Raw genomic sequence first — 115,343 nt, forward strand, 5'->3', positions numbered from 1 at the left:
AGCGCTGAGCTGGTAGAGCTCTTCAAACTGGGCGGCGACAGGGAACTGGGACTCATCTGCAACAACCCCGCGAGCACCTGCTGGAGGCTGGCGGAAAACAAGCTTCCGATCCTGGCCGGTCCAGAGTACGGCAATGCCACCAAGACCTATACCAACGCCACAGCTGTTTCCATCATCCTCGCGTCCGAGATGCTGGGCCGTCCCTGGGAGGAAGAGGCCGAGCTCGTGGCAGAGATCTTTGCTGCAAACCTGGACCCCGTCTTCGCGCTGCGCGGTGAACTCGAAGCGTTCTGCCGGGGGGCAGCCAACACGGAGATTATTGGTCGCGGAGCGGCTTACGGTGGCGCTATTATGAGCGCGCTCTGCATTCGCGAGATGAGCGGACACAGGGCGGCGGCGCATACCGGTGCAGGATTTCGGCACGGTCCCAATCTGGATGTGGATGCCTCCCACGTGGCAATCATCTTCGCTCTTGGGCGAGTTGCGGCGCTCGGGATCAAACTCGCAGAGGAGTGCAATCGTCGCGGCGGTAAGGTCGTCCTGGTGAGTACGGAGAACCACGAGGCGACGGACAAGTTATTTCCGGTCCGGATCGATGCGGTTCCGGAGCCCTGGGAGGGGATCACCTCGCTGCTGGTACCGCAGGCGTTGACCCTCGGCATGGTGGAGAGAACAGGATGCCGGCTCCCGCCACGGTTTCAATACGGCGTGATGGAACAGTAGATATGAGCACCTTCGTCAGTCGAGAGGAAATCTTGCCCAATACGGAAACCGTTCTACAAACCTACGTCCGCCGAAACTTTATCTGGAAGGTGTCCTTCATCGCGGGCCTGGGGGGCATTCTCTACGGCTTCGACATGGGTATTATCGCGGCCGCCTTGATCTTTGTACGCGAATCCTTTTCGCTTTCCACGCGCATGGAAGAGGTGGTGGTGAGCATTGTGCTGGTCGGCGCGATGTTGGGCGCGATTGCGGGAGGCAGCATCGCGGACCGAATCGGCAGGCGTGCCACGCTGCTCTGGGGCGGAGGCATCTTCCTCATCGCCTCACTCCTTGCCCCCGCATCGCCGAATGCGGCCACGCTGATCGTGGCCCGTGCGCTGCTTGGAATCGCGATAGGCTTTACGTCCGTCACGGCGCCTGTCTATATCTCCGAGCTGGCGCCTCCGCAGTCGCGCGGAAGACTCATCGGGCTGTACCAGTTCGCGCTCACGGTGGGGATCGCGCTGGCGGACTTGGTGGGGTATTGGTTTGCCGGACAACATGCGTGGCGGCTGATGTTTGGACTGGGAGCCGCGCCAGCAGCCCTGTTTGTCGTTCTGCTCCTCACGCTTCCGGAAAGTCCACGCTGGCTTTTTGCGCAGAATCGGGTTGCCGAGGCGCAGTCTGTGTTGAGCTCCTATACCGATGAAGCTGGCGCCAGATTGTTGATCGAAGATATTCATTCTGCCCTGGATCTCAAGGTGGAAAAGCGCTGGAGCGCGCTCTGGAGTCCTGCCGTTCGGCTCTCCCTCCTGATTGCGGTGGGTTTCACCGTTCTGCAGCAGGTTACCGGCATCAACACGATCATCTATTACGGTCCGCGAATCTTTTCTCTAGCGGGCATCACCTCGAACAGGAGTGCCATCTTCGCGACACTGCTGGTTGCTGTGACAAATGTGCTGGCCACGATCATTGCACTGGTGCTGGTGGACCGGGTGGGCCGCAAACCACTGCTCTATGCGGGCATCAGTGGGATGACGGCCTCGCTATTTCTGTTGGCTTATTCGTTTCACAATCCTGCGGCGTTCGGAGCTGCACCCGGCATCATTGCGACGATCTGCCTGATGGTCTACATCACCTGTTTTGCCTTCAGCATGGGGCCTATCGCCTGGATTCTGGTCTCGGAGGTCTTCCCCCTGCAGTTGCGCGGCCGTGGTGTTGCTGCAGCCTCGTTGGGCTCCGGAGCCGCTAATTTCTTAGTCTCGATCACCTTTCTGTCGCTCATCAAGGTCGCGGGCAATTCAGTCACCTTCATCATTTACGGAGCATTTTGTATCGTTACGCTGCTTTTTGTGCGCTTCATCGTCCCGGAGACAAAAGGACGTGAACTAGAGAGCATCAGTGCCGGACACGGTGCAAGTGTGTCCTAAGGGAACACAAGAGAAACCATCATCATGCAAACCCGCTTACACGAGGCAATTTCAGGAATGACACAACGGCAGACTCACAGCCCCATCGCTGTCCATAAGAACTCTGTGGCAACAGAGGACACTGGCTATGTTGCCGGCATAGATCTTGGAGCGACGAATTTACGCTTGGCGCTTGCTGATATGTCCGGCGCCGTCCTGGCGAGGTGGGATTCCTCTACCGCAGGCGTTCGTGGTGCAGAGGCGGTGATCTCGCTCATCAAAGAAGGCGTGGAGAGTCTCCTGCAGAAGGTTTCCGCGCCGCGCGAGGCTTTGAAGGCCGTTGCAGCCGGCGCTCCTGGTATTACCGACGTCGATGCGGGAATCGTGATCGCAACGTCGTATCTCATGGGCTGGCGAGACGTTCCTCTGCGCGCTCTGCTTGAGGACGCCTTCAACACGCCGGCCACAGTGGATAACGATGTGAACCTTGCGGCCATCGGTGAAAGCTGGACGGGTGCGGCAAAGGGCGTACGCGATTTCGTGTTCGTTGCGATTGGCACCGGTGTCGGCGCAAGCCTCATTTTGAACGGCAGTCCCTATCGCGGAAGCGCCTGGGCTGCGGGCGAAATCGGCTACATGCTTGTGCCTGGCACCTCGGGCATCCCGGGGGATCGTGGTGAACCCGGAGCTCTCGAGAGCATGATCGGCGGCGAAGGCATCAAGGCAGAATGGCAGAATCTTTGGAGTGCGGAGAGCACGGCACTACCGAAGGGGCTGACTGCGACCCAGATCTTCGATCATGCGCTTGCCGGAGATGCGCTGGCGCAGACCCTTCTGCAGCAAACGGCTCGCATCCTGGCCTATGCCATCTACAACATGACCCTGGTGTTGAACTGCCCGCTCTTCGTGTTGGGGGGAGGCGTCGGTATGCACCCAGCACTCTGCAGCGAGACGCAAAAGATGCTGGAGAAACTAAACATGAGGACCCAGCCAGAACTGGCGCACAGTGCTTTGGGAACGGACGCGCAGTTGATGGGAGCACTTCGTTTGGCGCTCGATACGGCAGGCTCTCTTCGCAGATAACGGAACAGGTAGCGAATCATTTCAAACTACGGCTGAACAATGAAAGGCGATGCTCATGCGATTTGCTGTATTCAGTAGTGAAGGACGCGAAGGGCTTGCGGTAGCAGCTCCGGGTGGGGAGTTCCATGGTCTGTTCAGCGGAGATGCAGGGTATCCCGGATCGCTGGATAGTCTCGTACGGAAGGGCCGCAGTGCGCTCGATGCGGCAGCGGTGGTGTTGCAGAAGGGATTTGCCGTCGACCTTAACGAGGTCACGCTGCACCCGCCGCTATCGGCTCCCGGAAAGATCATCTGTGTGGGGCTCAACTACGTCGATCATTCGATTGAGAGCGGCTTTGTCGTGCCGGACTATCCCACGATCTTCACGCGTTTTACCTCCAGTTTGCTTGGTGCCGGTGCGCCCATTATTCGTCCCACGGTTTCGATCCAGTTGGATTACGAAGGCGAGATGGTCGCCGTTATCGGCGTTGCCGGACGACACATTGCGGAGCAGGACGCGCTTGACCATGTCATTGGCTATTCGATCTTCAACGACGCCTCTGTTCGTGATTATCAGAAGAAGTCTCCGCAATGGACTATCGGAAAGAACTTCGACAATACCGGGGCGTTTGGTCCGTACCTGGTAACTGCCGATGAGGTCTCGCCCGGCGGGAAAGGATTGCACATCCAGACCCGGCTGAACGGCACCGTGGTTCAGGATGCTTCGACGGATGACATGGTATTCAGCGTGGCGCGGCTGATCTCGATCTTGAGTGAAGCAATCACGCTTTCGCCTGGAGATATCTTCGTGACCGGTACACCGGCAGGTGTTGGCATGGCACGAAAGCCGCCGCTGTTTATGAAGCACGGCGATAACTGCGAAGTCGAAATAGAAGGAATCGGTATCTTGCGCAATACAGTGCAGGACGAATAAGCGCTGCAGATCTGTCAACCACCTAGTCAAGGGGCACTATGTCGGTTAGCGAAACAGTATCCACCCCACAAGCCGGCGAGACACGACTCAGGCGCAATGCGCTCTCACTGAGTCACGTCGTGGCGACTACTCTCGCCGGTATTGCCCCGGCGATGAGTTTCTTCTTCGGCTTTGCGGTGATTGTGCAAGGGGCCGGACTTGCGGCGCCCCTGACCATCCTCACCGCGATGGTCGCGATTCTGTTTCTGACGAATACCATCGCGGAGTTTTCCCGCTTCACGCCATCTGCGGGGTCTTTCGTCACCTTTACCGGCAAGGCCTTCGGGCCTTCTGTGGGTGCTGCCGTCTCGGTGTTCGTCATCTTCGGCTATATCGTAGCTGCGTCGACGATTGTCGCCATTGCGGGCGTCTGGATCTCCGAGACACTGAGAATCTTTCTTGGCCTATCGGTGAATTGGGCTCTGCTCATGGTGCTGCTGGCGGCTGGAACCGGCTGGCTGGTGATGCGAGGCGTGGGTCTCTCGACGCGCTGGTCCGGCGTATTCTTTTACTTCGAAGCTGGGTTGCTGGTTCTGGGAAGCATCCTGATGCTGACCGCTCATCCTCACTTCCTGACTCTTGCGCCCTTCAAGTTTTCGAGTCTGACCGGAGGTCTTACAGGCCTGGGTGTAGGATTTCCGCTGGCTATTTATCTCTTCATCGGTTGGGAGAACTCTGCCACACTCGCGGAAGAGACGGAGAATCCACGGCAAAATATTCCACGTGCCCTGATTACCGGAACGCTGACGATCGGCATCTTTTATATCTTTCTCGCCTATGCAACGGCGGCCGGTTTCAAGATGGATGCGCATGCGCTTGGAGCATCGCGACTCCCTTTTATCGATGGATTAAAAGCCTCCGCGCCTGCCTTGCTGGCAGTAGCGTATCTGGCTGGGGTTACCAGCATTCTGGGCTCTCTGATCGGTCTTGTGAACTCTCAGGCGCGCATTCTTTTCAACTCCGGACGTGAAGGTTTGCTGCCGGAGTTTCTTGGCAAGATTCATCCGCGGCATCAGACGCCACACAGCGCGATGTGGGTGTTTCTCTTCATTGCTGTTGCACTGATCCTCGGGTTCTGCTTGCTCGGCGGAATCGCGCCCATGGACTATTTCGGCTTTGCCGGAACGCTCGGTACTGTCCCGATCATTCTCACTTACATGCTCACCAATCTCGCCCTGCCGGTTTACGTCGTCCGGTATCAACGACACGAACTCAACATCGTTCGCCATGTCGTGATGCCGATCGCCGGCACTCTGGTTATGTTTTTCCCTTTGTGGGGTTTCGTCCAGCCGGGCCAATCCTGGCCCTTCAATGTATTGCCCTGGGTCGTATTAGTGGTTCTCGTTCTATCCGTCCTCTATGGCACTGTGATCGCGCGATTGTCTCCCGGCCTCGCGCGGCGTATCGGTGCCTACGTAGCAGATCAGTAAAGCCAACTATTCAATATCGAAGGAGTACACCATGATGAATCGAGTTCTTTTTCGCGGTGCCAGTGTATGGGACGGTAGCGGTGCTCCGGCCTTTCTGGCGGACGTGCTTGTCGAAGGCTCCAGAATCAAGACAATCGCTCGCGCGCCGGACCGGCTCGCCACTGAGGGCGCTACGGTGATCGAAGCCCGTGGCAGAACGCTGATGCCAGGCCTTGTCGAAGGGCATGCTCACATCTCGTTCGGCGGCGCTGTGAACGATTCCGATCTGGGGAACATTCCTCCCGAAGAGCACATGCTGCTGACGGCGCGGAATGCGAAGACCTTGCTGGACCACGGCTTTACCAGCGCCTATAGCGCGGCTACCTCAAAGCTGAGGCTCGATATCGCCATCCGCAATGCAGTGAATGCGGGAGAGTTTCCTGGGCCTCGCATCCGCGCGGGCAGCCCGGAGATCACGGTCACCGGCGGCCTGGGCGACGAGCGCAAGGCGCATATGTATTACGAGAGCTTTGGCATGATTGCCGATGGTGTCGAGGAGATCAAGAAGGTAGTCCGGCTGTGTTGTCGTGAAGGCGTAGACAACATCAAGGTGAACATCTCGGGAGACGATCTCAGTCCGGCGGCTCATGGTGGCCTGACCGTGATGCGCGAGGACGAGATCCAGATGGCTGTCAGTGTTGCGCGAGACTTCAACAAGAAAGTGAATTGCCATGCGCGCTCGGCGGAGTCCGTAAAGCGAGCCGTTCGTTGCGGTGTGGATGTGATCTATCACTGCGAGTCTGCCGATGAGGAAGCGATCGACATGCTGGAGTCTGCGAAGGATCGGATCTTTGTAGGACCGGCCATCGGTATTATCTACAGCACACTCTACGAGGGAGAAAAGTTTGGGTTCTATCGTGATTCCGAAGTGGGGCGGCAGATGCAGCGTGTGATCGACACGACGGCGGAGGTCTATACGGAGCTGCGTAAGAGGGGCGTGCGCATTCTTATTGGTGGCGACTATGGATTTGCCCAGTCGCCACAGGGCGATAATGCGCGCGACCTCAAGCATTTCGTCGATCTGCTCGGCTTCTCTCCGAACGAGGCGCTGCAGTGCGGTACGCGCATCGGTGGACAGGTGATGGGCCTGGGGAAGGAACTGGGCGAGGTGAAGGAAGGCTATATCGCCGATCTGCTGCTGCTCGATGGCGATCCGCTCAAGGATATCGACCTGGTAGTGCATACGAAGAATCTGCACGTGATTATGAAGGAAGGCGAGCTCTATAAGGATGTTTCCGCTACGGCTATGCTTGAGCATACGGTGGTGGGATAGAGGAAGTTGCTAGTCGCACTGAAGGTTCTTGCTTTGAGGGACGGGGCTTTCACAGGCTGGGGGGAAACTTTTAGCTGGGAAGAAAGTCTTGATCTTTAGGGCCAAAGGCCCGTTTCATATCAGCCTGCGGTGCTTTGCCCCAGCCTGGTATGAAACGGGCCGTTGGCCCTAAAGCTTCTTTATAAGAAACTCACTTCTTCCTCCTTAGGATGGAAGTGAAAGTTTCGATATGCCGACACCTACTAATACCCCTCCTTCCAGACCCGGTACGCCGATTCTTCCTCCACTGCCTAAGAGCTCGCCACCGCTGGTTGGAGTGTCCTGGGAGACGAGTTTCACGAAAGGCACCCAGGTAGGTCCGGACCCTAATGCCATTACGGTGAAGTTAGATTCGTTGGGTGAGATGAACCCATGGGCCAGTCGTCCAGCGAGCCCAACACCCATTTCACCTGTCAGTAGTCCGGCCAGCTCAAGGCCAGTTTCTCCAAATCCGTGGGCCAGTCGACCAGGTAGTCCGATCCTGTCTCCCGGACGTCCGATCAGTCCAATGCCAGTCTCTCCAAACCCCTGGGCCAGCCGGCCAGGTAGTCCGATTCTGCCGCCCAATCGCCCGATCGGGCCAAGGCCAATCTCTCCGAATCCATGGGCGAGTCACGGGCCGCGGCTCAAGGGCTTCAGTGGAAAGACTCTCGGTGAGTTGAGCAACCTGCTAGGGGAGATTTCCTCCTTGATGGTGGCTTACAACCAGGCGACACCCGGAAGTACAGCTCTCAACTTTCTCGGAGAAAGTCTGTTCACTGTCGGCGGCATGTGGCAGTTCTATTCTGGTCTGAAGGAGTTGGAACGGCGGAAAAACTGGACGTTGATCTTCGACTATATACAAGGAGCCGCAAACACCGTTTCCGGTATTTCAGGCGCAGCCAGTTCTTTTTCGGAAACGCCGGTGGGGGCAGGGAAGACTTCACAGGTAGCCTGGGCGATCGGCGAAGGAACAAACATGATTCGGCAGACTCAGGAATACTTCATGGTCGGTGAGAACTGGATCGACGAAGAACAGAGCATCCGTATCGCTCAATTTATGGCCAGCACCTTCAAGCTGGCGGGAATCGTGACGATCTATTCCGGCGGTTCTTCGAAGTATGCGTTCATGGAACTTGTGGGAACACTGATTGGCGCATCCTCGGGAATAGCGAATCTAAGGCACAACGGGCACTTTACTACCCTGAACTTGACGGCGGTTCGGAAGTATCGGGAGATGTTAGTCTCCATGCAAAATATTGCTACGGCATCCAGGACGATGTCCCATCGGGAGGCTGTAGAGAATCTCGTATAGAACCTGCTTAGACGACAAGGGCCAAGGCCATCGTAAGCAGCAGTGCGACGACGGAGATGATCGTCTCGCAGACCGACCAGGTCTTGATGGTGTCCGCTACGGACATGTTGAAGTATTCCTTAACCAGCCAGAAGCCGCCATCGTTCACGTGCGAGAAGATGAGCGAGCCTGCTCCGGTGGCGATGGCCAGCAACTCGGGGCGGACGCCGGCGCCATGCAAGGCAATGGGGGCTACGATACCGGCCGCCGTGGTCATGGCCACGGTCGACGAACCTGTCGCCAAACGCATCAGCGCGGCGAGCAGCCAGGCCAGCAACAACAGTGGCACGTGGCTGCGCATCGCTACCAGGATGATCGCGTTGGAGACGCCGCTATCCTGCAAGATTCGTCCGAAGCCCGCACCTGCGCCGACCAGCAGCGTGATGGTGGCGGTCGGCGCGATGCACTCGTTACTGAAGCGGAGGATGGTCTCGCGCGAGAAGCCCCGCAGGGTGCCCAGCGCGAAGAAGCTGAAAAGCGCCCCGATCAGCAGCGCCATATCGTCGTTGCCGACGAGGCGCAAGGCTTCATTCAACCTGCTCCCGGGAGCAGAGAACCCATTGGCCCAGCTACCCATCAGCATGAGGAACACCGGCAGCAGGATGGTGAATAAAGTGAGTCCGAAGCTCGGCAGTTTGCGCTCTGCACCATGGTCGGCGAATTGCGCGGCCATGGGATTGTCAGCTGCAAGCTTGATGTGGGGCGCTATCAGCTTCGCGTAAAGAGGACCGGCTATGACGATGGTTGGAATTCCGATGAGCAACGCATAGAAGATTGTGCGACCTACGTCCGCTTTGAAGATCGTGACTGCCATCAGGGCCGCTGGATGCGGAGGGACCAGGCCGTGGACGACGGAGAGCCCGGCCAGCATGGGCAGGCCGACGAGGATGAGCGAAGTCTTGGTGCGCCGGGCAACCGTAAATGCAATCGGGATCAGGAGGACGAAGCCTACTTCAAAGAAGGCCGGCAGGCCGACTACAAGGCCTATCAGCGCCATGGCCCAGGGAATGTTCTTTTCGCCGAAGAGACGAATGAGGGTGTACGCGATCTGATCCGCGCCGCCCGACTCCGCCATCATTTTGCCGAGCATGGTACCAAGGGCCACTACGATCGCGATGTGCCCCAGGGCACCGCCGACACCCGTTTCAAAGGAATGAACGATGTTGGTAGCCGGCATGCCTGTAACCACGGCAAGCGACAGGGCCGTGAGAAACAGGGTGATGAACGGGTTCAGCTTGAAGACGGCAATCAGCAGGATCAGGCCGATGACGGAGATCAGCGCCGAGACGAGCAGAAAGATAGTGTGGTGATCGATCATGACCGCGCCTCCAGTTGATGGAGCCCGGAGATCATGCGGCCGGCGCCTTGTAGGCCACGCAGTCGATTTCTACCTTGCAGTCGACGACCATGCTCGATACGACGCAGGCGCGTGCAGGCGGATTTTCGCCGAAGAACTCTTTGAAGACCTTGTTGAACGAGGAAAAGTCGCGTGGATCTTCGAGCCATACGCCGCAACGCACGACGTCTTCCGGGCCATAGCCTGCTTCGTCCAAAATCGCCAGGAGGTTGTGAATGGCCTGCTGGGATTGGACGACGATGTTGCCCGAGATGACTTCGCCGTTGACCATGGGAACCTGGCCGGATACATACAGCCAGCCGTTGGCTTCTACCGCGCGCGCAAAAGGAAGGTGCTGACCGCCTGTGCCTTTGCCGCCTTCTACTCCATATCGCTTGATGCTCATTGCTATAGTCCTCTCAAACTGGATGATCGAATTCTATTGAATTATTGAAGCCATGATGTCTTGCCGCGAGGAAGAAAACGTCCGCCGCGCTCTGCTGTGGCTCCCTCGGTGGAATAGGAAAGAACGCCGTTCACCCACACGCTCACAAGACCCTCTGAGGTTCGTACGGGGTCAGTGAAGGTGGCCGTGTCCTTGATCTTTTCAGGATCGAAGAGTACCAGGTCGGCGAAGTATCCCTTGCGAATCATTCCGCGCTCTTCGAGCCCAAACCGCTGGGCGGGCATTTGAGTCATCTTGTGAATGGCCGCAGGAAGGGAGAGCAGTTTTTCTTCGCGGCTATAGCGGCCCAGGACGCGGGGAAACGTCCCCCACAGGCGAGGGTGCGGCCGTGGGTCGTTGGGCAGGCCATCGGAGCCGATCATCGTGGCGGGATGGCATAGGATACGGCGCATGTCCTGTTCGGAGATGCTGTGGTAGATCGCTCCGGCCGGTTGCAGCCGCCGTGCCGCTTCTACCTGGGGCAGGGACCATGCTGCTGCAATCTGCGCCAGCGATTGTCCTGCCATCTCTGGATGGGGCGTGCTCCAGGTGATGGTGATCTCTACCCGCTCGTCTACCTGGCGCAGATCGAGGGTGCTCGAACCGGCCGCGTAGGGATAACAGTCGCAGCCGACTTGTTGCGAGTCACGAGCTCCTTCCAAGGCTTGCAGGACCTCGCCGCTGCGGCCCCAGTTGGCGATGCCGGCACACTTCAGATGGGAGATGATGACCGGTATGCGGCTCAGGCGTCCGATCTCGAAGGCCTCGTTCATCGCGTCGAGGATAGCCTCCGTCTCGGAGCGCATGTGCGTCGTGTAGATGGCGCCTGCTGCGGCAAGAGGCTGCGCCAGCTCGAGGACCTCTTCGGTTGAGGCCGCATTGGCTGAGAGATAGGCGAGGCCGGAACTGAGGCCGAGCGCACCTCCGTCGAGGGCGTCCTGCAACTGCGCTCGCATGGCTGCGATCTCGTCTCCGGTTGCAACACGATCGAGTCGGTCCATATGGTTATTGCGCAACGAAGTGTGGCCGATCAGCGCTCCAACGTTTACTGCAGGCTGGGCTTTGCTGACTGCCTCTACATACGCTGCAAAGGTCGGGTAATGGAAGGCTGCTGCATCGCCGAGCAGGTTCATGGGGTCGGGTGGTTCACCGCGCAGGTGCACGGGCGAAGCGCTGATGCCGCAGTTGCCTACAATAACCGTGGTGACGCCTTGCGAGAGCTTCGGCAGCATCGTTGGAGTCTGGATCACGCTGGTGTCGTCGTGGGTGTGGACATCGATAAAGCCCGGTGAGAGCGAGAGCCCTTTTGCCTCTACGATTACTTTCGCGCTGTAATCGAGGGAGGGCCCGATCTCACAGATGCGATCGCCACGGAGAGCGACGTCGAGGAGCTCGGGGGCGGCACCGCTGCCGTCCAGTATGCTGGCATTTCGGATTAGCGTATCGCAATTCAACATCTTGTTGTTCCTAGCATAATAGGCTGAATACATTTGGTGATGTGGGTTATCGCATTCTTATTTCTGCGACCCACCGGAGGTTCTTTCCTTGAACGATAAACAAGCCATGCATACCGTTGCTTTTCCCGCGATCACTTCGCTGAACAAAGGCCTGGGGCATCTGGAGCGACCGGTCGCATCCGGAGAGATTGCATCGCTTGCTTGGAACCTGTTGGCCGAAGATCTCAGCCTGCCGTCGGCTGTTCTCTATGAGGACCGGTTGCTGCACAATCTCAACTGGATGCAGCAGTTCATCGCAGCCTATGGGGTAAAGCTCGCGCCCCATGGAAAAACCACGATGGCTCCCCAATTGTTCAATCTGCAGATGCAAGCGGGAGCCTGGGGGATTACGCTTGCGAACGCTCATCAAACGTTTGTTGCCTACGAGCATGGGATACGCCGCGTCCTGATGGCGAATCAACTGATCGGCAAAGAGAACATGGCGATCATCTCGCGTCTGTTACGGGACCAGAGCTTTGACTACTACTGTCTGGTGGATTCGGCGGCACAGGTCGATCAACTGGGCGCATTTTTTTCGCAGAGCGGGCAGCGGCTGCAGGTGCTGCTTGAGCTGGGAGCGATGGGTGGCCGTACCGGTGCTCGAGATGAGGCGCAGTTGCAGGCCGTGCTTGAGGCCATGGCTCGTTGGAGCGACTCCATCGCTCTTTGCGGTGTTGAGATGTACGAAGGCGTGCTTGCGGAGGAGGAGGCCATTCGTGCCTTTCTTCATCGAGCAGTTGCCGTGACGCGGACGCTTGCCGAAGAGAAGCGCTTCGAGCGCACGCCTGCTCTGCTCTCAGGTGCCGGCTCGGCATGGTATGACGTGGTGGCCGAAGTATTCTCCGCTGCAGGCTTCGGAGACAGCGTAGAGATCGTCCTTCGCCCTGGCTGCTATCTGACCCATGATGTCGGCGCGTATCGCGAGGCGCAGACACAGATCCAGCAACGCAATCCGATTGCGCATCGGATGCGCTCGGGGCTATTGCCCGCGCTTCACGTCTGGGCCTATGTACAGTCCGTGCCTGAGCCGGAGAAGGCGATTATTGCGATGGGCAAACGGGATGCCGCCTTCGATGCCGGATTGCCCGCACCCGCGCTGCACTTCAGACCTGGCGCGGTAGTGCCAAAGGCGGCACCCGCGCATTGGACGCTTACGAAGATGATGGACCAGCACGCGTACCTGCAGATAGCGGAAGGGGACGACCTTCGAGTCGGCGATATGATCGGCTTCGACATCTCGCATCCTTGCCTGACCTTCGACAAGTGGCGTTCGCTGCTGGTGCTGAACGCCGAGTATCAGGTGGTCGACGCCGTTCAGACCTTCTTCTGAGCGACGGATGTCTAGCTCTGCCGGCAGTCACTACACATCGTTGAGCCTGGCGGAGCTAGACCGCCCCAGTTCTCCTACTACGAAAGTATTGCTATCGTCCGCAGCCATCTCTCCACGAGTTGAGGCCATTCTGTGATCGACGAGTTTGTTTTCCGTAGCCCGAATGCGTGGCCGCCCTGTGAGAACAGATGCATTTCCACGGGAACCCCCGCATTTTGGAGCGCAATGTAATAAACCAGTGAGTCATTCACATTGTCGACGTGGTCATCCTCCGCTTGCAACAAAAAGGTAGGAGGGGTTTGCCTACTGACGGGAATCTTTGGAGTCAACTGTAATCCTATGTGGGAGGCCCGGAGATGGCCTGGATAAAGGGCTACGGCAAAGTCTGGACGACAGCTTACTTTATCGGCTTCATCCAGGAGCGGATACACGCGTTTGTCGAAGTTCGTGCTGATGTCTGCTACCAGATACCCGCCCGCAGAAAATCCCAGTACCCCAATCTTGTGTGGATCGACGTGGTACTGGGCTGCGTGGAAACGGATCAGCCGCATCGTCCTCTGCGCATCTTCAAGCGCCATGGGCGCTTTGGGATATCTTTGATTCCCGGCGTCGTCATGTGGCCCTGAGTCCGGGACACGGTACTTCAGAAGCACACAGGTGATTCCCTTGGAAACCAGCCAATCGCACACTTCCGTTCCTTCGAGATCGATCGCCAGGACAGAAAAGCCCCCGCCAGGAAAGACGATGACCGCGGCACCGGTGTTGATACCCTTCGGCGAATAAACGGTCATCGTTGGCTGGGTTACGTTGTCAATTTCCGTTGCCGACTTACCCGCAACCAGAAAAGTTGTGCCGGACGATAGCGCAAATTCAGGTCCCTTTGCCGGCTGCGCATCGGGAATCTTTCCTGGCCATATCGGTACTTGTTTATGTCCAGGCGATGGCTGCCAATCAAATTTCTGTGCGCCCAATATGCCGGGCATGCACACAACACAAAGAGCAATGATCAAAGACTTCATCGCGGTCTCCGCAGACAGCATAGAGCAAGACAACCCCACTCCTGAATGAAGAGAGAGTCGGAGAACCCTCCTCGTTACTTAATTCCGGCTCGTCAGCCGCTTGGAAGTTGTACCGGCGACGAAATGGGGTAACTCATCTCGTTTCGTAACAGCGTCATCTACTGGCTCGCAAACTTGCCGCGAAGGACAACGATGGAGGCCGCCGGCAGTTCGTAGCGTGTTGCCTTGTCCGCCTCGAAGTTGCGCGAACTGATAGGGCCATCCGGGTCGGCGGTACCGCCGGGGCTCGGGGTGTCGGCGGCCAACGGTTGGTGAGCATTGAAGTCGTGTTGTGCTGTCTTCCAGTGGTATTGATCGCGGCCGAAGGTAGCTTCGTGAACTTGTCCTGAGAAGAAGTGGCTTTCGCCGCCGCGTTGCTGATTTTGAAAGACAAGATTCAGCTTGTGGCTGCTGTGCTGGTCTTTGTTGATGAGCATGACGGACCATTCGCCGTCAGGACGTTCTACCGCGTATGCAGTCACGATGGAGTGACCGGCGCCGTCGTCAAGGTCGGCTACGGCAGGGAAGAGTGTATGCGTGCCGCCGTCATGCTGGAGCCACTCGCGGTTGATCATCTGGCTGGCGAAGAACTGGGAGAGTGGTTGTTCGATCTGATTGTTGGCGCCGACTTTAAACATGCCGAAGGTGCCTGGGGAATCGTTGCACCCATGTTCTATTGCGAGCGGCAGGTAATGGAAGTAGTAGACCTGGTTGCCCCCAGTGCTGAGATACGACCCGATGTAGTCTGCCAGCCAGAGACCACCAAAGATGTCCATGTAGGTCTCGCTGGTGGAGGAGGAGAGGTTCGATTCGGTGAGATAGATGGGCAGATCGGGCTGCAGGCCATCGTCGCGCCAGACCTTCATGATGTGGCCGATCAGTCCAGGCTCCTCATAGAGGCTAGCCCAACTGATATGGCAAGGGTCGTAGGGATAGTGCTCGAAGGAGAAGAACTGCAGCTCCTGCATGCGGCCATGCTGCTTGAGGTAGTCGAGAAAACGGCCGAGCCACGAGGTCTTTCCCTGCGCGTCGGGCCATACTTCGATGTCCTGATTGGAACCCTGAAAGGACGGGCCTCCGAGTTTGAGGTTCGGATCGACCTTGCGAAGCGCCGTCGCGTATTGCAGGTAGAGCGCGGCATAATCTTCGGGCTGCATGTATTGGCCGTCCGCCTCTTCGCACATCTCGATACTGGATATAGGGTATTTGTGGCCTTCGAGGTATCGAACCTCAGCTGCTGCATCGTCGGGTGTGCTGTAGAGCATTGCGATGGGCACCATCGCGGGCAGGCTCTGCGTGAGGCCGCTCTGGAAGAAGAGGTCGAATCCAACCTGTGCTTCCTTGCTGTTCATGTGGCTGTCCGGAGTATGCCACGGGTCAACCGAAGAACTGAAGGTTGCGGTCTGTTCCTGGTCGGCGGTGTGACGGAGCGCGTCGTGGAATGCGCCGTCGCTTGAGGTGGTTCCGAGGTAGAGCTCACGAATCGCGTACCCGGCACAGTTGCGGATATCGCTCGTGCCGTGATCGTCACAGGTGTTCGAGGATTGTGTCATCCAGACACGGATATATCGAACAGTCGCAGGGATCTGGGTCAGGTGAAGGAGTGCCGTGCCGCCTGTTCCGTTGGTGATCTCGCCTTGAGAGAAGGTGTTCCAGATGCCTCGCTTGGGGTAGTGGATAGGATCCGTGCCCGAGCCAAGCCCGCTGCCGTTGCTGGTCCCGGTCCAATACTGGACGAGATAGTTTTTGGCGTAGGGCTCGGCCCATACGATCTTCAGCGTGTCGACGACTGTTTCACTCGCCAGATCGAGGATGACCCACTGTGGATGGAGTGCGTCGCTCTCGCCTGTAAAGTGACTTGTGAGATAAGGGTTGCTCTTCCAGTAGGTGCTTTCGTCGCCGTCGGTCAATCGGGAATAGCCCGTGTTTCCAGTGCCGTCGTTGCGGGTTACGCCGCGATGCGGGAGTGCATAACCAAAGGAGTAGCGGATGAACTTGGTCGAACTGGTAGAGCCGGTGAAGTAGCCCTTGCCGTCGGGATCGCTCCAGGTGCCTTCAGGGTTCCAGTGCCAGGCTTCCACGGCGAGGTCCGTGTTCTGGCGGTAGGTAACCGGCTGCCATCCGGCTGCAAAGGCCCGGTTCAACACCGGCTTAGTAAAGTCCTTGTCGATGGCCTCGACGGGGATGCGATCAACGCCGGAGCCGAGAGATTCCCGCGGCACAAAGCGATTGACGGCATGGTCCGGTGTGATGTCCACGAGAACGGTCTGCGCGTTGAGCAGGTGCAGCGAAATCAGGCCGAGCGTGGCGAGCAGAAGGCCGCTCCGGCAAAAGGAATGACTCGTGAAGGCGACCGGCGATAAAGGTTGGTTCGACATAGTCGAATCTGTTATACACAGGTGTTGACAAAATATTCAATCGTTTTAATACGATTGGCTTTTGCAAGGAGAAGAGAGGCCCTGTGAGGGATAGACCTGCGATTTTGCACGGAAGATCCGTATGCAACATGCATAATCGATAGCGCGTTGGTTGAAGCGGGAGCTTAAAGAGATGCCGGAGCGTAAATCCAAATCGGCACGTGTGACCCTGGTCGATGTCGCGCGTAAGAGCGGCTTCTCGCCGTCCACGGTCTCCATCGTGTTGAGCGAGGCTCCGCTTTCGCGTTATGTTGCTGCCCAGACGAAGGAGCGGATTCGCAAGACGGCCCAGTTGCTCGGCTATCGACCGGATATCTTCGCGCGCTCCCTGCGCAGCCGCCACAGTCACACGGTTGGTGTGCTGGTCTTCGATATCTCCGATCCCTACTGCGTGCTGATCCTGCAGGGCATCGAGAAGACGCTTCTCCCCACTCCGTATCTGCCTATCCTGATGGACGCGCATCACGACCAGAAGCAATTTGAAGGCTATCTCGATCTGCTGATGGAGCGCCGCGTGGAAGGGCTGATCGTGGTGGCGAACTGGCTCTTCGATGAGGGCGGGCTCCTAGTGGGATTGAAGGAAAAAAAGATGCCCATCGTGGTGGTGGGACGAGATGTGACGGAGAAGCAGATCGGCTCGGTGACGGTGGACAACGAGGCTGGCGGCTATGAGGCGATGAAGCATCTGTATGAGCTTGGGCACCGGAAGATCGCCGTCATCCGTGGGCCGGCGAAGTTGAACGACAGCCAGCTCCGCTGGAACGGGATGCAGCGTTTTGCGGCGGAGCAGGGCTTACAGCTCGACCCACGCCGAGTTCGCCAACTGTCTGACGCGCTCGATCCCGTCACAGGATTTGAAGGCGGCGTGCAGCTTACCGAAGAGTTGATTCGCTCCCGGTTGAAGTTCACGGCCTTGGTAGCCTTCGACGATCTGACGGCACTGGGAGCAGTGCGTGGCCTGGCGCGCTCGGGGCGCACCGCACCGCAGGACTGCTCCATCATCGGCTTCGACGACGTGCCGCTGGCCGCGTTGACTACGCCCGGTCTCACCACAATTCGCCAGCCGATGGACGAGATGGGGAGCCTGGCCACCCAGCGGGTACTCGATGTTTTGCAGGAGGTTGGCGAAGGGCGCGAAGTCACGCCGGATCTTCAACTTCTGCCTCCCTCCCTGGTGCTGCGTGATTCGACATCGAGGGTGGGATAGGTGTTTCCCGCTTGACATTCTCTGCGAGACAAGATATCTACACATATCAACTGATATTCAATCGATTTAATACTTCCATGCGAATGGGAGTTATTTCAATCGACGCAGCAGAATAGCAAGTCTGTCACGATCATTTCCTGGATGCACGGAGACCCTATGTCGCTTGCCCTCTTGTCAGGATCCACAGCACGCTGTTTCGGTTATGGAATGCTCCTCCTTGCTCTTCTGCTTGTAACCGGTACACCTTTGTTGGTGGCCCAGGAAGTTACGGGCACGATCGTGGGTACGGTGACTGACAACTCGGGCGCCGTGGTGCCTGGAGCGAAGGTGACGATCACCAACACGGATCGCAACGCAGTGGTGCGCACGACGAAGACCGGCAAAGAGGGAGAATATTCCGCGCCCCTGCTGCCGATTGGACACTATTCGGTTACGGTTGAAACCTCCGGTTTTAAAAAGGCAACGCAGGCGGACATCATTCTGAACGTGAATGACAAGCGCAGCGTGAATGCCGTACTCGAGGTGGGAAACAACACCGAAACGGTGACGGTAGAGGCGGATGCGCTCCAGGTAAACTCTGAATCCGATGCGGCTTCGGGACTGATTACTGGCACGCAGGTCAGGGAACTGGCTCTACAGAGCCGCAACTATGAAGAACTAGTGCAGTTGATGCCCGGAGTCAGCGCCGACATCGGCGATGCGCTCTACGCCGGCGTCAGCGCTCCGAATGGCAATACGAACGAGACCGCGTTTTCTCTGAATGGCAGCTTCGGCTCCTCCAATAGCTGGACAGTGGATGGTGCGGACAACGTCGATCGTGGCGGCAACTTCTCGCTGCTGAACTATCCCAGCGTCGATGCCATTGAAGAGTTCAAAGTTCTACGCGGCAACTACAGTGCCGAGTATGGACGCAGTGCCGGCGGCGTCATCAACGTCATTACTCGTTCCGGAAAATCGAAGTTTCATGGCGGTGTCTATGAGTTTTTCCGCAATGACGTCCTCGACGCCAACGACTGGGGCAACAAGCAGCAATCGCCCGTTGCCAGCCGCACGCCCTTTCGCTACAACGATTTTGGCTGGACGCTGGGTGGCCCGGTCTTCATTCCTCATCTCTACAACACGGAGCGCAATAAGACGTTCTTTTTCTATTCCGAGGAGCTGCGACGTGTAGTGCAACAGAACCCGGTGACCGGTGTGGTGCCGGATGCAAATGAACGAGCAGGGAACTTTGAAAATTCGGTTTGCAGCGTCTATCCGAACAGCGATGGATCATGCCCCGGGCAGGTCGTTTCCAATGTAAGCAGCATCAATCCGGCCGCTGCCGCGTATCTCAAAGATGTCTATTCGCACCTGCCGTTACCGACCACACCCGGCCAGGATCTTCTCTTCGCAAATGAAGGGAATATCTTCAACTTCCAGCAGGAGATCGGTCGCATCGACCACACGTTTAACTCGAAGCTTTCCGGGTTCGTGCGCTACATGCAGGATTCGATTCCGACGGTCGAAGGTGGCGGCTTATTCAATGGCAATCCTCTGCCGAATATCACGCAGACTTCAACGGATTCACCGGGGCAGAACGTGGCTGCCAACCTGACCTGGATCATTACTCCAACGTTGATCAACGAGGTGGAGTACGCGTGGTCCTCCGGTGCGATCAAGAGCCACAACTCAGGCCAGCTCGCCGCCAGCAACTCCCCGGATGTGGCGAGCGCCATCGCGTTGCCCTTTCAGGAAACGCTTAACCGCATTCCGAGCATCGCCTATGGCGTTAGCAATGCAAGCTTCTTTGGCTTTGGCACGTACGGCGACTTCAATAAGAACAACGCGATCTTCGATAACGTGACCAAGACGATTGGAAAACATAGCCTGAAGTTCGGCTTCTCCTATAACCACTATGAGAAATCCGAAAACTCGGCCTCGAACAATGCGGGAACTTTTACCTTTGCAGCGACGCCTTACGCGGGGGCTCCAGCGGGCGATCAGAAGGCTGAGTTTGAACAGGAGTTTGCCCTGTTTCTCTCGGGCCAGTTCTCGCAGTTTACGCAGTCGGCAAATGACTTCCGCGCGGTCATCTTCCAGAATCAGATCGAGTTTTATGGCCAGGATGCCTACAAGCCCATTCCGAACCTGACGTTGAATTTTGGTTTGAGGTATTCGATCTTCCGCCAACCTACTGATGGGAACGGTCGCACCACTAATTTTGTTCCGACGCTCTACACCTCGGCCAAGGCGCCTGGCATCGACGACAACGGCAATGTCGTGGTAACTCCGAACTATGATCCGCTCAACGGAATCATTATTGGCGGCAGCGGAAATGGGGCACACAACTCGCCTTACAACACGGCCATTGCGCCACAGTTTCACAACGGATACCAGCCCCGTATTGGGTTCTCCTTCGATCCCTGGAACAACGGAAAGACTGCGGTACGCGGCGGATATGGAGTCTTTGTAGAGTCTCCGGGCGTTGGATTTATCGAGAACAACGAGTTCATCAATCCGCCGTTCGTGGGTAACACCACCATCAGCGGTGGTCCATTCAACAATCCCAGCGCGGGCAGCGCCACGAACAATAGCGTGCAGTCGGTAGGAGGTGTATCGACAAACTGGCACCAGCCCTATGCGCAACAGTGGGATCTGGATCTCCAGAGACAGATCCCTTACGACATCGTTCTCGACGTGGGTTATTACGGCTCGAAGGGGACGCACCAGCTTTCGCAGGTGGATATCAATCAGCCGCTCCCTGGCGCCTATGTCAACAACGCAACCATCGAGAACGGCCTGGGATATGACCCAATGGCTGATCCGCCTGTCCCACTCCAGCAGATGACTTCCGACAGTCAAAGCCTGCTCAACATTATCCGTCCCTACCAGGGATATGGACCGATCGATCTTTACGAACCGATCTTCAGTTCTAACTACAACTCCCTCCAGACCAGCCTGCAAAAGCGTTTCAATGGAGGATCTCTCGTAAGTGTTAATTACACCTGGTCTAAATCTTTGACCAACCGTCCCGACCAAGCGGGAGGCAATCTTCCAGTGCCGCAGAACAGCTATAACCTGAGCGCTGAATATGGTCCTTCTCGCTTCGACCGCCGCAATGTGTTCAATGCGAACTGGGTTTATGAGCTGCCCTTCTTCTCTAAACAGCAGGGTTTGACGGGACGTGTGCTCGGAGGCTGGGAGTTCTCCGGGATTGTCCAGCTGCAGTCCGGACAATGGCTCAGTGCGATCGGCGATTCGGCGATCGACCCAGGCGGACTCGGTGTATTTACCTCTGCGACAGCACCGAACGATCCGCGTCCGGATCAGGTGGGCAATCCCAATCGCCATGCCCCACACACCATTGCTTCCTGGTATGACACGACGGCTTTTACGGATGTGCCGACGAATGAGTTCCGGCCTGGCAATTCTACGCGTGCCACGATCCTGGGACCCGGAAGCCAGCGCTGGGATATGGCGTTGCTCAAGAACATCAAAGTGTATGGAGATCAGTTGTTCCAGTTTCGTGCTGAGGCCTTTAATATTTGGAACCACACGAACTACAACAATGTGGACACCACGCAGGACGACGGCACGACAGGGCAGGTACTGGGTGCAGGGGAGAAGCGCATTCTTCAGGTGGCTTTGAAGTATAACTTCTAGCCTGGTGTCCGCTGCAAATAGATCGGGATTGTTGCGACCTATTTGCGGCGATTAGAGCAGTTTTGCCAACGAAGGCCTAGCGATCATTCTCCGGAAACACCTTTATGAGTCTTCTATACTGGTTACAGCATCCATCCACTGGATGCTTTGTACAGCCAGTTGAGGGGGCCCGGGATCATGATTGCCGAAATCGTATCGGTCAATATCAGCAGTCTACAAAAGATGTGGTGGAACGGCCAGGAGATCCTGACTGGAATCCACAAGAGCGCGGTCAGCCACCCTGTCCAGGTCGAAACGCTGAGCATCGTTGGTGACTCGCAGGCGGATCTGGTAAATCATGGCGGAAAGGATAAAGCTGTCTATTTTTATCCTTCTGAACACTTTCCGTTTTGGGCCGAAGTTCTCGGTAAATCACAACTCCATCCGGGAGACCTCGGAGAGAACTTCACGTCGAAGGGCATCTTGGAAACCGACGTCTTCATTGGGGATACCTGGCGTGTTGGAACCGCACTCGTGCAGATCACCCAGCCTCGCAGCCCTTGCTACAAACTAGCGATCAAGCATGAGCGTGCCGATCTCGTCACGAGATTTCTGGAGGCGACGAAGCCTGGTTTCTATGCTTCCGTATTGCGGGAAGGGGTTGTCCGGGCTGGGGATTCCATGGAGCTGGTCTCCCGGGAACAAGACCAGATCACAGTGTCTGATGTATTTCGTTTGGCAGTTGGCTTCGAACCGGAGGTGAAGCTGCGGTCGGCGATTGGAGACTATGATCTGATTCCGGAGTTTTGGCGGAAAAAGGTCCGGGCGCACGGTCCGGCAACGGAGACCATAACGCTCGCAAGTTAGTTCTTTGCGCGCGATAGAGATGTATCTTCTTTGTCATCGTTGGGAACCCACGGATGTAAGAACTATAAAATCAAGCCAGAATTAGTTCATGTGCATTTCCCTAAGGAGCTTAATCTCTGATGTCAGCTACGCCTGCCAAACCGCTGGACTCCGAGAGTCCGTTATCGACGGTGATGCCAGACGAGACTGGAACGACACGGGGCGTGATCGCCTGGTCCAGCTTTTTCTTCGCGCTTCTGCAAAGTGTCTGCACCTTCTTTGCGGCTCTTGATGGCCTCCGGCTTGCGATTGGGATAGGTTCTCTTGCCGTGAGTGCTGGCGTCGGAACGGCCATGGATCGGTTTCATCAGGACTGGATTCGGGTCCCAATGATGGGACTTGCGTTGGTCGGCTCCTTGCTGAACCTGGTGATCCTGGCGCAGGTTCGTCATCTGCGCAATCGCCCGGCCTCACAGTGGCGTCGAATTCCGCTGAGCCCTCACAAGATTAGGATGGAACAAGTGCAGATTCTCTTGTCGATCGCCACCCTCGTTCTCATCGGACTTGAAGAGTATCTGCATCTCCGTTGGTGCGGTCACCTGTAGGCTTCTTATGGAAGCTTAATCGCTTTCGGGCTCACTTAAACAAAGGCCATGTAAGGATAGCCGGCGATAGAGAACGCACCTAATTCGCGGAGGAGTATTTTCGGATGCCGATTGATCGACGTAGTTTTATGAAGACGCTGAGTGCAGCGTGTGTTGTGCCGTTGCGCCCGGAAGCAAAAGCCAGTCAGCCAGAGATAGCCGTCGTGGCCGGTCAGCGTCGTCAGCGGGCGCACTCTCCCAATGTGATCGTGATGATTTGCGATGACCTGGGTTATGGCGATCTCGGATGCTACGGGTCTCACCTGCCTACGCCGAATCTCGATCGCATGGCTCTTGAGAGCACCCGGTTCACCCACTTCAACGCGGCACATCCGATCTGCTCAGCGTCGCGCTCCGCTCTACTTACGGGACGGTATGCTCAACGAACGTATACGCAAGGCGCCTATTTTCCGCACTCGAAGAAAGGGATGTCGCTCGATGAAGTTACGTTGGCGAACGCCTTCAAGGGCGCGAAGTACACCACGAAGTGTATCGGCAAGTGGCACCTCGGCGATGCACCGGAGTACCTGCCCACGAATCGTGGCTTTGACTCTTACTTTGGGGTGCCTTATAGCGTCGATATGCAGCCGTTGCCGCTGCTTCGCGATCTCACCGCGCTGGAGCCGGAGACTGACCGTGACCAGCTCACGAAGCGATATACAGAAGAGGCGGTTCACTTTCTGGACAACGCCGAAGAGGGGCCTTTTTTCCTCTACCTCGCCTACTCCTATCCCCACGATCCGGCGCGCGCGTCGAAGGAGTTTCAGGGGAAGTCGCACTTCGGAGATGTTGGGGACGCGGTGATGGAGATTGACTGGAGCGTTGGTGAGGTCATGAAGACGTTACGGCAGAGAAATTTGGACTCGGATACGATCGTCTTCTTCACCAGCGATCATGGGCCATGGTTTCAAGGTAGCCCCGGAGGTCTGCGGGGGCGCAAGGCATCTACGTTCGAGGGGGGCTTCCGCGTTCCGATGCTCGCACGATGGCCCGGCCAGATTCCTGCCAATCGCGTCGTCAGTGAGTGGGGTTCGAACCTCGATCTGTTCCCCACGCTTGCTGGCCTTTGTGGTCTCAAGTTGCCGGAGCATCCGTTGGATGGGGCCGATATCAGTCATGTTCTCTTCAAAACAGGGAACGAAGAGGCAACGCGGAAACCTATTCTCTACTTCAGCCCGATGAGTGCGCAGGGAGCCGATCTGCACTGCGTTCGGGAGGGCGACTGGAAGCTGCGAGTCGCGCAAGGTGGAGGGAATATCTACATCAATGACAGCGGAGCCAGGAGCGAGAGTGCCTGGCTTCCGCGCCCTGAACTCTATAACCTGGCGATCGATCCGGGAGAGAGCTACGATGTCGCCAAACAATATCCTGAGCGGGTTCAGCAGATGCTCGCAAACATCGAAGCTCTCATGCCGACCTTCCCGCCTGACGTTATCGCTGCCTACACCGCGCTCAAGCGCAATGTAGCAAGCCGAACAACACCCCCGGGCGCGGCGTTCCGGCAGAAGACGAATGCTCCGTTGCCGGAATGGGCCTGGGAGCCGCAGGATCGCCGCTGAAGGGATGATCCTGCGGTACTTTGGCTAGTTAACCGAAGAGTTATCTAGCTGCGAGGACTTCGAGTTAGTACTCTGCTTTCTCTCCCTTAGCGGGGATTGAAGTTGGAACGCCGGGTGTGCCGGCATAGGTGATGAGCAGCACGGTGGGTTCGTCTCCCGACTCGCCCCGATGGACAGCGTCTACCGATTCTCCGACGGCCTCTCCCTGATGGACGACCTGGGTCTTGCCGCTGGCTTTGTCGTGCAAGGTGAGGGTGCCTGAAAGCACATAGACGACATTGGGGAAGGGATGGGTGTGCCAAGGCAAAGCGGTGTGCGGTGCGATGGTCAGTTTGATCATGGTAAGTTGCGGCTGACCTGTGGGGTAATGCGTATAGGGCTTGCCGTTCCACGATTGGTTTGTTTGCAGCAGGATTTCGCGCTTGCCGCTTGCGACGGACGGAGCACCGTTTTGAGCGAGTAGAGCCGTTAGAGAGGCTCCGGCGAGTACGGCCACGATTCCTGCAGTGCGATATTTGAAGACCATCTGGATTCTTCCCCTGTTTGTTGGTGATTCGATAGAGCAGGCTACAGCCATTTCTGTAGCTACGATGTCATTCTTTCATCTCTTGGGGGAGCGAGGACTTCCGCTTGGGTTGAAGAGGAAGTCCTCTGCCGAGCACTGAGCAGGTCTGCAGGTTGCCGTATCAGGCAGCTACAAAGATGGATTACTCCGACTTCACAATCTGGCCGCGAATTTCACCGCCGGGATTGGCAGACGTATGGAGGTTGAAGTACCACTTGCCGTCGAGCAAATCTTTGGACTGTTCCGGTGTCAACGTCACCTTGCCGTCAACCGGGCTGGTGATGGGGCTCGCTTTGATCGGGACCTGGGGCTTTGCGTTGGCTCCTTCGAGTGCCGGGCCGTGGAAGTGTGCCGCAATCACGGGGCCGGTGAGACCGCTGAAGTCAATGTGATACGTCAATTCATTGGTGTCGGTGTTCAGCGTAGCGGTCAGGTGGCCCGTTCCGGTGCTGTCCTTTGGGGGAACTTCGGTGGAGGCCTTCAATTCCGCCTGGAGATGGAGCGTTGCGGCGTGGGATGCGAGGGACACGAAGAGCAGCGCAGAAGCGGCCACGGCTGTACGGATAAGTTTGGATATCTTTTTCATGTGAATTCTCCTTGAAGTTGATATTGAGGGTGAACTGCGAACGATACAGGATCGGCACAAAGGAGGACGATTGGTCCGACAGTATTACGATGCCTGCGCCATGCCTAAACGCCGCAAAGGAGCAGCGCAAAAGTCTGGAAATGAGGTGGGATAGGAGCGCAATTGCAGGTTTGCAATCGTTTCGTGCAGCCGTTTAGGGCTAGTCCAGAAGAGGACAACAGAGGGAGTGTCGCGTTTGATGGTTCGCAAACATGGTGTGCCTTAGAAGCTAACGTACTTTCATTCCTTGTGCAATCCAGCACCTGGTAGTAACTAATATTTCGAAGGGATGATGATGCTCTATATCTCCACAGAGATAACTTCTCCAGCAGTTACCAACTGTTGGAGGAGTTATCGCCGAAAGATAGATAAAAGCATTGCAATTCGGAAATATCTTTAGTAGTATTCGGGAAATGCAATATTTGACGAAAATTTCTCTACGTTGTTGCCCGAACTTCCTGCAATCAGCAGATGTGAGCGGCTTCGTGGAGAGCGTCATCCAACCTATCTAGCAGTCCGGCAGACCTATAGGTCTGTGCTGCATAGGCCCACGAGATCCTCTCGTAGGCTTTTTCATTTTTACAACTAAAAATTCTGGAGGCAGGTGTGAGGCTTATTTCTATAAGCAGGCGCGCAGTTGCGTTTGTGCGTCCTGTTGTACTCATTGCATTGGTATCTATTGGTTTCAATGCGGTTCGAGTGAATGCCCAAAACGCCGCATCCATCTCGGGCGCGGTTCAAGACACCCAGAAGGCACAAATCCCTGGTGCACGAGTGGTTGCGATACGAGCGGAGACAGGCGATATCCACGAAACGAACTCCGATGGCTCCGGGTTCTTTTCTTTTCCCGTGCTGCTTCCGGGACACTACAACCTGAAGGTTGAAAAGGATGGATTCAGTCCCCAGGTACAGTCCGGCGTGCAGATCTTTACCGGAGGTACAACGCCAGTGAATTTTGTTCTGGATCCAGGACAAGTGGAAGAGCATATCGATGTCCAGGGGGACGTTGCTCTGCTGCAGACTGCGACCTCGGCGGTTTCGGATGTGATTGAAAACAAGACCATCGTCAACTACCCGCTGGTGGATCGCCGCGCAACCCAGTTGCAGAGGCTCAATGGTTTTGTGATTGGTGGTGGCACAGGTTCAGGTGCGTATTTTGCGATTGCCGGCGGTCGCGGAGGCAATGCAAACTACACGGTCGATGGTGGCACTACACAGAACCTGTTGCAAGGCGTACCGACGCAGATGTTCGATCTTCCTATCGACTCGCTCCAGGAGTTCAGCTTGAGTGTGAGCAACTACACCGCTGATCAGGGGCGATCGAGTGGCGGCATTATCCAGATGACTACCAAATCCGGTACCAATCAACTTCATGGCAGCGCCTATATCTACTATCGCAGCCAGAATCTTCAGGCGATTCCCGAGTTTGCGCCAATCAGTCCGATTACAAACAAGCCTATCAACGCTCCTTTGAGCTACAAGCTGTTTGGAGCCAGCATCGGAGGACCGATCAAAAAAGGCAAGACCTACTTCTTCTTTACCTATGAAGGAAAGGTGGAGACGACGACCAGCGTCCTCTCACTCAATGTGCCTACAGCCGCGGAACGGACGGGAGATTTCTCGGCCATCTCTACCCCCGTTATCGATCCTCGCACGGGGAAACAGGCCATAGGAGACAACGGAGCACTCAACGTACTACCCAGCTCTGAAATCGACCCTTATGGGCTAAAGTTGGCTTCCTATTATCCTTTGCCGAATGTTCCTGGAGCGGCGATCAACAATAATAACTTCGCGGCGAATGATTCGAATGTGCAGCTTTACAACGACTATGTGGTGCGTATCGACCATACCTTCAATGAAAGGAATTCAATCTACTTTCGCTTTCTAGCCCAGCCCGACCACGAAAATACACTGGATGTCTACCCGACAGCAGGGACGGATGGCTATGGCTCTCTTTCTCATAACTTTTACTACAACCCCTCCGCAACCTGGAATCACGCCTTTACTTCTGCGCTGCTCAATGAAGCGCGTTTTACGTTTACCAACCGCCAGGGCCTGTCGATCAGCCATGGGGTCAATTCCGCGGCCGCCACACAACTGGCGCTCCCTGGGACGAATCCTACTTTCTTCCCGGGAGCCACCCTTACTGGTCTGGCTGCGATTGGCAATACCTCGCAGCAGCAGCGTCTGCAAACCCCCATCATCAGCAATGAGTACACCGATAATCTCTCCTGGCAGCGAGGGAATCATCAGCTAAAGTTTGGAGTTGACTACCGTACTTCCGCAGACGGTGACCTGTACTCTCCTTCAGCGGGTGGCTTTTTTACCTTCACTCCTGCTGGGGCCAGTGCCAACTCGGCCGCAGGCAGTCTGGCGAATCTATTGTTGGGTGTTGTCAATACCGCCACCCGTCAAGAGACGGAGTATCTATACTCCTCAGCCTGGAGTTGGGGGCTCTACGCGCAGGACAACTGGCACGTGAACAATAAGCTCACCTTGAACTATGGGTTGCGTTGGGATGTTGACTCCCCTCGCTATCTGGAGAACAACCGCCAGAATTCGTTTGATACGAAGGCGATCAATCCGGTCTCCGGAACTCCTGGCGTGATTACTTTTTCAGGGATCAATGGACAGAGCCGTTATGCCAACAACTTCGACGACCATCTCTTTGGTCCGCGTTTTGGCTTTGCCTATACTCCACGGGAGCACACGGTCGTTCGTGGGGGAGCGGGAATTCTTTACCCTGGTGAATACGATCAGGCCACCCCGATCGTTCTCAACACCGGGTTTTCTAATGCCGTCACGATTAATTCTCCGAACTCCGTTGCGGGCACACCGGCTTTTCTGCTTAAGAACAACGGCACCCAGGGGACGGGCTTGGCTGTATTTCCGACGATTGCTCAATTGACGCCTGGATACGGTGCTGTTGCGGCACCTTACACTGCGCCCTATATTGCGCCGCAGTTTATAGCGCCCAAGCGTCTAACCGGGTATTTATATCAGACCAACCTTGATCTACAGCATGAGTTTGCAGGCAACCTGCTTCTTGATATTGGATATCTCGGAACCTTTGGTCATCATCTGGCCAGTCCCTTTGCGGAGAGCATCAACCAGATCACTCCTGCAAATCTGGCTACCTTGGCCAACGGAACCGCAACGGTAAAACCGCAAGCCTTGCGTCCTTTCCCTCAGTTCAGTAACGTGCAGAATCTCTATCCTGATATCGGGCAGTCACGTTATAACGGCATCAATATCGGTGTGCAGAAGCGGTACAGTCATGGGTTCCAGTATCAGTTGAACTACACCTACTCGAAGTTTATCGATAATGAAGAGTCGCGTAGTGAACTGGCTGGTTATCCCGGCATAGATACCTACACGGATTATTACAACCCGAAGGATCGCTTTGGTCTCTCCGGTAACGACGTTCGCAATCGGCTCATCGCCAACGGGGTGCTTGAGTTGCCGTTTGGCAGAGGGAAGTTAGTGAACGTGCAATCCGGCTGGCTGAATGAGGTTGTGGGGGGATGGTCGATCAGTGGGCTTGCCGAGATCCATTCGGGTACGGCGCTCAGCGTGATTGATGCAACCAATAACACGGGCAGCTACTCCGATGGCGTGCGGCCTAACCTGACAGGCAATCCAAATGGTCTGTCGAAGTCCAGATCTCGGGCAGCTAAAACGGCTGAGTGGTTCGATACAAGCGCTTTTACCCAAAATGCCGCGTATACCTTTGGCAATGCACCCCGTACCTTTGGCCGTGGACCTGATCTGGTAACCGCCGATCTTACGTTGCTCAAGAGAGTAGCGATCCACGAACAGCAGGGAATCGAGTTTCGCCTGGAGGATTTCAACGCCTTCAACCATGCAAACCTGGGTAATCCTAATACAGTTTTTGGTAATGCAAACTTTGGCAAGATCAGCACGCTTCAATCGGGAACTACCGGTTCCAGAACATTACAGCTTGCTGCTCATTACACCTTCTGATTCGTGCGGACTGCGATTGAAGTGGTCGGGAGAGAAAAGAAGATGCCCCAGCAGAGAATCTCTGCTGGGGCATCTTCTTATTTGGATAGAGTTGTTGTGGTATATCGATTTATTTGCCTTCTGTAGCGGCTACAGCATGAGTTGTACCGGTTTGTTCTGCGGCGGGCTTAGGTACCGCGATCTTCAGCAGTGTTCCACCTTCGGTCTCATAGGTCTGAGCGCCGATGGCTCCTGCTACTTCGAAGCCGTTGTCTGCCAGCAGGTCGGCTGCGACGGAGGCTCTCGCGGCGTGATTGGAGACTGTGATGATCAGTTTGTCTTTAGGAATTTCTCCAAGATGGCTTTTCAGATCCTTGATCTGAATGCTGAGATAGACGGGAAAGCCTCCGATCGAAGAGATCTCGTCGGGTCTGCGAACGTCGATGAGCAGCACTCGATCGGGATGGGCGATGAGGGCATCGAATTCTGCACGAGTTAGTTTCTTTGCCTTCGAGGCAGGTTGTGTTTCCTGCGTCTGATTCGGCTGGTGGGTCGAGGCAGGGGATTGCCGTGCGAACGCTATGGTTGATAAGAAACCGATGGCGCTAATTGTCGCTATTTTCTTCAACATGATTCATCTCCTCTTTCGTTGATCTTTGGTGTTTTCCTTAAAAAGGAATGGCCCGCTCACAAGGTATTGGCGAGCGGGCCTATTGATTTGGAGGCGATAAATCGCACCTGGACTCAAGTGAGGTGATAGGTCGCCGCCTGCCGCTTGCATAAGCGATACAGGGACGGGCAACAATTCATGCGGTGGGCGTGGTTTGTCATTTTAGGCGAAGACCTGACGTTGAACGACACCCGCTACATTGGTCAGACGGAAGTCGCGACCGGCGTAGCGGTAAGTAAGCTGCTCGTGATCGATGCCCATCAGTGCCAGCAGTGTGGCGTGCAGATCATTGATGTGCATACGACCATCAACGGCTGTCATGCCGATCTCATCGGTGCCGCCGTAGCTAAAGCCTTTCTTGACTCCAGCACCGGTAAGGAACATCGCGTAGCCAGTGATGTTGTGGTCCCGTCCATCGGCTCCCTGCGAGGTGGGTAGCCGTCCGAACTCCGAACCGAAGAGTACCAGTGTATCTTCGAGTAGGCCGCGCTGCTTCAGATCTTCCAGCAGGGCAGCGGTAGGCTGATCGATTCTGCGGCTCTGTTCGATGAGGCCGTTGTGCAGGTTGGTGTGATGATCCCAGCCCGGCTGGCGAATCTCAACAAAGCGAACACCGGCTTCGCTGAGCCTGCGGGCCATCAGGCACTGGCGGGCGAAGGAGCCTTCTAGACCCGGCTTGACGCCATAGGCATCGAGTACATGCTGCGGCTCCTTGGAGATATCCAATAGTGCCGGCACACTATCCTGCATGCGAAAGCCTAACTCGTAGGACTTGATCACTCCGTCCACGGCTTCCGGCGCACCCGCATAGGAAGCTACTTCGTGATTGAGGTCCTGGATGAGATCGATCTGCTCGCGTTCGAGAGCTCTGGACGTGGTCGCTGCGATATTCGGCATGCCGCCTGCATCACTTATCGCTGTTCCTTGATAGTAGGCGGGAAGAAAGGCGCTGCCATAGTTCGATGCTCCGCCAAAGGCGACGGGGGGATTGATCGTGACATAGCCGGGAAGATCCTGATTTTCCGTGCCAAGCCCATAGAGTAGCCACGAACCCATACTGGGGCGAGTTAGTGATGCGTTGGCACTCCCCGTATGTAGCTGCACGACAGCCTGCGGGTGAGCAGGCGTATCGGTGTAGAGACCGCGCAGAAAGCATAGGTCATCGGCGTGCCTGGCAATATTCGGCATTAATTCTGAGAACCATGCCCCCGAACTTCCATATTGCTTGAACTTGAATTTAGAAGCAGTGATCGTTCCACCGCCAGGCCCGGATTTTCCATCTCGCTTTTCAAGCTCCGGCTTGTACTCAAAGGTGTCTACACTCGACATGGCACCTTCTTGAAAGAGGAAGATAATGCGCTTGGCTTTGACTGGAAGGGGCGGCCGCTTTGGCGCCAGTGGGTTCAGAGCGTTTAGTTCAGCGGCAGAGGCCTTATTCGCAAGGGAGCCCAGAAGGCCAGCCAATGCGAGATGGCCGAAGCCTGCGCCGGCAGCACGCAGAACATTACGACGAGTTGTGATGAGAGGTTTATATTCCGGCATATCTAGCTTCTCCATGATCGTTTTCAAGCGTGTGTGTTATCTGACAAACTGAAAGGCCGCGGAGCCGTACAGCGATTGCACAAAGGCTGCCCAGGCTGCTTGTTTCGCAGTATCTGCTGGCGAGACAGGCGAATCATCCTGTTTCTCGTTGGCGTTCTCAACCGCATCATCTTGTGCCAGGCCATCTGAGCGAACAATGCCCGCTGTGATGGAAGAATCCTGGCTTCCGACGAGTGCGAGGTGTGCTGCGCCTGGGGTGGTAGCCGCAGGATGCGATTTGCTCCAGGTGTCCGCGTAACGCGCAAGGAAGGCTTTCACTCTTGCGGTGTCTTGCGGGGTAGGAGCGTGCCCAACGACTCGTTCATAGGTCTGTCGAATCCGTTCTGTATCGCTTTGAGACCGATTAGCTAGCAGGCTATCGGCAAGTTTTGCGGACTGCTGGCGAACGAACGGTGAGTTGAGCATGAACAGGGCCTGTGAAGGGACGGTCGTTGAGTCACGCTGTCCCGTTACGAGCGTCTGCGTCACTGGATCGAAGGCTGCCAGTGGACGAGGAATCTCATCTCGAAGAAGTGGCAGGTAAACACTTCTATAGTGGCTGCGATCCGCGGCAGACAGAATCGAGTGAACGACCGGACCATCGTCGCGCATCTCAATCATCCGCAGCGCCATGGAAGGCGAGCCCTTAGGGTGATCTAGATTGAGCTGGCCGGACGATGCCAGGATGCTGTCGCGAATCTCCTCAGCTTCCAGGCGGCGCGGGGCGTGCCGCCAGACGAAATGATCCGCGGGATCGATGTCACGGTATCCAGGTGGAATATCTGAACCTAGCCGGTAAGCACGAGTAAGAACAATCTCCCGGACAAGTTTCTTAGTCGACCATCCATTCCGGATGAAATCCTGTGCGAGGTAGTCGAGTAACTCCGGGTTTGAGGGTTGATCTCCCGTGGTGCCGAAGTTATCCAGACTACTTACAATGCCTGTCCCAAATAAATGCTGCCAGACCCGGTTTACATACACTCTCGACGTCAGTGGGTTATCGGGACGAGTGATCCATTGCGCCAGTTCCAGACGCCCGCTGTGATTTGCTGGAATCTGTTGTGTATTCGGCAGGCTAACCAGCGTCAGGAATCCTCTGGGTACGGCTGGCCCATGACGTTCTTCTACTCCGCGAATACGGACGGTGGTATCGGCTATGACTCCATCATGCACACTGTGTACACCGTAACCACGTTCTCCCAGATCGTTGATGAGTTGAAGATCTTCTCTATGTTGAATAAAGTTTTGGGTAATTGCCAGACGCCGCTGTTTCTCGGCTGCGGACAGCGGTGGCTGGATGGGGTTTATCTTCTTTGCTGCCTCCTCTTTTTTCTGGATGACCTGTAAGGCGTCGAATTCTTTTTTTGCTGCGTCTGTTTCAGCTTTTAATTTGTCGATCTGTGTTTGTGGGATAGCGGGAGCTTGCGAGGCCGTACTGAGGTAGCCAAGCTGTTTGGGCTCGTAGTAGGCCAGGCTGCTGCCGCCCATCTTGCTGCCCAGGCCTGCGGCGTCTACCGTGCTGGTGAATATGCCGGCCAATGCATAGTAGTCGGTGGCTGGAATGGGATCGAACTTATGGTCATGGCACCGGGCGCAGGATACGGTGAGGGCCATGGTGGAACGGGTGACGGTGTCGATCTGATCGTCAACGTTGTCCATCTTGAAGCGGGCCTTGAAGCGTTGGTTGACGTCCTTGGGGCCCAGGGCAAGATATCCGGTAGCTATGAGTAAGCGGTCGTGTTCGGCTGGTGTTGCAGCGGGAAGCAGATCTCCGGCTAACTGCTCCTGAAGGAAGCGGTTGTAGGGAACATCTCGATTGACGGAGTCAATGACGTAATCGCGATAGCGCCACGCATTGGGGTAGGGCATGTTGCGCGAAGGGCCGGAGGACTCCGCATAACGCGCTACATCCAGCCAGTGGCGGCCCCAGCGTTCTCCAAACTGCTGTGAGGCCAGGAGACGATCCACGAGGCTGGTGTAATCCTGCGCAGAGTGATTCTTCTGGAAGGTCTTCACCTCTGCTGGTGTAGGAGGAAGGCCGGTAAGGTCGTAGCTCAGGCGGCGAATCAGGGTAACTGGATCAGCCTCTTTGACCGGAGCTAGTTTCTTCTCTTCAAGCTTAGCCAGAATGAAATGGTCGATATTAGTCGATGACCACGAGTTATCAGCCACCGCTGGAATTGCCGGATTGGTGAGGGGCTGCCAGGACCAGTAATGAGACCGTAGCTTTGGATAGGCCGCTGCAAGCCGGGCAGGCGTCTGCGGAAGCTTCTCGGTCTCGTCCGGCCATGCGGCGCCGTTTTTGATCCAGGTCTCCAGAATGGCAACTTCCTCCGGAGGAAGTGCTTCATCGGTCTCCTGGGGCATGCGCTTCTTCGCATCGGCCGATTTAACTCGCGCGATGAGAAGACTCTTCTCCGGGTGCCCGGGAATAATGACTGGGCCGTCACTGCCGCCTGCGAAGATACTGATGCCTACATCGACACGCAACCCGCCGGCTTCTTTGAACGCATCCGAGTGGCAGTTATAGCAACGATTGACCAGAATAGGACGAACGTTCTTCTCGAAGTAAGCTAACTGCTCGGCCGTCGCTGGCCTTGGATACGGAATGACTCCAGCATGGACAGCCTGCTGGCCTGTGGTGGCACTGGAGGAGCCTGCGTTCTTACCGGCAGACCATAGGGCACCTTGTTGGATCCAGGCCTTCAGGTCGGCAATCTCTTTTGCGGAGAGCGGTTCGTCTTCGCCTTTGGGCATGCGTGTCTTGGTGTCAGTAGACAGAACACGCTGCAAGAGAAGACTATCGTCCGGCTTGCCAGGAATAATCGCGGGGCCTGACTTCCCACCCTTCAGCAAAGCGTCGCGATCATCTACCAGCAGACCGCCGGCAGACCGAGTCTGCGTAGAGTGGCAGTCATAGCAATGATTGGTAAGAATCGGCTGAATATTCTGGTCAAAGAATGCCGTTTGCTCCGGCGTAGGCGTCTGGGGAGGGGGCGTAGATGTTTGCGGAGAGATACGTGCGGCCGTAACCGGTGTGATCCGGTTAGAAGCGATAAGACCACCTAGCAGGAGCGTAGTGACAAAGAGGCCTGCGTATACGGGCCTGACTCTCTTTAAATGTGTGTTCATGCAAACCCTTTAGGCAACACTCAAGTGCCCTGCATGTGAAGCATGCGGAGATAGGAAGTATCTGAGAGTCATGCAGGCAGACGGAGATATCCGCGGGCATGGCTGAGATCAGAGATGAATTTTAGAAGGGGGTGTTACAGGAACTAGCAACAACGGCGACGAAGAGTCGCGCTGGGAGAGAACACAGAACCAGATAGCAATATATAAGTTTTCTGCATTGATATTGATTGAGCCACGGGTGAATAGAAAAGTCAAGGAATATTTGAATTATCGACCTGCATTTGAATGATTCATTCAAATGCAGGTCGATAATTCAAAATAAGTCAGCTTTGTCCGAAGGGATAAGGGGAATCCCAACCAACGGCAGTTCGGAAGGGTTATGCGTTTCAAGGTTGGGGAAGAGCCTCGCACGCGGCACCGCCACGCCGGCCTCCAGTGCCGCAGATTTTAGCTATTGGCGCATATAGTTTAGATTCTCAACTATAAAGATCAATACGAAACCTCGATTGCTCAATCTTCAATGAAGATGCACGCTGAATAGAGCTTGCAAGAAAGAACTAGCGCGAGGTTTTCCATGCAAAACGTGACGGCTGCCCCTTCCTTTTCTCTGCCCAGCAACGAACTTCTTGCCGGAAAGATTCTCCGAGTCGCCCTCGGCACGCTTGTACTTACGGCCTCCTCCTGGATCTCGATTCCCCTGTCTCCCATCCCCATTACCATGCAGACGTATGCGGTAATCGTGATCGGCTCGTTGTTTGGGGCTCGCATGGGGGCTATTACGGTACTGGCATGGCTGGCCGAGGCCGCGATCGGGTTCCCGGTTCTTGCCCAGGGAGCTGCTGGCCTGCCTGTATTCTTTGGGCCGTCCGCTGGATATCTTGCCAGCTTTCCTGTGATTGCCGCCTTTGCCGGCTGGTTTTCCGATCGCAAGTTCGACAGCGGACCGATCCGTTCGCTATTCACGATGCTTGCAGCCAATGCCATCAATCTTGGTCTTGGGGTGATGTGGTTGGCCGCCCTCCTCGGGTGGCATCGTGCCGTCATCGTCGGCTTCATGCCCTTTTGGATTGGCGGGATCGTCAAGGCCGTTCTGGCGACCACCACGGTACTCCTGATCCGCGGAGGCCGCGCTCGGCGCGCAACCGACGCGCGATGACGATCAGGCTTCGTCCCCACCATCTGCTTTGCATGCTGACTTTTGTAGGGGAAGGCTATACCCCTGCTTTCGTTGAGAACCTCGCACAGGTGATCGATCGCATTGCAGCGGGTAAAGAGGAGATAGAGATCATTGAAGGGCCTGATGACATCTGCGCAGGACTCCTGTCGGAAGGGGACTGCCACTGTCATAACGCCAGTGTTTTGATCCGGGACCAGCAGGCGGCAATCGCTGTCGGCGAACTGCTGCAACAGCCGATTCACGCGGGAACACTGTTGCAGCCGACAGACGATCTTCTTGGACGCCTGCGCCAGGCCTTTGCCTCTGGAACGATCCGCCAGGCGTGTACCGGCTGTCAGTGGTTCTCTATCTGTAGCCAGGTGGCTGGAGACGGCTTCAACGCGACGCGTCTGCTCAGTGGAATCCTGATCAATCGTCGCCTTCCAGCTCGAAATCGCCCACCTCAGAGGTGGGTGAGGAGCGGACGGTGCCTGTGGCAAGGGTAAAGAAAGCATTTCCGGCACGCGTCAGCGGCAGGTCGTTGCGCGAGATGAGGGCGAGGTCCCGTGGAATGTTGACCCCCTCTATATCGATGGCTTGTAAAAGTCCTCGGTTGAGTTCGTCGACGACGTTGATGCGTGGCAGGAAGCTGATCCCCAGGCCCCCAATAATCAGGCGTTTCAGCAACTCGCTGGAGTCGAGCTCCATGGCAATGCGCCGGGCTGTCTTGTTCTGGACGAACAGATGGTCGATCATCTCGCGCCGGCGGCCTTCTTTGGGAACAAGAAATCCGTACTGTGCGGCATGCGACAGCGTGACGGATTCCAGAGTGGTCAGGGGATGCCCCGCAGGCACCACAAGCACCAGCTTGTCTTCGTGAACCACCTCGACGTGGAGGCGCGGGTCTTTCACAGGCAGGGAGACAATGCCGAATTCCACCTCGCGATCCAGAACCAGCGCCAGGGTCTTGGACCGCTCGGCACGAACGATGTTGAGGGCGACGCGAGGGTATTGCTTTTTGAACTTGGAGATCAGAAGAGGCAGGACGTAGAGCGCTGTGGAATCGTTTGCGCTGACTGTCAACGTGCCGCGCGGCATACGCTCCAGGTCAGCCAACGTGAGTTGGATGTGCTTCAGTTGAATGAGGGACTGTTCCGCGAAGGGTTGAAAGACCCTGCCGGCTGCGGTCAGTGTCACTTTACTGCCGCCACGGTCCAACAGTCGATGCCCGAGGTGTGTTTCGAGAGCTCTGATCTGGGCAGAGATGGAAGGCTGTGTAACGTGCAGCTTCTCTCCGGCACGCGAAAAGCTCCTCTGGCGTGCCACCTCAAGAAAAGTATTTAACCAGTCAAAATCCATTTTGGCCCTTTGCAGAGTTTATGCAGCGAGGAGTGCGTGGCGTCTCAGTCCATATCCTTCCGGCTGCGCCCGGGAGTTTTCGTGTGAGCCACTCAAGGCTGCTTAGCGGGGTCGTTCGTACGACCCGGTTGGATTGAGTTCACCTTCGCGTGCCTGGCTCACGTCGATGAATTTCCTGGATGTTCCTATCTGTCGAACTTTACTGCCTCCTCGGCAGGGCCATGGTGAAGGGACGGCGGTGTCTTCGCCATGGGAGTCACCGCAGATCCAGCCAAATTGAAAAAGCTTTCTGCTTCAACGGTAGATGAAAACAAATGTTTCGCATAGGAAATACTGTGAATCGCATTATAGCCTATACGGCCAATACGAAAATCCCATACTGCAAGGTCGATGGCCCGCGCAGACTCATTTTGTAGCGCTTGAAGAGCGAGGTCTGAGAGCTTCCAGGACGTTGATTCGTCTCGGAGACAGTAGCTGAGCGTGGATGAGGCGGTGGTTGTGTAGCCGAAGGAGTGAAGGGCAAAGAAACATTCTTCCAGATTGAGCCCGGGGAGAGTGTATTTCGCTAGACCTGACAAAGATTTGTATCTAGCTTTTTACTGCAAAGAAAAACAGTATCTAAATTCTCTATCCAGAGAATAGGTAAATGCCAGTTTTCTTGATTTATGCAAAGTGCCTTCGCATAATCGACTCACGGTATTTCATAAACATTAAAAAATTCCAGAGCTCTACCGACGCTGACCAGATTCAGCCAGTATTTGCCTTCCATGCCGAATGATCGGTTGGCGTGTAAAGTCCTCGTTCGTCCTAAAAACCTGCAGGGTGCTGTCGCAGCTAGCACTGCGCGTAAGCAGTTAGGCCATGCCTACTCTGCCGACTCTGCTTTTCCATGGAGAATGTATATGCAGACTCGCTCTATTCGATATAGCACCACTCTTTTTCTTGCCTTTCTGTTTGCGGTCGGGGCCCCCTGGCTCTTAGCTCAGACGAACACGACGGCGCTATCTGGAACGGTGACGGATGCAACAGGTGCAATCCTTCCAGAAGTGAGTGTGAGTCTTTCGAATGAGGCGACTGGCAGTGTGCAGAATACGCAGACAAAGTCCAAAGGCGAATTTTCGTTTGAGCAGATACCTCCTGGGACTTACGACGTGAAGGTCGTCGCGCCAGGGTTCGCGGAACTGGATCAAAAGGTGGAACTACTCGTATCGACACCGGTCAAACTGACCTTCAAGATGACCGTAGGCACGAATGAAGTTGTGAATGTCGAAACCAGCCTGGCAGAGGTAAATACTACGGATGCTACGCTGGGGAAGGCTTTCAATAGTGCACAGGTGCAAAACCTGCCGTACCTTGCGAACAACGTTACCTACCTTCTCTCCTTGCAGCCGGGCGTTCTCGCATTGGACAGCGGTTCGCAGACCGGTGGATTGAATGCTGACCCGAGAACGGGCATTGTCAACGGCGCCCGCCAGGATCAGAGCAACATCTCGCTGGACGGTGTGGACAATAACGACCAGGTGTTCGGCTATGCCTTCAACGGTGCGTTGCGCTCCACGCGCGATTCGGTCGAAGAGTTTCGGGTAACGACGACGAATGCCAATGCGGATTCCGGGAGATCGTCGGGGGCACAAGTGTCGCTCGTTACACGGAGCGGAACCAATAAATTCCATGGCAGTGCTTACGAGTATTATCGTGATCCCGGTACTACTTCCAACAACTGGTTTATTAAGCAGGCGCAGCTGAGTTCGGGAGAACCCAACATTGCGGCCAAGGTTTTGGAGCATACCTATGGAGCTTCGCTGGGGCTCCCCATCCTGAAAGATAAGTTGTTTTTCTTTGGGGCGTATGAGGGATTCAAGCAGGCGAGCGATGTCCCAGTTGGCGAGACGGTGCCGTCAATTATTGGTGGCGGCGGTCTTGTTACCGGTAACGTAACGTATGAGGCCTGTCCCAGTTCGGCAAATTGCCAAAATGGAACTACCCATAAGACACTCACTCCGGCAGACATTGCGCAGTTGGATGGAAGGGCTCTCGATTCAGCCTGCAATCCCGCTTCACTCTGCACCGCTCCGAGCACGGATGCCGCAGCCATTGCTTACTTCAAGCAGTTTCCCATCGCTAACTCCAATGGAGCCGGCGATGGTTACAACACGGGTGGTTATAACTTTACCTCACCCGCGCCGGTTCATCAGATTACGAATATTGCTCGATTGGACTACACCATCAGCTCACGGCAGTCGCTCTTTGTGCGTGGTAATCTGCAAAGCGATAACCAGGCGACGCCGCTCCAGTTTCCCGGTCTACCCGCTGCTGCGAATATCTTTGGTAATAGCAAAGGCATTGCAGCAGGCCATACCTGGTCCATTAACGACAATATGACCAACAACTTCCGCTATGGCTTTATACGCATGGGGAGCGCCACAAGAGGCACCGGCAGTCTGCCCAACGTTAAGTTCGGTGCTTTCGATAATTTGAATGCTACGACGACCACGACGATCTATGACGTTGTGACCAACAATATCGTAGATGACTTTACATACGTGAAGGGGCGGCACACGATACAGGTTGGTGCGAACTTCCAGATACTCTCGAACGGAGAGTACTTCGACGCTCCGCTGGTAGCGACTGCGAATGTAAGTCCCAATCTTTTGGCGACTGCTGCGATCGCCAATCAAGGAGGGAGCCTTGATCCAGCGGCTTTTGCCTGTGCCGATTGCGGAACAGTATCGGCTGCCTTTTCTAACTTCTACAACAATGCGGTCATCTCGAACGTCGGAGCGATCGAGACGGCTACCTCCGGAACTGAGTTCGAGGTGAAAAATGGTTCTCTGAATCCTTTGGGGGCAGGTGTTATTCCTACCCATACCTTCCGTAATCTTGAACAGGAGTATTACGTTCAGGATCAATGGAAGGCTACGTCGCGATTCACACTAACGGTTGGTCTGCGTTATGTTCATCTCGGCGTTCCGTATGAGAAGAATGGACAGCAGATTGCCCCTACGATCTCGGCCGATACTTTTCTAGCGGATCGTACCGCGGCGGCCGATGCTGGCACCGCATACACTACGCGCATTGCGTTTCGTGCCTCTGGTTCTCCGAATGGTCAGCCCAACTTCTGGACTCCACAGAATCTCAACTTCGCTCCTCGTATTGCGTTTGCCTATGCTACGCCGGATAACAAGACATCGGTCCGCGGAGGCTTCGCTCTCGCCTACGATCACTTTGGCGCAGGTGTTATCGATTCCTATCAGTCAAACCCCCAGTCGCTTCTCTCGCTGTCGCAGACCAATCTTGCTACGTATACGGACATCAACTCGAACCCACGCTTTACCGGCTATCACGATGTTCCGACAGTACCGGGAGCTACGGGATCTCTGACATTACCGTACACGCCCGCAGATAGCCCCTTTACCTTCGATTACAGCATCAACGATCATCAGAAAACTCCATACGCAGAGACCTTCAACCTGACGTTGGAGCATCAGCTTCCTCATAGTCTGGATGTAACGGCATCGTATGTCGGACGCCTGGGGCGTCACCTGTTTGCGAATCTGGATATTGCGCAGCCAACCAATCTTTATGATCCAGCCAGTGGCCAGTCTTACTTTCAGGCGGCTACTGCCTACGATAAGATGGTTGACGCCGGGGTAGGGGCCGCGAATGTGCCGGATACAGGCTATTTTCATAATATCTTCCCCAACTTCAGCTATAACGGCTATAAAGGCGCGCAGGCCTACTATGCTGTCTTCGCCAATAACCGAGGCAACGAAACAAACGTTCTCTTCCAGGCGGATACCGACCCAACCGCTTCACCGGGTGGGCAGTCCTTCCGCTACTTCTTCCCTCAGACCTCTTCTATTTTTGTCCAATCCAGCATTGGGACAAGCAACTACAACGCCCTGCAGCTTTCTGTGCGCCAGGCTCTGAAGTACGGTCTGGAGTATGACGTGAACTACACCTACTCCAAATCAATGGATGAAGGCTCCGATCCGGAGAGAAATGGGACGTCCGGAAGTCCCATCATCAACACCTTTGGCAGACATCAGATGTACGGGGTCTCGGACTTCGATGTTCGCCACAATCTCACCGCCAACTACTCCATACCACTACCTTTCGGCAAAGGAACCCCATTTTTGAACAAGGGTGGTCTACTGGATCGTCTCGTGGGAGGATTTCAATTGAATGGAGTTGTTCACTACAGCACTGGTTTTCCCTTTAGCGCCTTGGCCACAGGCAACTGGGGGACCAATTTTGCGTTCTCCAGCAATATGGTGGAGACCAGTCCGATCCCAACGGGCGGACATCACTATGTTGCAAGTAATCAGACCGAGACAGCACTGAATGGAATTACGTCACAGCAGGCACATGCAAATCTTCGGTTTGCTTATGTGGGAGATAGTGGTCAGCGTAATAACTTCCGTTCTGATGGCTATCTCTCCATCGACGATGGTTTGTCGAAATCCTTCCATACCTTTGGCGAGCAAAGATTGAGGATCTCCGCGGAAATCTTCAATGTGATCAATACAAACCGTTTTGGGATCGTGCAGAATGACGGTACCAGCAGTAACTTCGGCGTATACCAGAACCAGCCTGCAGTCTCGACCGGTGGCCCAGGGTCGCTGCTGCTGCAGCCTCGACAGATGCAATTTTCGGGCAAGTATATCTTTTAGGGTTTATTGAAAGGGCCGGTGTAGGTTTCATTCGCACTGGTTTCATCTTTCAAAACTTAAACTCCAGTCATTTGATTGGGCCAACTGGTAAGTATTGAGGCACGTGTGAACAAGATATCTTTTGCTTTGACGAATCTGGCGGCAGTGCTTTGCCTTGCCGTATGTTCCGCTCATGCACAATTGCCTGAGCCCGATGGCGGGACGATTGAGCGTGGTGTCCTGCCTACTCGGTGGCTGTCAGAGGGATTGAAGTGCATGGAGATTCCTGAATGGCAGGTGCACGAGTACAACCCAAACTTCTTTCTTCTGCGCCAGTCTCCCTGTACGGATTATGAGAAGCCTGTTGTCTTTCTCTTCTTCGGGAAGGACAAGGCGATGCTGATCGACACGGGGTCGAGGAAAGGCAATCTCGCTCCTTCTCTCCAGTGGGTCGTGAAAAACTGGCTGGCAAGGAATGGCCGGACCAGCATTCCGTTACTTGTGGTCCATACTCATGAACATGGCGACCATATAGCGGGTGATGCGGCACTCCAGGCTATGAACGATCCGGCAATACCCGTGACCTTTCTTGCTCCTACGGATCTGGAGGCGGCGAAGCGCTTCTATGGAATTACGAACTGGCCCACCGACATCGGCCACATCGATCTTGGTGGACGCATGATCGACGTGATTCCAATTCCGGGACACAGTGCGCTGAGCATTGCGTTTTACGATCGACGGACGGCGATTCTTCTGTCGGGCGACACCCTCTATCCGGGACGACTCTATGTGCAGGACTTCGCAGCCTTTCAGGCGAGCACGGAGCGGCTGATCGAATTCACGAAGGGTAAGCCGGTAGCCCATATTCTGGGGAATCATATCGAGGAGACAAATACGCCGTTTCTGGATTACCCGGTAGGCACGATCTATCAGCCGAACGAGCATGAACTGGCGTTATCGCGGGGATCGCTGCTGGAGTTGGAAGATGCGCTGCTATCGATGCATGGCGTTCCGCAACGGATGGCGCTCCGGGACTTCTCGGTATGGCCTTCGGGACGGCAGTTTGCAAAACCCGGGGACAAGGAAAAGTACGAGAAGCATGCGAAGGAAGAGAAGGAAAAGATGTGGGAGCATTCGTTACAGTAGAGATGAATGGGATCATAGCAAAGCATCGATAGTCTATCTTTAGGTTTTGCATCATCGAAGGTTTCTTCGATTTATGAGGAGGAATATGAAGTCAGGTGTTGGTCTTATGGGTTTCAGCATTGCAGCTCTGGTATCTGTATCCGTCGCGTTCAACACAACATCCGTTCAGGCTCGCGAGGATGCCGCGAAGCCTGAGTTCTATACAACGCGCGTCAAGCCGATCTTCGATGAGAACTGCGCGCGTTGCCACGGGGGACCAAACCATCGTGGAGGATTGAATATGGATACCCGCGAGGCTCTGCTGAAGGGCGGACGTGATGGCGCGGTGGTGGTACCGGGAGATCCGGCAAAGTCTCTGCTGCTCACGTTGATCCGTCATGAAGGGCCAGCGAACGATCCCAAGGATATGCCCCCGAACAAGTCAAAGCTTTCGGATGCCGATATCAAGACCGTGATGGACTGGATCAAAGCGGGAGCGATCATGCCGCCAGCAGTCGCACAGTAAAAATAACGTCGCTTATACAGACGAAGAAACGCACAAGCCAATTGGCTTGTGCGTTTTACTTTGAGGAACCGTTATAGACAGCAGGGCTGCCGAGGATGCCGGCCTTGGGGAGATGACGGATGTAGAGAACCATCTGCCACATCTCATCATTAGAGAAGTCGCCATTGGACGGGGGCATGCCGGAAGGATAGATGCCATTCTTGATAATCCACTTGAGCTGCCCGTCGGTATAGGCCTGAACCTGGGGAAGGGCGAGCGAGGGGACTGGGGGAGAGATGGTCGCGGCAAAGGGGACGCCGGTATTCTGGCCATCGAGGCCATGGCAGACCATGCAGTAGGAAGTAAAGAGTTCCTTTCCTTCTTCGATGTTTTCGGCGCTCGCCTTGATCGGATTGATATCCTTTTTGCCCCCGACGGTGATGTGGTGCTTGGTCCAGTAAGCGACCTTGGTTTCGGTGGGCGAGGGAGGGGTAGCGCGGCAGCCCGCAAGGACTAGCGTCGAAAGCAGAAGGATGGCTGGCAGGTGCTTCATGGGTCCATTCAAATTGAGGATTGGGATCAAGGTAGTTTGTGTCTCATCATAAACGCCACCCAACGATGATGGAAGTATCGACATCGTTAGGTGGCGCTTTGATTTGCCTGAGAACGGGTCTTCCGGTTAGGCGATGATGTCGTGAATGACGTTTCCAGCAACGTCCGTAAGGCGGAAGTCGCGGCCGCTGGAGCGGAAGGTGAGCTTGGTGTGATCGATACCCATCAGGTAAAGAATCGTAGCGTGGATGTCATGGACGTGGACGGGTTTGTCGACGACCTTCCAGCCGAAGTCATCGGTGGCGCCATAGGTCATGCCGCCTTTGACGCCGCCGCCGGCGAGCCACATCGTGAAGCCGTGGGGATTGTGATCGCGGCCAGCGTGAGTGCCCGCGCCGCCGAGTTCAACGACCGGGGTGCGGCCGAACTCCGAACCGCAGACGATGATGGTCTCGTCGAGAAGACCGCGAGCCTTTAGATCCTTGATGAGTGCCGCGAAGGGCTGATCGGAGTCCTTCGCATTTTTGCGGTGAGCCTGGATGTCCTGGTGCGCATCCCACGGATCGCCAGCGGAGTAATAAACCTGGACCATGCGAACGCCGCGCTCGATGAGGCGGGCCGCTGTAAGGCAGCCGCGAGCCGTTGAGCCTTCGCCGTACATCTTGATGGTCGCCGCAGACTCCTTGCGAACGTCGAAGACATCAGGGGCTTCGGTCTGCATGCGATAGGCCGTCTCCATTGAGCCGATCGTGGCTTCGAGCTGGGGATCAGCATCCGCTACGTTGCCGTAGGTCTCTTCTTCGTTGAGAGCATCCAGCTTTTTGACGAGTTCCAGTTCCTTGCGCTGCTGCGTGATGTCGTACTTCGAGTTATGGATGTCGGGAATCAGCTTGTAAGGATCGAAGTCCTTCGAGCTCGTGTCGCTCGACACATAAGTCGCCTGGTTGACGGCAGGAAGGAAGCCGGAACTCCAGAGCGGTGGACCCACGGTGGTGGGAACCTTGGGGCAGAGAACCACGAAGCCGGGAAGGTTCTTGTTGGTCGTACCGAGGCCATAGGTCAGCCAGGAGCCCATGGAGGGGCGGCCAATGATGTTCGCGCCGGTGTTCATCATGATGAGCGCGGGCTCGTGGTTGGGAATCTCCGTGAAGACGGATTTGACGACGCAGATGTCGTCGGCGCAGGCACCCACGTTGGGGAAGAGCTCCGAGACTTCGAGGCCGCTCTTGCCGTAGCGCGAGAACTCGAAGGGCGACTTCATCAGGGTGCCGGTCTTGCGCTCGTGGCCCAGATCGCCACCGGGCATAGGCTGCCCGTGGTACTTGGTGAGCATCGGCTTGTTGTCGAAGCTGTCGATGTGAGACAGGCCACCGTTCATGAACAGGAAGATGACGTGCTTGGCCTTGGGCTTGAAGTGCGGATCGCGGAGCATCCAGGGGTTGGTGGCAGCCGTGTCCGCGGCGACCGAGCCGGGATTCTTCGCGTTGAGGGTTTCCGCCTCCGCGAGAGACTCGCCGAGCATACCGGCGAAGCTCATCATGGCGAATCCGCCGCCAATCTTGCGGAGTGCATCACGACGATTGATAGGTTTCGGCTTCTGACAAGACATAGTCTGATCTCCTGGTTCGAGCAAAATTTCTAGTACTTTCGAATGCCTGGGACCTGTCTGAAAGCGACCGGACCCACTGTAGCCGTGCGGTTAGTTGAGAAACTCGAATTCATTCGAACTGAAGAGGACGCGGCAGTATTCCTTCCACGCGCTGATCGGTTCCTGGTTGACCATGTAGCCGGGTTTATCCGGAGTCGTCTTCAGAAACTCAATGCCGGCCTGAAGCTCAGCGGGAGTCGGGGCGCGGCCAAAGAGGAGGCGGTAGGTCTCCGTGATGCGGGCTGCGTCGTTACCCTTCGGATAGACACGGTTGGAGAGCACCTCCGCCTGCTTGTACACGAAGGGATCGTTCATGAAGTAGAGGCGCTGGACGGGCACGTTGGTGGAGAAGCGCTGTTCCGCCGTGAACGTCGGGTTGGGGAAGTCGAAGGCTTGCAGGAACGGATCGATGCGGAACCTGCTGACCTTGGCATAGACCGTGCGCTTGTCGTTATCGATGCCGAGCGCTGTGGCTGGGCCACCGGTCTCCTTGGTGTCGAGGTCTCCTGCAACGAAGAGGATGGAATCGCGAAGTTGTTCGGCGTCGAGGCGTTGCAGTGAGAAGTGCGAGTAGAAGCGGTTGAGGGGATCCTTGACGTGCTCGTCCGGAGTCTCCTTGCTGCTCTGCTGATAGACGGCGGAGAGCATGATCATGCGTTGCAGCTTCTTGAGCGACATGCCGTTCTTCTGGAACTGCGTGGCAAGGTACTCGAGGAGCGCCGGATCCGAGGGAGGATCGCCGATGACGCCGAAGTTATCCGGCGTATTTACGATGCCCGTGCCGAAGTGCCACTTCCAAACGCGATTGACGAAGACGCGGCTGGCGATTGGGCTGGCAATAATATCGTCGGCGAGCTGAAGCCTTCCGCTGCCCTGGGTGTAAGGCTTTTTGCCTGCTGGCCCGAGGACGGTGAGAAAGGCTCTCGGAACAACGTCGCCCTGGGCGTGGGGGTTACCACGCAGATCGAGCGCGATGTCTACTAGCTTGGGTTTATCGGCCATGCCATGGACGAAGGGATACATCTCCGGAACGTCCTTGGGGGCACCACGGCGGCCACCACCACCGTCGCCTTGCAGCGAGGTGAGATAGGCCTGTTCAACCGGACCGAGGCGACGGGTGAGTTCCCAGCCACGGAAGCTGAAGAGCGCTGGATCGCCGCGGCCTTCCTCTCCTTCGCCCGAGCTGAGGCTACGGACGAAGAGGTCGGTGTAGAGGTTGGCTTCCTCAGGGGGAAGGACCTTGAGCTCCAGCGTGCAGCCTGGGCAGAACTCATCGTAGGTATCGAACTGGTTCGGCTTGACGTCTTTCTCGCGACGAGTAGGAACGCCAGCCTTCGCCTTGATCTTGTCGTTCTCGTCCTCAATGGCTTTGTTCTTGAACTCGAGATCGAGAATCCGCTGCTGGAAGGAGCTGGCGAGGAACTTAGCTTGGTCCTCCGAGCCTCCCTCCGCGATCATGAGCTGCCAATCCTTGAGATAGGGATAGTACAGAGGCTTCTTGGCGAGGAACTTCACCCAGCGATCCAGTAGTTCGGGATCGAGACGAGCCTGATCGGCAGCGTCTTCGGACTTCATCTTGGGCTTACCCGCGACTCGCCAGGCCGCAACCATGTAGGCAGAGCTCTGCGCGGCATAGGCCTTGGAAAGCTGCTCTCCGGCAGTCTTGGTGTACTCCTGCGCGGCATCGTCCTTGCTGTTGGCTTGCTTGAACTTCTCGCGCCAGAAGTTGACTTCGGAGTCGGGAACGAAGTTGTACTCCTTATAGGTGGAGTTCGCGAAGACTCCACCGAGTGCATAGTAGTCCTTGGCCAGGATGGGGTCGTACTTGTGATCGTGGCAACGAGCGCAGGCCACGGTCATTCCGAGGAAGCCGCGAGTGACGGCATCGATGCGCTCATTGCGTTCGTCTGCGCGGCCTTGAATCGGCTCTGCCTGATCCCAGATCCAGGGTGCACCGCCGAGGAAGCCCGTCCCCTTGAGATCTTCGGCTGTGGGATGGTTGGACATGAGGTCGCCGGCGAGCTGCCGTTTTACGAACTGGTCGTAGGGCATGTCTTGGTTGATGGACTTGATGACCCAGTCGCGATAGACCCAGGCTCCATCGAGCGGCATGTAGCCACGGCCACGCGGATCGAGGCCACGGATATCATCGTCGCCGTAGCGTGCGACATCGAGCCAGTGACGGCCCCAGCGCTCCCCGTAGTGAGGTGAGGCCAGAAGGCGATCAACGACTTTCGCGAATGCATCGGGGGAGCTGTCTTTCTCGAAAGCTTCAATCTCTTCAGGTGTCGGTGGCAGGCCGATGAGGTCAAGCGTGGCGCGACGGAGGAGGGTGCGCTTGTCGGCCATAGGCGCAGGCTTGAGGCCCTTCTCTTCAAGCTTCGCGAGAACAAAGTGATCGATGTCGGTCTTGGCCCAAGCCTTGAGCTGTGCGTCCTTGATCTCGGGAACCGTCGGCTCCTGCAGGGGAACGAAGGACCAGAACTTACGCATGTCGTCGGTGATCTGCTTGCCCGCAGGACGAACTGCGGCGGTGCTCTGGGGCCAGGGAGCGCCCATGCGAATCCAGTCGGAGAGAACCTGTACTTCCTCGGCGGTCAGCTTGGTGCCCTTGGGAGGCATCTTGAGCTCGCCTGTCTGGTGAACGGCCTGAACGAGAAGGCTCTTTTCGGGGTCGCCGGAGACGATGGCAGGGCCCGTGTCGCCACCCTTGAGAATCGACTCGCGGGAGGTAAGACTGAGGCCACCCGCAGCGCGATCCTGATGGCAGGAGCCGCAGGAGTTGGCCAGGATGGGACGAACCTTAGTCTCGAAGAAGTCGTCGCCGGGCGTGCCTTTTGCCTGGGCTGAGGTCAGCAGGGCTACGACGGGCTTGGAGGGCTCGGCGCTATCCCAGGAGCCGCCACGGCGAACCCATTCGACGAGGTCGGCAATGTCTCCGTCGGCGAGCTTGTCGCCCTTGGGGGGCATTTTGAGATCGCCGGTCTGGCGGACGGCTTTGATGAGGAGGCTCTTCTCGGGGTCGCCGGGAACCATGGCAGGGCCGGAGTCGCCACCCTTGAGTACGCCGTCGAGAGAGTCCAGGCGCAGACCGCCGGCCATCTCCGTGGTGTGGCACTGGTAGCAACGCTGAGCGAGAACAGGGCGAACCTTCTGCGTGAAGTATTGAGTATTATCCTCGGCTGAGGGCGTGGCGGCGGCATGGGCGCTCGCTTGTCCGTGAACGGTGGTATTGCTGGCAGCCAGGAAGCTGATCGTGACGAAGCTGCAAGCCCCGAGGATGCGGATCAAAGTTTGAGTGGGGATACGAAGGTTCTTCACAGCGTCTCTCCATCTGAGGGGAAGGCGTTAGGTGATTCGTAAGGATCGTTGGCGGCGTTGAGGTCGGCAGAAGGGGCGTGATGATCTCCGCGAGAGAACCGCTCGACGTGCTCGACGAGATCGAGGAATTGCTGGCCGTTGTTGCGCAGGCTCATGCCGGAGGCGGGAAGCTTCATGTCGAGAGCAACGCGCGAACCGCAGTGGTCTTCGCGGCTCTGGCGAGCGAGGACGATCACGCGGGTTCCGAGGATGAGAGCTTCAGCCGTGTTGTGGGTAACGAAGACAACCGTGGGTTTGGTCTCTGCCCATACGGTGCGCAGCAGGCGTTGCAGGTTGGAGCGAGTCGCGGGATCGAGCGCGCTAAAAGCCTCGTCCATCAGCAAGACGCGAGACTTCATCATGAGTGCCTGCGCGATCGCTACGCGCTGCTGCATGCCGCCGGAGAGCTGATGCGGATACTTCGCGGCGTCCGATGCCTGAAGTCCCATGTGGCTAAGCTGACGAAGCGCCTCTTCGCGGACCTGACGACGGAAGGCGCGGAAGCTGGGGAGCAGGCGACCGAGGATGTGGTATTTCGAGGTCTCCGGTCCCATCGCGAGGTTCTCGAGAACGGTGCGGTCGGGGAAGAGGGAGTACTTCTGCGGAACGTAGCTGGAGCGGGCATCGACCCGCTGCACGAGACTGCCTGCAACGGAGATACGACCGGAGGTGGGACGATCCTGGCCGAGGATCAGGCGGAGCAGCGTGCTCTTTCCGCAGCCGGTCTCGCCGAGCAGAACGACGAACTCGCCTTCTTCGATATCGAGCGAGATGTTCTCCAGAACGGTGCGGCATCCCTTACGTCCGGTGGGGAAGGAGACGGAGACATCGTCAATATGAATAGCGGTGGCCGTGCGGGCAGGCGCAGCCGTCATGGTGTCGAGAGATTTCGTCTCTCGCGCGCCGTTTACGGGAGGTGTCATTTCGAGCGTGCTCAAGCCTGAAACCATGGATGCAGCCTCCTGTTGATCACGCGCAAAGAAAAGTCGATGAGGAAGAGAAGGAAGGCAACCCAGAGGACATACGGAAGAATGATGTCCATGCCCATGTGGCGGCGCATGATGGCAATGCGGTAGGCCAGGCCGTCGGAGGCGGCGATCATCTCTCCGGCGAAGAGGAAGAGCATCATGGGTTTGAGGTTGAGGCGAAGACTGTTGATGACCTGCGGCAGGATCTGCCGAAAGACGACGCGGTAGGCGACGTCGAAGTTGTTGGCGTCCAGCGTGAAGGCCTTGACGATCTGCTCCTGGGGAACGGCCTTCACCATCTGGGTTACATCGAGGATCATGGTGGGCGCGACGCCTATGACGACAAGGGCGATCTTGGACCACTCGTCAATGCCGAAGACGATGAAGAGGATGGGTAGAAGCGAAAGAGCGACGATCTTATCGAAGAAGAGGACGAAGCGCAGGAACCCGGCACCGAACCAGGGGAAGAGTCCGATGTGAAGGGCGAGGATCACGGCAGGAATCAGAAGGAAGAGGCTGATGAAGAAGCGACGGCCGCTCGACACGGTGTCCTTCCAGATCATGGAGTGGTGAACCCGCTCCCACGTGGAGGCATTGTCGGCGGGGATGTAGTCATCCTCCTCCGCGGGTTCAAGGACAGCGGAACGAATGCCGGCGAGAAGCTGGTGTCCGCTGGGGACGATGCGGTCTTCAGGGTTCTCACGGTGCCGGCTGATCGAGGTCTGCATGTAGAGGCCGATGCACACGACGAAGATGAGGCAGGAGAACGCCTGCATCAGCAGCCGGTTAGGCCGCGCCTGGATGTCGAATGGGGAAAGGTTCGCCATAAACGCTAGAGCTTTCCTTGTTGTGCAGCCTGCATGTAGGCCGCGTTGAAGCGGAAGCGGACGCGATCTTTCTTGCCCTGAATCGCGCCATTCGGATAGGCAATAGCTACGTCATCGACGGACTTGATGCCCTGGCCAAGCAGGCCGTGCGTAAAGCAGAACTGGCGAACCAGGTCCATCTTCTTCTGAAGGTCGGGGCTGGTGGTAAAGTCCACGGCGGATTTAGGTGTAGCGAAGAGGGCCGTGGTCTTGAGCTGCTCTTTGTAGGAGTCGGTGGAGTCTCCGGAGGCCGCAGCGGAGTACTTGATGGCAGCAGCTTGTCCTGAAGCGACCTGCTGAATCGTCTCGTACCAGGCGCCGGTGATGGCCTTGGCGAATTTCTGACCGTTGGGGGTGTTGAGCAGTTCGGTGCGGACGACGAGAAGATCCATGATCTCGCCGGGGATCTTCGAGGAGTCGAAGATAGACTGGACACTTTTATCGCCGACGATCTGGCTGACAAGAGGCTTCCAGGTAACTACGGCCTGATTGGACTTGTTATTCAGGAAGGCTGCGACGATGTCGGAGTCCGAGGTGTTGATGAGGTGAAGCTTGGAGAGCTGTGCCTGCTGACCGTTGAGCACCATGCCACGCTCCAGCAGGTATTCGGATACGGTCTTCTGAACCAGCATGATGGGCTTGCGGGGAAGCGTGCTGAAATTGAGGCCATTGCGTACCAGTACGGCGTCGTTGCCGTTGCTGTAGTCGCCGACGATGATCGCTGTGGAGTCGACACCGGCGGCGGCCGGCATGTCGAGTGCCTCCATGTTGGTCATAGTGCAGGCATCGATGTTCTTGGCTACGAAAGAATCGAGTGAGGCCGCATAGTCAAAGCGCTGAACCTTGATGGTGATGCCGTACTTGTCGGCCCACTTCTTCAAAATGCCCGACTTCTGCATGTAGAAATAGGGGTTCCAACCGGCATAGACGGACCAGCCAACGGTAAAGGTCGGTGTGTCGGCCTGTGCGGCAGCAGGAGCAAGGATTCCCAGAAGCAGGAACATCGCACAGGTCAGAGAGAATAAGCGCGGCTTGGTCACTTTTATCAACACCTCGGCGTTTCGAACGGTCGTACCGTTGCAACGTGTTCTGAGAATTAAGAGTTAGTTAGCTTTCCCTGAGAGCGCCGATCAAGCTGTTGCCTGAAGCGGCATCTGTAGTTAACGCCGCAAACATGAGCCAAGTTTAGACCGGATAATCGCGAAATCAATGGGGTATTGAAGCAATCGATGCAGGTCATACGAGAATGACATGGGATAGATTTTCCATTATGAGTCGAATAGGGAAATCAAATACTCGGGCGGGTTCTTGTAGGGAAAGGTGAACTAGTTTGAGTCGCTGGATGCCGCACCCATGCCCGCCTTTCCGCCTTCTTTTTTGGGCTTGTAAGTACCATCGAGGACCTGGTCGATCGTGGAGAGCATTTCAGGAGAGTCCGGGGCTGCATCCGGATCTAGCCGGGCGATGACGTTGCCTTTTTTGTCCACGATGAACTTCGTATAGTTCCAGGCGACGGGGCCACCAGTGGGTGCGCTCTTGCTCTTCGTGAGATAGAGATAGAAGGGAAGTGCGTCGTCGCCGGTGAGCTTGGATACGCCCGTAATGAGAAAGTCAACCTTGGCATCGGCATAGGCCTTCTGAATCTCGGGGCCTGTGCCGGGTTCTGCCGCACCGAATTCGTTGGATGGAATACCGATGACGACAAGTCCCTTGTCCTTGTAGGTATCGTTCAACTTGATAAGAGCGGGAAGCTGGTCGTTGTAACTCGACTTGCGGCCAAGGTTGACGATGAGAATATATTTGCCCTTGTAATTTGAAAGCGGGATGTCTTTTCCGTCCGCGCTTGGAAGGGAATAGTCATACGCGTTCTTCTCGGGTTTGGCATTCGGCCCTTCTGCCGCGTCGGCTCCGCCACCGTGCCGTCTGCCTCCTCCGCTGCCTGATGGTTTTGCTTGGTCTGTGCGGGCGGCCTGTGGGGCTGGTGTTGCAGGAGTATCAGGAGTGGTCTTTGCCTGGGCGAATCCGGGCGTAGCTGAGACTACAAGAAGTGTGAGAAGCAAGGCGTAGCCTGCTTTGATCTTCTTCGTGAGAACCGTCTTCTGAGGCTTCGGATTTTTAATCAGGTTAGACACTTGAATACTCCTGGTAGTTATTCCCGGAATCAGCGAAGCTGATCGATACACCTTCGTTGAAGCCTTACACCCCATCCTCTTGAGGTTTAGAGAATGAGGTGTAAGGTGATGCCGATTAGAAGTAGTACTTGCCCGAGAACTGCATCTGTCGCGGCGATGTAAGTAATGCAGTGTTGGTGGCTGTAGGTGCGTAGTTGCCGAACTTCACATTGGCAACAGCGGCAGTGGGGGTACTGAAGCGGACGTTATTGAAGATGTTGAATCCCTCGACCGAGATCTTGAAACTTTGATCGCGGAAGGTCCTGAACGACTTGCTCAGACCATCGTCGAAAGAGAGATAGCCATCGGCCAGCAGCGAGTTCCGTTGGCCGACCTCACCCGGATACGCATACCGGAAGGCGGCTGCTGCCTGGGCCTGTGTATCCGACTTGAAGGCTGTCTCGTAGGGAGTCGCTGTATTTTGTACGAAGCGATGTCCCCCTGAGGCAATAGGAGCGATCTTAACGAGATAGCTCGTCATGTCGAAGTTGGTTCCATATCCAGAGGCGGATGCGCTCCAGGGAAATGCGCTGCTGTAGCGGACCGTGCCGTTGAGTTGCCAGCCACTGAGGATGCGGTCCATGATGGCGCCGGGTTTATTGAAGAACAGTTGGCCCTTGCCGAAAGGCAGGCTAAGGCTGTAGTTGGCTGTCAGATTATGACGCGCGTCGAAATCCGAAACGGCGTAGTTCTCTCGCGGGCTGAAGGTGTTAAGAATGCTGCTTGCGTTGGAACGCTCAGGAGACGATCCATAATCCAGCGACTTCGACAAGGTGTAGTTGATGTCGTACTCATTGCCGTATTTGAAGGCGTGACGAACGGAAAGCTGGAAAGCGTTGTAGTTGCTGGTTCCGATCGAAGACTCCACGTAAATAGAGGTGTATTGAGGGTAGAAGAACTGTTCGATGCCCTTGGGATTGAAGCCGGGAGTGGTATCGAAATTGTAGAGAGTGTTGGTGTCGTTACCGCTCTTACGGTCAACAGTGAGCGATGCATAGTAGGCTTTGGCACCGGTGTATTTTCCTGCTGGAATGGCTGCAGTCGGAACCTTTTGGGTGTAGGTCGCATTCGGGAAGATGTCCTGAAAGTAACCACTGTTCGGAATGCTGCCGATCGAGGCACCGGCATCGATCGCCTTGTCAAAGGCGGTCGCGGCCTGGAAGTAGGTGAGGCTACTTCCTGCGTCATAAAGATTGGTGGGGGCAGCAACATCAAGGTTGTTCAGAACGTGACGTCCGAGCCTGCCGACGTAGGAGGCTGTGACCGTCATGCCGTGGATCACTTCATGCTGGACGGACAGGTTGAAGGTCTCGGCGTAGGGGGTTTTGAGGTTGGAGTTGATGTCCCTTTTGAAAGAGCTACCGAAGGCCGTAATCGAGGTATCCGCCGGGGTAATGGGGAAGGGCTGGGTAGCCGCACTTACAGCGGGTGCGGGTACATTCTCGAAGCCGGTAAACTCTGCAGTGGTAGCGGTAGTAGGGAATGCAAAGCCATTATTACGGCTCAGAGCAAAAGCACCGCCGGAGTCATAGGCATCGATAACCGCTTCACCGAAGTGATCGAAGGCCAGGGCGAAGCCGCCGCGAACAGAGGTGCGATTGTTCGGTGTGGCATAGGCGAAGGCCACGCGCGGAGCAAAGTTGAGCTTCTGCGGTTTATAGAGATTGGGCGCCCCATTGGCCTGACCACCCGGTACGACACTGATGCGAGTGTTATAGGCTGTGCCAGCTGCTGCTGCTGCCTCACGATTCTGCAGGAAGGTGGTGCCAAGATCGATATTGGGCGCAACCTGCTGGCCGTTTTCCTCATAGGGAACGCCAAGATGGGTATAGCGGAGACCGGCGGTCAGAGTGAGTTGCGAAGTGGCTTTCCACTGATCCTGGAAGTAATATTCCTGTTCAAGCGCCTTATAGATATGCGTGGGAACCGTTCCGGTGGGTGCGGCAACCAGTGAGTTATTTTGAACAATGAAATTCGTATAAGAGGTGGCAGAGGTGATGCCGCCAACGTTTGCCAGGATGTCATTGTTGTACGAAGGATAGAAGGACGTTGCGACCGCTCCGTAGGTCCCGGTTGGATCGAGGTTCGCTCCGCTACCTGCAATAGCATCCGAGGCCAGTACCGTGTAGGACACGGAGGCAGAAGAATAGAGGGTGCTGGAGGAATAGCGGCTATTAGAAATAAAGCGGTCATTCACGCCGAACTGGAAGGTGTGCCTGCCTTTCACATAAGCTGCGTCATCGATGATGTTATTGGTGGTAACGAGGTAGATCGTATCGCCGGTAGCACCGGTGGTGGTCCCCGTTCCAGTCAGCGAACTAAAGGCGCCGAAAGTAACATAGGGATGGGATCCCGCGCCTCGAGTCGCTGTTCCCTCGCGGATAAAGCCGTATCGCAGATTGTTCGTCAAAGCGTCGCTGACCTGCCAGATGTGACCCGCAGCCAGGCCTTTGTTGTTTGAGTAGGTAACGCTATTTGGCGGTTGACCTGGAAACTGAAGTGCGCTGGCCTGGTTGTCGCTCTGGAGCGTGCCCCGGATAAAGAGGCTTTGGTGGGCGTTGATGGTGTAATCCAGTCGAGCGACATTGGTGATCTGGTGAACGGGTTGCGGCGATGCGAAGATATAGGTTCCCGTGTTATAGCCGTCACCACCGGAGTTTGAATTCGCTGCCGGGAACTGCTTGAAGTAGGCGAGGGCAGCAGCATTGGTACCGGGTGCGCTGCACAGCGTACAGCCCTGATCCATAGCTGCGATACTATCCGGCGTCAGGACCTGAACTCCGCTCGAGGCCAATGGGTAGAGGACATTTCCAGTGACCAGGCCACCGACATTTACGCCATTAATGTTGACCGTCCCTCCCGCAACAGGGTTGGGAATGGAGGGCACGATCTGTGTGACGATGGAGTCTGTGGCCTGCTTGAATCCTTCATAGGCCCCGAAAAAGAAGAGCTTGTCCTTGATGATAGGAGCGCCCAGAGAGCCACCATAGGTATGTTGCAGCACCTTTGCGGCAATGTTGGGCTGCTTCGACTGGAGTTGCGTTTGCTTGAGAAACCAGTTATTCGCCGCTGCGGCAGGATCGCGATAGAGCTCGTAAGCACTGCCATGAATCTTGTTGGTGCCGCTGCGGGTGCTGACGGAAACCTGACCGCCGGAAGACCGGCCTGCATCCGCGCCGCTGTTGGTGGTGGTGACGCGGAATTCTTCGACAGACTCACGCGTGGAACGCAGTACGCCGACAAAGGCATATCCATAGTTAGGATCGTTATTGTCGACGCCGTCGAGAGTGAGGTTCGTCTGGTCCTGTCGAGCCCCGTTCACAATGCCGGTACGGATGTCGGTATTGACGCCGCCTGTGGTAGCACCGGGATCAAGGGCGAGAACGCCCGGCTGAAGCGATAGAAGGTAGTTGACGTTATTGGCCAGATAGGGAAGGTTCTGGACCTGTGCACTATTGAAGGCTTTGCCCAGGGTGGCATCCGTGGTGTTGACCGCAGACAGGGACGTGCTCTCGACATTGACGATTTCATTCGCCCCAACTGTTAGCTTGAAGTTGGCCTTGAGCGGTGTGGCAACAAGGAGTTCCACTTGCTCTACCTGTTCGGAAAAACCGGGGACGGTGACCGTGACTGTATATTTGCCAGGCTCAACCTGTTCAAAGCCATAGTTTCCCTTGTCATCAGTCTTGATGCTCTTGGTGAGTCCAGTCGCAGGATTGGAAAGGGTAACGGAGGCTTCGCCGAGCATGGCTCCGGTGGCATCCATAACAGTGCCTGTGAGGCTGGTGGTATTACTCTGCGCCATCATGGGGCGAGACAGCAGCGGAGAGATAACTCCCAGAAGCGTACAGATAAGGCCGAAAAACGTTATCTTAACCAATCGTTTGATACGAAAGTCCATGCACTACCTCCAGGGAAGCGGGATGAAATAGAAACGGATGATTTTGCAATTCTGCAAGTGCAGATGGAATCTGCATTCGTCGGAACCGACGAAAAGCCTTTTATTGCTGTCTGGTGAAAAGAGCTTAGCGTGCGAGAAGTGAAAGTCAAAGGGACATGGATTTCTCTTATAGACCGCATAAGACCCGAAGATTGCATCTCTGCCAAAGGATCGGTACTGTGTGTGCCCCATCCTTTCGTGAAACTCCAGCAATTGAAACGAGATGACGCTATCTATAGAAGGGAACGCACGAAGATGAGAGTCAGTGTCTCAGCGGGAGTAAATGGCCCATATTTGAGCCTGTCTGGATGCAGGCACTTATGCGAGGCGCTTGCTATCTGCGTTTGCCTATATCGGTGATAGCCAATTTGCATACCCACTCACTGCTAAATGCTTTTGTGGTCTAGTTAAGAAAATCTGTGACCACGCAGAATCTCCTTTCCTATCCATGATTTCCATGCAGGGGGCTTGAAAGAAATGTCCTTACACGATCAGGTTTTGTCCGTAACGGGGCGTACCCTTCTCTTCGCTGGGATTGCGTTGGCGCCGCTCGCATTCAGTCAGACGCCAGCCTCACCGCCAGTTCCTCCAGCGGGACAGGCTCCCGTCAGGGTTCGGCCGCCTCGTATCGTCAGGCCCGGTGTGGCTACGGAAGGTGTCTCGCGCTCTATGGCAGATATCCAGACCGAAGCCGTCCTTCCGGTAGAGGGGTCGCCTGATTGGGCGGTCGTCACGAAAGATTCTGTCTGGATTACGAGTGCTCGAGCGAACCATGTTGTCCAGCTTCTTTCAGCTACCAATAAGGTGGGGCTGATCGTCGATGTGCAGCGTCCTTGCTCTGGACTGGCGGACGGATTCGGATCGATCTGGATTCCGAGCTGCGGTGGACACTCTGTCATTCGTGTCGATCCCACAACGGGAAAGACGGTGGCGGAGATCGCAGGAGACCCGGCGAACTCCGAGGGTGGAATTACTGTTGGCGCGGGTTCGGTCTGGATGGTTACGAAGCCATCGGCCTTGGTACGGATCGATCCAAAGACGAATGCGGTAGCCGCAACCATTGAGCTCCCCTCTGGCTCGGAAAATCCTTTATTCAGTGATGGCTTTATCTGGATCTCCTCTTTTGAGCATGACCAGTTGCTGAAGGTCGATCCTGCTTCGGAAAAGATTGTCGCCACGATTCCCGTAGGCCCCAAGCCTCGCTTTCTTACAGCGGGCGCCGGTTCGGTATGGACGCTCAATCAAGGTGATGGAACAATCACCCGGGTCGAGATGAAGACTGGCAAGGTCGTTGCAACGATCTCGTGTGGCATCCCCGGCAGCGGGGGAGAAATCACCTTTGGAGCCGGATCTGTGTGGGCTACCATGTTTGATTTTCCCTTGACCCAGGTGGATCCGAAAACCAATAAGGTCGCGAAGCAATGGGGTGGTCCCGGTGGCGACGGCATACGGTTCGGATTCGGATCGGTATGGCTTTCGAATGGACGCCAAGGCACGGTATGGCGAATATCCCCGGATCAGAAATAACGAGCTGTGCTTTTGATTTATGACATCAGCAGAAATATTGGAACGGATGCACTGGATGTGCATCGCCCTTTCGGTAGAAGGTACTGAAGAAGGACGGATCTATTGAATACATCTACTCTCTGGGAGGAGACTCTCCCCGGCTCGTCTTCCTGGTCTCATATCTTGAAGCGCGGTACAGCGCTTCGCATTGAGGCGATTGAAGACAATAGCAATGTAGGCGCTATCTTTCTCAACGCCGACAATCCGTCAGAACGTCTCAATTTATCCGATACGTTGAAGGCGCAGCATATTGCCCGCCTGACGAAAGATTCTGTCCTGTACTCCGATATGGGAAGGGTTCTCTGCTCCATTACGGACGATACGCTTGGCTGGCACGATCCTCTTGGCGGTTGTTCCGACGCTACGCTTGTCGAGAAGAAATACGGCAGGCTCTCCTATCAGGAGGCGAAGAACAACTGGCATCAGAATGCGCTCGATGGCTTCCTGATTGAGTTGGCGAAGTATGGAATGAACGGCCGTGACCTCATGATGAATGTGAACTTCTTCAGCAAGGTTGCGGTACGCGAAGATGGCGGGATGCAGTTTATTGAGAATCACTCGGCAGCCGGCTCAGCTATAGAGCTGCGTTCAGAGATGAATACACTCGTGATCCTCAATACCTGTCAGCATCCCATGGACCCGGACAAGACCTATGCGCAACGTCCGGTCCGGCTGACGATCAAGAAGGTAGAAGCTCCAGGACCTGACGATGCCTGCCGGAATGCCTGTCCGGAAAATGGTCGAGGTTTCATTCTCACCGAGCGATATTTCGTTTAAATCCAAGGAGTTTTTATGGTGACAGAGACAACGATTCAAGTGAGCCCGCGTCTGCCCGATGACGCAATCTTCAGCGAGACCATTGGAGCCGGTGATTACTTCGTCCACGAGATCTTTCAAGGACAGACCGTTCGCATTGTCGACCTGCTGGGAAACCAGGCGGTAGATACCCTTTTTTACAACGCGCATAACTACTCCGATCGCTATAGCGCGCAGGACACGATTCGCGAGCAGAACAATATCTACCTCACGACGGGAACAAAGCTGATCTCGACGAATCGTAACGTCATGTTGACGATTGTGGCTGACACTTGCGGTCAGCACGATACCCTTGGAGGCGCTTGTTCCGCGGAGAGCAATATGGTTCGCTACGCCATTCATACGCATTCCATGCATGCCTGCCGGCAGAGCTTTCTGAAGGGAGCTCTCGCATGGTCCAAAGAGACTGGGCAGGAGCTGGAGAAGCGTGATCTAACTGCCAATGTCAACTTCTTCATGAATGTTCCCGTGACCTCCGAGGGAAAGCTCACCTTTGAAGATGGAGTGTCCGATGCGGGAAAATATGTGGAACTGCGGGCGGAGATGGATGTGCTGATGGTCATCTCCAACTGTCCCCAACTGAACAATCCGTGTAACGCGTATAACCCGACCCCTGCGCAGGTTCTTGTCTGGGATGCGAAATAGGAGATGTATGTTTAGAAAAGTTTTGATCGCCAACCGCGGCGCAATTGCCTGCAGGATTGAACGTACCTTGCATCGTCTGGGTGTGGGCTCGGTGGCCGTTTACTCTACGGCGGACAAAAATTCCTTGCATGTCCTGCAGGCTGATGAAGCCGTTCTGATTGGCGAAGCCCCGGCAGCCTCGAGCTATCTTTCTTTCGATGCGATCTTTGCCGCTGCAGCGCAGACGGGCGCAGAGGCGATTCATCCGGGCTATGGCTTCCTGAGTGAAAACATTCAGTTTGCACGTGAGTGCGCGGCGCGGGGGATCACCTTTATTGGACCTGCTCCGGAGCATATTGAGGCGTTTGCCCTGAAGCATACGGCACGTGCTACTGCAAAGACTTGCGGGGTTCCTTTGTTGCCCGGTACAGGTCTACTGTCGAGTCTCGAGGATGCTCTGGCGCAGGCCGAACTGCTGAAGTACCCGGTGATGCTGAAGAGTTCCGGCGGTGGTGGCGGAATTGGCATGCGTGTCTGCCACTCCGCGGAACAGCTTGGCGAAGCCTACGAGTCCGTGCTTCGTTTGAGTCGTGCGAATTTTGGCGACAGTGGTGTGTATCTCGAGAAGTTTGTGTCGCGCGCGCGGCATATCGAGGTACAGATCTTTGGCGATGGTAAAGGCAATGTGCTGGCCCTGGGGGAACGGGATTGCTCCGCTCAGCGCCGCCATCAGAAGGTGTTGGAAGAGACGCCGGCTCCGGGCCTTACAGAGGCTACGCGGGAGCAGTTGAGATCCGCCGCGATTCTGCTGGCAAAGGCCGTGAACTATGCCTCAGCCGGTACGGTTGAATTTATCTACGACGACGACACGAATGAGTTCTACTTCCTGGAGGTCAATACGCGCCTGCAGGTGGAGCACGGCGTGACCGAAGAGGTTACCGGGATAGATCTAGTTGAGTGGATGGTCCGCCAGGCCTCGGGCGATATGCCGCCTCTGGATTCTTTTACGATCAAGCCTGCAGGAGCTTCGATCGAAGCCAGGGTCTATGCGGAAGATCCCGCGCATAACTTCCAACCGACTCCGGGGAAGCTGACGCTGGTGAAGTTTCCGGACGCCAGCTTGGCCCGTGTTGAGACATGGATCGAATCGGGAACGACGATTACCTCTTTCTACGATCCAATGATCGCGAAGATTATCGTCCATGGAAAAGACAGGGAAGAGGCTTTGCAGAAGCTCTCTGCGGCTCTTTCCGCTACCGCGATCGATGGCACCGAGACGAATCTCCGGTATCTGCGAGAGGTGATTCAGACGCCGGAGTTTGTGTCGGGCAAGATCACAACCTCGTTTCTTGGAACCTTTGCTTTTGCCCGGCACGCCGTGGAAGTGCTCGAGGGGGGAACGCAGACTACGATTCAGGACTACCCCGGCCGCATCGGTTATTGGAATATCGGCGTGCCTCCCTCCGGTCCGATGGATCATCTGTCCTTCCGGATTGCCAACCGGCTGGTGGGGAATCCCGAGAGTGCCTCTGCGATTGAGTTCGCCACGATGGGTGGCCGTCTCAAATTCTACGGCGATACATGCATTGCTCTTACAGGCGCCGATATGGGGGCAAAGCTCAATGGAGCGTTGATACCGCTGTGGACGGCTGTTGAGGTCAAGGCGGGTAGCGTGCTGTCCCTTGGTGCTGCGTCGAAAGAAGGTACTCGTACTTATCTGGCGGTTCAGGGAAGCTTCGATACACAGCCTTATCTTGGAAGCCGCAGCACCTTCGTGCTGGGTGGATTTGGTGGACATGCTGGAAGAGGATTACGCGCTGGGGATGTTCTCCATATCGGCCAACAGGATTTAGCGCTTGAGACGGCAGCGGTGTTGCCCTCTGCGCTTGTGCCAGCGCTCACGCACACTTGGACCATCGGCGTTCTCTTCGGCCCTCATACGGCGCCGGAGTTCTTTACCGAAGAAGATATCGAGATGCTCTTCTCGACGCAGTGGAAGGTGCATTACCAGAGCGATCGTACTGGGGTGAGGCTGGTTGGACCGAAGCCCAAATGGGCGCGGCCAGACGGTGGAGAAGCCGGATTGCATCCCTCCAATATTCACGACAATGCCTATGCCATCGGCACGATCGACTTCACAGGCGACATGCCAATCCTGCTCGGGCCCGACGGTCCCAGCCTGGGAGGATTTGTTTGCCCTGCCACGATCGTGCAGGCCGAGCTATGGAAGCTCGGGCAGCTCAAGGCCGGTGATCTCGTTCAGTTCTACCGCGTCAATCTTGCTCAGGCTGAAGCGATGGAGAAAGAACAGGATAAGTTCCTCCAGAACTTTGGCAGTCCCTTGGCCGCACTCCCTGAAGCTCCTACGCTTGAACCGGCTATATTGAAGCGAATTACAGACCGTGCCCAGTCCATGACCTTTCGTGCGGACGGCGATAAGTATCTCCTCGTGGAGTATGGAGAGTTACAACTTGATCTGAACCTGCGATTCCGGGTTCATATCCTCGAGCAGAATCTGCGTGCTGCGAATATTCCGGGCATCATCGATATCACTCCGGGAATTCGTTCGCTGCATATCCACTACGACAGCCGCAAGCTTGCCCGGCAGAAGTTGATCGATGCCTTGGACGAGATTGATCGCACTATGCCGGAGCTTACGGACATCACAGTTCCGTCGCGCATCGTGCACCTGCCGCTGTCGTGGGACGATCCGCAGGCGAAGCTCGCTCAGCAGAAATATATGCAGGCCGTGCGACCTGATGCTCCTTGGTGCCCCTCGAATATCGAGTTTATTCGGCGCATCAACGGGCTGGATTCCATTGATGATGTCTATCGCATTGTGCATGAGGCTAGTTACTTAGTGCTCGGGCTGGGCGATGTTTATCTCGGGGCTCCGGTGGCGACGCCGATCGATCCTCGCCATCGCCTCGTCACCACGAAGTACAACCCTGCACGCACGTGGACTCCGGAGAATGCTGTTGGCATCGGTGGAGCCTACATGTGCGTCTACGGAATGGAAGGCCCCGGCGGATATCAGCTTGTCGGCCGCACCATCCAGGTGTGGAACACCTGGAAGTCGACGCCTGCCTTTGCCGAGGGCATTCCCTGGTCGCTACGCTTCTTCGACCAGATTCGTTTCTATCCGGTTTCCGCGGAAGAGTTGCTTGATGCTCGGGAACGCTTTCCGCATGGCGGTTACGAACTGAAGGTCGAGGAGACTACCTTCAACCTCGCGGAATATCAGCGTTTTCTGGACTCCATCAGCGTTGAAGCCGCTGCGTTCAAACGGCATCAGAAGGAGTCCTTCGATGCCGAGCGGGAGCGCTGGCGTGCTGCCGGATTGCTGACGGTCGTTGAACCGCCTGAGGTTCCTCAGGAGACGGAAAGTGCCACGGTCGCAGAAGGTTGCGAGGGTGTCTCTTCTCCGCTGACTGCAAGCGTTTTCCAGATTGCAGTCAAGCCGGGACAGGTAGTTGCAGAGGATGAGAAGTTGATCGTCCTCGATGCCATGAAGACCGAGATTGCGATCTCCTCGCCTATCAGCGGCACCGTCGAGGAGATCCATTGTGAACTCGGGGCCATCGTCAACGGTGGACAGTTACTCGTTTCCATTCGTCCCTCTTAACGCGGGCCAGCCTAGAAAACGATGTAGTGAAAGGCAACAACGATTATGGATATTACATCGATCCACAAAGCCTATGCCTCCGGCCAGGTGACTCCTGAAGCTGTGGTCAACGAGATCTACGACCGCATCGATGCGGAAGGATTGCAGCCTGTGTGGATTGCGCTTGTTCCTCGCGAGAAGGCCTTGGAGCAAGCAAGGAAACTGCAATCCGCAGTACAGGCGGATCTTCCCCTTTATGGAATTCCTTTCGCGGTGAAAGACAATATCGACGTTGCCGGTATTCCTACTACGGCAGCGTGTCCGGAATATTCCTATACTCCGGAGCAGAACGCTACTGTCGTTACCCGGTTGGAAGCTGCGGGAGCCCTGCTGATCGGTAAGACCAACATGGACCAGTTCGCAACGGGACTCGTTGGTACGAGAACTCCGTACGGAATCTGCTCTAGCGTCTTCGACAAGAGATATATCTCGGGTGGCTCCAGCTCTGGTTCGGCTGTCTCGGTTGCCAGCGGTCTGGTGAGCTTCTCGTTAGGTACGGATACTGCTGGCTCGGGCCGAGTTCCCGCGATGTTCAATAACCTGATCGGACTGAAGCCGACACGTGGGGTCTTGAGTACTCACGGTGTGGTGCCTGCATGCCGTACGCTGGATTGCGTGTCGATCTTTGCGGAGACTTCATCCGATGCTTCGGTGGTACTGAGTGCAGCACGAGGACTCGATGGCCAGGACCCTTACTCCCGTGTTCCTGCAATTGGTGCCGGAGCTGCTCCTTGGATTGCCGCACCGAGCTTTCGCTTTGGTGTCCCTGTGGCTGGCACGTTGGAGTTCTACGGGGACTCACACAATCCCGCGCTCTATCAGGCTGCGGTAGAAAAACTCGTGGCGCTGGGTGGACAGCCCGTCGAATTTGACCTCGCGCCTTTTCTGGCAACGGCACAGTTGCTCTATAAAGGGCCCTGGGTTGCAGAGCGTTATGCGGCGATAGAGTCGTTCGTTGAGCAGCACGTTGAGGCGATGGACCCGACGGTTGCGAAGATCATTCGGGGGGCGGCTAATTATTCAGCGGTCGATACCTTCAAGGCAGCTTATAAGCTCGAAGAGCTTCGACGGCAGACTGCACGAGTGTGGAACTCCATCGATGTAATGGTTCTTCCAACTGCACCTCGGACCTACACGATAGAAGAGATTGGTGAAGCTCCGATTGAACGGAATAGCCACCTCGGACAATACACGAACTTCGTCAATCTGCTGGATCTATCGGCGGTTGCTCTACCGGCAGGTTTTCGTCCGGATGGCTTGCCGTTTGGCGTCAGTCTTATCGGACAGGCGTTTCAAGAGACCGCTCTTCTTGTGCTGGCGGACCGTTTGCATCGCGGCCTTGGAGCTACTCTGGGCGGCTCCGATAGAAAGCTGGCTGAAACACCTGCGTTGGTTGCTGCAACGCCGCCGCCCGGCTGCTTGCTGATGGCGGTTGTTGGTGCTCACCTCACCGGTCAACCACTGAATTGGCAGTTGACGGAACGCAAGGGTTCACTTATCCGAACCTGCCGCACGTCCCCGGACTATAAGTTTTATGCCTTGAAGGGAACTGTACCTCCTAAGCCCGGACTTGTACGTGTCCCTGGCTTTGAGGGTCCAGGGATTGAAGTTGAGGTCTGGGCTCTTCCAGAGGACACTGTCGGAAGTTTTGTTGACGGAGTTCCTCAACCGCTTTCGATTGGGACCCTTCGTCTTGAAGACGGGTCTCTCGTTAAAGGGTTTCTTGTAGAACCTGCCGCAACTGAAGATGCTATTGAGATCACCCAGCTCGGGGGATGGCGCAAATATCGCGAAAGCCTGAAGTAGACGAAAGAGACATTGATTAGTTTGCTCCCACGACCGATCCTGTGGTCGAAGATGGTGCTAACTCCAGGCGGATGACGTCGTAGCAGATACCGCTCATAGGACTACCGGCAGGGACGGTCAGTACGATGGTGTTCGCCCCGGGCTTTAGCAGGGAGGCGTCGAAGGTGAAGTCCTTTTCGGTCCATGTGCCTTCGACTCCATCGCGGTTGATGACTGAGCCACCGCCAAACATATTGGTCAACTCTCCAGCGGACTTATCATTGACAGAGATTGCAAGAGAGCGTGTCGAAACGCCGGAGAGACCGAAGCGCAAGGTGGCTAAGCCGGTAGGCTGAGAGCTACCGGGCATATTGAAGTGGATGGTCCAGGGCGTGGCTCTCCCCTCGGCCTTGCCGCTGGGGTCGTCGACGGTCACGTGGGGCACCTGGTAGATGAACCAGTCCTGCGCAGGATCGGATTTCCCGATGGTGAAATCAACGTCATGGGGAAACAACTTCGAGTATTCGAGGTAGAGACCCCAATGCCAATGATCGTTGCCCATCTTGAATTCTTTGGCGGAGCGGTTCGGGGTTCCAATCTGCCAGAGCTGGCGGCCGAAGTGTACGGGATGCCACTCAATCGTGCGCAGATCGAGTGGCTTACCGGCTTCTACCGTTATCGGATCCGAGGCATATTCTCCGAGAACGCCATCCGTTACGGCATGAAGCTGATAGGTTCCAGGCCGCACATTCTGGATATTGAATGATCCATCCGTCGCGCCATTCACCCAGAACTCATAGTGCTTTGCATCGTTCTGCCAGGTGATGGGTTGAGGTGGGAAGCGGAAGGTGCGAGCTCCGCGCGGACGATGAGGCACATACGTTCCGCGATTGAGGATATGTCCCTGAGCATCGCGCTGAGGACCGGGGTCTGGTGTTGTGTCTGGTTCGGCAGGTGGCGGTGGAGGAAGTGGGGCTTGAGGTGGTGCGGGTTGATCGGGGTAAGAGAGGCCCACAAGAAGATTCGTGAACTTCATGGAGGGTGCTTGTGAATCGATGAGCTTGAGACGTCCGTGGACGGTCGTGCGTTCCGCAGCCTGAGGATAATCAACACCCCTTACCCAGAGGTACGGCCAATGTGCCGACTCGACCGTTGCCTGGTGTCGTGCCTCCTCAAACAGTGCATTCGGAGAAGCTCCGGTGGGGACATAGATGAAGATAGGGCCGACGACTTTCGTCCAGGGCTCATTCGCGGCGAAGTTGAGTACGGAGCCTCCGTAGTGTGTGCCGCGCCAGTAGTCGAGAAGCGTAGGGTCGCCACCGTCCCCGTCATCGATATGGCCGCTCAACTCAAAGTGGAGAGGGCCGGAGGAGAGATATTCCATGGAGGGATTGATGAGATAGAGCCCAACCTTTTGGGTAGTCGATGCCCAGCCGAAGGCGGGCGTTTTGAATTGGTCCGTGGAGTAATCGTATTTGTGTTCCGCGCGACCTTTATAGATGCCTGTCGTAAGGCGGCGTGCTTCCTTCATGTTGAGGTCAGAGGCTGCGTCCCAATCGGCTCCGGTGGGCATCAAGGCGTTCCGCTGGTTGTCGACTGAAAGCCAATCGAATACCTTGCCCGAAAGTTTGAAGCCGAAGCGTGACTCTCCGACAGAGCCTGCGGGATAGGTCGATTGATGCGTGAAGATCGCATAGGTATAAACACCATGCGCTGAACGCGCGAGAGTGTAACGAATCTCAAGGTCTGCAATGAGGCCTCCCTCCTGTCCGGCTGCGGTAGGATGAGGGCCCAGAATCGATTGGCCGTCGGAATAACCTTTGACCGAAACCTCGACAAGGTCGGGAGTCTGAATTGTTATCTTTGTTTCGTGGCGCGCCGCTAGCGCAGGGCTTTGCTCCCAATAGCCGGCATGATGGCCAGAGAGATAACCCATCAGCTCAATATTGGGAGTCGTTGTGGCAGGAGTTTTTAGAGAGGTAAGATCTCCGGTCCGCTTATCGATCTTCACTGTAAGGTATCCGTTGGTCATCGTGTAGGACGAGCCATCTTCTGTCACCGTGACCGGCGGGGCCGTGGTGACGGCCCTGGCGGCGGGAATTGTCATGGCAGAGCAAAGGGCTAAAAGAGAAAGTACGCGCACGAGAGACACGGCGGAGCTCCTGAGAGGTAGAACCATGGCGGTTGTAAAGAAGAGAGGAACGATCAGGGCCAGGCACAAGGCATCTGTGCCTGGCCCTGATCGTTAGAAGGTGATGCGACCTGAGAACTGGAATCTACGATTTCCGCTAAAGCTGGTTAGTTCACCGAAAGCCGATGAGGTTGCTGCCTTTGTTACCGATACGGTCTCGGTCTGATTGGAAGGGAATGCAAAGGTGACTTTGTTTGTCACGTCGAAGCAGTCTGCTCTGAAAATAAACTTGACCCGTTCCGGAGTGATATTGAAGCTGCGTTGCAAGGCTGCATCCAGGTTGTAGTGACTTGGTGTCCATAGGTTGAGTGAGCTGCGTGGAGAGCTACCTATCTTTGTAATAGGAACAGCATTCGATGGAGCTCCTGCCGGCAGAGCGAAGGTTTGCAGAGGAGCAAAGGCAGTAGGGTCGAGATACTGTGTTGTGGCGAAGTTCGCATAGGTCACGCCTTTTCCGCCATACCCGCCGTGGATGCGGATCGAGTCGCGGGTCCGCCCGGGCGCAAGATCGGGCATGCAGGTTCCTCCCGATGGATTCGTGCATCCTGATCCCACGACGAGAAGAGGGTTTCCAGAGGTATAGCTGAAGATTCCAGCTATTTGCCAACCTCCAGCCAGATTGCGGAGAGCCCAGTTATCCCCGCCAATTTTGTTTTTGCCGAAGGGAGACTTAGCCAGTCCATAGGCATTTAGATTTTGAGGAACGTCGGTAATGACCAGGTCACGGTCGGCACGATTCTTGCCTGCTATGGCAACGCCATTGGAAGACGCTGATGCCGGTACGGCGAAGGCGCTGCGCGTTGTGCCGTCGTCGCCGATATTACGGGAGTAGGTGTAGTTGAGGGTGAACGTGACACCCTTGAACTCTCGCTGTTTGAGCGTGAGCTGAAAGGCGTTATAGCTAAGGTTGGCCACGTTATCCCATTCCGGACTAGGTGGGCTGGAGTACTGCGGATAAGGCCGCAACATACGGCCGATCGTTGCATTTGAGTTCGCGCTGCCGGACTGTGTCTGCGCGTAGTTGACATACGGCACCTTTACGGATGGATCTGCGGCTTCGGCAATTGCAATGTTCGCCGGAGTCGCAGGGGCATTGAGGATGTTGGTGGCTCCATCGGTAGCGAGTACGGAACCCAGCGTGGCAAGGTACTTGGGATCAAGCTGCCCTGACCAGAATCCTGCAATGCCAGCCCCTCCGACAAAGTGTGATTCGCTTCCCGAGTAGCCCAGCGTGACTGTCATATCTTTCGTCAGGACTTTCTGCATCGCGAAGTTATAGAAGATGAACTCCGGCGCGCGACCAGAGAGATAAGGATCTGCATAGGCGGGAGCGCCTCCTGCTGTTACGTAACTCCCAGCTCCGTTTACGTAGTTTCCGATGCCCAGTACGAGAGAGGATGCACTCGGTCCTGTCGGAGCTGGAATTGCGTAGCCCGGCCCGCCGAAGTTCGTGTTCGCCACACCCGCTGCCGTAAAGGCAGCGCTGTTGTTGAGGTAGTACGAGGGTCCGGCGGCCACTCCTGTACTAACTGCGGGGGGGAGAATAATGCTGGATCCAAAACCGCTTTGTCCGGTTCCGGAGGCATCACCAGCGCGGCCTCCGACTCCTCCCGCACGTGAGTATGCAATTGCGAAACCTGCGCGGAAAACCGTCTTCGGATCGGGAGAGAATTCAGCACCAAGGCGTGGTCCCCAGTTCTTCCAGTAGGTCTGCACCGGAGTCCTGCATTCGCAACTGATATCCGAGCCGCGGAAGCCGGCGTACTGCAGCTCTCCTGCTGTACCTGTCTGGGGATTGTTTATGTTGGGATTGAAGAAGGCGAACCGGTCCTGAGCTTCATGAAAAGGCGGCAGGTAGTCCCAGCGCAAGCCAAGATTGAGGGTCAGGTTGGGAAGGATCTTCCAGTCATCCTGAAAGTAAGGAGAGATCGGACGGAACCGGCCTCCTGTTTCGTTGAAGAGAGGGACTGAGGTTGCACCACTATTTACAGCACCTAGAAGGAAGCTGGCATAGGAATATCCCGTAGCCGTACTGCTCAGACTGGTTCCGACGTAGTTTGCGGTCGAGGTTCCTGCGAAGGCCTGGGTATAGATGCCTGAGGGGCTGCTCTGCGACGTTGCATTGTCCTGCAGCCACTGCATCTGGATGCCAAAGGTCATGTTGTGCTGGCCCTTGTTCCATTGAAAGTTGTCGACAATCGTATAGGCGTTAGGCACGGTATTGTGAGTCGCATCGGACGCACCCGCTTCTGTCCATGACGATTGTGCGGTAGCAAAGGCTGTGGTTGCGCCGAAGGTTGTACCGGGGAAGTTACCCGAGGATTGTCCGGGAGGCAAGCCTCCAATGCCCAGGTCAGGACCTGCACGGTAAGGGGCCAGTCCATCTGTGGGGGCTATCACCGGTTGAGGGAACCGGGTGAAGCCATATTTGAACTGGTTCACCATGCGCGACGTAACGGCGAAGGAGTGTTCGAAGATCAACATGGTAGGCGAAATAGAGGAGCTGTCAGCAGCCGCATAGGGAACAGGGAGGTTCGCGCCATAACCTACAGTCTGCCGAACACCATGCGAGTACACGAAAGAAAAGCGTTGCGACGAAGTCAGATCGTAATCGATTTTGAATACCAGTTCATGGTTGTCGAATCCGGAGAGACCGCCTTCCAAGAAGTTATTTGCAATACCCGGCAAGTTGGGGTCGGGCATATATTGCTGCTCGTTGAGTGAGATGGGAGAGAGATAACTGGTTGGGATGACATTCGCGGTTGGAACGCCGTTCTTCAGGCCCATGAAGGGTTGACGGGTGCACTTGCTTCCCACGCAGGAGTTACTCAGCGGGTTATAGATATAGGTTCCTGTACCGAGTTCGGTAAAGTCGCCTGTTTTCATCAAGGCCGTTGGAATGGTGAACACGCTTGGGTTGACGCCGATGCGGCCATGGAACTTATCGTAGTTTGCAAAGAAGAATCCTTTGTGGCGGGTGAAGGGAATGGGGCCTCCAACAGCGGCGGAAAGCTCATTCTGGTGTTCGATATTCTTGCCTGCGGGAACGGTTGTAATTTTGCCGTTGACCACTGCGCTCGTTGTCGCCTGGTTTCCCGCAAAACCCCAGGTGTCGAAGATGGTATTGCGGATGAGGTCGACAATCTGTCCGTGATACTTATTGCCACCCGATTTAATGGTGAAGCCGATTGCGCCCGCGCCCTGGTACTCCGCCGAGGGACCACTCGATATGATCTGCAACTGATCCACCGATTCGACAGGTACGCCATTGGCCACAACGCGATTGTCTCCTTGCTGATTCGAAGTGGTAGTGGGTATGCCATCCATGTAGACCTCAGCGAGGTAGTTGCCCGTGCCGGAGAAGATAGGCGCGCGCGCACCGCCCTGCGCTCCGACAGCGAGAGTGGCAAACCCTGTGGGATCGCGTTGCTGGTTATTCATGATCAAGGGCAGTGACTCGTAGGTCTCATTGGTGATCACTGCTTCAACAGCCGCATCCGTGGTCTGTAGCTGCGGCGGAGCTTCCGTTACGGTGACGTCCTGCTGCGAAGAACCCACATTCAGCTTCGCGTTGAAGCCGGTTACGGTCAGTCCATTTACTTCAATGTTTTTCTGTGTGAGGGTTTCAAATCCTGCTGCCTTCACCGTAATGGTGTAAATGCCTGGAATCAAGGGAGTGATGCTGTATAGGCCGGCTCCGGAACTTACGCGTGTCGTACCGACGCCGCTCGCTTGATCGGTTGCTGTAACGGTCACGTGAGGAATCACCGCTCCGGTTGTATCTGTGATCGTTCCTTCCAGAGCTCCTTGTCCACCGGTCTGCGCCAGTGCGCTATGTCCGTCGATCAAGAACGGTGCCAGCAGAAACAGTAGTGTCAGGCTGACTGCATATTTTGCAATCGCCTTCAAAAGCTCTTCGCTGGCGTACGTTTTCTTCGTATTCCTATGCTGCATACCGCCTCCAAAAGTTGTTCTTTTGTTCCCACAATCCAATGCGGCGTTTGAAGCCGTTGCAGAGTGGGTTGTTCGAGCGGCGATCATTTAAGCAGCCATGAATCGTTTGTGTCAATGGGAAAATAGTTTCCCATTAGGCAATATACGCAATGAGCCTTGCTTGACTTCGAACTTTTGCGCATAGGAATACGGCGGGGCATGTAAGCCGCCGTGAGCGAGGTTGGAGCGAATTTGTTCGATCGTTCGGACTGCCCGCGCGATCAAAAAGAACGAATAAAAGAGGCTGGTTTGATGGGTATGGCTTTGAGTAAAGTGGTGCCGTTCGTGAGGCCCGGAGCCGAGGCTGTTACTTGAATCGTTCCTTTAGCTGCAGTGGCACGAACGAGAACAACGGCTCTCCCTTGATAAGCGTGGCGTTGAGGAATCTGAAACGAATCATGATCGGCGTTGCTGCCATTGTCGACGGCGACAATCGTTCCAGGTCCGCTCACTGAAAAATGAATGAGTGTGGACGCGTCCGGTACTTTATTTCCGTTCCGATCGCCCAGAGAGGCTTCAACATAGACGAGATCCTCCGTCCCTGCGGAGACTGTGTTCCGTTCTGGAGATAAAACAAGATGTGTGGCCTCGCCTGCCGTGTGTAATTCATCTTCGGCAACTTGCTGGCCGTGGTTGTAGGCGACAGCCTTCAAAGTCCCTGGGGCATACGCGACCTTCCAGATAAGTGCGGAGGCATCGGGATGCAATTGTTGCTTCCCGAGTGAGACCCCATTGAGGAAGAGCTCAACCTCTTCGCAGTTGGTATAGACTTCGACCGATTCGTCATGTGGTGCTGGATTCTGTGGTGTCCAGTCGAGAAAAAGAGACTGTCGGAATCGGAGCGGCGCCGACTCGTAGCCCGGGTCGCCTGATAAATGTTCGGTGGGCGCGATACGGCGAGCCATGTGGACATTGGGCTGCGATGCCCACCAGCTCTGACGCTCAAAGGCACGGGCACGCGGATAGGCAGTGCGATCCAGAAGACCGGAACCATTGCCGATAAGGGGCCAGTCGCCGCCTTCACGAGCTTCGCCGAGATAGTCGATACCTGTCCAAAGAAATTGGCCTGAGTAGGGTGGATGATCACGAAGCGCGAGCCAGATGTCGCGATCATGGCCGTTTTCCGTGCCGACGATCTTGCGTGTGGGCTTCGCTTCGTGCGCGGCCAGAATCTCTTTTTCGCGATAGTTCTGCCCGACGACATCGAGCAGATCCGCAAGGCCATTGTCATAGTCATGGCTTACGTTAGGGCGAAATAGTGCCTGCGTGACGGGGCGCGTCGGATCGTTCTCATGAAAGGTAGCCACGAGAGAGGAAAGAATCTTGTGGGCCAACTCTTCGTGAGGCGTGTCATGAATCTCATTCCCGGCGCTGTAGAGGATGATGCTGGGATGATTGCGGTCGCGACGGACGGCGTCACGCGTGTCTCGCAGAGACCACTCCTGGAAGAAGAGGTGGTAGTCGTAGGGATTCTTGCCGACAGTCCAGGCATCGAACATCTCATCCATCACGAGAAAGCCGAGACGATCGCAGAGGTCGAGGAACTCAGGTGATTGAGGATTATGTGCGGTGCGAATGGCATTGACGCCAAGCGCGCGCAATGCGAGCAGGCGATGCTCATAGACTGCGGTCGGCACAGCGATACCGACAGCTCCACCATCGATATGGAGCGCTGCTCCTTTCAGCTTGAAATTGCGGCCGTTGAGCCAGAAGCCGGTATCGGCGTCGAAGTGAAATTCTCGAATGCCGAACTGCTGTTGTTCGTCATCGGTAATTGTGCCACCGGATTTTACCTGCACAATGGCGCGATATAACTGCGGATTGTCGATGTCCCACAACGTTGGTTTCGCGAGATTGATGTCGGCGTTGAACTGTGCGGTGCCGCCCTTGGCGATATTTTGCGCAGGCACGTTCTGCATGGCGGCTGTACGGCCATCAGGGCCGATGAGTGAGATTGTTAGTGCTGTATTTCTCTCTGGGGAGCCTTCATTCACAACTGTGCTCTGCACATGAACAATAGCTTTGTCGGCAGTGATGGTGGGTGTAGTAACGAAGACACTCCAGGGATCGAGATGAAGATCCTCTGTCGACACAAGACGTACGGAGCGATAGATGCCTGCGCCTTCGTACCAGCGTGAAGCGGGCTGTTGCGCGTTATCGCAACGAACTGCGAGCACGTTATGAGCTCTGAGCCCAAACCGGAGGTGGCCTGTGAGCTCATAGAGAAGACTGACCGTACCATTTGGGCGATGTCCTAGGTGAAATCCATTAATCCAGACGTCGCTATTAGCCATCACTCCATCGAAGACGATGTAGAGGTGGCGATGCGAGTCCTGCTGTGGGAGCGCAAATTCCTTGCGATACCAGCCGATGCCGTTGGGGAAGTAGCCTCCTCCCTGTCCGGTCAGACTGGATTTGGCGACCGGACCTGCAATGCTCCAGTCATGTGGAACGCTGAGCGACCGCCACTTGCTGTCATCAAAGCCAGGTTCTTCGGCATGGTCCGCATCGCTCTGCAGAAATCTCCATGCGTCGTTGAAGTTGCGTACCTGCCTGGTCGAGCTCAGGATCGGACTCTTCGACTTGGTGCCGGATGCAGCACGAGCTGCCGGTACCAGAGTCGGCATGAAAAATACGAAGGACGCCGCAAGGGCAAGACCGGTAGTGCGCCGGCATCGATTGCCGAATGAGAGACGAAGCGGGGCGATCAAGGGGCAGACTCCGATAACAGGGGATTCACGAAACCCGATGGAACCTGTGCTCAGCGTTTCGATGCCGACGATCATACCCTTTCGGCAGTTTGGTAGGGAAATAATTCCCCAGATGCATTACACCTGCCGTCCTGATCGTTGTTTGGGGGAGGGAATGATTCGATATATTCCTATTGAAAAAATTCCTGTACTACAATGATCAGCGTAATGCGGGAGCGTGTTTGTGGTTCGCCACGACGGCTTCTGATTCCGAAAGCACCGGGGAACCCATGTCTAATACCTCTTCCCGCCGTGAATTTCTTGCTGCCGCGGCTGTAGCCGCTGCGGGATTGCCTGCCATTCTTTGTTCCGGCCTCCCTGTCTTTGCTGCCACGGAACAGGCTCAGACGTACAATCCACCGTCCTCTCCCCGAGAGAAGTTGGACTTCAATCTCGATTGGCGCTTTCTTCGTGAGGATGCGGTGGGCGCCGAGGCTCCGCAGTTCGACGATGGGCACTGGGCCACGGTGAGTACGCCACATACGTTCAATGATGTCGATTCCTTTCGAACGATCATCTCCCACAGCGGTGGCGATCGAGGCCCCTACAAAGGGCTCTCGTGGTACCGCAAGTACTTTAAACTTCCGGCGAGTCTAGCGGGTAGCAGAATCTTTCTTGAGTTCGAAGGGATGCGCCAGGCCTCCGATATCTTCCTTAATGGAAAGGCTGTTGGCCTCTATGAGAATGGGATTACCGCTTATGGGATCGACATCTCCGATGCCGTGAGGTTTGGCGCGCAGGAGAATGTGCTGGCCATAAAGGTCGACAACCGGACGAACTATCCGGAGCGCGCGACGGGCACCACATTTCAATGGAACGCCAACGACTTTAACCCGGATTATGGCGGTATCAATCGCCATGTGTGGCTGCATGTGACAGGGAAGATCTACCAGACATTGCCGTTGTACTACGGGCTTGCGACTACCGGCGTGTATGTGTATTCGGGGAACTTCGATATTGCGAAGATGCTCGCCGATGTGACGGTGGAGTCGCAGGTGAAGAATGCCTCAGGAGACCGCGCCACGGTCGAGTTATCTGCTGTGGTCGTAGATGCAAGTGGACGGCTGATCGCACAACTCGATGGCAATTCGGTTGACATGGTCGAAGGAGAGAAGACCGTCATCACTGCAAGTGGTGGTTTGAAGAATGCACGATTTTGGAGCGTGGAAGATCCCTATCTGTATGACGTCTACACCGTTTTAAAGGTCGATGGAAAAGTCGTGGATGTGGAGAGGACTACGACGGGATTCCGCAAGGCTGAGTTTAGGGGTGGTGCTGGAACCGGCGGAGTCTACCTGAACGACAAGTTCGTTTATCTGAAGGGCTTTGCGCAGCGTGCGAGCGATGAGTGGGCTAGTCTGGGGCAGGCTTATCCGGATTGGATGCACGACTTCACCGCCAATATGATCCGTGCCTGCCATGGCAATTACATTCGCTGGATGCATGTGTCTCCTCAGAAGGTAGATGCGGATGCGATGGCGCGCTATGGCGTGATCCAGGTTTGTCCAGCGGGAGATAAAGAGGCCGATACGCAGGGTCGCCGCTGGGAGCAGCGTCTTGAGGTGATGCGCGCTTCAATGATCTACTTCCGCAACAATCCGAGCATCCTGTTTTGGGAGGCGGGTAACACCGTAGTCACCACAGAGCACATGCAGCAGATGGTTGCGCTGCGTAAGCAATGGGATCCCGAAGGGGAACGTGTCATCGGTGCCCGCGGCAATAGTGACGATGCGGCCAATAGCGCGATTTCACCCATTGCGGAATATTTTGGCGTCATGCTGGGGCAAGATCCAAAGACGGACCAGCTAGAAGGGAAGAGTGCGATATTTCGGGGATATAGTGCCGATCGTCGTGACCGCGGCCCCATCATCGAGACCGAAGATTTCCGGGATGAAGGCGCACGACGCTTCTGGGACAATGACTCTCCACCGTACTTTGGCTTTAAGAAAGGGCCAGAGGATACGTACGAATACACCTCGGAGAGCTTTGCGCTGGCTGGCATTAAGCGCTACTGGGCGTATTGGCAGAATCGCATCTCGAATACTGACCCGGCACATTCGAAGTGGTCGGGATATGCCTCAATTTATTTCTCCGATTCGAATGCGGATGGACGGCAGAATTCAAGCGAGGTCGCTCGCGTCAGCGGCAAGGTCGATGCTGTGCGTCTGCCGAAGGAGATCTATTATGCGCATCGCGTAATGCAGAGCGAGAGCAAGGATCTTCATATCCTCGGACACTGGAGTTATCCAGTAGGGGCACAGGCAAAGAAGACGGTGAAGACGATCTACGTCGTAGCGAATGTGGAATCCGTGGAGCTGTTCCTCAACGGGAAATCCATTGGCACAAATAATAAGCCGGACGATGGATATGTCTTTGCGTTTCCTGCTGTCGAGTTTGCTCCGGGAAGTCTGAAGGCGATAGGCCGTATCCGTGGCAAGGCTGTGGTCGACCAGGAGTTGCTGACAGCTGGATCTCCTGCAGCGATACGGCTGACGCCCATCGTAGGTCCACAGGGACTTCAGGCCGATGGCCAGGACGTAGTCCTTGTCGATGTCGAGGTGGTAGACGTGCAGGGAAGGCGTGTGCCTACTGACGATGCCAGAGTTGATTTCACTTTGACTGGGCCAGGGATATGGCGTGGTGGATACAACAGCGGTAAGACGGACTCGACCAATAACCTGTATTTGAACACGGAGTGTGGCATCAATCGTATTGCCGTGCGAGCTACGTTGTCTCCCGGCACTCTTACGATTATGGCCAAGCGCGACGGACTCAAGCCAGCACAGGTACAGATTATGGCCAAGCCTGTGAAGGTCGTGGATGGTATTGGAGACGGACAAATTCAGAGACTCATGCTGCCCTCATGAGACTCTTGGAGCATAACGGTTGTTGGAGCATCGTTCCCGATAACGATGACATCCACGGAGGCATTTTCAGTGAGTATGGAGAAGATGAGGAGCTCTCTTCAGGGAAAGAGAGCGATCGTAACCGGAGCAAGTTCCGGAGCCGGCTGGGCGACCGTGAAAGCGTTAGCGGCCGAGGGCGTGAAGGTGATGGCGACAGCGAGGCGGGAAGGGCGATTGCAGGCACTCCAGGCTGAAGTCATAGAGGCAGGGGGACACTGTATTTATTCGGTGGGCGATGCAGGAGCTTCGGAGACCGCATCGGCAGTGTTGGATGCGACGCTTGAACACTTCGGTGGAGTGGATATCCTCATCAATAATGCGGGCCAGGGAAACTACAAGCCTTTAGTCGATACGTCCATCGAGGAGTACGACGAGCTGATGCAGAGCAACATGCGCAGCTCGTTTCTCTTTACTCGTGCGGTTGTTCCGCACTTCATTGCGCAGCGTTCCGGTGTTCTCGTCTTTGTGTCGTCGGTGGCCGGTCTTGCGGGGGCTGCGAATGAGGCTGTCTATAGTGCCAGTAAGTTTGCTCAGGTCGGTTTCGCGCAGTCGCTCGATCATGAACTTCGTCCCCATGGGATCAAGGTTTCCACGCTCTGTCCGGGAGGCATGAAGACGGAGTTTGCCGTAGGACGAGGCCGGCTGGTGACAGACGTGGAGAACTCACGCATGATGGAGCCTTCTGACTTTGCCGACTCCATTGTGTTTGTTTGCATGCAGCCAGCCAATGTACGTTTGCCGTTGCTGACCGTGCGTCACATGGGATAAGACTCTCAATTTGTACTTCCGGAGAATTCGATGCTTCAGAGACTTTGTATCCTTCTGCTCCTCTCGCCGGCCCTGCTGGCGCAGAGTTATACGTGTGGGCGCAACGGCAAAGGGCAATCCAGCATTGCTCTTACGCGAAACACTATCTATACCTCCGCTGCCGGTGGTTTTGATCTGAACATGTTGCCGGAACAGATAGACGCTGCTGGTTGTACCTCCAGCAAGGCTTTTTTCTTCTCGGCTCCCGTGGCGGAAGAGAACTACAAAGTTACCGTCGTTCTCGGGGGAGCCGCGGATGCGGTTACGACAGTCAGGGCAGAGTCTCGCCGGCTTATGCTGGCCAGGATCGCGACATCTGCCGGGCACTCTCACACGGAGAGTTTTGTTGTGAATGTCCGGCGTCCGGAGATCTCTACGGGAGGCGTTGTGAAGCGCAAGCCGCGAGAGATCGGTTCCCTCGACTGGGACGACAAGCTGACCCTCGAGTTCTCCGGGCAGCAACCTTCTGTGCGGAGTATCAGTATCAGTCCCGTAGCCGCCGATACTCCGACGATCTATCTTGCGGGGGACTCTACCGTTGTGGATCAGGACAACGAGCCCTGGGCTGCGTGGGGACAGATGCTGCCTGCTTTCTTCGGCACAAAAGTAGCCGTAGCGAACCATGCTGAATCTGGCGAGACGATTCGCAGCTTCGAAGGGGAGCAGCGGTTTGCAAAGATCTTTTCCGTGATTAAGAAGGGAGACTACCTTTTCTTTCAGTTTGCGCATAACGATCAGAAACCGGGCGGGGGATATGTCTCTCCTGAGATGTATACCGGGCTCTTGCATAAATACATTGCGATGGCACGGGAACGCGGTGCTACGCCTGTTCTGGTGACGAGCATGAATCGGCGCACCTTCGACGAGCAGGGACATGTTCGGGACACTCTGGCTCCTTACCCGCAAACGATGCGAGCAGTCGCAGAGACTGAACACGTTATGCTGCTGGATCTGAATGCGATGAGCAAAACCCTTTACGAGTCCATTGGAGAGAAGGATTCGCGAATCCTGTTTGTCTATGCGCCGGCAAATACTTATCCCAATCAGAAAGAAGCACTGCACGACGATACCCATTTCAATAACTATGGAGCTTATGAATTGGCGCGGTGCATCGTTCTTGGACTACAGCGAGAGAAGTCGCCGCTTGTTCATTATCTGCGTTTGCCTAAGCAGCGTTTTAATCCGGAGAAACCTGATGCGATTGATTTAGTAGCTCTTCCGGGAACTCCGTTTGTTGATATTCAGACTCCTTATGAGAGGTGAGATTGGGTGCAAAGGGTCGGATTCCGGGGGAGATTGATCTTTTTCTGTTGATTGAAATGTTTCTATAGAAAGAGTTGCCCTATTGATTCTGGTGTGACATCATTATCACGCTGCAAAATCGCTCGCTACGCCAGAGGTTAATCGGTGTCTGAGGGCACGTCAGCACAGCTTTACTGCGAGGGAACGAATGCGGCTGCGACAGTCACAGCAGGGACGTGGATTGAGAAGCATTGGGTTGATTGTCTTGAGCTGCGGCATTCTTTGCGTTCATGCTGTCGCGCAACGTCCCGTGGATGTTGCTAGTGTCCAGCGAAGCTTTGTTGCGCCGCCTGATGATGCGCGGCCTATGATGCGCTGGTGGTGGTTCGGGCCGGGAGTGGTGAAGCCTGAGCTGGAGCGCGAGATTCTTGCGATGAAGGCCGGCGGTATCGGTGGGTTTGAGATTCAGCCGGTGTATCCGATGGCGCTCGACGACCAGACGAAGAACTTTCGCAACCTGCCGTATCTGTCCGATGAGTTTCTCGATGCGGTGAAGTTCGCCTCGGAGACAGCCAATAAGAATGGCATGCGCGTCGACATGACGCTGGCCAGCGGCTGGCCCTATGGCGGACCGCATGTTCCTATCGATCAGGCCTCGGAGCAGTTGAAGGCGATTACGGTGGAGGTTGCGCCGGGTGCGGATTTCGTCGTGGCTCCCGCGATCGGCAATGGCGAAAGCCTGGTTGCGGCCTTTATCGCCGATGGAGCGGGCAAACAGTTCGATAGCGACAAGATGACGCGGCTTACGGAAGAGGTCAGTAACGGGCGCATGGCGCTTGCTCCGAAGCCTGAGGCTCGTGTCGTCGAGTTCTTTGTCGCGACGGGCACCGGGCAGCAGGTCAAACGTGCGGCGGTCGATGCCGATGGTTTTGTGCTCGACCACTTCAGCCGCACGGCGGTCGACAATCATCTGCACACGGTTGCCGACCGGCTGATGACGGCCTTTGGAGACAAGCCACCCTACGCGGTCTTCAGCGACAGCCTCGAAGTCTACAACGCCGACTGGACGCCCGATCTGCTGGCGGAGTTTCAGCGGCGGCGGGGATACGACCTCGCGCCTTATCTGCCGCAGCTCTATAGCGGTACCAGCACTATCAGCGGAGCATTGCGTCACGATTGGGGCGTGACTCTGACGGAGTTGGTGGACGAGCGCTATCTGACTCCGGTGAACGACTGGGCGATTGCGCACCACACGCGTTTCCGCTCGCAGACCTACGGTCATCCGGCGGTTTCGCTCTCCAGCAACAACCTGGTCGCCCTGCCGGAGGGCGAGGGGCCGCAGTGGAAGAGCTTTTCGTTTACGCGCTGGGCCACTTCGGCGAGCCATATTTATGGGCGTCCGGTTACCTCCGCGGAGACGTGGACGTGGCTGCACTCTCCGGCGTTCCGCGCGACGCCTCTGGACATGAAGGCGGAGGCCGACTGCTTCTTTCTGGAAGGCGTCAATCAGCTGATCGGGCATGGCTGGCCGTATACTCCGCCGGGTGTTGCGGAGCCGGGATGGTCGTTCTACGCGGCTGCTGTGTTCAACGATCACAATCCCTGGTGGAGCGTGATGCCTGACGTCACGAAGTATCTGCAACGCGTAAGCTACCTACTGCGGCAGGGCAAGCCGGCGAATGATGTAGCAGTGCTGCTGCCGAACGACGATGCCTATGCGAACTTCAAGCCAGGCACGGTGAGCCTTTCGGATGAGATGAAGAAGCTCATCTCTCCGGGGTTGATGCAGGGAATTCTGAGCGCGGGATACAACGTCGACTACATCGATGCGGAAGCGATTAAACAGGTGGGTGTGCCGTATCCTGTGTTGATCCTGCCGCATGTCGAACGTCTCTCGCCGGAGACGTTGAAGACGATTGCAGCCTATGCAGAGCACGGCGGCAAAGTCATTGCGGTAGGTTCGACGCCGGACCTTGCGCCGGGATTTGTTCATGCTGAACAGGTAACGGCAGAGGTAAAGAGTCTGTCGAAGGCGCTCTTCGCAGGTTCTCATGCGCAAGTGGTCTCGCAAGAGGACGGACTTGGCGCGGCCCTTCAGCAGGCGGTGCAACCGGATATAAAGCTGTCGAGCGGTTCGGACGTCGTTGGCTTCCTGCATCGCAAGCTGGAGGGGGCGGATCTCTACTTCGTGGCCAACACGTCGAACCATGCGGTGAATGCGACGGCCACGTTCCGGGCAAACCGCAAGTTTGCCTCTTCGTGGAACCCGTTTACGGGAGTGACGAACAGCCTACAATCTGGGCCCGTCAAGATGGAACTCGCACCCTATGAGTCTCGTGTGATCGTGTTCAGCGATACGGCTCTTGCCGCGCCTGAGGCTGTATCCATCGACAAGGGACGAATGATCGCCGATCTATCGCATGGATGGGAGGTTCGCTTTCCTGGCTCGGAGAAGACACAGCATTCTCTCGATGCTCCTGCCTCCTGGACGGATGATCCGGGGACGCGATTCTTTTCCGGTGAGGCTGTCTATACGAAGAGCGTGACGCTGAGCGCTGCCGATCTTGCCGGAGCCAAGCGGCTGGTGCTGGACTTTGGCGAAGGGACGCCGGTGAGTGTCGATCCGAAGATCAAAAGCGGAACGCGTGCGCTGCTGGATGGTCCGATACGCGAGGCTGCTGTTGTCAGTGTGAACGGCAAGCGGATTGGATCGGTGTGGCACCCGCCGTATGTGCTCGACCTCGGCGGAGAGCTTCACGCTGGTGAGAACCACATCGAGATTCGCATCTCCAATACCGCTATCAACGAGCTGGCGGGGCGTGCTCCTGCGGACTACCGTCTGCTGTGGGCGCGTTATGGTCAGCGGTTTATCCCGCAGGACATGGATAATCTGCAACCACTGCCTTCAGGGATTCTCGGTGGAGTGCATCTTTTGGAGATGAAGTAACAGCTTGTTGGCGCGGTTTCGACTGCGGAGAGATGGATAGAGGAGATTGAGATGACCGGGAGATCGACGAAGTGCGTTCTTGCTACTGCGATGCTGCTGCTGACTGTGCAGGGAGCCATGAGTGCGCAGAAGTATCCTCTGCCCACGGCGGCGCAGCAGGCCGGGATCGATAAGGACACCTCGCGGCACTTCGGAGATTCACCGGCAGACCCCGGTCCTCTGGCGACGGATCTTTCGCCTGACCTTACGCCCGCCGCCATCGATGCGGCCACGCGCAAGGTGGCGGATTGGCAGTTGGCGCGGTCGCAGCCGTACTTCGATCGCATCTGGACGTGGAGCGTGCTGTATAGCGGCTTCATGGCGGCGTCGGACTCGACGGGAGATGCGAAGTATCGCGATGCCATGAGGGAGATGGCGAAGAAGTACGACTGGTCGCTGCGCAACCGCCTGCCGAATGCGGACGACCAGAGTGTGGGACAGACCTATCTCGAGCTCTATCTGCACGACGGCAAGAAAGACCCGGCGATGATTGCGCCAACGCGTGCCGATCTCGACTCGGTCATTGGTCTCTCCACGTTGAAGCCGGGCGATCCCAGAATTCCGTGGTGGTGGTGCGATGCGCTGTTTATGGCTCCGGGAGTGTGGGTACGGATGTCCGAGGCGACGGGCGATCACAAGTACATCGACTATCTGAATACGCAGTGGCAGCGTACCTACGACACGCTGTGGGACAAGGACGAGCATCTTTATGCGCGCGATGCCAGCTACCAGACGAAGCGCGAGGCGAACGGGAAGAAGATCTTCTGGTCGCGCGGCGAGGGCTGGGTGATGGCCGGGATCGTGCGGGTGCTGCAGTACCTGCCGAAGAACGATCCGCACCGTGCGTTCTATGTCGAGCAGTTGCGGGAGATGTCGGCGCGGGTCGCGCAGTTGCAGGATACGGACGGCCTCTGGCGCGCAGGCCTGCTGGACCCCGAGCATTATCCGCTTCCGGAGGTGTCGGGTTCGGCGCTGTTTGTCTATGCGATGACGTGGGGCGTGAATGAAGGCGTACTGGACGGCGCGACGTACCGGCCGGTGATTACCAAGGCCTGGGGTGGCATGCTGCAGCATGTCTATGCCGATGGACGGCTGGGTTGCATTCAACAGACGGGGCCTGAGCCTGCGCTATATCTGCCCTCTGCGAGCTATACGTATGGGGTTGGTGGATTCCTGCTGGCCGCGAGCGAGTTGAAGCGGATGTCGCTGCAGCACTCTGGATCTGCGGTTGTCGATACCGATCCGGGCCGTTCGGCCAATATCGTTTTGCCGGTGCCTGCGAACTCGTCTCTGCCGACGATCTTCCTGGTGGGGGATTCGACGGTGCGCAATGGTCATGGTGACGGCGCGAACAACCAGATGGGATGGGGCGAGCCTTTTGTCTCCTACTTCGATACGTCGAAGGTGAATGTCGTCAATCGGGCGATTGGGGGCCGCAGCTCGCGGACCTATATCACCGAAGGACACTGGGAGAGGACGCTGGCGCTGATCAAGCCGGGCGATGTCGTGCTGTTCCAGTTTGGGCATAACGACAGCGGATCGCTGGATGACACGGCGCGGGCGCGGGGCACGATCAACGGTGTAGGCGATGAGTCGAAGGAGATCGAAAATCCGATCCTGAAGAAGCATGAGGTGGTGCATACCTTCGGCTGGTACATGGCGCAGTACGTCGAGCAGACGAAGGCCAAGGGAGCGACGCCGATCATCTGCTCGCTGGTGCCGCGCAAGACCTGGAAGGACGGGAAGATTGTTCGCGGCGCGAGTTCGTATGGCGGGTGGGCAAGGGAAGTGGCCGATACGGAGCACGTCGGCTTCATCGATCTGAACGAGATTACTGCGCGCAAGTACGATGCGCTGGGTGAGGCTGGGGTGGAACCGCTGTTCGGCGATCCGCACACGCATACGACGCTGGCGGGGGCTGAGATGAATGCGGAGAGTGTGGTGTCGGGGTTGAAGGCGCTGAAGAAAGATCCGGTGGGGAAGGATTTTTCGGGTAAGGGTAAGGCGGTTAAGGCTTATCGGGGGAAGTAAAGTCTTTGATCGGGGCCATGCCTTGTCCTCTTGGTCGAAGCGTATGGTTTCCAAAGAACGTTGTCTGGGGTGCAAGCATGACAGCTCCCTGTCGCGCATCCATTCGGCTCCGCTCAGGACACCAACGGCTACAGGAGCTTCAAGTTTGGGTGTTCAAGATAGGCTAAAAGGTGGCCCAGTGAATCAACACAAGCGCGTTTCTCATTACCTGCGTTGCCCTCACTCTGATAGTGAGCGGACAATCGATGCCGGTATCAGATTTTTCTCCCAAGGGTGCTAGGGAGTGATAAACAAACGACTTCGACGCCGTTACCGGCTAGGGCCTTTTGTGTTCCATCCCGGGGCGCGCAAGCCGTTCACTCCGCGGTTTTATGAAACTCACACCGATCAAACCTAACCTCATATGAGGATGGCAACATCTCAGCCTTCGGATAGAGTTGTTCCGCAAGCACCGCGAGCAGGTCCGCTGGTCTGCCGTCCCTGCCCAAAAATACGAGGTAGAAATAATAAGCCTCACGATGTTCCTTGGTCAACGACGTTTGATGTTCGTTGTCCGAGAGAAAGAACCGGTGGCCGTCGCTCAGCTTGGCAACACACTTCACTTCAATGAAACGATGCTTATTATTTGTGTTGAATGATAGAAAATCATGACCATATCCGGGGTGATCCCGGCGATCTTCGATGTTCTTGACCCGATGTTCGAGCCGCGCACCAATAAGTCGCTCCTTTTCCCATGCGAGCGCATATTCTTCCGCAATTCGTCCAATTTTAGACCTTTGATTTTGCATCTCCTCAAAGTCCACACGACGATGTTTTTTCACTCGTGGTTTGTCGATAGGAGACCCAATTGCTCGATCACCGCGTACATAGACCTTGTATAGATAGGCCATGAACTTGGGCTCACTCCACTTCGCAGTCAAGGAGTTGCCGCTCTTCGCCTTGAGCAAGAGGTTCTGATACTTGCTGCGGGGTAGGTTTACATCAAAGCCCATGATCTCGCCCAGCATATCCAGATGCTCGGGACTGCACACAGCTAAAAAACGCTCGGAATAATAGAGGCTCAGAATCTTTGCCTTGAACATCTGCGATAAGGGATTGGCGTCAATTGCTACAAAATCGGGGCTCGGTGCAGCACCGAGCGCGACCAGATCGAGCAACGCGGCTTTTACCACTGCGAACGCTTCCTTCTCGCTCGTGCCGAACTTCTCCGCGAAACGGTATTTACGAGTGGGATCGCTCTTCGTCCTGCCAAAATAAATGCCGAATTTGAACGAGGTGGCACCTTGAATATTGGCCCACATCTTAGTGCCTGACTCCACCAGATTGCAAAAGCTCGGCTCATTATGACCGACGACATAGTCATCGAGCATCAGCTTGTCCAGGGAATGCAGTGGGAACCTGCGGAGAAACAACCCGCGTGTCTGAAGCGCCGTGTCTTCGTGAGAGCTGTCGTACTGTGCGTCGAATTTCGCCAGGTCTTTCACTCGGTTGTCTCCGCTCAGCCTTGCTTTGGATGGACCTATTATCGCCCACGCTAGCAAATGACAATGTCTTTATCACGCGTTAAGCTGAGGCGCGGGAACGGCATGCCTAAGCATGACTTTTGCGTCGCACTAGTATACAAAGGCCACAATGACCATCACCCCACTCACGGACAAAGAGCAGAAAGAACTCTCCCGGCTACAGCTTTTTTATTGGAAAGAAGCGCTTCGCTGCGAAAAGGCTAAAGCTTACCTCGCCGGATGTGTGATGCTCGGCTCGGCGCTAGAGGCGCTGCTGATGAACATAATCGATCTCTATGCGGAGGAAGCTGAAAAGACTGGCAAGATTCCCATGTCGAAAAACAAAGCAAAGCCGCTCCTGAAATGGGATCTGGCGGACCTTCTGAACGTGGCGAAGGCAACGGGCTGGCTTCCGAGCGCACTTGATCTCAACTCAGACTGGAACTGGCGCAAAGCCAAGGTCGGGGACTATGCGGAATTGGTTCGCATGATGCGTAACCTCGCGCATCCCGCCCGCTATCTACAGGACCATACGGGTCGCCGCGTCACGAACCGATACCTACAGCGGCAATTTGAAATCGTGCTCGCAAGTCGAGACTGGCTCGTCGCGCACAATAATCGCGAACTGCTTAAGGCTATCGAGGAAGAAGAGAAAAGAGCAGCAGGTACTCCCTAGAACCACGAAGCAAATCAGCCCCTATCCCTGATCGATTCCCTAAACATCGTCGTGTTAAACATTCGGTGAGTTTCAAGCAACCTCCTCAATACCCAATCCTTGTGAATCTGGGTGGATTTTCACTAAAGCCCCTGTGGTACCGGGACAGATGTCTCGTCGGTCCTCATAAGTCGTATTCTCGTCAGCAACCGGGGCGGCGGAATGGCGAGTGGTAGTCTCGTAACAAGCTCGTTCCTCCTCCTGCACCTTCCCCTTGAAACCACATCAGAAATTTCCTGACCTGCTTTTCGATGACGGACGGTAATGCAGATCGTTCGTCCGTTCCTGAGATACTCAGTATTTGGGAGATAAGCGAACAGCATGGATTTAAGTGAAGTTACCCCGCAATTGAATGACTGGTTCACAATATCTGGAGAGTACAGCGGAGATGCGACCCTTACCGCTGATGACAACATCGTTCTTACTGGAACAGGTCGCGTTAGTTGGAGCGATTCGGATCGCTGCAAGATCTTGATCGAGATCGATCCTGCATCAGCGACCAAAGCCATGCAGATCCTCTCGCAGATCGATGTCTTCAAAGCGCTCCAAGTCGTGTGTGCAGACGGGGTCTTCTCTGCGGGAGAAGTGCATGTCAGCAAGAACGACACATCGATTGGCGCATCGATTGAGGTTCGACTTGAACTCATAACCCTGGCTGCAGAGTTCACTCCAAAGGACGCTGTCCAAGGCGTCTACTGGGTCGTTCCGCTCGTCAACTTCGTTTCCGACTTTCGCAAGGCTTTTCCCGAGCTCGACAGGCATCCACTGAGAATGTATCCCACGCCTCCGGTTCCCGAGGGGATGTCGGAGAGTGATGCAATCAGAGCCGAATCGATTGCGCATTCGAAGAACAGCTTGATCGCATTCACTTGGAATGCGACGCGATGTTTCATCGAGGCGCTGCCAGACTACAAGCAAAGGGCGGACGATTTGCATGCTCGCAAACTTCCTTCGGCTGCCACCGCCATGATGGTCGGAGGGGTATCGTCGCTTCCATGGAGTACGGTCGATGAGATTGAGTCCTGGCTCCCAACCGACATCCTCTACGCTCTTTGCGTGGCAACCGGAAACTTCGTCGGATTTCCATTTGTTGAGGTTCGTGGTGAAGACGGACGATTGGCACGCCGGTTCCACATCGCGACCGCCCGCCGACGCTACTCGCCTGTGAAGCCCTTGATTCACGAGATTTTCGATAGCCGCTCTGGAGCCACCGGCGCACTGATTGACTCATTCCTAGCTTTACCGGCTGCCAAACGCAGGTACATTCGCGTCGCTGCGGAACACCTAACTTCAGCCGGTCAGAACAAGCCCGATTTGGAGAACGCCTACGACCATTTGGTTCGTGGCTTTGAATCGCTCACCAAAGTCCACAATCTATCGTCAGAGGACCTAATCGCCGGAATTGATGTCTCTCACCGGGCGGCGGTTAGCGCGATCCTTCAACGCACTTCGGTCGAGATGGTGAGTCTTGCACAGACCATCCGGGCCGCCAGCGATGACGCGTCTGCCGTGCGAGTTGAGCGGGTGGCTGCGAGAGTCAAATCCGCTTCGCAACGCGAAGCCATGTTTGGCTTGGCGGTTTCGGCTCTTTGCAGGATGTTCAATTTGGAGGACGAAGCCGTCATCAATTCGTTCTATACGCTTCATCCTCGGACGGACGGAATCAGCGAGTGGGCGACAGTCTTGTCAAAGTACCGCGGGGGTGTCATCCACGTCGGTTTCCTGGACCTTGCCACGAGCGCCGCGATCCAGGACGTCTTGCGCTACAACCAGCATCTTCATGACCTTCTGGCAAGAATCGTGTTACTGGAGATGGGGTACGTAGGTACGTATCTGCCGGGAGTTCTCGATAACTTCATCTCAAAAGAGCTATGTTGGGTGACGGCCTCTACTTCGCCCGGAGATCTCGGCTTCGCCTAGATGAAATCAACGATGATGCGTTGGTATCGCCGTCGGCCGTGAGGTTCGCACCCGTGATATAGGCAGCATCGGGCCTTGCCACGAAAGCGACGAGTGCGGCCACTTCGCTCGTCTCGCTGCGGAAGCCAGTCCACGCACCGAGCCGTCCTTCAATAAGGATGCAGCAACCGGCCGCTCCGTCGCGATGGGCTCCGCACGGCAGGGGATATTGGGTAACGCGAAACCATCTTCTCGTCAGCGATAGCTGGTCTACGCAATGCCTTGCGTGCGCGAAGTCACACATATCAGGAGCGTGGGGTACCCGGCCATCCCTCATCGTCGAGGGCGCGGTAGCATAGGCCATGCCCCGTTATCTCCTCATCGCCATCCTCGCGATCTCGTACGTCACTTCGTTCTGTCAATCCCCGAAGGTTGCAAGATCTCCGAGTGAAGCCGTAGCCTTGCTCGCCAAGACCAAGGCGCTTTATGACACTCCTTTCCGGGCGGGTCTCATCAACTTCGACTGTGCGATTGACGTCGACTTCGATCAGTATCTCAAGAGCAATTTTGGCAAGGCAGCTCGAACGGACAGTCCTCTTGCACAGCTTCTGAAACCGATAAGATATCGGGTCTTCGTTGACCGCTCCGGCGCCACCGTCTCAGCTCAGCCCAAGCTTCCAGATTTCAGCCAATTACCTCTCGCTTCGCAGCTTGAAGAATCAAACCGTGACCTCATGCAAATGGGCCTTACCAATTGGGTGCCATACGCCTATGGAGAGGTGCTCCCCGTGGGTCCAACCAACTATCAATTTGAGAAAACGATAACTGGCTATAACCTCTCCATGGACGGCCTCGAAATAACCGGGAAACTAACCGATTTCTCTATACATCTAGCCGGCGACCTCTACCGAACCCCGGCAGAGGTCGCTGGATTGGTCCCGGGAAGTCGGCTTGTCATCAGTGACGCGTCTCCGTCGTTGCTTCCGCTATGCGCGTTTATCAGGACTAAATCATGCAGGTTAGCGAACCTTAGATTTTCGAAGCTATGACGCTCCCTTCCGAGCGAACCTAGTCTCCCTAGAAGCCGTAATAGATATGCTGTCCGTTTCGTTCTTGGCCGCGTCGCAATACGCCATCGAATGATGTTTGCGAATACACATAAACGCCGAGGAAATCTAGAATCGCATTTCCCATGATCGGCGTAACGTATTGCTTGCCTACGAAATGCCCGCGATGGATCATCAGGATTTCAATCAGCAGATGGTGCATACAGTGGAGAGTGTTATAGAGCGGCGTATTGTGTGTCAGCCTGTCACGTGTTCCCCAGAGCGTCGGATGCATTAGCTTTGACGGAATGGTGAAGCCCATCAGGTAAAGGTGGTCCAGTCCAACCTGCTTCGCCATTTGTCGCGTATCAACCCGCGTCCACGAGACTGGTCGCTGATTTTTACAAACTTGACATTTTTCCTGCTTGTTCTTCTTACGCAATTCTGCCGCTCGTTTAGAGAGATTTGCGCGTGCCTCTGGTTCCATAGAGATCCCAACATTTTCATAAATCCCGCTCATAATCTGATCCCAGTCCACCGCGTCGTAAGCTTTGAAGTCCTGCAGATGCTCCGGCTTTTGAAATAGATATTTGAGCGTCACAATGCGTTCAAATAACGCGCGGAGACAGTACTGCGCCCCATGATGCGAATCCGTATGGCTGAGAGTCATGAGGTCGTTTATGTCCCGGTGGGAAGCGAACATACATCCCACAATGAGGTCTCCCAATTCATCGTCCTCTCGTACCTTTGTGCGAACGATTAGGCGGCCCATCACCTGCAGCCATTTGTGGATGATCTCTGGATAATCCGACCGCCTCTCGATGAGTTCGGCCCACGTCTGCGGGGTGGAAGCGGCGTCTTGTATCGTCCCGTTCTCATTTCCTCGACTGTCATTCCTGTCTGCGTTAGTTTGCATCGCAATCCCCTATGCCCATCTTCGCGTTGACTAGCAGCCCTGATTGCGCCGCCGCCCGTTCGCATGTTCGTGCTTATGGTCGATTGCTGGCTTCAACCCGTGACGCAACGATACGGAGCAGATGATTAGCAAGCATGACGGCCTCGATTGCTTCGATCGGGTCCGAGAGCGTCACATTGCGGTGCGAATGCGGATTTTTGAATGAGCCGATAGCGCCCGCGAACAAATCAGAGCGCGACTGCCGCTCTCCCACTTCAGTGGTCAAATCCGTAAGCTTCCCGTCCTGTGCATGGAATGCCTTACGCATGAGATCAACCCCTCGAAGGTTCGCTGGTTTGCCAAGGGCCTCATGGACTGCGACTTCCACGGCCTTCATAGCTTGAAAAACCGCAGCGGCAAACTCTCCGCGCATCAACGCGCCCCACACGGTATTTGCGATTTGGGCCTGCAGGACTTCTTTTCGAAGCATTCGCGCCACTGAGAATATGGCGACGGCTTGCTCATCCTGAAACTTGAGTGCCCTCCGACTGAGCACTACCCAGTCGCCAGAGTGCGGGACCGGGACGAGAAATCCCTGAGCGATGAGCCACTGCCACGCTTCTGCAATAGCAAGATCTACCTCATCCCTGCTGGATTGCGAGTAGGGATGCGCAACGCCAGGCATGTTCGAGTTATGCCAAAGTTCCCCGTTGAGGTTGCCGGCGTTGAACTTTTCCCCACTGTGGCTGGCCCGCTTCTTCAAAAGAAAAAGCATTTTGGCGCCAAGCACCTCAGGCTCCATGGTCAACAGTGCATCTACGTCAGGAATTGTCTGAGTCAGTTCGCGCATGACTGTATTCTCGCGCGTCAAGCTGTCGATAGGGAAGTGCCGCCCTGTTGTCCGAATGGTTGAGAAAGCGCCATTGGACCCGCCGACTCAGATCAGTACCGATAAGTCGGCATCTCGTCAGCAATCGCCTAATCACCAGAAGTGCGTTTCCGGGTAGTCATCCTTAGCCTTCAGAACGAGAGAGTGGATACAAAGCCCGTGCACTGCGAAATCAGCTTGACTGGCAGCGCGGATCGAGCGCGGATCGCATTTTGAAGCGCTTTAGCGTTGGGGAAGCGAAGGCACATCGGTAATTGGGCTCGGGCATTTTTGGTACATCGAACGAAAGGCCCGGGCCTAAAGGCCACATTTTGCCTGGCCCTTATTCCGTAGCCTAAAGGCGATTGCCTCCCTTACCCCTCCGTCTCCGTGACGCTGAAGCATCCCGGAACGCGCTTCGCGCTAAAGTCGCGTGGTGATGTAGGCATTTGTGGCACCCATTCGACTACGCTCAGGGCAGGCTCTGAAGCCGTGCCCTTAACGAGACAGATGTGCAGCGCATCGAGAGCGGATGTGGGGCACCCGGCGCGTTCCCCGTTTCCTATGGCTGCGGAAGGGGTCGCAGGCGTGTTTCTGGCATGCTTGCCGTTCCAGGTTCGGGAACGGATTCTAGATTGTCGTCTCCAACCCTACTGCTATCTTGTCTATGTGATTTCGGTCGCTTTCTCGATTGGAGAACAAATGTTCCGGTTGCAGCATTTATATAGGGAGTTTCTAACGGTACTTTGTGCACTAGTAGTTGTTGCATCGATTTCGACCGGAACAACCGCGCAAGTCCCGACAGAGCCCTCCGGTCCGCAGCGGCCTTCTTTCGAAGTGGCTTCCGTTCGAGCCCACGACCCAAACGATATCGAGGACACGGATAATTTCCAGCCGTATCCTGGTGGAAGATTCACGGCTAGTAATTGTTCTCTGTGGATGCTCATCCATTACGCCTTCGAGGTGCAGCCGTACCAGATCACTGGCACGCCCGGTTGGATCAAATCAGAACATTACGATGTGGATGCGAAACCTGCAGAGGCCGACCCGAACTTCGACGATATCCACCTTATGGTTCAGGTGCTGCTTGCAGATCGGTTTCAACTCAAATACCACTGGGAGACGAAGGAACAACCAGGTTACGACCTCGTGGTTATGAGGCCCGGTAAACTCAGCGTATCGATTCTCAAAGGCGATTGCCCTCCATACCTCTCAAATTCTGAGCTGCTTCCCAAAGGCGCTGCGTGCGGAAGCCTTACGAATTCCCCAGGTCACACCAAGGGCTACAACCTCACTGCCAGTGACCTGGCAGGAAGCCTCTCGTGGCTTTTGTCGAAGCCGATATCGGACAAGACAAATCTGACGGGCAGATATGATGTCGAACTTCGATGGACTCCTGAGTCCATCGCAATGAGATCAAATGCCTCCTCAGAGCAGGACGTCCCCAACATCTTCACAGCCACCCAGGAGCAGCTTGGTCTCAAACTGCAGCCTTCCAGAGTTCCGGTCCGCGTGTTTGTCATTGATCACATCGAGAAGAAGCCTTCAGATAACTAGCAACTGGTCAGATGGTGGGTGACGGCAAGCCAGTTTGTCGAAAGTAATCTGGCAACGTTATGAAAGAGCGCCTACAGGGACTGACTCCTCGGAACATTGGTAGTCCTGATGTAGGCTTTGTGGCACCCATTCGACACGCTCAGGGCAGGCTCTGAAGCCGTGCCCTTAACGAAACGAAAGCCTGTAAGGAAACGGAGGTGCTGTGTCATGTTGGGTCGAAGGCATAGGTTGAGCTTCAACTTCTAGATTGAGCGCTCTAGCCTGGGTTTTCGTGGTGGAAAAGGTCCCAGCGTCATGGGCACGATATAGACCATCGGGGTCCTTCGACTGCGGCACTCGCAAAGTGCGCGAGTGCCTTCGCTCAGGATGACGATTTTGTGGGGATGCGGGCAAAAAACTGGTTGGTCCCGATAGAGCGCCCTTTCAGGGCTTACATCTCGCAGGTCATACTGACCCAGGGTTTCACCCTTGACGCAGAGCGCGATGCGAATGCTTGTGGCGCGCTTTGCGTCCTCACCCTTGACGCAGAGTGCGGTGCGAATGTTTGTAGCGCGCTTTGCGTCCTCACCTTGGGCTGTGATGGCGTCGCCCCTTCGGGGCTTGAACCCGTGCTCTTTACGTAAATCGGCCCTTACCCATGAGACCGATTTGCAGCAGCGTCGTGCCTTTAGAGCGATGCGCCGCATCCATAAGATTCGTCTTGCCTGATTTTAACGAGTCGATTGGGTGACCTTTTGAGGGGCTTCTCGTCCATTCTTCGATACCGAAGATCAAGAGCTCATCATGCCTTACACACTAGAGAGTTATCTGGGTGCCCGGAAGCCCAGGACCCGCCTTGGAAGATCGGCGCACGTAACGGTTGCGAACCGGTTCAGAATCAAGCTCTTCTGCTGGGCATTGCTTTTAGCCACAACAGTGCTTCCTAAAGCACTTGGACAATCTACTAACGTCGCCGCGCTTCCGTATCTGGGTTGGAGCAGTTTCAGCTCGCAGACTCAATCGAGTGGCTTTCTGAACCAGACCAATATCGAAGCGCAATCAGACGCGCTGAGATCTTCGGTTCTGCAAGAACACGGTTTCACCTATATCAATATCGACGACGGATGGCAGAAGGGTTACGACTCGAGTGGGAGACCCACACCGAACTCCGCGTTATTTCCGGACATATCGGCGCTCATCTCGCACATTCACCAAAACGGGCAGAAGGCCGGCATCTACTGGCGGCCCGGTGCCGCCCAGGAAGTCGTGCAGTCCAATCCGCTGATTTCAGGGGGCACCCAGTATGTCAAAGACATCCTCGCTGTTCCTCACGCTCCGGGAAACGCATTTGCAGCATCCGATGCGACAACGTCTCTTTCTAATCTGAAGATCGATTTCAGCCAATCGGCAGCACAACTCTATGTTGAGTCAATCGTGAACCTCTTCGCTTCCTGGGGAGTGGACTACATACGGCTCGATGGCGTCGCGCCAGGCTCCGGCGTGCTGACAGTGGACAACCAGGAGGAGGTTCAGGCCTGGGCTCAGGCGATCAGCAAATCAGGACGCCCCATGTGGCTTACCGTCTCAACGGGAGTCGAGCTGGGCGATTTCAGCACCTGGGGGAGCTATAGCAATGCCCGCCGCATTGGAGCTGCGATCGAATGTAAAGGCTCTTGCAGCACTCTTACCGACTGGGCCCTGACTTCAGAACGCTGGTTCGATCTGATCGGGTGGCAGAACTTCACCAGTGCGCAAACGGGATGGAACGATCTTGGACCGCTCGAAATAGGAACGCCAGCTACTGTCGGTTTGTCGGGTGTTGAGCAACAGTCGGCGATCACCCTGTGGGCCATGGCCAATGCGCCGATCTATGTTGGCGGCGATATCAGTGCTATCGATTCGGATGGGACGAACCTCCTGACCAACGATGAGGTGCTTGGCGTCGATCAGTCAGGGGAACCTGCTACGCAGCTAGCCGGTGGACTCACGCCCGTATGGGGCAGCGCGCCGAGCAATGGAGTGTTCTACGTTGCGCTCTTCAATCTCAACGCTTTTCCAGCCGAAGTTACGGTGAGATGGAAAGACCTTGGCTTTCTGGACGCATTGAACGTCCGCGATGTGTGGAATCGCAAGGATCTTGGTCCATTCAAGCAGAAGTTTTCCAGCGTCATTCTCGGGCACGGTGCTCGACTCTTACGGGTATCGAAATCCGGCGTCGTGGATCCCCAGAGTTCCCAGTCCTATCCGGCGTTCCTGGGGAAGACCCACGGGAAGACAGCCTTCATTCGCTGCCCCGGCGGATGCGCCTCCGGACACGAGGTGGTTAAGCTGGGGCTGGAAAAAGAAAACTACGTCGATATTGAGGGAGTTTCTGTAGAGAAGTCGGGAATTTACCGCATGAAGATCGACGCCGCAACCTATGGGCCGAGCGATCTCTTTTATCAGCCCAACGGCGGCGCGGAAACGGCAGTGAAGATCGGCGGCAGCAGCTTCGGCGTGCCCTCAAACACAATCGTTCCTGTGTTCTTGAAGAGCGGAGAGAACACGATCCGATTTACGAATCCTACCGGCATGGCTCCCTATCTTGACGTCATCACGATCATCGGGAACGGAGACCTTTCTGACTCGCACATCGGGGTCTACGATGCCGAGGTCGGCGTCCTTGAGGGGAATGCGACGCACACTCCCTGCGAGTATTGTTCGGGGAATACGAAGGTCATCACTCTCGGGGGAAAGCCGGATAACGATGTCCTCTTCGACAATGTTGTGGTCCAGGCCGACGGCGTGTACATGATGGAGATTGATTTTGTGGCGCAAGGGACCCGGCCGCTTTGGATCAAAGTCAATCATGAAAAACCCTTTCAGTTGAGCCTCACAGGAGATAGCGATTCTCTTCCGACCAGCATGGTGATTCCGGTCGCGCTGAAGCAAGGCAAGAACAGCATCACCGTGGGGGGCGGCAAAGAAGATGCTCCTGGAGTCGATAAGATTGTCATCGGGCCTTCCGAACCGGCCAATCACCTCGCCATGGGGCTTGTCTCTCGCAAAGGAACATCCGTTAACCGTGTCTGGACGCTTGAGCTGGCGAATCTCGGTAACGAACCGCTCCAGGCAGCGCAGGTGAATTCTTTCGCTTTCGTGCAAGTGAGCGGCCAGGGGGCTTGTCAGCCATCGATTTTGACGGGCTTCCCAATTGTTGTCGGGGATATTCCTGCTCAATCCTTCAAGACATTTGAGCTTGCCATGGATTTCTCCGGATGCTCTTTCGACGCGCGATTCAATACGAGTACCTCCTATTCGGCTGACCGTGGAGCTGTTGCTGCCGGGGTTGTCGACGTATCGCTTGAGCAGTAATGTCGGCTGAAAGGGGCGAGACTGGACTATTTTTTTGCAGCCGAGTCGGTCCCCGCATGATTGGTGTTGCGCGCAAAGTGGACAGGACTGAAATCAGCCGGCCCGGTCGTTGTTCAGCGTTAAATCGTAGGGAGCAAGCAAGAGCGTTCGTCCGCTCCTGCTTGCTCGTAGCCTGGAGCGATTTAGAGATTCGGGTGCAGATCGCTTACAGGGCTAACCTGCTCGAGAAGGGAAGCGATGTAAAGAATTGTCGACTCGGCTTGCCAGCTACCAACGATTTGTACTCCGATCGGCATTCCTTCCTGGCTTGTGCCGAACCGCATGGAAACGGCGGGCAGGCCGGTAACATTTAAGTGCGATGTGATATTCATGATGCCCATGGCGCCAATCGTCTGGCCATTGATCACCAACTCTTCCTGGCCATGCTTGAAGGATGGCGTCGGCAGAACCGGGGTGAGCAGTACGTCGTACTTCTGGAAGTACTCGGCATAGCCATCCTTCAGCCGCTCCGCTCCCTGCACTGCATCGATGTAGTCCGCCGCAGGCGTATCGGGCAGCCCGAGCATGAACCTGGCCATATAGGAGATCTCATCTTCGCTGCGGCCAGCCGTAGTCTTCACGAATCCGGGCTTCATCTCCAGCACGTGCAGACGACTGAACACATCGAGGCCAAAGTCGCGCTCGAGGGCAGGGATGCGTGCGGACTCGACGGTGTGGCCGAAGCCTTTGAGAGCTTCCGCGGCAGCTTCTACGGTAGAGGCGGTCTCGCGGTCGATTGGTCCAAAGCCGGGTTCTACCAGCCAGCCCACACGAAGCGGACGTTTGTTGGAGCTACCAACGCCGGCATCAAAGGGGATGGCGCTGCTGGAGTAGCCGTCCTGACCGTCAGGTCCGGCAAGCTGCGAAAAGGCCAACGACAGATCGCGAATGCTCCGTGCCATCGGGCCCACATGCCAGAAACGGCGCGGTTCACGCGGCCAGATACCCGTCATGGGCACACGTCCGTGCGTTGCTTTGAGCGACACAATGGCCGTGTGGGCCGCCGGACCACGCAGGGAGATCCCAAGGTCCGTACCCAGGCCCAGCGGAGACATGCCCGCCGCGATCGCTGCCGACTCGCCACCGCTTGAGCCACCCGGCGTCAGGTCTAGGTTCCAGGGGTTTTTCGTCCGGCCGGTGAGCAGATTGTCGCTTTCAATCCAGTAGGAAAACTCAGGAAGGTTGGTCTTCGCAAGCAGAATCGCTCCTGCCTTCTTCATGCGCACAACGCTGGTCGCATCGGTCTCGGGTGTGCGTCCTTTGAAGATCGGCGATCCACGTTGGGTCAGTACGTTCGCGGTGTCGATCGAATCCTTCACCGTGAAGGGCACACCGTGCAGGGGGCCCAGTTCATCTCCCCGCAGTACGGCCGCTTCTGCTTCTTTGGCGGATTCCAAGGCACCATCGGCAATTGTGACGATTGCATTGACCTTGGGGTTGACGGCCTCAATGCGATCGAGGTGCGTCTTCATGACTTCGACCGGGGAGATCTCGCGTGTGCGGATCAGTTCGGCCAGCTTCGTTGCATCGGTATAAATCAGTTCTGTGCTCATGGTTGCCCCTCTACCTGCCAGCAGACAGGTTGTATGATTGAGATTCTACCTGCCACATGGTAGATTCAAAAAAGTAGAGACTTTTTTGCCGCGCGAAAGTTTGGAGGGTTGTGATGAGCACAAATGCCCGCGAAGATATTTTGGCCGCCGCGAAGCTTGTTGCGCAGGCTCACGGCTATGCCGGTTTGAACTTTCGTGATTTGGCTCAACAGGTTGGAATCAAAGCAGCGAGTGTTTACTATCACTTTCCGGGCAAGGCTGAACTGGCCACGGCGGTTGCGAAGCGTTACTGGGAAGACTCGGCAGCCTATCTTGAATCGCTGCTGCAGAGTTCATCCGGTCCGCTGGAAGCGTTGCGCCGCTACCCTGAAACCTTTCGCTGGGCGCTGGAGAACGACAATCGTATCTGCCTTTGCAGCTTTATGTCTGCGCAGTTCGACGATCTGCCTGACTTAGTAAAGACGGAAGTTCAAGCTTTTGCTGATGTCAATATCGCCTGGCTGAAGAAGGTGCTGATTGCGGCTAAAGTTGCCAGCCCCAAGGAGGCCGAGAAGCGGGCACGTGCTATCTACTCTGGAATCGTGGGCGCACAACTCATGGCAAGGAGCCGGGCAGATATCGCTCTCTACGATAGCCTGATCGAAAGCTACCGCGCAGCAGGATTGCTTCCTGCGTAAGGCCAATTCACGACAGGGTTGCTGAGAGGATGTTTCTAAGCATCCTCTCAAACTTCTAAATTACGGCTGAGTTGAACTCCGCCCTAAGTCTTCTGGCCGGGGTTTAGCTTGTGAAGTAGTCTGTCTGATCGAGATCGGTAAGCAAGCCTGGGTGTGTTGGCTTCCAACCTAAGCGTTCCTGCGTCAATTGGCTGGATGTGGGGTTGTCTTTCGCAACGAACTCTGTGAGGAAGGTGAACTGCTTCTTTGCCTGCTCTGCAGTTTTGCTGACGACGGGTACCTTCAGGTGCCGTCCGATCAGGTTGGCGATGTGCAGGAACGGAATACCTTCCTCGGCCACGCCGTGGTACGTTCCACCTTTCGGCCCGTTCTCCAGGGCGAGCCGGAAGAGACGGGCTACATCGAACCGGTGGACCGACGGCCAACGGTTGAGACCGTCGCCGACGTATCCCGATTCTTTCTTCTTTCGCGCAATCGCGATGAGCCTCTGCGTGAAGCCTTGATCGCCGGCGCCATGCACGATGGGCGGAAGGCGGATGGCGGAGGTACGAACGCCGCTCGAAGCTAACTCTTGCAACAGATCCTCTGTCTCGGCGCGAGGAGCTGCGAAGAAGGTTGGGTCGTAGGATTGATCCTCGGTAGCGAGTTGTCCTGGTTTCAATGCCATGGTGGCGAAGGTGGCCGCCAGAGGACGGTCTGTCCCGGAAAACGCTTGACCGATCGTCTTCAAGGCGAGCCGGTCGGCTTCGACTCCCGAGAGCATGAACCTTTGAACGATGCCCCCTGGCGCGCCACCCAGGAATACGCCCATACGCTTGCCGAACGGTATATGCGAGATCTTGTGATAGTAGGCCGTGTGTACGGCGCCATCGGCAGCGGAGGTGGCGCGCCGCAGGAGATCGAGATCTTCTACGGAACCCACCAGCACGCGTGCGCCAGCGTCGGTCAACTTCTTTCCCGAGGCTGCCGAGCGTGCAAGCCCCGTGACCTGATGACCTGCCGCAATGAGTTCCTTGACGATAGCAAACCCGATGAATCCCGTAGCACCTGTGACAAAAACACGCATTCGAAGAATCTCCTACGTGAACGCTATGGCATTAGCGGCCTACAATCTATGCTATGGAGTCGCAATTTATATCGAGATCGTCCAAGTTAGCTGCTGACCCGCTTTCGGATGTGCTTTCGCTACTGAATCCTCGCGGATACATGTCAGGAGGCATCGATGCGGGTGGAGACTGGTCGTTTCAGTTCGAGCAGGATCGATCCTTCCGATGCTTTGCCATCGTTTCCGGTCAGTGCTGTCTTTCGGTGGAGGGCGTGGACGACACTGTTCGTCTTCAAGAGGGGGACTTTGTTGTCCTGCCGCACGGACGCGCTTTCCGCCTCGCAAGCGATTTGGCCGTAACTCCGCTCGACATCATGAGCGTGATTACCGCACCTCTAAACGGTAATGTTCTGTGCTGGCAGGGCGGCGGTGCGTGCCTCGCGCTGAGCGCGTTATTTACCTTCAATCATGACGATGCCGACATCCTGCTGGGTGTGCTGCCGACTCTCGTACACATCCGCAAGGATGCAGACCGGGCCACCATGCGGTGGTATCTGGAGCGCATGATGAAGGTGATTCGTGAGCCCCAGCCCGGGGGAGTGCTGCTTGGAGAGTACCTCGCTCAGATGATGCTGGTAGAGGTGCTTGGACTGTACCTGGTGGATGCGGTAACGGGAGGTGTTGGATGGCTCTCCGCACTGGCCGACAGGCAGATTGGTGCCGCCATTACAGCAATGCATGAGAACCCCGGCAATCGATGGACGCTACAGACGCTGGCAGAACATGTGGGCATGTCGCGATCAGCCTTCGCTGTACGTTTCAAGGAAAAGGTTGGGACTTCTGCCATGGAGTACCTGACGCGTTGGCGTATGCGCCGTGCGAGCCACAAGTTGGTGAACTCGAGCGACCCGGTTTCGTCCATCGCCTCTTCTCTTGGCTATGAGTCCGAGAGCGCGTTTTGCTTCGCGTTCAAGAGGGAGATGGGATATTCGCCGCGTCAATATGGCCATGCCCGTATGTCTGCTTCGGCCTCGCTGATCAACAACTCACAAAGCAGCTGACCAACAACTCACAAAGCAACAGATCAATAACTCGCGCAGCAACTGGTCAATTCAGCATCCGCCAGAAAGCCTCGAAACCCTCTTTGCTGTGCTTCTTTGCGTTGGCCGGATCCTGTGTCATGAAGTCCATGGTCGCCTCCGCCACCGAGTTCATGAGCGCGACCAGGAAAACCATCGACACTTTCTGCATAGGTCCGTGGGCGCGAGCACGCTCCAACAGATCGGCGACGTGGGCCATCATCTTGTGTCCCGCTGCACGGGTTACCGGAGTGATCTCGTCGGATACGCTGAGTTGTGCGATCGCTCGCCGCTTCTCCGGGTTCGAGATTGCCCAGTTCATCCACTTCTTCCACAGATGAAAGAACTGCTCACGAACCTCGGCATCCACCGGAAGATTCATCGCGCCGGTTGCCATTTCCATTTTCAGCTCAAGAAAGAGCTGGTTGAAGAGATCCGTCTTGGTTTCGAAGTAGGTAAAGAGAGAGCCATTCGCCACTCCGGCTTCTTTTGCGATGACCATGGTCGGGGCGCTCAGGCCCTGCTTCACGATGACACGCGTCGCGGCCTCTAAGATCGCAATTCTTTTCTCGTCGCTCCTCGGCCTTGGCATGTTTTCACCCTACACGTACACGTCTAGACAGTCAATCATCATTGGTTAATTCCTTTCATTGTCTTACTGATGCTTTATCTGTAGTTGACTGTCTAGGCATTTATATGTAGAGTCTCAATAGTAGCTCAGCCCGCCGTTGCCGCTAGCATCCGCAATCTATTCAGTTCCAGAGAGGGGATTGATTCAATGAGAACAGTTGTTATGACAGGTGGAACTGCCGGTTTCGGTGCAGTGGCCGCGAAGAGAATCTCCGACACTCCGAACACGAAATTGATCCTGGGGGCGCGCGACAGTAAGAATCCTTCGATCGAGGCCCTGCCATTGGATCTGGCGAGCTTTTCGAGTGTTCGGTCTTTCGTTCAATCGCTCACGAAGAAGTTGGCCGGGACAAAGATCGACATCCTCATCCTGAATGCCGGGGCGCAGTTCGGAAGCACCAGGCATAGGACAGGGGATGGATTCGAATCCACATTCGCGATCAATCACCTCGCGCATTATCTTCTGCTCAGGCTTCTGACACGTGGTCTCGCGAATAATGCCACCATCGTTATTACTACGAGCGACGTCCACGATCCCAAGATGGTTCCATTCGGACCAAAGGAACTCGATCCCGAGGCGCTGGCTCATCCCAAAGATAAGAACAAAGGCTTCGGCCCGGGGATCAGGGCTTATGCAAGCTCAAAGCTCTGCAACCTCCTCACTGCGCGTGCATTCGAGGCTTCTTCCGATGCGCAGATCCATGGCATGCGGGTCATTGCCTACAATCCCGGACTGACTCCCGGCACGTCGCTGTTTCGCGCGTGGCCCTGGTGGGCAAAGTTGATGATGGGGGTGGCGTCTAAACTTCGTCCCGTGAATACGCTCGAGCAGGCAGGAGATGCGATTGCCGATCTGGGACTCGGAACGATTGTGCCGCCGTCCGGTCGAATTTACGCCTCACTGGTGAAGGGAAAGCTGACGTGGCCTGAGCCTTCGGAGCTGGCGCAAAGCGACACGGCCATGACCGGGCTCTGGCTGGAAAGCGCCCAGATGGTTGGTGTGCGATGAAGATCGAGATTCGGGAGATGGCGACGGTCGATGACGCGACGGCGTTCCGGACGTTGAACGAGGAGTGGATTACGAAGATCTTCTCGCTGGAGGCGAAGGACATCGAAATACTCGGAAACCCACAACAGATGATCGTAGACAAAGGGGGGCGAGTCTTTGTGGTGTCGGCTGAGGGTGAGGCGGTGGGATGCGTCGCGTTGATCCCGATGGAAGGCGGCGTCTATGAGCTTTCGAAGATGGCGATATCGCCGAAGCTGCGCGGGATGGGAATCGGTCGGAGACTGATCGAGTACGCCATTGCGCAGGCTCGGGAACTCGGAGCGAAGTCGCTGTTTTTAGGCAGCAGTACCAAGCTGCCTCATGCAGTGCACCTGTACGAGACAGTCGGGTTCCAGCATGTACCTCCGGAGCGTCTGCGACCGAATCCCTATGTGCGCGCAAACGTCTTTATGGAGATGGCACTGTAATAGCGAGCTTTTTAAGCCGCTGCTTGCAGCAGCTAACTGACGTTACGCACCTCCATATTATGCGGTCTTCAACGGTCCGGCGGCCTTGTACGTGCTCATGACGATGCCTGAGGGCAGAGCTTTTGAGCTGATGAGTTCGAAGGAGCGTGCCGGGGTCCCTTCCGCAAAGAATCGCTTTCCCGTGCCCAGCAGGACCGGATAGACGAACAGCAGGACCTCATCCGCAAGCCCATGTTCGAGTAGCGTCGATGTCAGCGTGGAGCTGCCCCAGAGGACAATGTCCGGGCCGTCCTGCGACTTGATGCGGCGAACGCCCTCGACGAGGTCCGGTCCAAGGCCCTCGAACGGGCCCCATTCGAGACTCTCCGGACGGTGGGTAGCGATATATTTTGTTGCCGCATTGAGAGCGTCCGCCATCGGATTGCTCGGCGCCTTTGGCCAGAAGCCGGACAAGATATCGTAGGCGCGACGGCCCAGCAGCACATCGAAGCTCCCGCCACACGCGGCGAAGAGTGCATCCCGGCCAGCGGGGGTCCGATAGGGCGTGTTCCAGTCGACGTAGGGGAAGTTGTCGTCATCGGCGGTGTGCTGGATCACGCCGTCCAGCGAGATGTGTTCGAAGATTTTGAGCTTTCTCATTTGAGTCTCCTGGTTCTGAGATTGGAGTTTCTATTCTGTTGGCATTGCGAGGAACTCACGCACCTCGACCGATGCGCGGCAGGCGACGACGGCTTTGCGTCCCCAGGCCACGGCCTCATCCATGTTGGCTGCGTCGAGTATCCAAAAGCCGCCAATGTGTTCCTTGGCCTCAAGGTAGGGTCCATCGGTGAGGACCGCCTCTCCGCCGGGCTGCTTACGCAGTGATTTCGCGTGGGATGCCGATTGCAGGCCGCCGGCGAAGAACCTGGCACCGGCAGCCGCCATCTCTTCGTTGAGTACATCGATATCGCGGACCATCGCTTCGCTCTCTGCGGACGGGTCATAGTTGTCGGGGTGGTGAATAGCAACCAGATATTGCGGCATATCGTCTCCTAGAATGGTCTTCAGCCGGGCTCGTTTCCCCGCCTTCACTATAACGACGAACGGCGAGACCGGAATTCGACAAATTGTCCAGAAAATTTTAGCTCTTATATTTGAGGGGCGGTGTTGCACTCCTCGCCTACCTGCAGCCACCCCGGTTGGCCTGTTGCTGGCCTCCATCATCGCTTCATCAACAGAAGCTTGTTTCTCGAGACGGATCACCTCGCCGAGCCTTCCTGTAGAGTTCTTTCTCAGGAGAGCAATTTGAAAGGCTGCCTACTCGCACTTATCTTAGCTGTGGCAGTCCGAGCGGCCACCTGTCAATCACCGGAAGTTCCGCAGGAAGATCGAACGAAACACGAGGTTCTGGCCGTGGAGGTTGAACCTTCCGTTCGGCTTGAAGTTTTGGATTGGGGCGGAGCAGGAAGCCCGGTCATCCTGATCCCGGGACTCGGTATGACAGCTCACTCGTTCGATGCGTTCGCAGTAAAACTCTCCTCAGCACACCATGTGTACGGCATCACGCCTCGAGGCATTGGAAATTCCAGCACTCCCGCACCCACGGCGACAAACTACACGGCAGCTCGACTTGGAGCAGATGTGGTTGCTGTGATGGCCTATCTCAAGATTCCCAAGGCGGTGTTGATTGGGCACTCTTTCGGCGGAGAAGAGTTGAGCGCCGTTGGCACAGCGCATCCCGAAATGGTCTCTGGGCTCATTTATCTTGATGCAGCTTATGGGTATGCGTTCTACGATCCGCGCTTCGGCAACCTTGAAATCGATGTGCGCGATGTCCGTGAGGAACTTGCGACGATCGATCCGGGTAAATTGCCTCTTGATAAGCGAGACCAGTTGCGCGAGCTATTGAGCCAGCTACCCCGTCTTACGAAAGACCTTGAATCGCTGCTGAAGCAAATGAACGACAATCCGCCTCCCTCCGATTCGTCCGAACTGCCACCACCTCAACTGGCCGCGATGCTTACTGGACAGCAGAAGTTCACAAAGATGACTGTGCCTGTTCTTGCGATCTTTGCTTATCGACACCAGTTGCCCGGAGAGGGCATGCTCCAGGATGAACAACAGCGTGAGGCTGCCGGTAGAGACGCAGTGTTTACAGAGGAACATGCCGAAGCGCTGAAAGCAGTTGTTCCATCGGCCCACATCGTGCGTATGCCTAATGCGGACCACTTCGTCTTCAATTCGAACGAATCAGAAGTACTGCGAGAGGTGGACAAGTTCATCGAAGGCCTTCCGCGCTAGTCCTTAGACGTAGACATTTATGGCTCAGCTCTGAAGCCGTGCCATACATGAAACGAAGGCTCTACGTTATTACCGATTTGCAGCAGCGTTGCGCCTTTTTGGGGTGCTCGGGGCCCTCCCCGTTAGTTAACAGGGGAGGTGAAACTGCGGCATTTGTTGCGCGATCTCTTCTGGGGAGAGGAAGCGGACCCCATATTTTTCGAAGATTTCCATGGTCTTCGTGAGGTCCATCGTTGCGTAGGTGAACACTTCGTCGGTGGGAATCTCCATCTTTTGCGCCGGGATATTCATTTGGTTTACGGCGTTCAAAAAGCCACCTGGGGTGATGAAGGTCAGGACTTCGATCTCATCCGATTGCACCAGGAATGCATGCGGATTGCCTTTGGGGAGAAACATGCATTCCCCGGAGGCAACGTCGAATCTTTGGCCTTCTGTGTAGACCGCCATACTTCCCTTGAGGACGTAAAAAAACTCATCATCTCGCTCATGGACATGAGGTGGAGGTTCGGTCCCCTTTCTCATCTTTCCCAAGATAAGATCGAAGGCTCCACCGGTATCGGTTTCACCGGCGAGTTGGCTGACTAAGATTCCCTTGTACCAACTGGAATTTTCCAGGGCGGGCGAACGTTTGAAGGCTTTTGGGGTAGGCAATTGTGGGAGCATGGTTCCTTTCGTGTCGGGCGCAAAGATGTCTAGATACTGAACACTCAACTCGGTAATAAATTCCATGGGCGCACATTAATCAACATGGCGTTCGTGCCATAAATGAAACGAACGCTTTGCGCGACAGACAAGGTGCTGAACTCGATGGGATAGCACGATGCTTCCTGCGAAGCACGTTATACCAACAAGAAAGGCGCCCGTTACGGGCGCCTTTCTTGTTGCATGCAATGTTTAGGGCTTTGCTTTCTCTATCTCTACGCCGAAGACGTAGGTTGGACCGAACATGTTGGAGCGGAAGATGATCATCTTGCCGTCCGGCGTGAAGCTTACGTTGGGTTCGAGGGCGTAGTTGTGCTTCGACATGTTGACCAGGCGCTCCGCGTGGAGCACGCCGGGTTGCACGAAGTCCTTGCTCTGCAGGCCTGTGTTCTTTAGGAGCTCCGGATGGAAGAGGTAGATCCATTCGCCGTCGTGGGCCTTGGCTACCTGGCCAGGGTCGCCACCGTCGCCGGTGAAGAGTTCGCCATCCTTGTAGACGTTGAAGTGGATCGACCATTCGTTGCGGTCCATGTGATACCAACGGCGCTCGCCGTTGGTCAGGTTTAGAGAGGCGAGGAAGAAGTCCTGGCCCTTGGGTGTCTGCAGGTCGTAGTAGACGGTTTCGCCGTTCTGTCCCCAGAACTCGTGGCCCGCAATCTCCATGGCCATGTGGCGCTGGTGCATGAGTTGGTTATGCGTGCCGTCCGTGCGGATGGTCCAGATGCGGTCTACAGCTTGCCATGGGCCTTCGTGGCAGTACATCAGCACGCTGGGATCGCTGGGGGAGAAGAGCAGGTGGTTGACCCAGTCGGTGCTGTGCAGCAGGGGAGTGATCTTGCCGTTGCCGGTGAGGTCGAGCGTGTAGAGCACGAGTGGGATGCGCGCGGCGAGGCGGCGCTCCATCATCTCGCCTTTATTCGCAGCCTGTTCCAGCGGGCTGGTCTGGGGGCTGATGGTTGGAGTGGACTTGCCATCGTTATGTCCGAACTGCTCGTTCGGGCGGTCGACCTCGTCGTAGGTTCCTGCCGCAAGAGTCTCGTCGGCGTTCACGGTCGAGATATTGCCGTGCGGGGGAATTTTTGCGAGGAGCTTCGTCTCGCCGGTGTCGACGTTGGTTTTGTAGATCGCGTTCTCTTCGGGCTTGATATAGAAGATGCTCGGCGTCTTGTGGCCCACGATGATGGTGTGCAGCATGCCCTTCACCACGGAGCGGGTCTTGTGCGTCGTGAGGTCCAGCACATGGATGCCGTCCGGCGCGGTGTAGACCATCTCGTGGCCGTCCGGCGTGTAGCCGTTCACGTTGAAGTAGAAGCTTGCGGAGCCAGGTTCATCGGTCAGTCGAATCACGCGGTGTCCGGTGTCTTTATCGATCCAGGTCTTGGGCGGGTTGGCGCGTTCCTCTGCCGTCGGCATCTTGTCGGCAGCTCGTGTGTCAGGATGCGCTTGTGCGAACGCGATCGAGGAACAGAGCATCGTAGCGGCGAACGAAATTCGGTAGAGCGAACGGAAGTGCATACAGACTCCTGTAGCAAGAACACGGATAGAAAGCGATTTACAGAAAGAAAGGCCTCGGGCACAAGATACGTGCCCGAGGCTTGAGGAGGCACCACAGTGTTAGAAGTTGATGTGACCCGCGAACTGGAAGTCGCGGGAGTTAGCCATTGCTCCGGTAATGACACCGAAGGAGTTTCCGGCCGCAGAGCCCGGAGCACCCCACGTAGCCGACGGATTCGACAGGGTGGCATGGTTCGCAACGTTGAGGCAATCGACCTCGGCTACGAATTGCAAGCGGTTCCAGATGCCGAACGTCCGGCGCAGGCTGACGTCATCTTTCCAGAAGTACGGGTTACGCAAACCATAAGGAGCCGTGCGGGGCGCGTTGCCGAGCTTGTTGTAGTTGGTGCTGAGGTTCGAGCTAAAGGCTGTCGGAGCGCTGAAGGCGGCCGGGTTGATGTATTGAGTATTGAACTTGCGGTAGCCCTTCTGGATGCGAGGGTTGCCGGTAAAGTTCGGGTTAAGATCTACCTCGCAGGTGCCTGCGTTCGGCGCATTGCAACCGCCGTACGAGACTACAAACGGTGTGCCGCTGGTGAACTGATAGATCGTGGACAACTGCCAGCCACTGGCGAGAGCCCGTACGACGAAGTGATCTCCGCCCATGTGTCCCTTGCCGAACGGCAGCTCCCACAAGCCGTAAGCCGAGACGTTGTGGGTCATATCGGTTGTGGTGAGGGAACGCTCGATACGATTCTGGTGATACGCCTGTGAGGTGCGAGAGACCGATCCCGAGGGCAGGTCGAAGCCTGAGCGGAAGGTGCCGTCGTCACCGATATTGCGCGACCAGGTGTAGTTGAAGGTATAGGAGAGACCGTGAGAGGCACGCTGCGCAAGGGAGGCCTGCAGCGAGTTGTAGCTGATGTTCGCCACGTTCTGGCCCCAGGTATCGGAGAGGCCGTTGTATTGCGGGAAGGCAACCAGCGTTTGAGCGATGGTTGCCTGGGTTCCCGCCGATGAAATCGCCGCGTATGGGAGCTTGTAACCGGGCATCGCATTCTCGGCGATCTGGACGTTGGCTGGAGTTGCCTTCGCGCCGAGTAGAGGGTTCTTGCCCGTGGAGTCAGCTACCCCACCCAGTGCCACCATGTACTTTGGATCGAGCTGATTGGTCCAGTAGCCGCGCGGGTTGGAGCCGCCTGCCAGCAGGAAGTGGCTCTGTGTGCCGGCATAGTTCAACGTGAGGGTCAGGTTATTGTTCAGGGCTTGTTGAATGCCGGCATTGAAGAGCGCGAACTCGGGGGCGCGGCCGGAGAGGTAAGGATCGGCATAGCCTGGGCCAGTACCTGTCGAGCCTGTCGTGCCGTAGTAGCTGGTCAGCAGCGTCTGGGCAGCGGCGTTCTGCTGCGGCAGTGCGGGCAACGTGTATCCGGGGCCACCGTATTGAGTATTGCCTATGCCCAGGTTCTGGAATGCCATGCTGTTGTTCAGGTAGTACGAAGGCCCTGGGGCTCCATTGGAAGTCGTCGTGATTTCCGTAGGCGTTGTAGCACTGGTATTGAAGCCTGTCTGGCCTGTACCGGTACCTGCACCGCCACGACCGCCGACACCGCCGCCAATCGAGTAGACCAGGCCATAGCCAGCTCTAAGCACGGTTGTCGGGTTTAAGGAGTAAGCCAGACCGACACGCGGTCCGAAGTTCTTCCACCATGTCTGCACCGGCGTGCGGCAGTTGCAGCTTACGCCAGGGCCGCCGTGATTGCCGGCAAACTGAAGTTCGCCCATGTTCCCGGTAATGGCGTTCTGGAGGTTCGGATTCATGAAGCTCCACCGATCCTGTACCTCGTGGAAGGGAGGGAAGTAATCCCAGCGCAGACCTATATTGACAGTCAGGTTCGGGGTCACCTTCCAGACATCTGCGACGTACGGAGAGGTGTCGTGATAGCGGCCACCGGTCTCCGATACTGCCTGCAGTCCGATGTTGGATTGGCTTGCCGCACCCAGCAGGTAGCTGGCATACGAGAAGCCGCTTGGTCCAGGACTATCCGCTACATTCTTTACGCCCAGGCTGCTTGCGGCATTTGGCGAAACAATCCCGTTAAGGACCGCGGCTGTTGAATTCGCCGAAAATCCAAGTTGATAAACGCCTGAAGCTCCGAGCTGTGCGGCGACGTTATCCTCCAGCCATTGTGTGGTGAAACCCAGCGTAAGGCTGTGCTTCCCCTTGGTGATCATGAAGTTGTCCAGCAGGGTGAAGGTATTGGGGATTGTGGTCTGCGTCGCTCCGCTGGCTCCGTTCGACGTCCAGGTTGCGAGTTGTGCTGCGTTCGCGGTGGTTGTGGCGAAGCTTACTTCCGGAAACTCCGTGGAGGCCTGGCCGTCCGGCAAGCCTGTGATGCCGAGGTCTGCCGCTGCGCGGTAGGGTGCCACTCCATCGGTCAGATTCGTGATCGGTTGTCCAAAACGATTGAAGGCGAACTTCAACTGGTTGGTCATGCTGTTGGAGATCTGCCAGGCATGTTCGATGTCGGTCACGACAGGTGTAATCGTGGCGTACCCGCCAGCGGTGTAGGGCAGCGGAAGAACGACACCGGCTACGGTCGGCACCGCATTCGAGCCAACGGTGAAGGGTACATTCTTGCGGACGCCATAGGCGATGACATAGGAAAGACGTTGCTTCGAGGTTAGATCGAAGTCGGCTCGTCCCGCGATCTCCCAGTTGTCGTAACCGCTGGGTACGCCGCCAAAGTAGTTGTTCACTGTATTGGTGTTGGCGTAGTTGGTGGGTAGATAGCTCTGCATCTGGATGGCCAGCGGCGACTGTTCATTCAAGGGAATGGTGTTATTGGCAAACTGCTTGCGGCATACGGTTGAGTTCCCGTAGGCCGAGCATGACCCGTCCGTGGTTGGGTCGTAGATCGGGACCTTGAGCTCACTGAAGTTGCCCTGCCGCATAAGCGCCGTTGGAATTGTCAGGAAGTTAGGATTGATGCCGTTGCGGCCGTGATATTTGTCGTAGGTCACATAGAAGAAGCCGTGCTTCTTCATGAACGGAATGGGGCCGCCGCCGGAGGCAACGTACTCTGACTGGTGCTCGTCGGGCTTGGGCGAGGGGATGGTCTGGCCGGCTTCGTTGACTGCCGTTGCGTCCTTCGAGGCAAAGCTCCAGGTGTCGAACATGCGTGCACGAACGTAAGTGGCCGCCGAGCCGTGATATTGGTTGGAGCCGGATTTCAGCGAGAAGTTGATAATGCCTGCGCCCTGGTACTCGGCATCGGGTGTGCTGGTAACGACCTGAAACTGGTCGATGGATTCGACGGGAAGCGCGTTTGCAACGACACGGTTGTCGCCCTGCTGATTGATCGTCGTTACGGGGATACCGTCGACATAGACCGCGGCGAGATAGTTGCCGGTACCGCCGATGATGGGAGCGCGAGCACCGCCTTGGACTCCGGGAACGAGGACGGCGAAGGCCGTCGGATCACGCTGCTGCCCGCTCATCTGGAGGGGTAGGTTGGCGTAGGTCTTGTTTTCCATCACGGCGCCAAGAACGGCATTCGTTGTTTCCAACGCGGGGGGAGCGTCGGTTACTGTGACCTCCGTCGATTCCGAACCGACAGAGAGTGTGAGGTTCAGGCCGGTGAGCTTGAGCGCGTCTACGGCGAGATTCTTCTGGGTCGATTCCTGAAAGCCCTTGGCCTTGACGGACACGGTATAGACACCGGGAAGGATGGGGGAGATCGTATAGAGTCCGTCGCTGGAGGCTACGCGCGATGTTGCAACCCCTGTGGCCACGTTGGTCGCGGTGACAACGGCTCCTGGAACGGCGGCGCCCGTCGGATCGACGACCGTGCCCTGAATGCCGGCTTCACCGCCTGTCTGCGCTTGTAATGTTGCCGAACCGAAGAGGACCAGGCTGAAGATGCATGCGAAGAGGAACAAGATATCTTTCGCTCGCGAACAAGGGATTTTACTGAAACGCTTGTTGGGCGTGCTTACGTTGAGTGAAGACATGGTTCCTCCGAACGGGGTTACGTGCAATTGGTTCTCAGCCACAAAACCTTACGTGTCGCCAACAAGAGATGTCAATAGAAAAATTGTTCCTGTATAAAGATGCGACGGGTGTGGGGAAGCTTGCAGGCGTGTGGGGGAAGGGCGATTGCGGCGGGCGTTGGTTTGGGGGTTGATTGGGGTTTAGATTGGGGCCTTTTGTGTGCAGCCGAAAGAAGGCCCGGGCCTAAAGGCCACATCTTTACTAGGCCTGAATTCCGTAGCCTAAAGGCTACGGCTCCCTCCGACTCCCTGACGCTAAAGCGTCAGGGAATGCGCTTCGCGCTGTAGTGAAGGCCATGGTCGTATTGAAGGCTATGGCTGTAGTGAAAGTGGTCATTGTTCAGCGAGCTAAGAACTCGGGATTCTGGTTAGCGCAATACGAGTACTTCGGTGGCATAGGGGGCAAGTGTTAGGGGAAGGCTCTGCTGGTTGCGGCCAGTTGAGTGGGCTTCTTTGATAGGGGTAATCGTTCCGGTTTGTGGGTCCCATACTTCTACCCGGGTGCCGCGTCCGCGCAGGATGAGTTGGTTGTTCAGGGGCTGGTTCGATTCGTTGAAGAGCAGGAATAAGGTGGCGTTCTTCAACGTGCGGTGCGTGAAGCGTAGTGCGGGGTCGGCGTTGGCGAGCGACAGTGTGCTGGGAGGAAGGGCCTTCTGGAGGGTTGAAAGGAGTGCCGGTGGCACGATGAGTGGGGCTGGTGGCGACGTGGGCGGTTGGGCCGGAGGGGTGGGCGTTGGGGGAAGATCACCCTCGACGAGGGTGGCCCAGGCGAAGTCTTCGGGATGGGCGGCGCGTGCTTCCAGATCGTTCTGCCCGCCGATAAAGCCGGGGGCTGCGCCAAGGAACACCACGTGTCCGCCGGTAGCGGCGAAGTGCTTCAGGCGATCGACGACTGCGGCCGGAAGCAATGCGGCGTGCGGCACCAGAACGGTTCGGTAGCGATTGCCGCTGAGGCTGAGGAAGGCGCCGGGTTCGGTCTTCAGCAGGGAACCGATCGCATCTTCATCCACGATATCGAAGTCAATCTGATGTTCGGAGAGCAGGCGCTCGGTGGAGACGAAGGTGTCGTCGGCTTTGGCATCGCCCATCCAGAGGGATTCGGCGGGGAGCAGCAGGGCGACGTCGGCGGCGGGGTGGCCGCTGCTCATCAGGTAGCTCAGCCGGCTGGTGTACTGCATGAGCGCCGGGTAGCCGGGGTCGCGCATGAACTCCATCGGGCCGCCGCGTCCGGGAGTGCTGGTGGCGGGGAAGTACATGGTCTCTACCTGGTTTACGCCGCGCACGAACTGCTCGTTCAGGATGTAGCGTGCCAGCGTGATGTCGGGTAAGGGACGATAGGCTGCGAAGCTTTCGGTGAAGGCGCGCGGGTGTCCGTAGACGTGGGCCGCCGACGACGCGAGGCGGGGGTAGTCGGAGATGGTGTCGGTCCAGATCTGGTGCCAGATCGCATCGATGCCGGGGACCTGCACGTAGCGCATGTCGCGGAAGAAGTCGCCTTCGCTGTGCGCGAGTTGAAGCTGCATCTCTTCGTGATTCAGGTGCACCTGATACTCGAGCCCGTTGGCTGCGCACCAGTCGGCCTGAGGCTTGAAGAAGCCATCGCGAAAGAGGTTGGCGAAGATGTCGTAGTAGTCGGCGCGGGCACGGAGCTGGCGTGGGGTTAGCTCCGCGTTCTTGCCTTGCAGGAACACTGCGAGGAAGGGACGTATGTCGTAGCCTTTGGCCGCCTGAAAGTGGGCGAAGAACTGCGGCGTCCAGGGGAGGCCGTTGATGGAGTAGTCGGGTTCATCGCCGCGGAATCCCAGGATGGTCTTGCCGAACTCGTCGCCTACGGCCTTCTTGTAGCCTTCGTGGGTGTAGGCGAGGTACTGTGCGGTGGCGGTGGGGTCGAGGTAATCTTCGAGCGATTGCGAGGTGTCTTTGACTCGCTTGGGGTTGGTGTCCGAACGCGTGGGCGAGGTGCGGAAGGCATGTTCTACGACGTAGACGGTCCACTTGCCAGCAGGTGCGGTCCAATGTGCATGACCGTTCTCGATGGGGATCTGTACGGTCTCGCCGTTGGGTGACTGGATTGCGGTTACGGCCACGGTGCCGGGTTCGACAGCCTGATCGAAGATTCCGCCGGCGGCGATCTGTGTTGGATTGCTGGTGACGAGCGCCTGCATGCGGAGCTCGGGATGTTCAGCGGTGAACTTGCCACCGGCGAAACCGCTTGGGTAGCCTGCGTCATCCACGATCCAGACGCGCATGTTGCGCTTCTTGGCTTCGAGGACGAACTGGCGGAAGAAGCGGAAGTACTCCGGCGAAAGATAGGGGCGGTCGGCGCCGTAGCCGTCCTGCACGGTGACCGCGCGGAAGCCGAGGCTGCGCATCGTGTCGAGGTCGTGCTGCACGGTCTCTAGTGTGACGGGGCCGTTGAGGCCGTAGTAGGGTTCCGGGCCGTACTCGGGTGGTGGGGTGGTCCAGAGGGACTGTAGCTGGTCGATGGTTGGTGTATTCAACGTTTGCCAGGGATGGGGCGCCGGGGCCTGTGCGTTGGAGAGGCTCGCGAACAGAAGTAAGGAGGGTATAACAAAGACTCTCTTGAGGGGCATCCACATAGGGATCACTGGACTTTTCTCCGAATCCTAATTCCGAGGGTAGGTGGAATCGCGTCCATGATACAGGAAGAGAGTGGAAACTATTTCTCATATGAAGCAGAATGCTTCGGTCGAGCATGCTCAGAGCTTGTGACTTTTGAATTATCCAGAGTGGAGGCAGAGGTGGATTACGCGGCACAGATCCTAGCCCCGCAGGGGCGGCTCCATCACAGCCCAGGGTGAAACCCTGGGTTACGGAATGACCACAGAATTGAGCCCTGAAAGGGCGATCTATTCGTGGGTACCTCAATAGGTCGCCCTTTCAGGGCTCTACGTCGTCTTAGCACAATAACCCAGGGTTTCACCCTGGGCTGTGATGGAGCCGCCCCTGCGGGGCTGGGATTTGCGCCCCTTCAGGATGATCTGCGCCGCTTCAGGATATAGGTGGGATCGAAAGAGCCACATCAGACCGTTTGTGATGATGTTCTATATAGCCAGGTGGTTATATAAGCTTTCGATAGGGCAGAGCCAGCAGTTCGTTGACCAGCGTCGATAGTTTTTTCAAATCGTCGGAGGTCTGGCGGCCTATGGTCTGTGCGTCCGCAGCCGTATGGCCTTCCGCCGCCATATACAGGATGTTGGTCAGGCTCTGCAGGGGATTATTGATCTTGTGCGCAAGGTCGTTGGCCATGGCAGCGGCGGCGGTGGCGCTTGCCTGTTCGAGCAATAGCTTCTGTTGCTGCTGCTGGCGAACGCCCATGGCGGCGAAGTCGGCGAGCACCTGCATCATGCGGCAGTCGTCCTGATCGAAGGCTTCGGTGCGGCCGTGGGCCATGATAAAGATGGTTCCGCGCGTTTTGCCTGCCTCCCAGGGAAGCAGAATGCCGTCCGTCACGGGAGGCGCTTCGATGCCCATGATGTCGAAGAATCGCTTTCCTACGCGAAAGAGTTGAGGCTGTCCGCGTTCCAAGCAGATACCGCAGGCACTGGGATAACGCGGGAGCATGGCGCCCAAATAACCGGTATATTGACCGGCGGTTGCGACCCAGTGGTAGAAGTCGTGTTCGGTCCGGTCTTCTTTCTCGATGCTGATGCCCGCGCTGTCCGCACCGCAGAGCTCGACGGCGGCGTTGGCCAGCTCCAGCAGGATGGTGTCGGGGTTTTCGACGAAGGCGTGGGCGATGCGTTGCATTCCCTCCATCTGGATGGCGACATCACGGATGTGTACGCGCCTGGCTGCAAATGCTGCATCACTCTGGGCGTTGATTACTTCCAGGCCGGTATCAGCAGCTGTATCCATATCGACCTTTCGAGACGTGCGGGATTTCTTTACCTTACTCGCTCCCTGGCGGAATTTTCAGAATACTTTATCGGTGGCCCTCCTGGTGATGGCAGGGATGCGGCGGGTTCTAGGGCGTGTCATCAAACTATTCTTGGATCGAAAGTTGAGCTATGCGTAGTTTGATGAGCCACGAATCGGAAGGGCCCGGTTTCAACCGGGCC

The 115,343-nt window shown here is 56.1% G+C and carries 75 protein-coding genes (1 of these 75 running past the window's edge); 39 read left to right on the forward strand and 36 right to left on the reverse strand.

Translation table 11 applies throughout. The features are described from left to right. The 7 genes from ACIX8_RS11200 to ACIX8_RS11230 form a co-directional block, all read left to right on the forward strand. Positions 1-723: the 3' portion of an SIS domain-containing protein gene (locus tag ACIX8_RS11200; RefSeq protein ID WP_014265447.1), read on the forward strand. 381 nt of this gene lie to the left of the window's left edge; 723 of the gene's 1,104 nt are visible here — the last part of the coding sequence; its start codon lies off the left edge, out of view; the stop codon is at positions 721-723. Positions 724-755: 32 nt separating this feature from the next. Continuing rightward, positions 756-2,132 (forward strand): sugar porter family MFS transporter, encoded by a 1,377-nt coding sequence (locus ACIX8_RS11205; protein ID WP_044178408.1) that lies wholly within the window; start codon positions 756-758, stop codon positions 2,130-2,132. Between the two features lie 24 nt (positions 2,133-2,156). Next, complete coding sequence (locus tag ACIX8_RS11210) at positions 2,157-3,194, forward strand: ROK family protein (RefSeq protein WP_223295517.1); 1,038 nt, start codon at positions 2,157-2,159, stop codon at positions 3,192-3,194. A 55-nt stretch (positions 3,195-3,249) separates the two neighbouring features. Next, positions 3,250-4,107, forward strand: a complete 858-nt coding sequence (locus ACIX8_RS11215; protein WP_014265450.1) for a fumarylacetoacetate hydrolase family protein — start codon at positions 3,250-3,252, stop codon at positions 4,105-4,107. Positions 4,108-4,226: 119 nt separating this feature from the next. Next, the gene (locus ACIX8_RS11220) at positions 4,227-5,576 is read left to right on the forward strand and encodes an APC family permease (RefSeq protein ID WP_263053395.1); all 1,350 of its coding nucleotides are present in this window, start codon (positions 4,227-4,229) and stop codon (positions 5,574-5,576) included. 31 nt (positions 5,577-5,607) lie between these two features. Then, a complete protein-coding gene (locus tag ACIX8_RS11225) occupies positions 5,608-6,888 on the forward strand; it encodes a metal-dependent hydrolase family protein (RefSeq protein ID WP_014265452.1) in 1,281 nt (426 codons plus the stop codon). Between the two features lie 547 nt (positions 6,889-7,435). Then, the gene (locus ACIX8_RS11230; RefSeq protein ID WP_150110576.1) at positions 7,436-8,221 is read left to right on the forward strand and encodes a hypothetical protein; all 786 of its coding nucleotides are present in this window, start codon (positions 7,436-7,438) and stop codon (positions 8,219-8,221) included. 7 nt (positions 8,222-8,228) lie between these two features. Here the strand turns inward: ACIX8_RS11230 and ACIX8_RS11235 are convergent, their stop codons facing one another. Genes ACIX8_RS11235 through ACIX8_RS11245 form a run of 3 tightly spaced genes read right to left on the reverse strand, consistent with a single transcriptional unit; the run spans position 8,229 to position 11,498 of the window. Beyond that, a complete protein-coding gene (locus ACIX8_RS11235; protein WP_014265454.1) occupies positions 8,229-9,578 on the reverse strand; it encodes a GntT/GntP/DsdX family permease in 1,350 nt (449 codons plus the stop codon). 31 nt (positions 9,579-9,609) lie between these two features. After that, positions 9,610-10,002 carry a RidA family protein gene (locus tag ACIX8_RS11240; protein WP_014265455.1) on the reverse strand — a complete coding sequence of 131 codons (393 nt, stop codon included), beginning with the start codon at positions 10,000-10,002 and terminating at the stop codon, positions 9,610-9,612. Positions 10,003-10,043: 41 nt separating this feature from the next. Next, on the reverse strand, positions 10,044-11,498 hold the full coding sequence (locus tag ACIX8_RS11245; RefSeq protein ID WP_014265456.1) for an N-acyl-D-amino-acid deacylase family protein: 1,455 nt from the start codon (positions 11,496-11,498) through the stop codon (positions 10,044-10,046). 88 nt (positions 11,499-11,586) lie between these two features. Here ACIX8_RS11245 and ACIX8_RS11250 point away from each other — a divergent pair, with 88 nt between their 5' ends. Continuing rightward, positions 11,587-12,867, forward strand: a complete 1,281-nt coding sequence (locus ACIX8_RS11250; protein ID WP_014265457.1) for an amino acid deaminase — start codon at positions 11,587-11,589, stop codon at positions 12,865-12,867. A 77-nt stretch (positions 12,868-12,944) separates the two neighbouring features. Here the strand turns inward: ACIX8_RS11250 and ACIX8_RS11255 are convergent, their stop codons facing one another. Then, entirely contained in the window at positions 12,945-13,886 is a 942-nt protein-coding gene (locus tag ACIX8_RS11255) for an alpha/beta hydrolase (RefSeq protein WP_014265458.1), read from the reverse strand. Between the two features lie 158 nt (positions 13,887-14,044). Beyond that, positions 14,045-16,303 carry a GH39 family glycosyl hydrolase gene (locus ACIX8_RS11260; RefSeq protein ID WP_014265459.1) on the reverse strand — a complete coding sequence of 753 codons (2,259 nt, stop codon included), beginning with the start codon at positions 16,301-16,303 and terminating at the stop codon, positions 14,045-14,047. Between the two features lie 172 nt (positions 16,304-16,475). On the opposite strand from ACIX8_RS11260, the gene ACIX8_RS11265 reads away from it, so the two are divergent. The 5 genes from ACIX8_RS11265 to ACIX8_RS11285 all read left to right on the forward strand — a co-directional run bounded on the left by ACIX8_RS11265 (position 16,476) and on the right by ACIX8_RS11285 (position 24,219). Then, a complete protein-coding gene (locus tag ACIX8_RS11265; RefSeq protein ID WP_014265460.1) occupies positions 16,476-17,549 on the forward strand; it encodes a LacI family DNA-binding transcriptional regulator in 1,074 nt (357 codons plus the stop codon). Between the two features lie 156 nt (positions 17,550-17,705). Beyond that, the gene (locus ACIX8_RS11270) at positions 17,706-21,191 is read left to right on the forward strand and encodes a TonB-dependent receptor (protein ID WP_014265461.1); all 3,486 of its coding nucleotides are present in this window, start codon (positions 17,706-17,708) and stop codon (positions 21,189-21,191) included. A 177-nt stretch (positions 21,192-21,368) separates the two neighbouring features. Next, positions 21,369-22,037, forward strand: coding sequence for an MOSC domain-containing protein (locus tag ACIX8_RS11275; RefSeq protein WP_014265462.1), 669 nt, complete (start codon positions 21,369-21,371; stop codon positions 22,035-22,037). 119 nt (positions 22,038-22,156) lie between these two features. Further along, entirely contained in the window at positions 22,157-22,621 is a 465-nt protein-coding gene (locus ACIX8_RS11280; RefSeq protein ID WP_014265463.1) for a hypothetical protein, read from the forward strand. Positions 22,622-22,725: 104 nt separating this feature from the next. Next, a complete protein-coding gene (locus ACIX8_RS11285) occupies positions 22,726-24,219 on the forward strand; it encodes a sulfatase family protein (protein WP_014265464.1) in 1,494 nt (497 codons plus the stop codon). A 64-nt stretch (positions 24,220-24,283) separates the two neighbouring features. Here ACIX8_RS11285 and ACIX8_RS11290 read toward each other — a convergent pair whose 3' ends face one another. After that, positions 24,284-24,745 carry a cupin domain-containing protein gene (locus ACIX8_RS11290; RefSeq protein ID WP_014265465.1) on the reverse strand — a complete coding sequence of 154 codons (462 nt, stop codon included), beginning with the start codon at positions 24,743-24,745 and terminating at the stop codon, positions 24,284-24,286. 181 nt (positions 24,746-24,926) lie between these two features. Then, positions 24,927-25,370, reverse strand: a complete 444-nt coding sequence (locus ACIX8_RS11295; protein WP_014265466.1) for a CHRD domain-containing protein — start codon at positions 25,368-25,370, stop codon at positions 24,927-24,929. Positions 25,371-26,108: 738 nt separating this feature from the next. On the opposite strand from ACIX8_RS11295, the gene ACIX8_RS11300 reads away from it, so the two are divergent. After that, positions 26,109-29,393 (forward strand): TonB-dependent receptor, encoded by a 3,285-nt coding sequence (locus tag ACIX8_RS11300; RefSeq protein WP_044176598.1) that lies wholly within the window; start codon positions 26,109-26,111, stop codon positions 29,391-29,393. 109 nt (positions 29,394-29,502) lie between these two features. Here ACIX8_RS11300 and ACIX8_RS11305 read toward each other — a convergent pair whose 3' ends face one another. The 3 genes from ACIX8_RS11305 to ACIX8_RS11315 form a co-directional block, all read right to left on the reverse strand. Beyond that, positions 29,503-30,003: a rhodanese-like domain-containing protein gene (locus ACIX8_RS11305; RefSeq protein ID WP_014265468.1), complete on the reverse strand. Its 501-nt coding sequence runs from the start codon at positions 30,001-30,003 to the stop codon at positions 29,503-29,505. Between the two features lie 201 nt (positions 30,004-30,204). After that, entirely contained in the window at positions 30,205-31,584 is a 1,380-nt protein-coding gene (locus ACIX8_RS11310) for a DUF1501 domain-containing protein (RefSeq protein ID WP_014265469.1), read from the reverse strand. 36 nt (positions 31,585-31,620) lie between these two features. Further along, positions 31,621-34,755 carry a PSD1 and planctomycete cytochrome C domain-containing protein gene (locus ACIX8_RS11315; RefSeq protein ID WP_014265470.1) on the reverse strand — a complete coding sequence of 1,045 codons (3,135 nt, stop codon included), beginning with the start codon at positions 34,753-34,755 and terminating at the stop codon, positions 31,621-31,623. Positions 34,756-35,329: 574 nt separating this feature from the next. Between ACIX8_RS11315 and ACIX8_RS11320 the strand changes: the two genes are divergently transcribed. Continuing rightward, the gene (locus tag ACIX8_RS11320) at positions 35,330-35,911 is read left to right on the forward strand and encodes a biotin transporter BioY (protein ID WP_014265471.1); all 582 of its coding nucleotides are present in this window, start codon (positions 35,330-35,332) and stop codon (positions 35,909-35,911) included. A gap of 32 nt (positions 35,912-35,943) precedes the next feature. After that, positions 35,944-36,417 (forward strand): DUF1284 domain-containing protein, encoded by a 474-nt coding sequence (locus ACIX8_RS25235; protein WP_223295518.1) that lies wholly within the window; start codon positions 35,944-35,946, stop codon positions 36,415-36,417. Here ACIX8_RS25235 and ACIX8_RS11325 read toward each other — a convergent pair. Beyond that, positions 36,341-37,270 (reverse strand): LysR family transcriptional regulator, encoded by a 930-nt coding sequence (locus ACIX8_RS11325; protein ID WP_014265473.1) that lies wholly within the window; start codon positions 37,268-37,270, stop codon positions 36,341-36,343. The genes ACIX8_RS25235 and ACIX8_RS11325 overlap by 77 nt on opposite strands. A gap of 902 nt (positions 37,271-38,172) precedes the next feature. Between ACIX8_RS11325 and ACIX8_RS11330 the strand changes: the two genes are divergently transcribed. The 3 genes from ACIX8_RS11330 (at position 38,173) to ACIX8_RS11340 (ending at position 43,573) form a co-directional block, all read left to right on the forward strand. Further along, positions 38,173-41,943 carry a carboxypeptidase-like regulatory domain-containing protein gene (locus tag ACIX8_RS11330; RefSeq protein WP_014265474.1) on the forward strand — a complete coding sequence of 1,257 codons (3,771 nt, stop codon included), beginning with the start codon at positions 38,173-38,175 and terminating at the stop codon, positions 41,941-41,943. A gap of 105 nt (positions 41,944-42,048) precedes the next feature. Continuing rightward, complete coding sequence (locus ACIX8_RS11335) at positions 42,049-43,068, forward strand: MBL fold metallo-hydrolase (RefSeq protein ID WP_014265475.1); 1,020 nt, start codon at positions 42,049-42,051, stop codon at positions 43,066-43,068. An 85-nt stretch (positions 43,069-43,153) separates the two neighbouring features. Further along, positions 43,154-43,573, forward strand: coding sequence for a c-type cytochrome domain-containing protein (locus ACIX8_RS11340; RefSeq protein ID WP_014265476.1), 420 nt, complete (start codon positions 43,154-43,156; stop codon positions 43,571-43,573). Between the two features lie 55 nt (positions 43,574-43,628). On the opposite strand, the gene ACIX8_RS11345 is transcribed toward ACIX8_RS11340, so the two are convergent. From ACIX8_RS11345 to ACIX8_RS11380, 8 genes are all read right to left on the reverse strand, one after another. After that, a complete protein-coding gene (locus tag ACIX8_RS11345) occupies positions 43,629-44,105 on the reverse strand; it encodes a c-type cytochrome (protein WP_044176601.1) in 477 nt (158 codons plus the stop codon). Positions 44,106-44,231: 126 nt separating this feature from the next. Then, positions 44,232-45,713, reverse strand: a complete 1,482-nt coding sequence (locus ACIX8_RS11350; RefSeq protein WP_014265478.1) for a DUF1501 domain-containing protein — start codon at positions 45,711-45,713, stop codon at positions 44,232-44,234. Between the two features lie 90 nt (positions 45,714-45,803). Further along, entirely contained in the window at positions 45,804-49,073 is a 3,270-nt protein-coding gene (locus ACIX8_RS11355; protein WP_014265479.1) for a DUF1549 domain-containing protein, read from the reverse strand. Continuing rightward, on the reverse strand, positions 49,070-50,062 hold the full coding sequence (locus ACIX8_RS11360; protein ID WP_014265480.1) for an ABC transporter ATP-binding protein: 993 nt from the start codon (positions 50,060-50,062) through the stop codon (positions 49,070-49,072). The genes ACIX8_RS11355 and ACIX8_RS11360 overlap by 4 nt, the downstream gene beginning before the upstream one ends. After that, a complete protein-coding gene (locus tag ACIX8_RS11365; protein ID WP_014265481.1) occupies positions 50,047-50,907 on the reverse strand; it encodes an ABC transporter permease in 861 nt (286 codons plus the stop codon). Before ACIX8_RS11365 ends, ACIX8_RS11360 begins: the two co-directional genes overlap by 16 nt. Positions 50,908-50,912: 5 nt before the next feature. Next, positions 50,913-51,986: a putative urea ABC transporter substrate-binding protein gene (locus tag ACIX8_RS11370; RefSeq protein WP_014265482.1), complete on the reverse strand. Its 1,074-nt coding sequence runs from the start codon at positions 51,984-51,986 to the stop codon at positions 50,913-50,915. 285 nt (positions 51,987-52,271) lie between these two features. After that, entirely contained in the window at positions 52,272-53,078 is an 807-nt protein-coding gene (locus ACIX8_RS11375; protein WP_014265483.1) for a glutathione peroxidase, read from the reverse strand. 115 nt (positions 53,079-53,193) lie between these two features. Continuing rightward, complete coding sequence (locus tag ACIX8_RS11380) at positions 53,194-57,018, reverse strand: carboxypeptidase-like regulatory domain-containing protein (protein ID WP_014265484.1); 3,825 nt, start codon at positions 57,016-57,018, stop codon at positions 53,194-53,196. Between the two features lie 516 nt (positions 57,019-57,534). Here ACIX8_RS11380 and ACIX8_RS11385 point away from each other — a divergent pair. From ACIX8_RS11385 to atzF, 5 genes are all read left to right on the forward strand, one after another. Then, entirely contained in the window at positions 57,535-58,584 is a 1,050-nt protein-coding gene (locus tag ACIX8_RS11385; protein ID WP_014265486.1) for a Vgb family protein, read from the forward strand. Between the two features lie 102 nt (positions 58,585-58,686). Then, positions 58,687-59,400, forward strand: coding sequence for an urea amidolyase associated protein UAAP1 (locus ACIX8_RS11390; protein WP_014265487.1), 714 nt, complete (start codon positions 58,687-58,689; stop codon positions 59,398-59,400). A 15-nt stretch (positions 59,401-59,415) separates the two neighbouring features. Then, positions 59,416-60,084 (forward strand): urea amidolyase associated protein UAAP2, encoded by a 669-nt coding sequence (locus ACIX8_RS11395; protein WP_014265488.1) that lies wholly within the window; start codon positions 59,416-59,418, stop codon positions 60,082-60,084. A 7-nt stretch (positions 60,085-60,091) separates the two neighbouring features. Then, positions 60,092-63,688, forward strand: coding sequence for an urea carboxylase (gene uca, locus ACIX8_RS11400; protein ID WP_014265489.1), 3,597 nt, complete (start codon positions 60,092-60,094; stop codon positions 63,686-63,688). 45 nt (positions 63,689-63,733) lie between these two features. After that, positions 63,734-65,533, forward strand: coding sequence for an allophanate hydrolase (gene atzF / locus ACIX8_RS11405; RefSeq protein ID WP_014265490.1), 1,800 nt, complete (start codon positions 63,734-63,736; stop codon positions 65,531-65,533). Positions 65,534-65,549: 16 nt separating this feature from the next. Here atzF and ACIX8_RS11410 read toward each other — a convergent pair whose 3' ends face one another. From ACIX8_RS11410 to ACIX8_RS11420, 3 genes are all read right to left on the reverse strand, one after another. Beyond that, on the reverse strand, positions 65,550-67,664 hold the full coding sequence (locus ACIX8_RS11410; protein ID WP_014265491.1) for a polysaccharide lyase family protein: 2,115 nt from the start codon (positions 67,662-67,664) through the stop codon (positions 65,550-65,552). Between the two features lie 93 nt (positions 67,665-67,757). Continuing rightward, positions 67,758-71,657, reverse strand: coding sequence for a TonB-dependent receptor (locus tag ACIX8_RS11415; RefSeq protein ID WP_014265492.1), 3,900 nt, complete (start codon positions 71,655-71,657; stop codon positions 67,758-67,760). Positions 71,658-71,917: 260 nt separating this feature from the next. Then, a complete protein-coding gene (locus ACIX8_RS11420) occupies positions 71,918-74,323 on the reverse strand; it encodes a glycoside hydrolase family 2 TIM barrel-domain containing protein (RefSeq protein WP_223295519.1) in 2,406 nt (801 codons plus the stop codon). A 353-nt stretch (positions 74,324-74,676) separates the two neighbouring features. On the opposite strand from ACIX8_RS11420, the gene ACIX8_RS11425 reads away from it, so the two are divergent. The 5 genes from ACIX8_RS11425 (at position 74,677) to ACIX8_RS26195 (ending at position 84,418) form a co-directional block, all read left to right on the forward strand. Further along, entirely contained in the window at positions 74,677-77,313 is a 2,637-nt protein-coding gene (locus ACIX8_RS11425) for a DUF4982 domain-containing protein (RefSeq protein WP_150110580.1), read from the forward strand. 84 nt (positions 77,314-77,397) lie between these two features. Continuing rightward, the gene (locus ACIX8_RS11430; RefSeq protein WP_014265495.1) at positions 77,398-78,120 is read left to right on the forward strand and encodes an SDR family oxidoreductase; all 723 of its coding nucleotides are present in this window, start codon (positions 77,398-77,400) and stop codon (positions 78,118-78,120) included. 30 nt (positions 78,121-78,150) lie between these two features. Beyond that, positions 78,151-79,422, forward strand: coding sequence for a rhamnogalacturonan acetylesterase (locus ACIX8_RS11435; RefSeq protein WP_014265496.1), 1,272 nt, complete (start codon positions 78,151-78,153; stop codon positions 79,420-79,422). A 187-nt stretch (positions 79,423-79,609) separates the two neighbouring features. Then, positions 79,610-82,348, forward strand: a complete 2,739-nt coding sequence (locus ACIX8_RS11440; RefSeq protein WP_014265497.1) for a glycosyl hydrolase — start codon at positions 79,610-79,612, stop codon at positions 82,346-82,348. 51 nt (positions 82,349-82,399) lie between these two features. Continuing rightward, positions 82,400-84,418: a glycoside hydrolase family 88 protein gene (locus ACIX8_RS26195; protein WP_014265498.1), complete on the forward strand. Its 2,019-nt coding sequence runs from the start codon at positions 82,400-82,402 to the stop codon at positions 84,416-84,418. A 356-nt stretch (positions 84,419-84,774) separates the two neighbouring features. On the opposite strand, the gene ACIX8_RS11455 is transcribed toward ACIX8_RS26195, so the two are convergent. Continuing rightward, complete coding sequence (locus ACIX8_RS11455) at positions 84,775-85,902, reverse strand: DUF3883 domain-containing protein (RefSeq protein WP_014265499.1); 1,128 nt, start codon at positions 85,900-85,902, stop codon at positions 84,775-84,777. 148 nt (positions 85,903-86,050) lie between these two features. On the opposite strand from ACIX8_RS11455, the gene ACIX8_RS11460 reads away from it, so the two are divergent. Both ACIX8_RS11460 and ACIX8_RS11465 read left to right on the forward strand, forming a co-directional pair. Continuing rightward, a complete protein-coding gene (locus ACIX8_RS11460) occupies positions 86,051-86,596 on the forward strand; it encodes a hypothetical protein (protein ID WP_014265500.1) in 546 nt (181 codons plus the stop codon). Positions 86,597-86,956: 360 nt separating this feature from the next. Next, positions 86,957-88,555, forward strand: coding sequence for a hypothetical protein (locus ACIX8_RS11465; protein WP_014265501.1), 1,599 nt, complete (start codon positions 86,957-86,959; stop codon positions 88,553-88,555). Here the strand turns inward: ACIX8_RS11465 and ACIX8_RS26200 are convergent. After that, on the reverse strand, positions 88,524-88,898 hold the full coding sequence (locus ACIX8_RS26200; RefSeq protein ID WP_223295520.1) for a hypothetical protein: 375 nt from the start codon (positions 88,896-88,898) through the stop codon (positions 88,524-88,526). The genes ACIX8_RS11465 and ACIX8_RS26200 overlap by 32 nt on opposite strands. Between ACIX8_RS26200 and ACIX8_RS11470 the strand changes: the two genes are divergently transcribed. Continuing rightward, positions 88,897-89,583 carry a hypothetical protein gene (locus ACIX8_RS11470; protein WP_014265502.1) on the forward strand — a complete coding sequence of 229 codons (687 nt, stop codon included), beginning with the start codon at positions 88,897-88,899 and terminating at the stop codon, positions 89,581-89,583. The two genes, ACIX8_RS26200 and ACIX8_RS11470, sit on opposite strands and share 2 nt — an antisense overlap. Before the next feature lie 28 nt (positions 89,584-89,611). On the opposite strand, the gene ACIX8_RS11475 is transcribed toward ACIX8_RS11470, so the two are convergent. Beyond that, a complete protein-coding gene (locus tag ACIX8_RS11475; protein ID WP_014265503.1) occupies positions 89,612-90,496 on the reverse strand; it encodes a DUF5677 domain-containing protein in 885 nt (294 codons plus the stop codon). 73 nt (positions 90,497-90,569) lie between these two features. Then, the gene (locus ACIX8_RS11480) at positions 90,570-91,325 is read right to left on the reverse strand and encodes a TIGR02391 family protein (protein WP_014265504.1); all 756 of its coding nucleotides are present in this window, start codon (positions 91,323-91,325) and stop codon (positions 90,570-90,572) included. Between the two features lie 720 nt (positions 91,326-92,045). Between ACIX8_RS11480 and ACIX8_RS25240 the strand changes: the two genes are divergently transcribed. Continuing rightward, positions 92,046-92,900: a TIGR03435 family protein gene (locus ACIX8_RS25240; protein WP_014265505.1), complete on the forward strand. Its 855-nt coding sequence runs from the start codon at positions 92,046-92,048 to the stop codon at positions 92,898-92,900. Between the two features lie 783 nt (positions 92,901-93,683). Then, positions 93,684-96,233 (forward strand): alpha-galactosidase D, encoded by a 2,550-nt coding sequence (locus ACIX8_RS11495; RefSeq protein WP_014265507.1) that lies wholly within the window; start codon positions 93,684-93,686, stop codon positions 96,231-96,233. A gap of 182 nt (positions 96,234-96,415) precedes the next feature. Here ACIX8_RS11495 and ACIX8_RS11500 read toward each other — a convergent pair whose 3' ends face one another. Further along, positions 96,416-97,825, reverse strand: a complete 1,410-nt coding sequence (locus ACIX8_RS11500; RefSeq protein WP_014265508.1) for an amidase — start codon at positions 97,823-97,825, stop codon at positions 96,416-96,418. A 113-nt stretch (positions 97,826-97,938) separates the two neighbouring features. Between ACIX8_RS11500 and ACIX8_RS11505 the strand changes: the two genes are divergently transcribed. Continuing rightward, on the forward strand, positions 97,939-98,502 hold the full coding sequence (locus ACIX8_RS11505; RefSeq protein WP_014265509.1) for a TetR/AcrR family transcriptional regulator: 564 nt from the start codon (positions 97,939-97,941) through the stop codon (positions 98,500-98,502). Between the two features lie 103 nt (positions 98,503-98,605). Here ACIX8_RS11505 and ACIX8_RS11510 read toward each other — a convergent pair whose 3' ends face one another. Next, entirely contained in the window at positions 98,606-99,568 is a 963-nt protein-coding gene (locus ACIX8_RS11510) for an SDR family oxidoreductase (protein ID WP_014265510.1), read from the reverse strand. A gap of 53 nt (positions 99,569-99,621) precedes the next feature. Here ACIX8_RS11510 and ACIX8_RS11515 point away from each other — a divergent pair, with 53 nt between their 5' ends. Further along, complete coding sequence (locus tag ACIX8_RS11515; RefSeq protein ID WP_014265511.1) at positions 99,622-100,608, forward strand: AraC family transcriptional regulator; 987 nt, start codon at positions 99,622-99,624, stop codon at positions 100,606-100,608. 46 nt (positions 100,609-100,654) lie between these two features. On the opposite strand, the gene ACIX8_RS11520 is transcribed toward ACIX8_RS11515, so the two are convergent. Then, positions 100,655-101,218, reverse strand: a complete 564-nt coding sequence (locus tag ACIX8_RS11520; RefSeq protein WP_014265512.1) for a TetR/AcrR family transcriptional regulator — start codon at positions 101,216-101,218, stop codon at positions 100,655-100,657. Between the two features lie 186 nt (positions 101,219-101,404). Between ACIX8_RS11520 and ACIX8_RS11525 the strand changes: the two genes are divergently transcribed. Next, a complete protein-coding gene (locus ACIX8_RS11525) occupies positions 101,405-102,265 on the forward strand; it encodes an SDR family NAD(P)-dependent oxidoreductase (protein WP_044176607.1) in 861 nt (286 codons plus the stop codon). Beyond that, positions 102,262-102,732 carry a GNAT family N-acetyltransferase gene (locus ACIX8_RS11530; protein WP_014265514.1) on the forward strand — a complete coding sequence of 157 codons (471 nt, stop codon included), beginning with the start codon at positions 102,262-102,264 and terminating at the stop codon, positions 102,730-102,732. The genes ACIX8_RS11525 and ACIX8_RS11530 overlap by 4 nt, the downstream gene beginning before the upstream one ends. Before the next feature lie 57 nt (positions 102,733-102,789). Here the strand turns inward: ACIX8_RS11530 and ACIX8_RS11535 are convergent, their stop codons facing one another. Continuing rightward, positions 102,790-103,371 (reverse strand): dihydrofolate reductase family protein, encoded by a 582-nt coding sequence (locus ACIX8_RS11535; RefSeq protein ID WP_014265515.1) that lies wholly within the window; start codon positions 103,369-103,371, stop codon positions 102,790-102,792. A gap of 30 nt (positions 103,372-103,401) precedes the next feature. Continuing rightward, the gene (locus ACIX8_RS11540; protein ID WP_014265516.1) at positions 103,402-103,755 is read right to left on the reverse strand and encodes a YciI family protein; all 354 of its coding nucleotides are present in this window, start codon (positions 103,753-103,755) and stop codon (positions 103,402-103,404) included. 369 nt (positions 103,756-104,124) lie between these two features. Between ACIX8_RS11540 and ACIX8_RS24555 the strand changes: the two genes are divergently transcribed. Then, positions 104,125-105,012 (forward strand): alpha/beta fold hydrolase, encoded by an 888-nt coding sequence (locus ACIX8_RS24555; RefSeq protein ID WP_014265517.1) that lies wholly within the window; start codon positions 104,125-104,127, stop codon positions 105,010-105,012. Between the two features lie 126 nt (positions 105,013-105,138). Here the strand turns inward: ACIX8_RS24555 and ACIX8_RS11550 are convergent, their stop codons facing one another. From ACIX8_RS11550 to ACIX8_RS11570, 5 genes are all read right to left on the reverse strand, one after another. Next, positions 105,139-105,741 (reverse strand): cupin domain-containing protein, encoded by a 603-nt coding sequence (locus ACIX8_RS11550; protein ID WP_014265518.1) that lies wholly within the window; start codon positions 105,739-105,741, stop codon positions 105,139-105,141. Positions 105,742-105,906: 165 nt separating this feature from the next. Beyond that, a complete protein-coding gene (locus ACIX8_RS11555; RefSeq protein ID WP_014265519.1) occupies positions 105,907-107,229 on the reverse strand; it encodes an oligogalacturonate lyase family protein in 1,323 nt (440 codons plus the stop codon). A gap of 99 nt (positions 107,230-107,328) precedes the next feature. Then, positions 107,329-111,150, reverse strand: coding sequence for a carboxypeptidase-like regulatory domain-containing protein (locus ACIX8_RS11560; RefSeq protein WP_223295521.1), 3,822 nt, complete (start codon positions 111,148-111,150; stop codon positions 107,329-107,331). A gap of 479 nt (positions 111,151-111,629) precedes the next feature. Continuing rightward, positions 111,630-113,762 (reverse strand): glycosyl hydrolase, encoded by a 2,133-nt coding sequence (locus ACIX8_RS11565; protein WP_223295522.1) that lies wholly within the window; start codon positions 113,760-113,762, stop codon positions 111,630-111,632. Positions 113,763-114,342: 580 nt separating this feature from the next. Next, on the reverse strand, positions 114,343-115,140 hold the full coding sequence (locus tag ACIX8_RS11570; RefSeq protein ID WP_014265522.1) for a GAF domain-containing protein: 798 nt from the start codon (positions 115,138-115,140) through the stop codon (positions 114,343-114,345). Between the last annotated feature and the right edge of the window lie 203 nt (positions 115,141-115,343).

Source organism: Granulicella mallensis MP5ACTX8 (assembly GCF_000178955.2).
Taxonomy (GTDB): domain Bacteria; phylum Acidobacteriota; class Terriglobia; order Terriglobales; family Acidobacteriaceae; genus Granulicella; species Granulicella mallensis.

Excerpts from the sequence above, each read along its gene's own strand:
- ACIX8_RS11210 (WP_223295517.1), top strand. The coding sequence starts at position 2,157 with ATGCAAACCCGCTTACACGAGGCAATTTCAGGAATGACACAACGGCAG.
- ACIX8_RS11215 (WP_014265450.1), top strand. The coding sequence starts at position 3,250 with ATGCGATTTGCTGTATTCAGTAGTGAAGGACGCGAAGGGCTTGCGGTA.
- ACIX8_RS11225 (WP_014265452.1), top strand. The coding sequence starts at position 5,608 with ATGATGAATCGAGTTCTTTTTCGCGGTGCCAGTGTATGGGACGGTAGC.
- ACIX8_RS11230 (WP_150110576.1), top strand. The coding sequence starts at position 7,436 with ATGCCAGTCTCTCCAAACCCCTGGGCCAGCCGGCCAGGTAGTCCGATT.
- ACIX8_RS11235 (WP_014265454.1), bottom strand. The coding sequence starts at position 9,578 with ATGATCGATCACCACACTATCTTTCTGCTCGTCTCGGCGCTGATCTCC.
- ACIX8_RS11240 (WP_014265455.1), bottom strand. The coding sequence starts at position 10,002 with ATGAGCATCAAGCGATATGGAGTAGAAGGCGGCAAAGGCACAGGCGGT.
- ACIX8_RS11245 (WP_014265456.1), bottom strand. The coding sequence starts at position 11,498 with ATGTTGAATTGCGATACGCTAATCCGAAATGCCAGCATACTGGACGGC.
- ACIX8_RS11255 (WP_014265458.1), bottom strand. The coding sequence starts at position 13,886 with ATGAAGTCTTTGATCATTGCTCTTTGTGTTGTGTGCATGCCCGGCATA.
- ACIX8_RS11260 (WP_014265459.1), bottom strand. The coding sequence starts at position 16,303 with ATGTCGAACCAACCTTTATCGCCGGTCGCCTTCACGAGTCATTCCTTT.
- ACIX8_RS11265 (WP_014265460.1), top strand. The coding sequence starts at position 16,476 with ATGCCGGAGCGTAAATCCAAATCGGCACGTGTGACCCTGGTCGATGTC.
- ACIX8_RS11270 (WP_014265461.1), top strand. The coding sequence starts at position 17,706 with ATGTCGCTTGCCCTCTTGTCAGGATCCACAGCACGCTGTTTCGGTTAT.
- ACIX8_RS11275 (WP_014265462.1), top strand. The coding sequence starts at position 21,369 with ATGATTGCCGAAATCGTATCGGTCAATATCAGCAGTCTACAAAAGATG.
- ACIX8_RS11280 (WP_014265463.1), top strand. The coding sequence starts at position 22,157 with ATGTCAGCTACGCCTGCCAAACCGCTGGACTCCGAGAGTCCGTTATCG.
- ACIX8_RS11285 (WP_014265464.1), top strand. The coding sequence starts at position 22,726 with ATGCCGATTGATCGACGTAGTTTTATGAAGACGCTGAGTGCAGCGTGT.
- ACIX8_RS11290 (WP_014265465.1), bottom strand. The coding sequence starts at position 24,745 with ATGGTCTTCAAATATCGCACTGCAGGAATCGTGGCCGTACTCGCCGGA.
- ACIX8_RS11295 (WP_014265466.1), bottom strand. The coding sequence starts at position 25,370 with ATGAAAAAGATATCCAAACTTATCCGTACAGCCGTGGCCGCTTCTGCG.
- ACIX8_RS11305 (WP_014265468.1), bottom strand. The coding sequence starts at position 30,003 with ATGTTGAAGAAAATAGCGACAATTAGCGCCATCGGTTTCTTATCAACC.
- ACIX8_RS11310 (WP_014265469.1), bottom strand. The coding sequence starts at position 31,584 with ATGCCGGAATATAAACCTCTCATCACAACTCGTCGTAATGTTCTGCGT.
- ACIX8_RS11315 (WP_014265470.1), bottom strand. The coding sequence starts at position 34,755 with ATGAACACACATTTAAAGAGAGTCAGGCCCGTATACGCAGGCCTCTTT.
- ACIX8_RS11320 (WP_014265471.1), top strand. The coding sequence starts at position 35,330 with ATGCAAAACGTGACGGCTGCCCCTTCCTTTTCTCTGCCCAGCAACGAA.
- ACIX8_RS25235 (WP_223295518.1), top strand. The coding sequence starts at position 35,944 with ATGCTGACTTTTGTAGGGGAAGGCTATACCCCTGCTTTCGTTGAGAAC.
- ACIX8_RS11325 (WP_014265473.1), bottom strand. The coding sequence starts at position 37,270 with ATGGATTTTGACTGGTTAAATACTTTTCTTGAGGTGGCACGCCAGAGG.
- ACIX8_RS11330 (WP_014265474.1), top strand. The coding sequence starts at position 38,173 with ATGCAGACTCGCTCTATTCGATATAGCACCACTCTTTTTCTTGCCTTT.
- ACIX8_RS11340 (WP_014265476.1), top strand. The coding sequence starts at position 43,154 with ATGAAGTCAGGTGTTGGTCTTATGGGTTTCAGCATTGCAGCTCTGGTA.
- ACIX8_RS11345 (WP_044176601.1), bottom strand. The coding sequence starts at position 44,105 with ATGAAGCACCTGCCAGCCATCCTTCTGCTTTCGACGCTAGTCCTTGCG.
- ACIX8_RS11350 (WP_014265478.1), bottom strand. The coding sequence starts at position 45,713 with ATGTCTTGTCAGAAGCCGAAACCTATCAATCGTCGTGATGCACTCCGC.
- ACIX8_RS11360 (WP_014265480.1), bottom strand. The coding sequence starts at position 50,062 with ATGGTTTCAGGCTTGAGCACGCTCGAAATGACACCTCCCGTAAACGGC.
- ACIX8_RS11365 (WP_014265481.1), bottom strand. The coding sequence starts at position 50,907 with ATGGCGAACCTTTCCCCATTCGACATCCAGGCGCGGCCTAACCGGCTG.
- ACIX8_RS11380 (WP_014265484.1), bottom strand. The coding sequence starts at position 57,018 with ATGGACTTTCGTATCAAACGATTGGTTAAGATAACGTTTTTCGGCCTT.
- ACIX8_RS11385 (WP_014265486.1), top strand. The coding sequence starts at position 57,535 with ATGTCCTTACACGATCAGGTTTTGTCCGTAACGGGGCGTACCCTTCTC.
- ACIX8_RS11395 (WP_014265488.1), top strand. The coding sequence starts at position 59,416 with ATGGTGACAGAGACAACGATTCAAGTGAGCCCGCGTCTGCCCGATGAC.
- uca (WP_014265489.1), top strand. The coding sequence starts at position 60,092 with ATGTTTAGAAAAGTTTTGATCGCCAACCGCGGCGCAATTGCCTGCAGG.
- atzF (WP_014265490.1), top strand. The coding sequence starts at position 63,734 with ATGGATATTACATCGATCCACAAAGCCTATGCCTCCGGCCAGGTGACT.
- ACIX8_RS11415 (WP_014265492.1), bottom strand. The coding sequence starts at position 71,657 with ATGCAGCATAGGAATACGAAGAAAACGTACGCCAGCGAAGAGCTTTTG.
- ACIX8_RS11420 (WP_223295519.1), bottom strand. The coding sequence starts at position 74,323 with ATGCCGACTCTGGTACCGGCAGCTCGTGCTGCATCCGGCACCAAGTCG.
- ACIX8_RS11425 (WP_150110580.1), top strand. The coding sequence starts at position 74,677 with ATGTCTAATACCTCTTCCCGCCGTGAATTTCTTGCTGCCGCGGCTGTA.
- ACIX8_RS11430 (WP_014265495.1), top strand. The coding sequence starts at position 77,398 with ATGAGGAGCTCTCTTCAGGGAAAGAGAGCGATCGTAACCGGAGCAAGT.
- ACIX8_RS11435 (WP_014265496.1), top strand. The coding sequence starts at position 78,151 with ATGCTTCAGAGACTTTGTATCCTTCTGCTCCTCTCGCCGGCCCTGCTG.
- ACIX8_RS11440 (WP_014265497.1), top strand. The coding sequence starts at position 79,610 with ATGCGGCTGCGACAGTCACAGCAGGGACGTGGATTGAGAAGCATTGGG.
- ACIX8_RS26195 (WP_014265498.1), top strand. The coding sequence starts at position 82,400 with ATGACCGGGAGATCGACGAAGTGCGTTCTTGCTACTGCGATGCTGCTG.
- ACIX8_RS11460 (WP_014265500.1), top strand. The coding sequence starts at position 86,051 with ATGACCATCACCCCACTCACGGACAAAGAGCAGAAAGAACTCTCCCGG.
- ACIX8_RS11465 (WP_014265501.1), top strand. The coding sequence starts at position 86,957 with ATGGATTTAAGTGAAGTTACCCCGCAATTGAATGACTGGTTCACAATA.
- ACIX8_RS11470 (WP_014265502.1), top strand. The coding sequence starts at position 88,897 with ATGCCCCGTTATCTCCTCATCGCCATCCTCGCGATCTCGTACGTCACT.
- ACIX8_RS26200 (WP_223295520.1), bottom strand. The coding sequence starts at position 88,898 with ATGGCCTATGCTACCGCGCCCTCGACGATGAGGGATGGCCGGGTACCC.
- ACIX8_RS11475 (WP_014265503.1), bottom strand. The coding sequence starts at position 90,496 with ATGCAAACTAACGCAGACAGGAATGACAGTCGAGGAAATGAGAACGGG.
- ACIX8_RS11480 (WP_014265504.1), bottom strand. The coding sequence starts at position 91,325 with ATGCGCGAACTGACTCAGACAATTCCTGACGTAGATGCACTGTTGACC.
- ACIX8_RS25240 (WP_014265505.1), top strand. The coding sequence starts at position 92,046 with ATGTTCCGGTTGCAGCATTTATATAGGGAGTTTCTAACGGTACTTTGT.
- ACIX8_RS11495 (WP_014265507.1), top strand. The coding sequence starts at position 93,684 with ATGCCTTACACACTAGAGAGTTATCTGGGTGCCCGGAAGCCCAGGACC.
- ACIX8_RS11500 (WP_014265508.1), bottom strand. The coding sequence starts at position 97,825 with ATGAGCACAGAACTGATTTATACCGATGCAACGAAGCTGGCCGAACTG.
- ACIX8_RS11505 (WP_014265509.1), top strand. The coding sequence starts at position 97,939 with ATGAGCACAAATGCCCGCGAAGATATTTTGGCCGCCGCGAAGCTTGTT.
- ACIX8_RS11510 (WP_014265510.1), bottom strand. The coding sequence starts at position 99,568 with ATGCGTGTTTTTGTCACAGGTGCTACGGGATTCATCGGGTTTGCTATC.
- ACIX8_RS11515 (WP_014265511.1), top strand. The coding sequence starts at position 99,622 with ATGGAGTCGCAATTTATATCGAGATCGTCCAAGTTAGCTGCTGACCCG.
- ACIX8_RS11520 (WP_014265512.1), bottom strand. The coding sequence starts at position 101,218 with ATGCCAAGGCCGAGGAGCGACGAGAAAAGAATTGCGATCTTAGAGGCC.
- ACIX8_RS11525 (WP_044176607.1), top strand. The coding sequence starts at position 101,405 with ATGAGAACAGTTGTTATGACAGGTGGAACTGCCGGTTTCGGTGCAGTG.
- ACIX8_RS11530 (WP_014265514.1), top strand. The coding sequence starts at position 102,262 with ATGAAGATCGAGATTCGGGAGATGGCGACGGTCGATGACGCGACGGCG.
- ACIX8_RS11535 (WP_014265515.1), bottom strand. The coding sequence starts at position 103,371 with ATGAGAAAGCTCAAAATCTTCGAACACATCTCGCTGGACGGCGTGATC.
- ACIX8_RS11540 (WP_014265516.1), bottom strand. The coding sequence starts at position 103,755 with ATGCCGCAATATCTGGTTGCTATTCACCACCCCGACAACTATGACCCG.
- ACIX8_RS11550 (WP_014265518.1), bottom strand. The coding sequence starts at position 105,741 with ATGGAATTTATTACCGAGTTGAGTGTTCAGTATCTAGACATCTTTGCG.
- ACIX8_RS11555 (WP_014265519.1), bottom strand. The coding sequence starts at position 107,229 with ATGCACTTCCGTTCGCTCTACCGAATTTCGTTCGCCGCTACGATGCTC.
- ACIX8_RS11570 (WP_014265522.1), bottom strand. The coding sequence starts at position 115,140 with ATGGATACAGCTGCTGATACCGGCCTGGAAGTAATCAACGCCCAGAGT.